Origin of the sequence: Rubinisphaera italica, assembly GCF_007859715.1 — a bacterium.
GTDB lineage: Bacteria > Planctomycetota > Planctomycetia > Planctomycetales > Planctomycetaceae > Rubinisphaera > Rubinisphaera italica.
In genome coordinates this window covers 1798756-1914098 of sequence record NZ_SJPG01000001.1, presented here as the reverse complement: position 1 = coordinate 1914098, position 115343 = coordinate 1798756, and the positions used below count along the sequence as shown (strand labels likewise).

The following is a 115343-nucleotide window of genomic DNA, read 5'->3' as shown; positions in this document are numbered from 1 at the left end:
AGAATCCGATCACCGATCGCGGTGCTTCTGATGATGCCGCCATCCCAGTCATCATTCCAGGCACCGTGATTGACTGGTGTGGAAAACAGAAGTTGCACAGGCTTTTGGCTGAGATCTGGGCCGCGATCGGTCCCTGTTCGAGGATCTCGAATCAGTTGAACAACATCATCTTCCGGGAAATAGTAAGCTGCTTGCCATTCATTTTCTGAAACTTTGACACGCGCAGGCCGTCCGGACCTTCCAGATTCCATCGTGAGCGCATTGGGAAGAACGACAGAGGAGGAATTTGAAGTCTTAAATACGGCCCTCCGATCAATGATTTGCCAATTGACAACGGTCTCACCGTTCGCAACCAGAACATCGTATTTATCAGAAAACCGCATGTCGGGCATTCGGGATCGTTCCTGAATCGTGGCTGCCTGCCATTTGTTTCCAACAACTTCCCCAAGTGTACCGATCTCTGGAGAATTCTGGATCCTCCGCCCAAGATAAGTGATAGTTCGGTTTGCGTTGTTACCTTTCTCTGAGTATTCGACAGTGCCATCCGGGTTGAGCCCACCATTGACGCTGAGCCACTCCAGACCTGCTGGCTGAGCAGAGGCGATATTGACGATGATTAGAGAACAGGCAAAGGATCCCAGGATTTGCTTAAAGGTCATGTTGAGTTCTTTCATTGTTTTGATTAAGGCTGCCCAGCGAACTGGGTATTAATTTACAGGCGAAAGCATCAATGCAGAGATAAGCACGGTCATTCGCTATTGCACCTACTCTCAAATGGAATTACTGAACTGAAGAGTAAAACCTACGTCCAGATTTGTCATAACCTCAAATTAATGAGCAGAAAATAATTCTCTCGAAAAGGCAACGGAATCTCAGATACCGACAGAAAATTGAGCGCATAATCAATTCATTACCGATTGATTACGAAATCCCACTTTCCTCCGCTATTGATGCGCGGGTCCCGTGTACTGATTGCCCAATCGAGTCGATTCTCGTGATAAATCAACGGTTCGCCGCCAAGACTGGTTAACCGCAGTAGACCTATCGTTCTCAAATCCCACTCGATCAATTCACCTTTGTTGAACAGTTTCGGTACGAGCTTTGGTTCTGTTTTCCAATCGGTGCCAAGCAGTTTTCCTGTTTTGACATTGACGAAATGATAGGTAGGATCAATCCCTTTTCTCAAACGCCAGAGAGATTCCTGTTTTGTGCTTTTAGGCTCCATCACCACAACACCATTTTTTGCAACAAGAACCAGATTCGTCGTTCTATTCACGATCCAGAATTCATCTGCACCTTTGATATTCGCGGCAGTCGTCGGCGTGGAATTCAGATTGGCGGGAACCGGATTGTTTGCGACAGGAACACCACCAACCATTCCCAGAGTGCCATAAATCAAGTCTCCGTTTATCTCAAATCCCATCCCGAAATGAGTTAATTCAGGGTTAATCAAGGCGAGTCTGTGACCACGACTTGCTGCAAAATCATCAACCAACCATGCCATCATAGCCAGCTTTCCATAGCCTTGTCGGGAACTCCCTGATTTCAGGTACAAGTTCACGGTGTTCTCAGAGTATCTGTTGCTGCCAATCACACCGAGGTACCTCACACGCATTCCACGCCCCTGACTATCGACATGTGGTACATATTGAGCCTGATTTTGTAGTGACCAATCTTTAGAAAATGCCTTGGCAATCCCCTTCAGTTCAGCGTTGGAAGTGACGGGCATATTTTTTGGAGCATTCTTAAGTTGGTTCGATGCCTCAATGATGATCTCCCGCAAATTGACGTCGGAATAACCATAAGTCAGGTTGGTGCCCGGCACAGGGTGTGTCCATTTGGAGCCGTTCATCCTGCCGTTGTTGATCATGGGGTCGAGATTCTGCTTCGCATAGGCAGCTGGATCTTTTCTCATGAGCTTCAACTCTACGATAAACTGGTCTTCCAGTTCCGTCAGAGAGGGTTGCTGAGCGGGGACAACATTGCAGAAGGAAAGCATAAGCAAAAGTATTACGCTCGTACTGAGAACGGAGCAAAAAGAAAATCTGTGTGAGTATCGCATAAGTAAAATTCCTTGAGAGTATTTTATATGTGTGATTGAAAGGCAAGTGATTCTGTAGAGTCTTACTGTGGTATCACTCAATACCTACGGCTCAATTCTCCCGAAAATCATATTTTCGGTGAATACCAGGAGTTGATACTCGAATCTTTCAATGGCTGCGATTCCAGAAAAATTTGAGGAATTTGTAATTTCCAGGCGTAGGTCATATTGATTGAACTCGTATGACTAAATGACAGGCGGTTTTTGACTTACATGATAAAGAGACTGAAATAGAGCACTTGCCTTAGAATTTATGATTCATAGGCAGTATTCGATGAAAACAGCCTGGTCGTCCACGAACCTGCGAAATTGCATGTTGGTATGTCTGTTGAGCAACGGAATTGTTCTCCATTTGATGCGTAACTCCAGTAAGACTATGAAGTCGTACAGAATTTGAAAAATTTGACCCTCCAAACACTGAAGGGATTCGGTTCGATATTTGCACTCTGAGATTGAGCTGGTCCACTAACTTTAGTTGTTGAAATTATCTTCCCCAAAAAAGAGAGAGAGCTTGCCATGAATCGTGTTTTACTTTGTAGTATGTGTGTTGCTGTCGCGGCTTTACTCAATATCACTCCTGCATTTGCCGACGAACCTGCCGCTCCTGCTCCGATTGTTGTTTCAATTGACCTCGAGCCGCTTTGGATTTATGACATCGAAGTCAGCAGCACACAAACCATGCCATCAATCACCCTCGCTTCACCAATTCTTGCGGATGGAAGTATTCTGGTTAGACCTGGTGCTCCTTATGCAGAGGGTCAACAAGGCAAGGGAATCACAAAAATGGGTTCCAAAATGAGGTTCATGCCAGAAGTCGGTCAAGGTGGTCCCTGGAAGTTGTCAATCACACCAGCAGATGAAAAAACAGCGATTACTCGCTACAAACTGACTGTCGATGCACAAGTGACTCGTTAAAAACGTATTGATAATTTGTTCGTTATACACAATTGACAAGTTGCGCGGTTTTTCCAAAGGAATAAACGTGCTGCTGGAGGAAAGCTCGCTTGAGGGATAATTATTCCTTAAAACCACTTTGAACTTACAGGAGAGACCTGGTGAAATATTGCATTAAGATGTCACTTGTTGCTGCCTCATTATTGTTTTCATTGACATCGCCAACTTTTGCACAGATCACCTACTGGCTTGGTGAGCAGAAACCTGACGGTTCAACCCATTATAATGTGCGCGTTCCCAATCCTGTTGCAGACATGATAAAAACACAACAGTTTGTGAATAACGGACAGACGATCAGAACTCAATATGCAGCAGTGCAACAAAAAGACTCCACTGGAGCAGTCCGTAATATGTATCAAAACCGACTACTCGGTTTGCAGAATTCCATCGACCAATATCAACAACTCACATACCGTGATCAGGATCGATATTGGGGCCGGAAATGGATCACTTTCAGTGATGTGGATGCAGGAGAGTGGCGAAATTTTACATCGGCATTTAAGCGACTCTCGACCAACAACAATCCCAATGAGTTTGAAGCGACAGTGACGATACTTGAGTCCAATGGCCCTGCCCCCCCTGGTCGATTCCAGGAATTGAGTGTCGATCAGCTCAGGCTCAATAACGGGTTGCTAACGATTAACAGCCCTGGTCAGCCGATGCAACTCCCAAGTCGCGGTTGGAGTGGCCCAAATATTAATTCCGCTGCACCAATCGCCCTGAAAAAGTTTGGAGGTGGGCATGTCATGTGGTTTTCTCCTGAAGGAAGGGCAAAAATCGCACCGATCAACCGTTCAGGTGAATTGGATAAAGGACAAATTCAGGATTTGGGACCAGCTTTGGGAGGGTCGCTTGCGGTTAATGACTCTAGAGTTGCCTGTCTGCTGAAAACGGAAAAAGACACGCTGCAATTTCGGGTTCTTGGAGGTCAAACAACTGTGGTCATGGCACCTAATGGTGCTGAACAACGCTGGACAATAAACGGGCAGGTTCCTTTCGGCTGTAACGACATGCGAGATCCATTAACAATGGGGCGTACCGTTGTGTTACGAGTGGGGCAGAACTGGCTGACTTCTTTTGATCATGGAAATTTATTTGTCAACCCTGATCAATCCACCGAAATGCATTATGGAATGATGACAGCGATGTTCAATGAGAATGGCTCGAATCCACGGTTGGCGTACAACTGGGGAACATCACACAGCCTGGATCAGCGGGCGATATTTGATGGAACTCACATCGCATGCATCGAATTGGGTGATTCCTACCCGAGCGACATTCGTATGCATGTGCTCGACGCCAATGGCAATATGCTTGCACAGAATAATTTGTTTGCTGATAAAAAATATCCTGACACACAAATTGGAGGCGACAATAGCAACCCGGTTTATGGAGTCGCCGCAGATGGTGGTGGTCAGTCCTCCGGCAAGCTTGGCGAATTATTCCATAATGCTGACGGACGTTATTTCTTGACATACGCAATTGAACCCCGGACATTCGGATCTCGCCGATCAAATCTGAATGAAATGGGTTTGCTGATTCTCGACCGCAATGCGAAGATTGTCGATCGCAAGCGTCTACGGCAAGGTGCGGATGTCGAATTTTTGAAGTCTTCTCTATACCGCAACAATATCCTTGTTGCCTGGAAAACCAAGCAGGCTGAAGACTATTGGATGATGCAGGTCGATCTGCAAGGGAATGTAGTTCAACCTCCGGAAAAACTTCCAGCGGACGTCAAGTTCACCGGCAGCGATGGATTCGTCAGTGCATTGGCGGGAGAAGTACTCTGGTCATCGGAATTCAGTGGCAAACTGAGAATTTATCACTTGTATCAGGATGTCATTGACGCACAGCCGCCATTTCCTCAAAAGGCATTTTCAAATGGCCAGTAAGGTGTTGATAACACTTTTAAACAGCGAGACTCGCATTCTCCCTGTGGTAGAAGAAATGTAATCTATGATCCAGAATACGATACAAAGAAAATAGCAAAGTTGATAAGAAATAACAGCTTACGGTTGAGGTCTTAGTCACCGGTTATTTGAAGCGAGGGGAGAGTATTTCAGTGGAACAAAGCTGTGCTGCTCTACCGAGGGGATCTCAGTGCAGCATCCACGGTTCCGTGCGAGTCAGACTTTTCGAGAGGGATCTCCGGGAGCAATTCTCTCCCGGGATCGCAAGCGGTGGACAGTTTTGGAGTATATTCAGTCGAGAGCTGCGATCTTGGACTCCAGATTCGACAAGTCATTAGCAAAACTCTTTTTACCTGTAAGCAACTGATATTCTGTTTCGACCGAAAAGCACTCCTGATAAATATTTCGTGCCAAAATGTTTTCACTTTGAGACAGGTGATAAGCAGCCAGCGTCTTTAAAGAGTGAACTAACTTGGCAGTCCTTCTGTAATTCTGACGATCTCGATCTTGCAGAATACGTCGAATTTCCACACAACGGACTGCCAGAGGAAAACCTTGTTCCAGTTCCTTTAAGTGAAGGAGCAGGTCGGCCAGATGCTGATAACTGAAGGAAACATGCCATAGCGTTTCCAGATTATCTGGCGCAGAGATTTCCAGTTTTTGTGCATAGTCAAGTGATAACTGGTAATGCTCGAGTGCTAAATCGATGTCTTTGCTTTTTAGTGCCAGGTCTCCTAACCTTTCATACGCGGTGGAGCAATCCAAAGCGACGTTTGAATTGAATGGATACAGGTGATCGAGTAAAACGGCTTTTTGTTGAAACATCTCGTAATATTGTTTTGCGTCATCAAAATGGTTTTTCTTTAAATGCCAGTCTCCAATAATCTGGCATGAGTAGAGAAACAATGATGCCGCTTCAAGACTCCCTGGGCTGGTTTCAGTGATCTCTTTCAAACGCCGATGTCCTCGATTCGAAAACTCTTCAAACTGATCTGGATATCCGGTATGCATAAATCCTTCTGCACACAGAATTTCTAATTCTCCTAATTCCATCAGAACCATGTCTTCACTCGACTTTGAACAGGCCTCGATCATAAGAGGTAGGGCTTCCATGAATTTTGCATGGGCTTCCTCCCAGTGAGCTGCATCGGCTAATACGTCCCCGTATTTCATGATTGCTCTGGCCAATGTTCTTTGTACATCCAGGTTATCCATATTGTTCTGGTATAATTTCTGTAATCGTTCAATCGCGTCGATATACCTGCGTTTTGAAGCTTCAAGCCCAATACTTCCGTCTGAAGCTCCAATACTATATTCGACTTCTGCCAAGCCCAGGATTGTTTTGGCATAACAGGAATTCAATTGATCGGGATCGACATGGTCTGCAGAGAGTCGATCTAGTTTATTGAGCACCTGATTGAGCATGACCTTGCGGGATTTTTGCTCTGCAGGAAGACGCAAATATGTTGTTTGGATCTCTCCAAGAATCGCTTCGATGACTTCGATGGATAGCTCAGCCTGACTCGCCACGAGTGAAGATTGATTTTGAGCTCCCAGAACTGCGGACTCAAGTTTGATGTTCTGGCTTTCAATTTTTTTTGCCTGCAGATCACTCAATCTCAAAGAATTGAAGCTGTTCACCACACTCACTCCCACGATTAAGGCTGTCATCAAAATCAAAATGGAAGTGAACGGATTTCGTCGAACCAGCCTTCCCAGTTTTTCAGGCAATGGAGTGGGGCGGGCCTGGATCAATTTTCCTCGCAGATATGAATCGAGTTCGTCGGCAACGCACTCTGCTGTCGGATAACGATGTGCGGGATGCTTCTGTAAACACTTTAATGTGATTGTCTCCAGATCTTGCGGAATGCTCTTGTCAATGACTCTGGGCGATTCAGGTATTTTCTCCAGAACATCATGAAGAACTGAAAGAGGCTCCTTTCCGACGAAGGGTGCACGACCGGTGAGCATTTCATAAAGTATTGCTCCCAAGCCATAGACATCTGTCGCAAACGTATGACTTTCCTTCCCACTCACTTGCTCTGGAGACATATAGCTTGGCGTACCAACGATATCGTAACTTCCAGTCGATAATGACGGATCGAGCGAGAGCAATTTCGCCAAACCAAAATCGGCGATTTTGGGATTCGATGAGGAATCGACCAGGATATTCGAGGGTTTTAAATCGCGATGAATAATTCCATTTTGATGTGCAAAATGGACGGCTTCGGCTATTTGCTGAACGATTTTTGCAGTGACTCGAATCGGTGGCTTGTCACGTCGGATGAACTCTGAGAGTGTTCCCTCTTCGACCAGCTGCATCGAATAGTACAGATAGTGCTTGTGCCGTCCGACTTCATATATGGGCACGATTCCTGAATGATTGAGACTGGCAACAGATTCCACTTCTGTATAGAAGCGACTGACGAGTTTTTTATTTTTTAATTCACTCTGTCGAACCATTTTTATTGCGACACGACGATTCAGACTCTCCTGATTTGCTAAATAAACAATTCCCATTCCTCCCGCGCCAAGGATTCTCAACAGGGTGTAGTTTCCCATCTGATAGGGAAGCTCAAAATCAACAACCAATTCCTCACCAGGAGAGTCTTTTAACGATGCCGCCAGTCGATGGGCCAGGCCAGTGCCCCAACTTGAGGTAACACTGTTGAGGGGTTCAACAAGTGTAGATTGCTCTCTGAGATCACTAAGCTGTTTTTCAAGTTCCCGTTTGCAACCAGGACAGTTATCGACGTGACGACCCAATTCGCCAGACTGGTCACCACTAACTAGCTCTAAAAGCTTGTTTGGAGTTGGGCATGATTGCATGAAAGCAGATTCTATCGTTCTAGTAAGCTGACTTCATTTCTTATCATTTCTTGGATTTGACTGCGTGCAGTAAACACCGTTTCGACTTTCATGCCGATCATTCTACTAACTTCATTGGCGGGCAAATTCTTCTCGGCCATCAGACTCCAAGCTTTCCAGCGAGCATTGCTAACGCGAATTCTCACACGAGCTTTCGCCTCTTCCAGCAGTTCCAGATCAAACAGATCGTCTAGCCGTGATAGTAAGTCTTGCGTCGCTTCGGCTTCCTCCAGACGACTCATCATGCAGGCAACTTTTCCATCGTCTGTAGCACGAACTCGATCACGCAGGAAATCATTCACAAGATTTTGAACGACAGTTCGCAGCCAACATCGAAAACTCATGGAGGAATCGTATTCGAATCTCAACATGACTTTTGTTAAACGAACAAGGACATTCTGGGTCACGTCCTCAGCATCAACTGCCTGTAACCCACGCCCACGACACCAACTGTAAATTCTCTTGCCATACAGATTGACGAATTCATCCCACGCTGTTTCGTCAGGAGTATTGGTTCGCAGTTTCGCCAGTAGGGTCTGGCTGGTAGGTGAACTCAAATCGATCATAAGAATTTAATTTCGAAATATTTCAATTTAAGTCGTAGGTTGAACTGGAAGTAAACGTATTGTCTTTCGTGAGCATGTAAACAATGCTTGTCTTGATTATACAAAGCCTGCCAAATGATATAGACATTGCAAATAAAGAAGATTTTAAATGTAGGCTCAACAGAGGCAGATTTAACCTGAAAATCACGAGTTTTCGTGCTGTTCGTCCATCAGTTAAAAGATTTAGCATACTTTTGATCGAAATGGATTGCAATGATTTCAAGCACAAAAGCGTCAGTTACTGCTTTGTAGACTGAACTCTGGCCTGCCCTACTCTTGGTACTGCAACCCGGGCCAAAAAACACTATCTCAACGTCTCAAGTATTGGAGCAAAAAATGAACAAGTTTCTGGTCACTGCAACCTGCGTGCTATCAGCAGTGTTTGCCTCCCTGTCGCCTAGCTGCGTTTACGCTCAAAGCGCACTTTCTCCATTTCAGAGAAAAGAGTTGACTGATTACCATAACAAGAAAAGAGCTGAAGTCGATGTCGGGCCTGTAACCTGGTCAGACGAAGTTGCTAATGTCGCCCAAAAGTGGGCAAACCATCTTGCTGCCACGGGCACATTCAAACATAACAATACCAAGTATGGAGAGAATATTGCTATCAACAGTACTGCATTGAAGGGGGCCGAAGCATGGTACAGTGAGATCAAGAATTTCCGCCCGGGTGTTGTGATGGGGCCTGCAGCGGAAGGTAAAAATGATTACACAATTGTTGGTCACTACACCCAAATGGTGTGGAGCAAGACTACAAAGATCGGTGCAGGCGTGGCTGTGATGCAAAGCGGACCATACAAAGGTCAGCTCGTTATTGTTTGTAATTATGATCCTCCCGGGAACTATAGCGGACAATTAGCGTATGCCCCAAACGCAAAAGTCCCAATGGTTGACAAGCCCTTGGCTGCACCTGCAAAAATGAACTGGAAAGACGAACATACACAGTTGAGTGGTGGTCCAATCATGGTGACCGGAGTGCCAAACTTGGCAACATTTGGAAAACCGGATCCTACTCGGGAGGGTCTTCAATCGCTCATATACAATGGTGTGCTGCGGGCTGATCGCAAATACACGATTGAGACCAAAAGTACGGACTTCAATACCCACCTGGAATTGAAAAATATCAACGGAAAAGAAGCCTATGGTAGAAATGGTCGCCCTAACGCCGTGCTTGAATTTCAGCCCAAAGCCAATGGTACTTACCAGCTCAAAGCCAGTTCTTCTCAAGCTGGTGCGACTGGTCAACTGGAAGTATGGATCACGAGCAACCCATCGAATTAATTGCACTGAGATCTCCCGGGATTCATCCCTATTGAGCATCTTGTGATCAGAGGATGAGTTTCGGCTCATCGGTGCGTAGCGATTGACATCGATGTAAGCGTCGATTTGAGTGGGAATTGTGATTTTCTGACAGATCCCGTTTTGAAGTGCACGGAGTAACTCTCATGCTGAGTACCGGTAATTCCTATCTGAGCCAGTTTTTGAGACAGAGATGTGTCATCGGTCATTTTGCCACCTGTTTTCCACCTGAATTTCATTGAATTCCCCGGAGTAAAGAGCCATGGCCGTTAAGGGGCAAACCTGTACGATATCTGCCTTATGGAGACTGATGATGATAACAAGATTATGTGGTCGTGAAGGGTTTGCCCTTAAACATTCCAGCCTGATTGGGATTCCTGTAATTACATGTCTGTTTTACCTGATGATGCAGACCGCACTTGACGCAGCTCCACCGAGTGCAATCTATCGTATCGAATCTGTCGCGACCGGACGATTGCTGCGAATTCGAACTGGCCGTGACAATGTTCTTTATGCAGTGGATAACAACCGCGAAGACTTCCCGAATGATAAAACCACTCAATTTACTATCGAAGCTTACCCCGATGGCTCCTATCGCATTCGTTCAGTTGCTACCGGAAAATTGATTTACACAGACGCTAAAGACAATCTGCTCTCCACTAGAACGAATGCAGGAGACCAGAGTGCGAAGGTGACTTTCGAACCAGCGGGAACGCGACGGTATCGAATCAAATTCGCGTCCAATGGACAATTCTGGCATGAGGATGGACTGGGAGATCGTCAAATCTCAACTCGCTGGGGAGCCAGGGACGAGTATACCGTGTTTCGATTAATGGCAGCCAACAGTACGCCGACGAATCCCATTCCAGCAAATTTACTGGATTCCTCAGGAGGCATGATCGGTGGAGCTGTCGCTCCTGTGACTGCACGACGCCCGGTTGATGCCAATTCCAATATTCGTTTTCCGACAATCATTCCTTACGTCAATTCAGACGACAGTCTCGATGTCGCCTGGACATCAGCCACAGGTGAGACCATTCTTTCGAGCTTTTCCGGGGGACAATGGAAGAATGGAAACCACATCAAAATCTCCAATGCGTTGCCCATACTCGCCGGATTCACTAAGGATTCACAAGGAAACCGTTACTTGATGACAGGGACTGGTGAGAAAGTCGTTGCCTCAATGAATCCTAATGCCAGGCGCAAAAACATTCTCAACATTCTGAAGCTTCCTCCAGGCAGCCAGTCGCCACAATTATTCGTCGATCTTAATCAGGAATCATACTATCGAAAATGGGGGATCTATAATCCGTTATTAGTTTCTCCATCGGATGGTCGATTCAGTGTTCGCTCTCAGCTGGTACATGGTAATGGAGTCCTCACAGCCTCGTTTGCTCATAATATTCCCGGAGCCGATGGCTATGTGCACGATACCATGTGCATTCTCGCCGTGAATACAGCTGGACAAAGCGTTTTTCGCGAAGGGGGGGGAATGCACTGCGGAGATTTACAGACCATTTATGATGGTCGGGATTTTGTGCAGGCACAAGCCCATGAAAGAGGGATCGTTCTTTCAAAACTCTCGCCTGGCAGCAATGGTCAAATGTCTTGGAGTGATCACAAGCTGGTCTTCAAAAATGATCATCACGAATTACTGCTGGGCGGATTAGTTCAGACCCCTTCTGGGTATCTGGTGGTCTTCTCGCATCCGAATTTTGGCGTGAATCCCGAGAACGGATTACCAGTCTGGTTTGTCAGCATACCTAAGAATTTTGAATCACTGCCCAACTGGCGATGGCCAAACAAGACGGAAGTTTACAGTGATGAAGTGCGCTCATTTAAGCTTGCGATGCCCCCGCAGAACCCTGGTCGCCGGGACAGTTACGAACGGCCTCGAGTCGCCCCTATAGGAAATCAGAGATATGCTGTGCTCTGGGAGTATCTTATCAATGGAGAGTACCAGAACACCTATTCCATTATCGTCGATCAATACGGTCAAGCCTTGAGTAATGTTCAGCTAATTTCTGACTCCAGAATTCACAACAGCAATAACGCATTTCAATTCCCTGCCAGTGGCAAAGTGGGATGGATTTCCGGAGATGCCACCTCTGCGAGTCTGATACTGCATACCCTTGATCAGAATTTAAACTCTGCAAAATATTCATTATCCGTTCAATAACCAGCCCGACTTTATCTGGACTCACGGTCTCTTGAATTCAGAACTGTATTTTTGGAGTCACACAATGAAAGCAGCCTTCATAACATTTACCATTTTGTTCTGGAGTATGAGCCCTTGTGAAGGACAGCCAACATCTGGACAGCCATCATCTGGTCCGACAATTGGTACACCTCCCAACCCTCCCCGTTTGAATCAACCGATTTCCAATCCTCAGAACGTGCCACCATATTCCAACCCTGCCAACAATCCACAGAATGTGCCACCTTATTCTAACCCTGTGTCCAATAACTCGGGCACAGTCGTTGACCAGACACTCTCGTTTAATCCTTCTGGAGGCTGGTCAATGGGAAAACCCAATGTCCAGGACTTTCCTGTCAGACGTGGTAGCCGCGTCAAAATCACTCAGACTGATCTGGGAGTGAAGATGACCGATACACGTCAATCGGCATCGCAGTTTACTAAAAACCCAGATAATAAAAATCAATACGTTTATGCTGGAACTACCGATTCCCAAGGCCAGCAGAAAGATCCTGCCAACTCGTCTGTAATTATGGTGCAAACAGGCAACGATACAATTGAAATTCAATATCCAGGCACGACTTACCATCTGAAACGGACAAGCCCACCGGAAACTCTCGTCAAAGCCAAAGCTGACCTGATGAAAATACTTGATAAGTCTCGCGAATCGGGAGGTCTGGCGAAGGCAAAATATCATAATGAATTTTCTGCACCTGCAGATGCCCACTGCCAGTTTTTAGAGAGTGTGAAGTTTGAAGAAACGGGAAATCCGCTCGATGCCCACTGGCTGGGAAGCATAAGATTCAACGAAATTGAAAGCAAATTAACAGGCATGGGATATCAGTTGGATGACCATTACCGACACAGTGAGTCCTGTTTCGTCATCCAAAAGAATGATCCCGTTGCATTGGAAAACATGATCACGCTCATGCGTTCTTCTGCTCAACACTGGGGCAATTTAATGACACCAGAAAATACCGTCTACGTTATTGGGGCTTCTGAATCGTCTGATAAGCTTTATATCACAATATGTGTAATACCAGTGCGTTAGTAAATTTCCTATCAGGTGCTATTGCAACCTAACGCATATTCACTTTTGCTAAATCGCACCACCCCCGCCAAGAAGGAGAAGTTTAAGATGATACATCACATTTTTTCTAAGAAAAATCAATTGTTATTTGTGTCCATGATAGCCAGCTTTGCGTGGTCAACTCTTTACGGGGATACCTGTCTTGCTCAGCAAAAGGTCATGAATGGCAGTACTGTGAAGCTGAAGAGTGAAGGAGCATCAAGATACCTTGGGATCAGTTATGGAGGCAAGTCGTATTACTATCCTCTGACAAGAGGTCAAGATTCGGCTGAGCCATTATTACTCAAAAAGCCACATGATAATAATGCCGTTCCATTGAAATATGGAGACACCGTCTTCCTCAAGGCAACCGAGATGAAGGCCTGGCCAAATAACTGGAAATCATACAACTTCCTGGGTGTCTTTGGCGATGGTGTTTACTACTGGACGGAAAAAGACAAACACTCTCACTGGGTTATTACCTCCGGTGAGACCCCCACTGCACAGTCACAGCAAACGGGTCGACCTGTGCTAAAAGGACAGACAATTCGTTTGAAGAATGTTTTCAACAATCAGTATTTGTATGCGCCTAACAAAGATGATTGGAAGCTGAATACAGAATTGGAATCGAATAATAATACTCAATGGGTTATTGAATAATTCCATCAGTAAAAAATGACCAAATGTATCCTGTCGTATCATTTCAACAGGATGCGTAAAGCTCAAATCATAAATAGGAGAATGCGATGTCGAGACCCTTATCCGCTATCTGTTTCTGTTCACTTTTTTCCGTGTTTCTGGTAATGCCCGTAACATTGCAGGCCCAGAATTTTACTCGGGAAGCCTTTATCCGCAGAGATGCGAATGTGGACGGACAACTTTCTTCCACCGAGTATCTGCTCAATCGACGAGATCTAGATCTTGAATTTGCAAGGGTTCACTTTCAGGAAATTGATGTTGATGAAAGCCAAAGCCTGAGTCTCCAGGAATATGTGGGGTTCGATCCCCAGTCTAATCTCTCCGAAATCGAGCGAGAAGTCTTCCGCATGACAAACGAGCAACGGGCACTGGAAGGCATCGCTCCCGTGAAGATCTCAAGAATACTCTCGTCATACGCTCGAGACTGGACCGCACAGATGGTCAAACAGCTTGATACCAATCATGGTGTGAAAGGTACTGAGTCGTATGCTTCAGCACGAAGAACAGCTGCGGCCAAAGACATGGATCTGTATTATTGGGGTGGGTCTGAGAACGTCAGCAGGAAAACCATCGAAAAAGATGCTCCGTCGCAACAAATTGCTCAAAGAGCGATTAATGGTTGGATGGAAAGTGAAGGACACCGTAAAAATCTTATGAATCCAGAACAGGAGTTTATTGGGATTGGTGCAATGTGGTCACAAGCCGATGGAAAATATTATTTTACCCAGATGTATATCAAGTACCCAAAATAAACGTACCCTCAGGTGCAACGAATGTGATCTCTGATCCAGAATAAGCTATATAGAAAATAGCAAAGTTGACAAAATATTCCAGCTTACGGTTGGAGGCATAACACTGAGGATTTCATATATTTGAAACAATATCAGTATATTTCAAATCCAAATTTGAACGAACTGCCTATCTCTCGATCAAGCCCTGCTGATTCTCACAACATTCTGGCAGATTGCAGTGTTCATCGATACCGAGAAATCAGCATTCTGGTTCTCCTATGAGAAAGAGTGAGTGTAATTATCCAGCTATAGGAAAATTACAATTCCCATTCCAAGCAACTCCTTCAGCGTTACCACAGAAAGGCAAACGCTTATAATAGTGGCCCCAACATTGCAATCGAGTTTCTCCACAGACGATCGATCAATGACCATTCCGCAACCATCTCTTCGGTAACCGGATCGGATTTCGACAAGTACATCAACTGTAAGTCTCTAACCTCCCCGGTAATCTTGCTGTCGTAGCAGAGAATATTGTTTTCATAATTCAGATCGAAACTGCGACGATCGTGGTTTGCCGAACCGATTAACGTCACGCACCCATCGACCGTAAACGATTTTGTGTGCAACAATCCAGCAGTAAACTCAAAAACCTTCACGCCTGCGTCGAGCAACTCGGGATAGTAGCTCTCACTGGCAGCAGCCACAATTCGAGAATCATTTTTGGCCGGAAAGATGATTGTAGTGTTGACTCCCCGATGTGCAGCCGCACGCACCGCGTGTTGCATAGACTCATCCGGGACATAGTAGGGCGTTGTAATTATAATTTCCTGCCGCGCAGCATACATCATCGAAACGAACATTTCTGACATCGCTGCATCCCGAACGGTGGGACCGGTCCCAAATGCCTGGGCAATGATCGATCCATGACTTTCACGTAGCGGTTGTGAGATGATGTCGCTCAAATCCTGAGTGCTGTGTGTCATCCAATCGCTGGCAAATAAATGCTGGTTCTGTTGGGCGACAGGACCTTCGAAGCGTATGACTGCATCAACCCACGGAGCATACTTAGCTTTGATCCGAAATTCTGGGTCAGCACAGTTTTGACTGCCGCAATAAGTAATCCAATCATCAATCACCACGATCTTGCGATGGTTGCGAAGATCAATTCGTCCTCTCAGAGGTTTCAAAAGAAAATTCCCAATCGGCATAGAAGTCGTAGCAAACACTCCCGCCGACTTCATCTTCATCCACTGCCGTGAACGAATAAGATCGCGTGATCCCATTTCGTCAACGATCACACGGCAGATAACCCCCCGTTTGCTTGCACGGATCAGGGCTTCGACCATACGACAACCATTGTTATCGGCCAGCCAGATATAGAAAACGATATGCACATGTTGCTTAGCGGCGTCAATATCCGCGATTATGCTGCTAATTGTTTCGTTGGAATCGGAGAACAATTTCCCAACGTTTCCTGCTACAACAGGAAAGCGAGAGATCGATCCTGCAGTCCGAAATAGCATTTGGTACTCTTCGGGAACTTTCTGAAGCCGCGCAGCGACTTCCACATCAGAAACGTCAAATAACCTGAGCTTTTCCTGAACCTGGAGGACTCGTTGCTTTTTGCGATATCCGATGTTCGTCTCGCCAAACAGCACGTATAGAAATATACCCAGAAAAGGGATGACTCCAATAACGACGACCCATGCGATGCGAGACGCCGGTGATCGATGCGGACGAATGATAGCTCGTACGATAAACACCAGTTCTAGAGTCAGAACGGTAGACCAGATCCAGCCAATATTTCCCAACACCAACTCCTGAGATCATCCAAATTAGTTTCAAAATTCCATACTTATTCTTGCAAATCAATCGCATTCGCTCAATCAGACATGATAATGCATGTAGAATCGAACTCTAGAAGTGTGGTATGAACGTACTAAGCCCTGTTGTTTGTCATGATATTCTGATCTTTTCTATCTGGATTCCCGACAATCCGAGAGTTTACCGTTTTGGTCGTGACTGGTCACTCAATCGTCTGCAGTCTTTAGGGAATCGGTTCCAACTTTCAGTCCCCTGCTCTTTCGAAATCCGTATCCATTCAACTGCCTGTATTAACATTCGATCACGACCAGATCCTCGCATCTCTGACAATTCAGAACTCGATTTGTTATCAGGCGTTGCTGCCGTGTCGTTTGTCGTGCAGCTTCCAGTTTCTCTAGTACACCAATGTCGGTTCCGAAGTACATCTCATCAAGGGGTTATCCGCAGAACGCCGAGTGTGGTAGATGCGAGTTGTGTTGGGAAACGTAAAACTCAACCAGTTTTCCGACCGTCTTCAACGAATCACTTTGATTCAGGTCGCCTGTTGTCCAGCACCGCCTCGTTCTCCTCTTCGTTCGGCGCACAGATTGTCTCGATATGTCAGTGTGACGGTTTGGCAAAATCTTCGATCATACAGAAGCGTTCGCAAACCAATTCCATATCTGATTGCCAGCCACCGTTGCGACCAAAAAATGCCCGATGCCCCGCCTGCCAACCTTCGAGCGTTTCGTCTTCCCCTTCAGCTAATGCAAAATCTGTATCTACATCACAAAATCGGCGGATGGATAATTCGGTTGTCTCAATCACAAGTGCTGGTGTGCCATCCCAATCGAGTGCTATGTCCCTTCTTCCAATTACAGGCATGGACTCCGTGCCGTTTTTAAAATCTCTGAGTGCTCCACACGTTGCTTTCTTCTTACCTAAGCGAACAAGTGATAGGAGCCGACCACAGAGTGCACGATTGTCGCCAAATTTGAAGGTCTTGGCCTCGGGATACCGACTTTTCGCTTCCTCTAACGTGACAGGCATAATGAACTGTTGGGTTGGCTAAAATCTTTTAAGAGAACGTTGGCGTTGACTGGGCCGCCGCAAATCAACATTAACTTCAGGAACGACGCGACCGGCGGCTCCGCGTCCAACGCCTTGTGCACGCCCGTCTTCGATACATCGAATTTGATCGATGATCCAGAATACGATAGAAAGAAAATAGCAAAGTTAACAAGTATTACCAACCGACAGTTGAAGGTATAAACGCAGAAAATTCGCTCATATGAATCGGAGTGAGAGTTTGAAGTGGGGAAAATGCGGCATTTTGAGATTGAGAAATTTATGGACTGACTGCTCAAGCCGCCGACGTATTTTCGAACCTCAATCTGTTCGATGGGAATGGTCGCCACTTCATCAGGTTCCACCCGGATCGGCGGCAGATGATCCCGCTCCGTGTAGCTTCTATTTATGTTGTAATAACTCGTAAACTCGTCCGTCAGATAATCAAGATGCTTCTTCCGGAACACAATAAACTTATTGGGGCACTCCAGTTTGATCGTCTCGATAAACCGCTCGCAGCGACCATTCAGGTTCAGTGAAGCTTTCGGTAACGGATTCGTTTTCATGACCGCTGATTCCACGGTTTCACGAACTAGTTTGTGTATTTCGTATCTCGATTGTGAATATGGATCGCAGGACTTTTTTCGCGATCACTGGTCTCCTCAGCAAACTTCTTCGTTTGCCGGCACACACACCGAATTCGGACGATGGGTTGCCAGAAAGAGATTGCTGCACAAATAAGAGAACAAAAAGAGCATTACGTACTTACTCTCCGTATTTGATTGCTAACCATTGGTTTGACGGAAACCAGTCTTCTCTCATCGACGACATGCAGGCTTGTTGGAGCCTGCCCAGGAGAGTTATTTCACGAACATGAAGCATCGTATGTTTGAAAGTTTCGCAGCGGGACACGGTCGTATCTCGACCACTTCTGTCAAGTGGTCGAGATACCGAAAGATCATCCTCAGCGTGAAAAGTGACGTGATTTAAAAACACTGGCGATCATAGTTTCTGCACGAACGATCAAGGGAAAGGAGAGTTGGGAGTCCCGATTTTTTGTGAGCTCTCATCCCGTGCGAGCAAAGTTTCTGACGAATGCAATCCGGCGTCATTGGAGTATTGAGAACAGTCAGCACTATGTTCTCGATGTGACATTTGGCGACGATCATCGCCATCAACAGGATTGCAGCGGAGCATCAAACCTGGCAGCAGTTCGACGAGTATGCTGCGTCAGGAAACAACTCTCAAGCGAGGAGCAAAGTGTAAGCGAATGAACTGTGCTCTCGATTCAAATCACCTACTGAAAGTCTTCGCAGTCCCGATAAAATTCGGTGTGTAAGCCCTGGGATGGAAGGTCGATTCGGTTACGATCGCCTCTCGCGAATAGAATGAAAAATGTAGTGAAAATTATGACATCCCCTGTGCAATAAACATGGTAGAAAACTCTTGCCCAGCTTTTATAGTGTCCAATAGGGAGAACTTGTTCGAGGACAACCAAATGAAGGGAGGATGTCATGAACAGTCCATTTCCAAAGAAAGTTTATATGCCAAAGCAACTGCAATGTTGCGAGGCTAAGCAAGCCTGTGAGGCACTAATCGCGTTCTGGAATGAAGTCAACATCATTGGTCAAGGCCCCAAGTGGGATCAGATGGCTGATCAATTCACTCGTTTTCGTCTGATCTTGGAAGAGTATTTCGCATCAGTTGAAATCGCCTTGCAGAACTCTGGAGTATTTCAGGATCCCGAAGGCACAATCCGGTACCAAGAACTGCGGCTTCAATCCATGCAAATCCTCGACCGCTTGATTGAAGATGTCAATCTCTTGAAGTCGCACGATGCGACTTTCCAGAAGTGGTCACAGATGGCTACAGAACTTCAGGGAATCTTTGATCGCATTGCTGACCATGAGGATCTGGTCAGACAGATGAGTGAACGGACGGTCTCATAGGAAGATTTTGAGCCGGGTGAACACAAGCCATTGAGTCACCTGGCTCATCCCTGTCACTTCATGTGAAAGCTCAGAGACAGCGCGATCGTAGAGAGGAATAGTGATGAAACGACGGTCCTTGTTACATTCGGCTATGTCAATTACAGGCGTTTTAGGCGCAGCTCAATATCTGGAACCTTTAGGTCAAGCTGCAAGGGGCAGATTGCAAACCACACTTCAGATGCAGATTGGATCTCAACGAGGTCCGATATCTCCCGAAATGCTTCAGTTTTTCCAGAGATACGGTGTCAAACATATCTGTGGGTGCCCTCCTTACTCCAAAGCACGAGGGTACTGGACGGTGTCCGAATTGGAGCAGACGCGTGACTTGTGTTTAGAATACGGAATTTCTCTGGACATGGTTGCTTTACCATTCCTGACATCCAGCCACATTGACCATGAAAAACGTGGAGCAATTATGCTGGGAGAAAGCGGGGATCGTGATCGTGATATAGAGTATATCCAGCGGATGATTGCCTGCTGTGCAAAGGTTGGAATTCCCGCGATCAAATACAATTTAAGTCTTCTAGGAGTTCTGAGGACAAAGCCTACTCAGGGTCGAGGCAGATCCACCTACCAGAGCTGGAAGTATTCTGAAGCCGTGCCACCGACTCCATACACCCGCGCAGGCCTTGTGGATGAGGAACTTGCTTGGGAGAGAATCGAGTATTTTTTGAAGCAGATCATTCCCGTCTGCAACGAGTTTCATATCCGTGCTGCCTGTCATCCGCACGATCCCGGAGTTCCTCCTGAAGGATATCAAGGCGTCTGTCGAGTGCTGGGCACGGTTTCAGGGCTAAAACGATTGCTGTCTATTCAATCCAGTCCATTGCACGGATTGAATTTTTGCGTGGGCACAGTCGCGGAGATGTTGCAAGATCCAGCCCGGGAAATACTGCCAATTGTGCAACATTTCGCGCAACAAAAGAAGATCTTCAACGTCCATTTGCGAAATATCCGAGGCCACCGCGATGATTTTCAGGAAGTTTATGTCGATGAGGGTGATCTGGATCTTTTCCAAATTCTGAGTGTCCTCAAGGACGCTGGATATCCGTATCTGGTAATGCCCGATCATGTCCCCCGTCATGCCTCGGACCCAGACAGTCTGCAGGCATTCGCACATAGTTTTGGTTATATCCAGGGCTTGCTGCATTCTCTCGACTGAATCCTGCCATATGTCTTTCTGCGATAGAAAGTTCTTTCGATGAAGAATTTATTCCTGACTTGTATATTACTGATCTCGCATTCTGCTCAAGCGTTCTCGCAAGAGTTTAAAATTGGAGATCGGGTTGTCGCCATCGAAGAGATTCAGATCATGGAAGACGGGCAACCGGTTGGAAATGTCTCTCGTGGTTTTCCATTGGATATCATCACAGTGGAGGGTGACCGCCTGCGTGTCAAATCACCTCGCCCTGGTTGGATTTCTGCTTCTCAGGTGATTTCTCAAACTGATGCACTTAAATACTTCTCGGAGTTGATCAATAATGATCCGACGAATCGAGATAATCTCTATGCCCGAGCAATGGTCTGGCTTTCAATAGATAAGTACGATGAAGCCATTGCTGATTTCACAAAACGAATTGCAATCAAGGCTGAGTATCGAGATTACAACGAACGAGGCTATTGCTGGATGATGAAAGGGGACATGGATAAGGCGATTGCAGACTTCAACACAGCAGTCGAACTAGCTCCCAAAGATGCCAGGATGCGTCTTAATCGTGGGCTCGCTTATAAGAAAACAGGAGACATCGAGCGAGCCATACAAGATTTTAATGACGCTCTGGAATTGGACAGCGAATTAATTGGAGCTTACGAAAACCGTGGACTGATACATCTGCGCAATAATGATCTCGTCAATGCCGTTCGTGACTTTGATGCCGTAATCAGTCTGAACCCACAGTCAGTCAGAATTCGTGAACTACGTGGTCGCTGTCTCATCGACCTGGGCAAAGCAGCCGATGCAATCATCGACTTTACAAAAATACTGGAAAGAGATCCACAAAGCGTTAACGCCCTCTTTTATCGAGGAAATGCCTACGACTCTATGGGCCAGTACGAGAATGCCCTGCTGGACTACAACCATGTTCTGGAAATCCTCCCGCGAAATGCGATTGTCTATTTTCGGCGAGGAAAAACGTATCATGCTACAGACAACCTTGAGACTGCATTGCAGGATCTCAACAAAGCCCTCTCCATAGATGCCGACAATGTCTACTTCCTGCGTGAGCGTGCAGATATCTATAAGGACAAAGAACAATACCAGAAAGCAGTTGCTGATCTGAATCGTCTACTAAAACAAATTCCCAATAGTGTTCCCGATTTAATCAGTCGGGCGAGCAGCTTAAAAATGCTCGATCAATCAGCGGAAGCAATACACGATTTATCTCTGGCGTTGAAAGTCGATCCTGGTCACGACCTGGCTCCACTGGCTCACTATATTCGCGGGGATCTCCGAAGAGTTGCAGGAGATTTTGAGTCAGCAATAGTGGATTACGATCATGCTTTGCTTGGAGCACGATCACCTGAAATTCTCTACCTGCGTTCTAAATGTTATCGAAACCTTGGCAAACCTGGACAAGCCATTGCTGGACTTCGTGAATCAATCGCAATCAACCCAGACTACATTCAAGCACACAATGGCCTAGCATGGATCTTCGCAACATGGCCTTCTGAGGAAATTCGCGACGGAGAACAAGCTGTCGTTCATGCCCGCCACGCTTGTGAATTAAGCGATTGGAAAGACCCGCTTTTATTGGATACGTTGGCAGCCGCTTATGCTGAATCTGGTGATTTTCAATCTGCTCGAAATTACCTTGATGCAGCGATTCAACTGATGGATGATGAAATCCAAGTTAAAGCGGAAGTGGTCCACAAACAAAAGCTGTATAAAGCGAACAAGCCCTACCGGGAATCGATTCCCGCCCTTGATTCTGAGAAACGCTGAACAAGGAGAATCACTTTGTGGCAGCGATAGTCCTGGAGCATGCGAATCAGCCAGTCGTTGAAACCGTAGACTTCCACTACCGCAATGAAAGATTCATTGAGCTCAGCACATCGCAGGTTGAGTTGGTCGAAGAATTGCAGAATCTTGGCAGGCCGAGTGGAGACCTGACGAGCGAGCAGGACTTCGCCCTGCTGGTCTCTTAAGGAGACGGTCAGTTGTCGTGCATGTTGATCGATACCGAGAAAGAGCATGGTGATCCTCCTTGTGAGAAAATCACAATTGCCACTCAAAGCAACTCTTTCATCGATATCAAAGGGATGTGCACACTCGACCATTCCCCGTAAATCCAACGATCAGTAGCTGTTTCCTTCGTTTTTCCTGATGAAAAATCATGCAGTGGTGAGAGCAGAGAAGGCAGCTCGCTGGTGACTGCAGGTCGATGGCGTCAAGGGAACGGTTAAAGAGAGTCGGTATTTAAGCAATTTAAGCCTATTGGTTTGGAAAAATCGCATCCTTACTGAGTGCCAATCGCATGGCACAAGATTTGCTAATTTGGCTAGAGAACTATTCAGTGTTCATCCAGTGTTTGATCACCATCATCTGCTGCACGTAGCCAGCGGCGGGTGCATAACTTATCCTCTTGCCCCATCAATTTAATCTGAGGTATTAGGCTTGTTACGAGGAGGTAGAGAACGCTTAGGCTTTCGAATTTGCTCGGTTTTCTTTTAGAACCGGAGTACCAGACCTGTGTTTACTCCAGTACTACCAAAAGTATCGCTTTCTCATTCAACGGAGGCTGTGTTGGGTGAACCGAAGTCGATGCGATCATTCAGTTATACCGCTGAATTTCTGGAAGCCGCGGTGCCTGACGATCAGGGCTACTATAAGGTCGGTTATCACCTGGACAATCGTTTTGTTCCCGATGTGATCGTTTGCCCCATCAAAAACGAAGTGACCGCGAATTGCATGGAAGCTTGCATGCGGCAGCGTGACCAAGAATGCATGGAAATAGCTTACGATCTCGCAACGTACAAAATGAATTATGACAAGCGATTCAGCGAAGACTTTGATTCGCTTCGGCATGAGACTTTCGTAAGACTTAGAATACAGGATCTTGGCTATTTTTTCTTTAATGTCGGACGGGGTGGAAAAGGATTTGTTGTCTTCACCATCATCCCCGCGAATGCTGGCTTCTTCGCTCTTGACTTTGCGATGGTGCAGGGGATTATTCCGATTCAAGAGATTGATGCCAAGGGTGAAGATTATCATCATTCGGTTATCATCTTCATTGCACTGACCTTTCACTACTCGCACTTTGAAGGAAAGCTGGTTGTCGTTTACAACCGCCGCGAAGAGTTCCGCGAACTTTACATATGTAACTTGTACTCTGGAAAACAGTGCATTCTCAAGCTGAATCGAGAATGTACAATTCGCATTGAGCCTCAGAAACCCTGGCCCGGTAAATTCCGGTAAGGGTATCGCAATTCAACATTCGATTGTTGTCCATGGAATCAGATAAAGATATTGTGATTCGCGAAGCGGTTGAATCGGACGTGGGCGAGATCCGGGACCTGTTCGAAGTGGCTTATGGTGCGGATTACGCCTTCCCTCAATTTTTCGACACGTTATTTCTTAAAAAGCAGGTCTTCAGCAGTGATTCGCTGATGCTGGTTGCAGAAGACCCAACCTGCGGCCGAATTCTTGGTACTGGGGCAGTCGTCTATGATGTGGGGGCTTTCACAGATCTGGTCGGCGAGTTTGGCCGTCTGGTCGTACATCCTGAGGGACGCGGTCGGGGCATTGGAAAACTCCTGATGGAAAAACGCCTCGAACTAGTCAGCGAGCACCTGCACATTGGCTTGGCCGATAACCGCGTCGAGCATCCGTTTTCGCAAAAAATCTCACTACGTTACGGTTTCGCTCCGGTTGGGTATATTCCGACACATAACGGCGAACCCGTGGCCTTATTTGCGAGGTATTTCAATGATGCTCTGAAGATGCGACGGAACCATCCGCATGTCGCTCCGCCTGTGTACTGGCTAGCCGAGACCGCGCTCACAAATGTGGGCCTTCCATGCGATGTCATCGTGGACGAAACCGCCAGATCTTATCCAGCGGCCGAAGATTTTGAGATCGAGGAAATGAATGCTGCGGGCTACACATCTCTGCTGCGTTTTGAACGCGGTCGCCTCCGCAAGCGAGACATCTTCGGTCCTGTAAAACTTCACTTCGGTTCCCGGGCACTTCAGCGACACAATACCAGCTATCTCATCGCCAAACGCGGAGGCCACTTGATGGGTGCCATTGGATATTCGTGCGATACTAACGTTGACAAGGCAGTGCGGATTTTCGAACTAATCTACCTTAACGAAGAGCCCGTGCGTTACCTGCTGTGCGAACTGGAACGTCGCTGCCGCGAAGAGTGGAAAGTCGACTACGTTGAGACCGATGTTAGTGCAGATGCTCCCAGGATGCAAAAAACGCTTTTAGAACTTGGGTTCCTGCCGATTGCTTATGTCCCGTCAGCTGTCTTTCACTATGTGGAGAGACTCGATACCGTACGAATGGCACGTTACTACATACCGGTTGACGCAACAGAGAATTCGATGGTGGACGCGATGAAGCCGATTGCAAATGCTGTGTTACGGGAGTTCAACCGTCAATGGATTGACCCTGTTCTTGCAGTCAGCTTACCGCGGACAATGGCCTTCAAAGGACTGAACGACGAACAGACCGCGCAGTTGGCCAACCTATTCACTAGGCAGCGTTTCAGAAAAGGCGACAGGATTGTACAGATCGCAAGTCAGAATGGAAAATCATACTTACTTCTTTCCGGCCAGGTGGAGATTCTTTTAGGAAGTGATAAGGTGGCAGATGTTCTGAACCCGGGAGAATTCTTTGGCGAAATGGCCCTGCTGAGTCACCACCCGCATAGTGCATGTGTGCGAGCCATCGAGGAAGTCGAAGTTGCGATGATTGCCCAGAACGAACTGGAGGAACTGCTCCGCGTTCGCACCGATGTTGGCTTGATTATGTATCGCAACCTGGCTGCCGGTCTTGGTGCCAAACTGAGACGTCTCGGCATGCCCGCAGCCCCCCCTGACCTTTGAGGCTGGATTTTTCGACGAAGAAATATTTAGATGAACACGGCGTGATGCATACCTGCACTCACCCGGCTCACGCAAACATAATGATAATGCCTGTGCAGCGATAATCCTCAGGATCATTGCCAGGTGCACATGTACGCATATGCGATCACGCTGGCGTCAGAACCAGTCTGAAATTTAGTAAATGCCAGCGGCGAATTACGTCTGGCTTGAATTGAGCCAGCTGCAGGCCAGAAACAGGACAATACTGATTTTGCGAAAGGAGATGTTGGCAGTACAGGAAATGTAGCAGACAAATATTTAAACGTTGCCGATCAGGCTGTAGACGATCGCAGCAATGTGCGGTACCGCCGGCGAGTACCAGCCGGACATGAAGGGAACTCATGGAACCTGAAACAGTATCATCCCTAAAATAAGGCCTACAGCAATACCGAAGAACAAAGGCGATAATCGCGTCTCCATCAATGATTAAGGTGAGTTTCCCAGGAATTAGGTAACTCGATCCAGCGAGTAAATGTCGCCGACAAAATCATTAATTTTTCCATAGTGAAATCGGCTTAATTTCTTTGCCGTCATCTCAACGCCTGACTGTATGATGCGTGATGATGCGTGTTGCGGTTGTCTAGAGCATATTCAATAATTACCTGCAGCGTTCAGCAGGAGCAAACACAGCATTTTTAGGACATTTTATGTCCATGCGACTGCAGATACCATTTGAAAATGGTCTAATAACATGATCCAATGAAAGCTCACTCAATGTTCGCTGCTTGGTGGCGACCATCCCTGCGGCAACGGTCACACAACCGAACAAGACGGGCCGTCGAAGAAGGATTTCCGAGGCAGTCGCTGCGCTTATAGGAACTTGATTCCATCGTCTACCATCGCCGCGAATGCCGTTGGGCTGGTCCTGTTGGAACTGCAGTGTCTACGGCTGGGACGAAGTATTGTGAATCTGCTCAGCCGCAATTCTTGCGATCTCAGCAAAGTAAGTCGCACCTACGGCCAGCGCCTTTTCATCGAAATCGAACCGACTGGAATGAGCCGGATACCCCTCCTTGCCGGGAACAACAGACCCGAATCGGACGTAGCAACCGGGGACTTTCTGCAAATAGAATCCGAAGTCTTCGCCACCCATATTGGCGGCTCGCATTTTAACGGTGTTGTTTTCCCCAACTACTGAAATCGCAGCCTGTCGGGCGAGCTGAATCATCTCGTCTGAGTTAATCACCGGTGGTGTTCCTTCACATAGTTCAACGTCTATTTCCGTGTTGTGAAGTCGAGCTACCGACTCTGCGATGCGACGAATCGATGCTTTCAAGTGTTTCCGAACCGCTGCATCCTGTGCCCGAATCGTGCCGCGAAGAACCGCACAACTGGCTAGAACATTTGGTGCTGTACCAGCGTGAAAATCACCTACCGTCACGACGGACGGATGAGCAGGGTCCACTTCCCGTGATACGATGGTCTGCAACGCCATCACCAGCAATGATCCCACGACTACCGGATCAACGGCTTCGTGTGGTCGAGCCGCATGCCCTCCACCACCAAAGATCGATATTTTGAATTGATCAGACGAGGCATTGACCGGACCGTCCGAAATGGCAATGCTGCCGGCGTGATAGTGTCGATCGACATGGCCGCCAAAAATCATCGACACGCCATCAAGTGCATTCTCTTCGATCATTTTTTTTGCACCTAGGCCAGTTTCTTCCGCCGGTTGAAAGATAAACCTTACTGACACCGGTAATTCTGCGGCCCGTAACAATGCCGCGGCCCCTAGTACCATGGTCGTATGGCCGTCGTGGCCGCACGCGTGCATCATTCCTTCGATTCTAGAAGCAAACTCTAGACCCGTTTCCTCATGCACAGGAAGGGCATCCATGTCGCCGCGGATGGCAATAAACCGCTCAGTATTCGCCCCCGGTATTTCGGCCAGAATCCCCGTACCCGCAATACCATCGCGATACGATATCCGATGCTCATCAAGGAACTGACAAACCTTTTCCGCCGTACGAAACTCCTGCCAACTGGGTTCAGGATTTCTATGCAGATCACGTCGCACCTCAATCAGTTTCTGAAAGAGTTCCGCGGGCAACAAATCACTCATGTTAGACTGGCTTTCGTAAATGGACGATTCTTGCTATCTCACTGAGCACAGCATGAGTCTTATAGCACAAATACTAACGTTTCTACCATGAAGAACACGCCAGACCGGTAATGAATCACAACCATTTGCCCACGCCAAGCATGTCCGGATCATTGCCAACAATTTCAGCTGAAACACCTCTTATTCAGTAGGGCTATACTGTTTTTGAACAACATTTCGCCCTGCTGTTTGCTAAAAACATTCTAATACTTTCTGTCCGAACTCCCGACACGCCGAGCGTTTAATATTTTGGTCTTGAATTTCTGTCCGATACTGTCAATTCTCGTGCATGTTGATCGATACCGAAAAAGAGTATGGTCGTCCTCATTTAAGAAAGAGTGAGTGGAATTGCCCAGCAATAGGGGAATCATAATTTCCACTCAAAGCGACTCTTTCATCGATAATATAGGGTTCTTATCGCTCCCTCTTGTTTTTACTGATGCATCGAATCTGATTTCGGTCGAACTTCAGCTTTCAATTTAATTCATAATTGACTTGCCCTGGACCATGGTTAAATATAAGCATTTGCTGTTATTCAAGGGCAACTGGAATTTACGGTGGCATTCAGCGGCTCCATGATGGCTAGAACCCTGTATTTCCAGGCAAATACTTGCGACAAATTCGAGAGATCGGTGCTTCTTTATGATTTTTTCGTCTAAATCCAACCTGGATTCCGAGCTATTGATTCTCACTCCCGATCAGTGCACCACTGATTTCCAGAGAGACTGGAAAAAACTCGAACAGGAAAGTTTAAGTGGAAATGCATTCTTATCACCAGAGTTTGTGCTTTCGCTGGCAACCATTCGACCGCGTGATCAACAGCCAATCATTTTGGCATGCAGAAACCGTCAGCGAAACCAACTGATCGGCTTGGGGGTATTCGATCAGGTCAACGCAACGAAAGCACTTCCGTTACCTCATTGGATTTCTGTCAATTGTCCACACTCATACCGAAGTGGATTACTGATCGCTGAAAATTCCAGGACCGAGTTTTATCAATTATTGACGGAGTTTCTTAAAGAAAAGCAGGATGAGATCCTGGGGATTGAATTTCGCAATTTGAGATTTAACTCCCAATGGGCTCAAGAATTACGAGAGTTCACGGCTGAGAACAGAGGATCGTTTCGTTTGCTGCCGGAATCAGAATCGGCCGCTGTCGACTTACGATTACTTCCAGAAAAAGGATTGCCTGAATTCTGGTCGACTTCGAGGAGGAAGTCCATCAGGAAGAACCAGAATCGTCTCTCCAAAAATGGACCGATCCAGTTTCGACTTATAGAAAATAAAAGCGAGTTTGATGTAGCCCTAAGTCATTTTCTGCGTCTCGAAGAATCCAGTTGGAAAGGAGAAATCGGAACAGCGCTGCAATCGACTCAAAAGGATCGGAAGTTCATCCAACATCTGACACATCAGTCCCAAAGTTCGGATTATCTGGTGATCAGCCAATTGTTAGCAGGTGAAGACATAGTCGCCACTGCTTTAAATTTCTGTTCGGGAAGAGAACTCTTTGCGTTCAAAATTGCCTGGGATGATCGATTCGTGAAATGCAGCCCGGGAATATTGCATGAAGTTGCTCTGGTGGACTATCTAATCTCCGAACAGTTGCCGTATGACCGAATCGATAGCTGCTCAAGTGCTGGATCGTATCTGGAAAATCTTTGGCCGAATCGAGTCGCGATTGGTTCGGGTTTGCTTTGCATGAATAAACTGGCCCGAGGCACTGGCAAAATGATTTCTCAAATGCAATTGCTCAAACGCTGGATGACAAACCTGACTTAAACAGCCCTGCTGTTTGTCACGACATTCTGCTATATTTTGACCCAGTTCCCGACACGCCGAGAGTTTAATATTTGGGCCGTGACTGGTTACTCAATCGTCTGCATTGTTCGGGGAATCGGTCTTGAATTTCAATCCTGTGTCCTTTCGTTTAACTTCGAATCAGAACACTCGATAACGGTCAGATCCTCGCACCTCTGGCGATTCAAAACTGGATTTGTTTTCAGACGTTGCTCGAAATGGTCAGTTGTCGTGCATTCTGCTCGATACCGATAATGAGCAAGGCGCCCTCCTGTGAGAAAGAGAGATCGTGATTCCCAAGTCATCGGAAAAACTCATTTCTCATTCATAGTAACTCTTTCATTGATATCAAAGGTGATCAATCAGAAATAGTATTCTTTGGTCCAACTATGAAAGATGACCAAAGAATACTCAATAATGCCAATCTGTTGACGATCGCACTAATTCATACATCCACTATAACCGCTTGCCATCAGAGGAATCTCACTGATTCTTGTCAAATTATCGTGGCCCCTGCCTGTCCCCTACATTCAGTCTAAAAATACAACTCGTTTCGAGCTTGATGTTTAAAGACACAGGGAGCATTAGACATGACATTTCCCGTTGAGTTTCGGTCAGAGACCGATTCTGAGACGCCCAACTCTGAAGACCTGTTTCAGAACTCAATCCGGCCACTGGTTTCCATCATTGTGCCGACGTTTATGGAGGCGGCAAATTTACCAGTGCTGATTCCTCAAGTCTTTGAGGCATTGAATGAATGCGGCATGACGGCAGAAATTCTTATTGTTGACGATAACAGCCCCGATGAAACATCAAAGGTTTGTGCAGAACTTGCAGAAAAATATCCGGTTCAGTTGCTCGTACGTAAAACGGAACGTGGACTCTCCAGTGCGGTATTGCATGGTCTTAACCACGCTCAGGGTTCGGTTTTGCTGGTGATGGATGCGGACTTGTCTCATCCCCCTCGGAAAGTTCCTGAACTGGTTGCAGCTGCGTTGGAACAGCAGGGAGATTTTGTTATAGGCAGTCGTTATGTCGTTGGAGGTAGTACCGATGACGACTGGAGTTTCTTCCGCTGGCTAAATTCACAGGTCGCGACCTGGATGTCCCGTGGATTGACAACGGCCAAAGATCCTATGGCCGGTTTCTTTGCGCTGACTCGTCATACTTATGAACAGGCAAGGGAACTTAATCCAATTGGTTACAAAATCGGACTGGAACTGATTGTAAAATGCGGCTGCCGGAAAGTAGCTGAGGTCCCCATTCATTTCAAGGACCGTCTACACGGGGAAAGCAAGCTTTCGTTGAAAGAGCAGTTGAATTACTTGCGTCATCTGGCACGACTTTATCGTTTCAAAATGGGTCAATGGTTTACCCCTTTGCTTTTTGGACTGGTCGGAGCTTCCGGGGCAATTGTCGATCTGGTTTTGTTGACGCTAATGTTAACGGTAGCCAGCTTTCCAGTCGCTCGAGCTGTCGCGATCTGTGGTGCGATGTCCTGGAATTTTCTGGGTAACCGATTTATCACCTTTTCCGACCGGAAACAAGAGTCGCTCGGTTTCCAGTATTTGAAATTTTGTGGTTCCTGCACCTTGGGAGCCATTATTTCCTGGGGGCTGTCTACTTTCATGTGGACTCAGTTTTCAGAAGTTTTGCACACTCCTCAAATTGCCGCAGCAATAGGAATTCTGGGAGGAGTGGTCATGAATTTCTTATTGAGCAATTATCTGGTCTTTCCTCAGCGGGAACCAGAATTCAAACTCATTACGGGTCATCTTCAAGCCGAGTCTGCACAGTCACATTCCGAACAGTTCACCGTGACGGAACAGACAGAAGAAATCCAGCAAGCGGCAATCTGTTTCACGGATCATCTGCCTCAAAAAAACGGTTCACATTGGATTGGCTGGCTGGGATTACTGTCAGCGTTATTGATCACATTCTGGGTAACTTTCCCGAACTGGTCCAAACAGACAATTGACGGGCTTGACCAGGCTCACAATGTCACAACCAGTCTATTCTTTTACGATCTTTATCGTGACATGCCTGTTAACAACCCTGTTGAATACACGTATGACTACCAACGGCAATATCCAGCATTAGGTTTGATCTTTTGGCCTCCATTATTTCACGCGATTTCCGGATTGGCGATGTTGGTCACAGGCCCTCAGCTTTCAACCGTTTATGGAGTTGTCACAGCTTTTGCATTCGTGTTGAGTCTATGCTTATATGCCGGGAGTCGGTCTTTACTATCGGTGCCGTTGGCTTTGATGGTGGTATTGCTAACGGTGACGGCTCCAGAAATGGTGGCTTTGCAGAATTCTGTCATGCTGGAAATTCCTTCGCTTGCTTGTTGTCTGTTTGTCCTTTGGCTTTACGGAAATGTCACTCGTCGCGCTGGTTGGAAACATAATGGGGAAGCGGTTCTGGCAGGCTTGGCTTGTGCTGCGATAACCTACACTAAGCAGCCAGCCGTATTTGTACTGCTGGGACTTTTCCTCGATGTTTTGATCAATCATCGCCATTTATTGAAGCACTGGAAAACATGGGTTTGTGTCGGAACGGCTGGAGTAACAGTTTCGCCTTTGGCATTGTTCACCTGGAAATTTGGCAAAGTCAACATTGCCCAATCGTTTGGGAATCAGGGAGATATTTATGTAGAGCATCATCAGGTAGCAAGCCGCTGGACCATGGATGCCTGGACTTATTATTTAAAATTACTGCCTGGTCAACTTTCCTGGATCGTGCTCGTTCTGTCTGTCGTTGGCCTTGCGTTACTTGCCATCCATCCTGAATTCCGAAAAAAGCAGGGTATCTGGTTATGGTCAGTCGTTGCCTGGTATCTCCTATTTTCTTATTTCGATAACAAGCAGGTCCGTTTCGTTGGCTATGTGATTCCGCTGTTATGCCTGGCCTGTGGAGTTGCCTTACAATGGATGTGGAGACAAAAACCCGCACTCTCTTTTCTGGGGGCGATCGCCTGTCTGACATTGGTTGTCCCAAATTTGAATGCGGTTCCGCAGTCTCGCCCTGTTGGATATGCCAACATGGAAGAATATCTGCAGCAAGTGATGGGATCGCAAGCTACGGGAAATGTGGCCTATTTTGGTGAAGATCATCACTTATTTACCGCCTTTCTCAGACTGCAAGATACAAAACGGGAACATTCTTTACTGAGAGGGGATGATCTGCTGGCGTTGCCGGAAGACTCGTTAGTGGAAACATTATCGAAATATCAGGTTCGCTGGGTGCTGATTGATCCAGAATTGCCAATCGGTCAACAGTTGTTGAATCATTTGGAATTCGCAAATGAGCATTTTGTTCCAGTCACGGATATCACACTTTTCGACAACAACGAGAAATCTTTCACTCTTCGAGCTTATCACTTTCAAGGTGAACTGGCCCAGACTGCCAGTTTGATTCCCTTGAAAAGCTCACTATTAGGTTTGAGCGAGTGATTCCAACGGTGGTAGTAACTTCCTTCATAGTTTTATTTATTTTCTGACCATCGTTTCAACTCGTTTCAGTTTGAGTGTTCTTGTCTAACTGTGACTTTACTGAGTTCCTCGCTGGAGACTTCATCAGAAATCTGACGAGGGACGTGAAGCAATTAATCAGGTCTGTCCGATGTTACTGGACGATTGAAAATGATGGTGACCATTTCAGATTCTCACAGGAGTTATTCGATATGATATTTCCACACAAGGTTGACAAAATCTGGGGATACGAAATCTGGTTTGCAAATGATGAAATTCAAAATTACTGTGGCAAAGAGTTAGGCTTTGAAATGGGGCATAGATGCAGTATGCATCGACATTTCATCAAAGATGAAGTGTTTTTTATATCCCAGGGACGTTTTCAAATAGAGTTTGGATACAAGGACGACAAGAGTGACCACCAGGTTCAGATTTTATCCAAAGGGGAACGATTTCACGTACCGGTTGGTCTTTGGCATCGAATGACAGCAATTTCTCCTCACCATCAGTACTCAACGATAATCGAAGTCTCGACCTTTCATCGTGATGATGATGTTGAACGATTAGAAATGGGTGGCCCCAGTCCCCATGCAACAGTGCTTCATTCATCTTTACATGACGTGTAGCTACGCTTTAACCAATGGGCCCCTTCTGGCCTTTGGTAGATTGGTTATGGTCGGGTCGTTCTGTGGGGCCGAGTTTCGACGTTTACAAGCTTCCGTCTCGCGTCCGAATTGCATATTCGGACTATTGGCTGGCAAGCCCTGGTTTGTGTACGATCAGTTGATGATCGAGATGACCGATTTCTCGAATGGCCCATACTATGTATCTGCTGAGTTGGACTGCTGCAAACATCGCTAATCCGACGACCTGAACCAATAAAGGACATCGAATATGTGGAATGCTCAGAATCAACTTTTACGAGTCTGGATTGCATTGTGTTTCTTTTCACTTCAGTCGCTCCAGGTGCGAGCCGACGACATATATTTGACGTACATCGAGACAGCACCCGAATTCAAATCCGTCCCGCAACGGCGAGAGATGCTGACCGATCAGTGGAAAACGTGGCTGTACATGCCGTGGCGATATCGCTGGACAATCGGCACGAACGCGGCCGGCGGTAAGTTTTCACGCAATTATGGTATTCATGGAGGATTTGTAGACAGCGGATCAGGCCCCTTTGAGTGGCTGAATCAGTGGGATCTGAAATTTTACCATGACCACGCGGCTGGTAAAGGGTTGCTGTATTTGAGGGGAGCGAACAGCAAATCCAATTTCGCTCAGTTTCAGCGCGACGGGCTGGCAATTCGTTCCGGGACCGATGGTCCACAGCCGTTGACTATCAAATGGCAGCGGGAGTTGGAAGATCGCATCAGACGAAACATTACAAATGTGAAACAAAATAGCAAACTGTGCGTTGCGCACGCACTGGATGATGAAATTTCGTGGGGGGCGTTTGTGACGCCGCTGGCGTGGCGAATCAATGAGGATGACGAAGCGTATCAACAGTGGTTGACTTTTTACTATGGAGGGGAAAATGTACCTCAAGCCCAATTTGTGACACCCGATTTCACGTATCCGCAGCTTTCAGGCCAACTCAACGAACTGAATTTCGCCCCACTACTGGATCGAATCACATACAACGATTCGGTCTGGAGTAACTCGATTGGCAATCTCGTAAAAACCTGTAATAAATACGACCCCGACACGCCGGCTGGATTTGTCGGCGGGCAGTCTCCGAGCATTTGGGGCGGATATGATTACGCCAAGCTCATGAAGAAAGTGCAGTTCATTGAATCGTACAATCTGGGGTCGTCAACGGAAATCATTCGGTCGTTCAATCCTGACAACATGATTCCAGTGGTGACGACGCATTTTCACAAGCCGGAGCTGACTTCGGCCAATGACATCTGGCAGGCGTGGTATTATCTGGCGCATGGCAACCGTGGCATGATTGGCTGGGTCGATGGCTGGTTTGACGGCGAAACACCCAAGTCCTGGCTCGACGATGTTAAACCGACGTTCAACGAGTTGACAACAATCCAGGGCAAGAAGGTTGTCGGTGCGAAATGGATTCACGATGGTGTAGCAATTTATTACTCGCACCCGTCGATTCAGGTTTCATGGTTATTGGACGCTGAGGCACATCGTAAAACGTGGGTCAATCGTGGCAGCGACCATCGTCTCGGTACATCACACAATGTACGGAAAGCGTGGGAGAATCTGCTCACGGATTCTGGTCTGCAGTACAATTTTGTGTCCTATGAGGAAGTCATTACCGAGGGTGTGCCTGACGAATACAAGGTCTTGATTCTGCCAGCCTGTTATGCACTGTCGGATATTGAAGCACAGCGAATCTCTGAGTTTGCTGTGCGGGGCGGTACTGTGATTGCCGATTTTGCCTGCGGACTGTTCGACCAGCACGGCAATGGTCGCAGCAGTGGTGTGCTTGATGAACTGTTCGGCGTGAAACATGATGGCACCGAACGGGCTGCGGATTTTTTCGGTGATCGGCTCTGGGTGGAAACCGATCAGGATGCCGGCTTCAGTTATAATACGTACCGTGAGTTTTTTGGGACGATCAAATCGCCAATAGAGGATGGCTATGCCAAAGCGGAGCGGAAATTGCCGACCCATACGGTGCGAACTGTCGGACAAGGCAAAGCTGTCTACGTGAATCTGTCACCGCAGCGTTATCTACAAGACAGGGAAGAGGAGACCGCGACCGACGCTACTCGTATGCCGTTTCTCCAGCATGTCTCGGGTGCTGGTGTTGAACCGTGGGTCACAGTACTTGACGAAAACCGAAAACGACCGGCGAACCTGGAGTTGACCTACTGGAACAAAAATGGTCGGACGTTACTTTTTGTGATTCAGAACGTATCGGTTGGTGGTGACAGTTTGGGGGGCGGAGGTGCTCAGGGGCTCAAAAAGGAAAAAACCACATTGAATATTGAATTCACAGAACCGGTACGAAACGCAATCAATGAGCGAACGGATGAAAAACTTGGCAATGGCAAGTCATTTTCCGTCCTGCTCAATTCCGCTGAAGCGGTGATGATAAGTTTTGACAGCGAATGACCAGACCAATCGCTGACATTGGCAGCGATTGGTTGAGAAATTCAGCGTTGCTGTTTTTCACAACATTCTGATATTTCTGTCCGAGTTCCCGACACACTTACAGTTTAACATTTGAGTCGTGACTGGTCACTTAATCGTCTGCAGTCTTCAGTGAATCGATCCCGATTTTCAGTCCCCTGCTCTTTCTAAATCTGTGCTTCTTTATTCAAGTTCAAATTTTCACTCTCGATGGCAATCCCAGACCTCTGGAAACTCAGAACTCGATTGGTTTCCATCGGTTCTGTCGTGCATGTTGATCGATACCGAGAAAGAGCATGGTAATCCTCCAGCGGTAGGAAAATCACAATTTCTACTCAAAGCATCTCTTTCATCGATATCAGAGGACTGTCTGCAGCTGCCGCAACTGAAACGCACAAGGATTGGAGCTGAACTGGATCGATGGGCTTGACTATATGATCATCGAAACCTGACTCAAGTGCTTTCTCGACATCGGAAGGCTGTCCATAACCTGTTAGTACAATCATCTTTAGATTTACATTAGGTTATCGCTTACGAACTTGGCGAGCCATGTTATAGCCACTCATCTCGGGCAATCCGATGTCCACACGCGCGAAATCTGGCGGATCAGTCGTCACAAGAAAGGATAGCCGTCGCACTGCTTACTGCGTTGAGCGGCTTTCGCAGTTCATGCGAAAGCATGGCGAGAAAATGTTGACCTCAATGGGAATCACCTGTTCGATGAGCCGAAAGGGAAACTGCTGGGAAGCAACCGAGCACCATCGAACAGTGCGGAGGTGGTATAGCGAGGGCGGTAGTCGAAGACAGATGGAATCATTTTTTGCAACGTTGAAGAAAGAACTCGTTCACCACGAGCGATATAAAAATCGTTTCGAGGCTGGTACGAGCCTGTTTGAATACATCGAAGTGTTTTATAATCGAGTACGGAAACGTTCTGCACTGGGCTACCTGAGCCCTGTTCAGTTTTTGCAAGTGGCTTAACCATTACCCGCACCCACTATTCCTGGGGAAGCCCAATATGTACCATTGTGTACAATCCCCACCAACTATCGTATCTTTAAGAGAGAACATGGTTTGAGAATGCGTTTATCATCGATCGCGTATAAGACCGTGATGGCCATTAGCGGATTATTTCTCTGTCTCTTTCTGACGGTTCATTTACTGGGCAATTTGGCTTTGTTCTTTCCGGAATCGGTAGCCCGCACCACATTCAATGCTTACGCAGATTTTCTGACGCATTTGCCACCCATCAAGATTGCAGCGTATTTGACATACTTTGCAGTGCTGTTGCATGTGGCGTTTGCGTTTACACTCACAAAGAGGAATCGAGCATCGGCAGGTCAGCGTTACGCCTACAGAGGGAGCGTCAACACGACGAGTTGGTACACACGGTGGATGGGCGTCATGGGAGGCATCCTGTTACTGTTTATCATCATCCACATGTGGAATTTCTGGTATCCATACAAATACGGGCATGATATTGCCTTGGATGCCAACGGTAAGAAGGATTTGTATGGAATTGTGGTTACATCGTTTGCGAGTCTGACCTGTGTTTTATTTTATGTATTAGCGATGGTTGCCCTGGGCTTGCATCTTTACCAGGGACTTCACAACGGCCTGCGATCGCTGGGACTGTATCACAATCGCTATTCCGTGTGGTCGCGGCGGCTGAGTAAAGTTTTCGCGATTATTGTTTCCGTTATCTTTGCGTTAATGCCGATCTACATCTATTTAAGAGGTTGAGGAAGCATGACGATGCTGGACGCAAAAATTCCCAACGGACCAATCGAAAAGAAATGGAGCGAGTATCAAGCGACCTGCGCGCTGGTGAACGCTGCCAATCGCAAAAAAATGACCGTAATTGTGATTGGTTCCGGATTGGCTGGTGGTGGTGCAGCCGCCGCACTTGGTGAGCTGGGGTACCACGTCAAGTTATTCTGCTTTCACGACAGCACTCGTCGTGCCCACTCGGTCGCCGCACAGGGTGGCGTTAATGCCGCAAAGAATTATCAAAATGATGGTGATAATGTCTATCGCATGTTTTACGACGCCATCAAAGGCGGCGATTATCGTTCCCGTGAAGCCAATGTTTACAGAATGGCCGAGCTGTCCGTCCGTTTGATCGATACCTGTGTAGCACAGGGTGTTCCCTTTGCACGAGAGTACGGAGGTTCGCTTGGCAACCGCTCATTTGGCGGCGTGCAGGTTGAGCGGACTTTCTATGCTCAGGGACAGACTGGCCAGCAATTGTTGATGGGCACGAACTCAGCGATTGCGAGGCAGGTTAAGGCAGGACGAATTGAACGATTCAGTCGCCACGAAATGCTAGATCTTGTTGTTAAGAATGGTCGGGCCATTGGCGTGATCGTCCGTGACGCGATTACAGGTGAAATCGAAAGGCACGCTGCACACGCCATTGTGCTGGGTACGGGCGGATATGCAAAGATTTATTATCTTTCGACAATGGCCATGGGCTGTAATGCGACGGCCGCCTGGAAGGCACACAAGCGAGGCGCCTTTCTTGCCAACCCAAGTTTCGTGCAGGTCCACCCGACCAGTCTTCCGGCCCTGGGAAAACATCAGTCAAAGCTGACGTTGATGTCGGAATCTTTACGAAATGATGGCCGCATCTGGGTACCTGCCAGGTCAGGTGACGATCGATCGCCGGAAAAGATTCCTGATAGTGAACGGGACTACTATTTGGAGCGAAAATATCCTGCGTTTGGGAATTTGACTCCACGGGATATTGCTGCACGCGCTGCCAAGGAGCAAATCGATGCTGGACACGGAGTGGGGCCGATGCGAAATGCCGTATTCCTGGATTTTCGCGATGCGATTGCCCAACATGGCCGAGAAACAATCCAGTCTCGATACGGAAATTTGTTTGGTATGTACCAGAAAATCACAGGTATCGATGCTTATGTCACGCCGATGCTGATCGCTCCCTCGCCACATTTCACTATGGGCGGGCTTTGGGTCGATTACGAATTGATGACAACACTTGAAGGCTTGTATGCCTGTGGTGAATGTAACTTTGCTGATCATGGATCGAATCGGCTGGGGGCCAATTCACTTCTGCAGGCCTGCGTCGATGGTTACTTTATCCTGCCAAGTACCATTGGGAATTTTCTTTCCAGCCGCATCAAGGAGCCTTTGTCCCCCACCGATGGCCCCGAATTTGATCAAGCCGAATCGAAAACCAGGGAAGATATTCAGAAACTACTCTCTATCAAAGGCAGTCAACCGGTTGATTATTTTCACCGCACCCTCGGTGCAACCCTGTGGGATTGTTGTGGAATCAGTCGCAGTCGCGAGAGTTTGAACCGCGGAATTGAACAGATCCGCGAATTGCGGGAGCAATTCTGGAATGACGTCAATATCACGGGCGGTGCGCATGAGCCGAATAGTGAGCTTGAAAAAGCGACGCGGGTCATGGACTTCCTGGAACTCGGAGAGCTGATGTGTATTGATGCACTTCACCGGGAAGAATCCTGTGGAGCACATTTTCGAGAAGAGTATCAAACAAAAGAAGGCGAGTCGTTGAGAAATGACGAAGGATTTGGTTACGTCTCGGCATGGCAACATCGTGCAGAGGGGGAACCGATTCTGCATAAAGAACCACTCTCTTTTGAAGCGGTCAACGTGATGACTCGGAATTACAAATAATTATGGAACTGAATTTGAGAATTTGGCGTCAGGACGGACCTGACACCCCGGGCCAGTTGGTCAATTATCATTTGAACAACGCGGATCCTGGCATGTCGTTTCTGGAAATGCTGGACGCGGTGAACGAGCAACTGATCAACAACGGACAACGTGTCATCGAATTCGATCATGATTGTCGGGAAGGAATTTGTGGATCCTGTGGAATGGTCATTAACGGACGACCACATGGACCCGCTCAGGGAAGCAGCACCTGCCAATTGCACATGCGATCATTCCAAAATGGTGATCAAATCACGATTGAGCCATTTCGCGCTTCAGCGTTCCCGATCATTCGCGACCTGAAGGTCGACCGGTCTGCCTTTGATCGTATCATCGATTCGGGCGGTTACATTTCGACAAACATCGCCGCGGCACCAGAGGCAAACTCAATTTTGATCAGCAAAGACGAAGCAAGTCATGCGTTTGATGCAGCAGCCTGCATTGGGTGTGGAGCTTGTGTGGCAAGTTGCAAGAACGCCTCGGCAGCCTTATTCACTTCCGCGAAGGTGACACATCTCGTGAATTTGCCTCAAGGGAAAGTCGAACGCTCCACACGGGTTGTGCAGATGGTCAATCAAATGGATACTGAAGGCTTTGGGGCCTGCTCATTCACCGAAGCTTGCGAAGCAGTCTGCCCACAGCAGATCAGTGTCAGTCACATCGCACAGATGAACTGGGAATACAACCGCGCAAAACTAGGAATGTAAACGTATCAACGATGGTGTTGTCACAACCTTCTGATATTTCCTGTCCAAGTTCCCGACACGCCGAGAGTTTAACATGGTCGTGACTGGTCACTCAATTGTCGTCATTGCTTAGGGAATCAGTCCAGAATTTCAGTCCCCTGCTCTTTCGAAATCTATGCTCCTTCATCCTAATTTGAATCCTAACTTTCAATCACGACCAGATCTTCGCCCCCCTGACGACTCAGAGATCGATTTGTTGTCAGACGTTGCTGCCGTGTAGTTGACGTGCATGTCGATCGTTACCGAAAAGAGCATGGTGGTTCTCCAGTGAGAAAGAGTGAGTGTGATTTCCCAGCCATCGGGAAATCATAATTCCCACTCAAAGCAACTCTTTCATCGATATCAAAGGAGCTGGCTCAATATGGCAGAACCTGAATTGAATGTTATGACACGCCAACGCCTCAGCGATCGTGTGGGAAACCAAGAGGAAGTCAAACGTCACATTAAGTCGTCTCTGGTTTCTCTTGAAACATGTAGGAGCCGAATATTGAGCCGATGGGCCACATCAGGAATGACGCGAGCATACCGGGCAGGAGCTTGAAGACATCTCCATCATAACCGATTGTGTTCCACGCAATCACAGTTCCAACACCAGCTGACATCATTAATGTAATCGTTAACGATGAGAGTTCGACGCCGAGCAGACGCAGCATTAACGCAGGGCCGAGACCGGCTCCGAGGGCGGACCAGGCGATCAGTACAAGAGAAAAGACTCCCTGCCCTGCAAATAATGCTATGATAAGGGCGAGGCCGGCAACCGCGAGAGTTGCCAGTTTGGATGCCAGATAAGAATTCTTCCAACGGGGATTAATGTCTTGTGTGATCGATCCCGAACAGACGAGAATTTGTGAATCTGCGGTAGACATGGTTGCTGAAAATAGCCCTGCCAACGTCAAGCCAATCAGAACATCCGGCAAAAGTCGGCGTGCCATTTCCGGCATGGCAAGTTCTGTCGCCTGCGATTCAGTCATACCTGCTGTTAATGGGATATTCAGCAAGTCTGGCATATAGGCCCGTGCGTAAAGTCCGACTGCTATGCTCGCAATGAAGAAAGGAATAAACCAGAGGAAATAAATCATGCGAGCACGTTGAATTTCATCCACAGAACGAATAGTCATAAACCGCACGAGAATATGTGGTTGACCAATCGCTCCGAAACCACCAAACGTCATACCGAGCAGATACATTGCAAATCCGAATTTCAGATTTCTTGGAAACCACCTCACCAGTTCAGGATCCTGCTGAGACAGATTATTCCAGACATCAACAGGCGTGCCGACTTGAAAACTTGCAGTGATCAGCAAAGTGACCATCGCCAGAATCATAACAAACGACTGAGCGGCATCAGTCCAGATGGAAGCTCGGATTCCACCCGAAAAACAGTAAAGGACAACAATAACGGCCCCGATAATCGCTCCGACTTCTGGCTTCCAGCCGAATAGCGCTTGCAGGGCAGTACTGCCTGCTTTGAGCTGAGCGGCTGCATAAACGCCGAGTAATACAAAGGTCATCAGTCCTGCAAGAATGATAACAACTCGCTTCTCTCTGCTGTTAGAAGTTCCCAGAAGTGCAGGAACTGTTGCCACATCAAGTCGCTCGGATTCACGTCGAACACGCGGATGTACCAGTAACCAGGCGATAAAGTCACCCACAATCCAGCCAATCATCATCCAAATCGACTCAATGCCAACCCGATAGGAGTAGGCGATCTGTCCAATGAACATGAACCCGCTGTTATTAGTAGCAACGGCTGACAACGCAGCCAACCAGGGAGGAACACTGCGATTTGCCAGCAGATAGTCATCAGTGGTACTTTTTCGTGCACGAGCAGAAGAGAGTCCGATGACAACAAAAACTCCCAGAAAGAACAAAAAACTGACAACAACAATTGTCACAGAAACGACCTTAACCTTTAACTTAAAACGCGGTTGACGTAGAGATGGCGAGGATTATACTTACAGAGGTAATGATTGCATAGCTAATCATTAACCAAAACAACTAGGCGATTTCCCTTGAATTCGCTGCATTATTTACGTGGGTGACCATATTATTTCAGTAGAGTCTGAGAAACCAGCAGCAATATTACGTACACCAACAACTAAAGACGCTCCTCAAATCTGGCGGCTTGTCGAAGAATCGGGGGTGTTGGACCCTAATTCTTCGTATCTCTATCTCTTATTGTGTCGAGACTTTGCAGACACCTGCCTGGTCGCCTGTCACGGTAAGAATGTTGTGGGATTTGTGACGGCTTATCGAATGCCACACGATCCGAGCACCTTATTTGTTTGGCAGATTGGAGTGGCTCCAGAAGCACAACGGCAAGGGATTGCAATGAAACTGCTCCAAGAATTGATTGAACGTTGCGGTTCCACTTCGATCAAGGCAATCGAGGCGACAGTTGCACCATCGAACATTGCTTCGCAGCGACTTTTTGAATCGCTTGCTCAGTCACATGGCGTCCAACTCATCGAAAAACCTGAGGATGGTTTTGACGCCAGCGATTTTCCTCCGGGCGATCATGAAGCAGAACCGCGGATACGCGTCGAGTTTTCGAATGCTGCAGAGGTATGATTCTTAACCTCCCGCTTTCTCGTAGCTACTCCCACTGAATAAACGGCGTGAGAAATCTCGATACACTCAATAATCAACTCATTTAAATAGAAAAACTAATCATGGAAATTTTTGAACGACTTGAAAGTAACGTACGCGGATACTGCCGTAGTTTTCCGACGGTATTTCACACAGCCAAAGGTGCCGCTCTGGTGAATGAAAATGGCGACAAATACATCGACTTCTTTGCCGGTGCCGGGGCGTTGAACTACGGACATAATCCTGAAGTACTCAAACAAAAACTCATTGAATATCTCACCAGCGATGGCGTGCTGCATGCTCTAGACATGTCGACGACGGCAAAACGTAGATTTCTGGAAAAGTTTGAGGAACTGATTTTGCAGCCTCGCAATATGGACTACAAAATCATGTTCCCCGGTCCGACCGGAACTAATGCCGTGGAAGCGGCATTGAAGCTGGCTCGAAAGGTGACAGGGCGACATAACATCATTTCATTTACAAATGGTTTCCATGGAATGACGCTAGGGTCGCTCGCGTTGACCGGCAATAGTGGCAAGCGAGCCGGTGCAGGTGTGCCGCTCAATAATGTCACCCACATGCCGTTTTGCGATTATCTGGGGACAGAAGCCGATACGATTGCCGCTCTGGAAAGATTTCTCGAAGACTCCAGCAGCGGCGTGGACCTGCCAGCGGCTTTCATCCTTGAAACTGTGCAGGCTGAAGGTGGCGTGAATATCGGGACAAGAAGCTGGCTGCAGGCTTTGTCCGATCTTGCTCGGCGTTACAATGTCCTGTTAATTATCGACGATATCCAAGTCGGGTGTGGTCGCACGGGGCCATTTTTCAGCTTTGAACCATTTGATCTCAAGCCCGATATTATTTGTCTGTCCAAGTCGCTCTCCGGCTACGGTTTACCAATGGCCCTAACGCTGGTGAAACCAGAGTTAGACATCTTTGAGCCTGGGGAACACAACGGAACATTCCGTGGACACAATGCCGCATTTGTCACTGCGGCAGCTGCACTGGAACAGTTCTGGCAAGATGATTCCCTCACACGCAAAGTCAATCGCAATGCTCGTCAGGTGAGAGATGCTTTGCTCGATATCGCTGCCAATCACGATGCAGAAGTGCGCGGTCGCGGCATGATTCAAGGGATCGAATTTGCAGACGCCAGCATCGCCTCGGCGATCTCTCAAGAGGCATTTAAGAGGGGGCTGATTATTGAAACCGCTGGTCCAAACGATGAAGTGATTAAGACATTGCCACCACTCACGATTTCAGATGAGCAACTCAGTCGTGGACTGCAAATCCTGGCAGAGAGTACGATTGCTGTTACGACAAAGGAACCGGAATTGGTCAGTTGAGTTTCGGTGCCTGTGACAACGAATGAGCATCGGCAATTCGTCTTACAAATAATTCAAAACTATTCATGAAATCTCAGTGAATGAGCATTTTTAAAATAAATACGACAGGATTCATCAACAAATGATTGTCAGAAGTCTGAGTGAAATTTCAGGAACAGAACGTGAAACCTCGGCAGAAACGTGGTCGAGTCGTCGGTTACTGCTCAAAGGGGATGGGATGGGCTTTTCCATGCACGACACCATTATCCATGCCGGTACCACAACGGAAATGCATTATCAGAATCATCTCGAAGCTGTGTACTGCATTGAAGGCAAGGGCTCGCTCAAGAATCTCGATAGCGACCAAACCTACGTAATTGAAGCAGGTACGATGTATGCCCTGAGTGGTAATGAACATCACATCCTGAAAGCTGAAGATCAAATGCGAATGGTCTGTGTGTTTAATCCCCCGGTTGTGGGGCCGGAAACTCACGATGAAAACGGTGTTTACCCATTGATGGAATAGCATTTCGTCAAGAATAGATCTGTAGGATTTTGTCTTTTAACTCAGCTCGCATGTTAAGAGCGTAACCTCAAAGAGAATTGATGATTACACAAACGAAAGATCCCTATTATTCCCGTACATCCGATACCTGGGAGACTGCTCCGCGTCTTGACCCCACTGCTTCCGATGCACCAGGGCCACTGACTACTGATGAGGTGTGGAACTATGCCCACAACGGATTCCTGTTCGCAAATAGTCTGTTTTCTGAAGATGAAGTTCAGAATCTGCTTACTGAAGCACACACTCTGATTGAAAGCTGGCCAGAATCTCAGCCAGGGATTGTGCGGGAACCAGACTCGAATGTTGTGCGATCAATCTTCCGTCTGCATCAGTACAGCGATATCTTCAAAAAACTGTTTGCCGATAAACGATTACTTGACCGGGCCAGACAATTGATCGGAACCGATGTCTATATTCATCAGTCACGCGTGAACTACAAGCCGGCCATGAACGGCAAAGAGTTCTTCTGGCATTCCGATTTTGAAACCTGGCATGTCGAAGATGGGATGCCTCGTATGCGTGCCTTAAGCGTCTCGATTTTTCTCACCGAGAGTCATGAATTTAATGGTCCTCTCATGCTGATTCCCGGTTCTCACGAGAAATTCATTCGCTGTGCTGGTGAAACACCGGAAAAGAATTATGAAAAATCTCTCCGTCGACAGGAGTATGGAGTTCCAACTCGAGAAGCTCTGGAGACATTGCTTGAAGATCGAGAGATTGTTGCACCAAAAGGCCCTGCTGGCTCGGTCGTCTTTTTTGATTGCAATACCATGCACGGCTCCAACGGAAACCTCAGCCCGACACCTCGGAATAATTTATTCGCCGTCTACAACAGTGTCGAAAATCAACTCGTCGAGCCTTTTTGTGACCGTCCGCCACGTCCCGATTATCTTGCAGAGCGAAATGTGGAGCGGATTGAATCTTAAACGCGTTTCCTTTGAAATCGAATAAATCGAGTTGTAATTTAGTCGGATAGCTGCAGTCAAAGTCATTGTAATGTAAACTGATATGGTTCTTATCTCAGTTTAATGCAGGGCTGATCCTTTGGACCACGACAATTCACTTGGGTTTCAGATTCTAAGAGCGATTCGACGGATTATTCGTCGAACCTCAGAGCACTCTCGCAACGTTGGGAAGCAGAGCGGGGTGAGTGTCCCGCAAATGCTATGTCTGAAGGCAATTTCCGAGTTTACCGAGGGGACTGAGGTTACAGTTGTGATGGTGGCAAAATCCGTCCAGCTATCAGCTCCGACGGTTTCGCGGATCCTCGACAAAATGGAAAAGAGTGGATTTATCGTTCGCGAACGAAAGAGCAAAGACCGCCGACGTCTCTGCGTATCGTTGACAAAATCTGGATGGCAGCGTATCGGAAATCTGCCGACACCTCTGCACGAGCAGTTTTTGAAACGTCTGGAAATACTCGACCCCATCGAATGCCTGGGTTTGTTAAAGGCGCTGGAGAGAATCGTCGAACTAATGGATGCCGAGGATTTGGATGCTTCCCCTCTGCTAACCCCTGAACTCGAAGTCAGCCCTGTCAGTAGACAATGACAATCTTTCAGGCACCGTCCTGCTATTTCTCACAACACTCTGGCAGACAGCAGGGCGATTTACCACCGATAACGCCCACATCAAACTCAAAACCCTCTACCCATCAATCCAGCTCAAATGATCCACTAGTAACGCAACTCAAAGCATAATCCGGTAAACTTGTTGAGGCACTCCGGTTTGATCGTTTCGATAAATCGCTCGCAACGGTCATTCAGGTTCGGGGGAGGCCTTCGGTATCGGATTGGTTTTCATGCCCACGGCTTCCATGGTTTCACGAAACTTTTTTGTGTACTTCGTATCTCGATTGTGGGTACTGGTCTTGGATTGCCCGTGCCATCTTCGACTTGCCCGAAAAGAAGTCGCTTGTTCAGAACGGTTGACTACACATATGATTAATTTTTACTAACAAAACTAAATGCCCAAAGAGCAGCAATACGATCTCTCAACAAACAAAGACAACGGATCGCTCGATGAAGAAACCTGAAGAAGACCAAAGGATAATCTTCGTAAATTTCAAAGGATACGCATGTTGCATAAACTGAGGTTGGTGTGGTGCTTTTTCTGTCTGGCTCTCTTATTATTTGTGCCCGTCAAGCCGTTGGCTGGAGCCGATCGACTTCAGAAAGGTGAGATGGCTGGATACCTTCTCGTTCCTAACGAGAAGGTTGAACAAACTTATAATGGTGGGTTTTCCATGTATGTGGCGGCCTGGCCGTTGTTGCAGGAATACCCGGGGCATCGTTTTCAAACAGGACTGTTTGGCACTTGGATGCATGCTCAATACGACAGTCCCAGGACGAAGGAAGAGAAGCTCTATTCCGATATAGAGGGTGGGCTTGGCTGGTGGCGAGACACACGATTTGCAACGGAAACACCTAAATTTATTATGGGTGGCGTGGCTCGGAGTTTTAGCGCATGGGCTAATGGACCTGGAGCTGGAAAAGGAAGAGACTGGAGCAACCCCCAGGGGAAATATGGCGTGGCACAACTCAGTCCTTGGGTACTGTGGCCTCCCGACGGTTTGAATCTGAAACAAGGCACGTGCGGTGAACTCTTCGGTTATGGGTATCTACCTCTTCCACTGACCGACCCCAAAACCATCACCGCTGGAAAAGATGTTCCAACGGGAAACAACTGCTGGACGCTGTTTCTAAATGCACAGAACTTTAAGGGTCCAGTTGCCTTCTTCACTCCGTATTTCTGGTCGCGTCCAAGTTTGGAAGACAGTAACGTCGCTGGCCTGTTTTTGGATACTCGTCCGTCAAATCCGAACAGAGCGTTGCAGATGGAAACCCAATATATTCCGGGCGTTCTGGCAGAGGATACAAGCGGCGAAACCTATGCGCGAATCGCACCAACCTCATTCCCTCTTGGAGAGGACGGTAACTCGATCGTCGTGCACGGCGTTACTTCCTACAACAAGCAGGCTCTGTGGGATGATGTGGAAGCATGGTTTGCGGGTGGTACACCGACCAACGGAGCGATCGATCCGACTGCAGCGAGAATCCATCAATTTCCCGGACGAGGTGGAGCAACCTGGAAAATCTATGGTCCCGGCACGGACAGGGATGACAGGATTCGACTTGCCTGGGATTCCTTCGCGACACCGATGGCACCGAACCCTCAAACTTTTGGATTTCGCTGGAATAATAATTTGGTAATAAAAACTAAAGATAGCCCGCTGGTTACTCTTCCAGAGTATTTCCATTTGGAGAAGGATCAAAACGGAAAACCACAATGGGTGGTCATTCAAGCCGAAGAGGTTCCAATGGAAACGGGGCTCACTTCGCACCGATTTACTCGCCCCGTGGAGGAAACATCGCAACCGTATGTGACTCCTAATGACCCAGCGAGTTGCTGGAAGACGCCAGGGCCAGCGGCGGGCCCCTTCTATGCTTATCCAGGCGATGGCAGTAAAGTGACTTACTACTGGTATCGATTCGCCGACCAGCCGGCACTTCTCAACGCGGATCTGACTGACACAGAACGAGTGACTCTGCAGACGCGAGTAGAAAAACTCCATTCCACCTGGAAGGCAGACCGCGACTATTTGCCACCACCGAAAATTGGAAAACTTGCGGCTATAGATTCGGCTCTAATTGTAACTCCGCCTCAAGGATTGGAGATCGGTTACGTTCCGATTGTCACAAGACAGGAATTAGCAAACTAGTGCCCTTTCAGGGCTTAGATTTGGGCATCAAATAACTGTAACGCACTCCGTTGTCGTGCTTTACAAGAACACCATCCCATTTTATTAGTGTGGAAGACGCACTAGTCCAAATGAGAGTTGCTTAATCCCATTCGTCAAATTGCCGTTTGGTAATACGCGACATTGACTGACGACATCAGCATTTACCGTCGTGATTTACCCTGCTGTTTGTCACGACATTCTGATATTTTCTGTCCGACCTCCCGACACGCCAGCAGTTAAACATTTGGGTCGTGACTGGTAATTCAATCGTTTGCAGTATTCAGGTATTCGGTCTTGAATTTCGGTCCGAGATGGGCAGTTGTCGTGCATATTGATCGATACCGAGAAAGAATATGGTCGTCCATCTGTGAGATAAAGTGACTGTGTTTACCCGATGATAGGGATATCAAAATTCCCATTGCAAGCAACTCATTTATCGATACTAAAGGCTATTCAGCCCCGAATATCACCAGTATCCTCCCAGTGCTGTTGATTCTTGCGTACCATTATCGTCAGAATGATTCTGTAATCGAAATGCAGAAACTCATTAATAGCTCTCCAGGTTTGGGTCTTAATTATGTTTGTTTTCGACATCATTTCACGATCACTCCCGTATTTGTCTAATCGGATTCGACTTCTCTGCTGGTTATGCCTGCTAATTTTCTGCACAAACACTGAAGCCGAAGATAATGATTGTGAGATACGGTATCGGAATGTAGTCGCTGAGTCAGCAATCGATTTTGTCCATAATTCTCCTATCACGCAAAAGAAGCACCTGCATTTATTCATGGGATCTGGTACTGCCTGGCTGGATTATGACTGTGATGGTTGGTCCGATCTGTTTATTTGCCAAGGACAGCCCTGGTCAAACTCAGAAAATAATTTCAAGTCTAAGAACTCCCCACTTGATGTCAGCGATCGACTGTATCGAAATCTTGGCAACGGAAAGTTTCGTGATGTCACGTCCGACTGTGGTTTGATCAATGACGGATATTCGATGGGAGTATGTGTCGGCGATTACAACAATGATGGGTTCCCGGATCTTTATGTTTCTCGATTTGAGGCCAACCAACTCTATTTGAATCTAGGTGATGGATCTTTCGTTGATGTAACCGAGCCGTCTGGAACATCAGACGATTCCTACGGAGCCGGCTGCACATGGGGTGATGTCGACAACGATGGTCTACTCGATTTATTCATCGTCAATTATTTACAGATTGAGCCGCAGGATTATCCACTCTGTAAAGCTGAGGGGGGTAATGGTGAGCTGTTTGCCGGGTGTCATCCTCGATTTTTGAAAGGAAAACAGGATATTTTATTTCGAAATCAGGGGAATGGCCGGTTCGAGCAGGTGACAAAACAAAGCGGCTTAGAAGTGGGTGATGCATTACAGGGGCTAGGTGTAGTGGCCGTCGACTTCGATAACGATAGTGACCTTGATTTCTACGTTGCAAACGATTCTGTTCCAAACCAGTTATGGACGAATACTGGCAAGGGTCATTTCGTGGAGGAAGGACTTCTCGCGGGATTGGGAGTCAACCGCAGTGGAATTCACGAAGCGGGCATGGGAATAGCTGCAGGTGATTATAATGGAGATGGTCGCTGTGATGTGTTTGTGACTAACTTTTTCGGTGAAACCAACACGCTTTACAGAAACGATGATTTTTATTTTACGGATGTCACTTCTGAAGAACGATTGTCAGCTGTAAGCCTCAGGCGATTAGGGTTTGGTACAAATTTCCTTGATGCCGACAATGATGGTTGGCTCGACTTGTTTGTTGCCAATGGACATATCCATAATCACTATGCAGAAATTGACCGTGATGAACCGTATAAACAGGTTCCGCAATTGTTTCGAAATCTGGCAGGAAAAGGATTCACTGAAATTTCCTCGCGAGCCGGGCTGTATTTTGCTGAACCAACGCTTGGTCGTGGTTCAGCTCTTGCCGATTATGATCGCGACGGTCGAGTTGATCTTGCGATTTGCCAGTTGAATAGTCCAGTGGCTTTACTCCACAACGAGACTGAAGGAGCGGGGCATTATATTGCGTTGAGACTGATAGGAGTAAAAAGCAACCGTAATGGGATCGGGGCTCGTGTATCTGTTGAAACGAATGAACGAACCAATGCCTTTTGGAAATTCAACAGTAGCAGTTATCTTTCCTGTGATGAAGCGATTTTGCATGTCGGATTAAGAGAGCATGAAGAGATTCAAAACGTAATTGTATCTTGGCCTGGTGGTCACCAGGAGATTTGGTCAGATCTGGTGATCGATAACCGATACAATTTGGTCGAAGGTCGCGGAAAGACGATTCCATGAAACGGCCGTCCCAATATATTGTTCGCTCAACGCTGTTGTTTAGCATCGCTATCGCGATTGGACTGTGGTATTGGTTGCCGTATACCGAGAAAGATGATGGTGAACCCAATCGGATTGAGCGAGATCAAGCCGCTAGTGATGTGTCTGACACATCCGATCAACCAGACATGATTCGCATATTGGCATTGAGAAAGCACCTGTTGTCAATGCCCGAAGATTCTGTGGCCAGATTCGAATTAGCGATGAAGCTTCTCTCGCTCGACAAGCAGATGGCTTTGCAGGAATTCCAGCTAATTCCAAAAGAATCTCCACTGTATCTGGAAACTCAAAAGCGAATGGCAGCAATCTTCATCATGAGTCAGCAATCGTCTGAGGCAGAATCTATCTTAAAAAGACTGCATGTCGATTATCCGGATGACTTTGCAGTGGAGCTTTCACTGGCAGAATTGTACTCAGATCAAAGATTCTTTCAGGAAGCTCTACCTCATATCGTAAAATCCATAGAACTGAAGCCAGATCGGATCGAATCCTATTTGCTTCATGCCTGGGCTTTGGAAGAACTGGGACGGTTTGACGAGATGAGAGAACCACTAGAAATGGCGATTCGTATTGAGCCAATGCATTATGTTGCTCATTCTTTGCTCGGTTTTGCCTATTTGCAGAGTGGCCAGATTGAGTTGGCTTATGAACATGTGAGCTGGTGTTTGCGTACTGACGGAAAGAATGGTTTTGTGCAAGAGACCGCAGCAGCAGTAGAGAGAGAGAGAGGCCATCTCGATAAGGCATTTGAACATGCGAAGTCAGCAATGAAGCTAAGCCCTGAACGTCTTGATCCACCACTGATTGCTGCTGATATCCTTATGTATCGCAAGAAGCCTGAAGAAGCATATGAGCTACTTAAGGATCGATACGAGGCGGGCGAAAATGCTATCCGTTTTTTAGGAGCTTTTGCGCGGGCTGCATCTGGATGTGGTCATCGCAGCGAAGCAAAGACTGCATTTGAAAAAATCGAACTTATTTACCTGCAAAAAATGGAAAAAAGGCGAGAAAACGAATGAGTAATTCGAATCAGGACGATTATGGGTATCTTCACATTTTTAAATAGAATTTCAGCATGCCTTGTTGACAGGGTTAGATCAATCTAATAATCTGAATGCTTAACATCTAAGAATAATGATATGTCTTATCGTTATGAGGTTTTTCACCATCCCTCGAATTAATAGTTTCTATTTTCTTAAAGAGGACGCCCCATGTTTGTTTCAAACGCAAATCAACAGAGGTCGAAAGCTTTTACGCTAATTGAATTACTCGTAGTGATAGCAATTATCGCCATTCTTGTGGCTCTGTTGCTTCCGGCCGTCCAGCAAGCCCGGGAAGCTGCCCGACGAAGCTCGTGTAAAAACAATCTTAAGCAAATTGGTCTGGCGTTACACAACTACCACGATACCCACCGAATCATGCCTCCGATTCGTATTGTTGATATGAATAATTTCGCGGGAACGTGTACTGCAACTTGGCAACGTCCTGGTGGCTGGGGGTGGAAATCACTTATTTTACCATTTGTTGAGCAGGCCGCCATCTACGACTCAATCGATTTTACAGAGCATATATTGACTTCTGGGTGTGCGGGAGGACAAATTACCCCAATCAATGAGATGAGGACAGTCATCAATGCTTACCTCTGTCCCTCAGATGCAACTTTTGAGAAAGTCGATGGTAATTTTGCCGGTACTAACTATGCGGCGATGGCATCAACCACACCAAATCATACGACGACCAATACCGCTCAACTCGGTCTGATGTCGACTCAACGTCCGCCTCGATTTCGTGATATTGTTGACGGAACGAGTAATACGATCGCAGTCATTGAAGTTTGGCGTGGCAAGCCTTTTGACCGACTCGGGGGTGGACCAGTCAAACTTAACCGATGCGGACGCTGGTTCACGTCCGGGAGATGTGAAGCTGACTCGAATCGTCCACCAAACGATCCGGCTAAAGATGAAGTCTCATGGAACAATGAATACCTGAATGGCTCAGGTCACAATGGAGGCGGCAATGGGCGTGCTGCTTCAAGTCTGCACAAAGGGGGTGTCCAGGCATTATTTGGGGATGGAGCCGTTCATTTCATTTCTGAAAATATCGATTTAGGCGTCTACCGCAACACCACAACACGACAGGGTGGCGAAGCTAGTACTATTCAGTTTTGAACACTCTCGGAGAATCAATTTTGCACGGAAAATATCTCTTTCCGTGCATTTTTTTTGTCTGTCTATTTTATCATAATGCTATTGATTTGAAGGTCTCTCTCTGTGAATAAATTCTGTTCAATGCTGGTTTTGTTGAGTCTTTTTAGTTTTTCACTTGGATGTTCGGATCCTGCCAAGGAAATGCGAATTAACGAGGAATATCCAGATTGGCCTGAACTCAAAGCATTGCAAAGCGATGAGATATTGATGCCGATTGGTACGGCTGTCGGCTTCGGCGATATTAAAACCGCCAAAGCCGAACTAAAGAATCCCGAATTCAAATTGGCTCTTGATGCGTTCGAATCATCTCAACTCCCATCGGGATACGATTCGGAAGAACGATCAGCAGCTAAGGAGAAAGCCGTAAAACAGTTTCGAGAAGCAATTCAATTAGCAGAAAACAATGGCTCGAATGACGCTGTCAAAGAAGCATTTGAAGAAGGATCGGCCGCCTTGCGTGTAGTAGCCGCTCCTAAATAAGAATGTTAATTCATCAGTTTCATTCAACTGCCGATAGGCAGGCAAATGCTAAATGTTCTGAATCGTCTCTGTTTTGGCCTCGTTTTGCTGGTTTGTTCGCTGCAAACAGTCCGGAATGAGCCTCTTGCGTGGGATATTTCTCGTGGTGCTTGGGTCGTTGCTGGCTCGTGGACGCCTTCAAAAGATCTATTACTGGACGAGTACGCTTCAGAGGCCGACTGGTTGGGCGGTTTAGCGAGTTATGGACTTTCGTTGATCCCCAACGAACTTGGTTTAATAGTTGCCCGGCTCGCTATCCCGAGTTTGTTCCTTCTATTACTGATCGGGAGGAAAATTTTTCTGCTGCAGCCTCAGTTTTTCGTTTTCATGAGTTTCTGGCTGCTTGCTGTCGAACCATTTCTGGAACCGACCTCGCTGGTTCTGGAAATGATACTGACAGTATTGGCTTATCGCCTCGCGGCACTCGATAACACATTCAGTCTCAATCGAAGGCTTATCTGCTGGTTCTTCTTATCGCTAGTTTGGGCTAATGTGGGAGGTCATTGCCTGCTCATTCTCTTCGCTATGGTTTTTAGAACGGGTCTATCGAGTTCTGCAGTCAACTGGAAGCTTGCACTTGTTCGGCTTGCGATGATCATCTTGGGGCTTGTGTGCTGCCCACGTGGCCTCTTCGTTTTTCATGATTCCTTCAGGCTATTGCTTCCTTGGTTAACAGAAGATCGATGGGTACTGGAGGAATTGAATTACGGAGAACTTTTGCGACTGGAATGGAGCCCACTAACGATCGGTTATTTAGGTCTTGGGGCTAGCGTGTTGGCAGAGAACCTGAGGAGGCGTCCCGTCGAATTTGGAACGAGTGCGATCCTGTTGATGATCGGTGTACTGAACTGTCAACTAATCCCTCTGATTGCGACGATATTGGTAACGAAGCAAATCCTGTTTGAAAAGGCTGATGCAAATCATCACAAGTCACACGAGCCCAAAGCGGTCGTTATTGTGGCAGCAAGTCTGCTCATGCTGATAATGTCTTCACTCTCCATCTTAAATGTATGGCCAGCGGGATCGATGCGTATGGGAATCGGAATCGATTCCTCATTTGGTGGCAAGGAGACCAGCCAGTTCTCCATGCTCCCGCGTCTGGAGGACAGCATCTATGCCGCAGGTACAGAAGAGGCGGCTTTTGTCACAGCATGTATTTCACAAAGCAATAAAATGAGATTGCATGATTACCCGCCTCGTGCATTGATTCAGGGTAGAGCGCGAGACTGGGCTTTAATGAATCATTCGCTTGATTTGAGGATCCGTGAAACTCAGCTGACCAATCTCGGTGAGAGACTAGGATGGTTTCTTCCGCTGAAGAAACGTGAGACGAGACTACTCGCGATTTCAACAGATCGAATCAACATTATTCGGTCGCTGGAAGAAGAACGCTGGAAGCCACTTTCTTTAACGCCTCCTGTGCTCATCTTTGCTCGGGCTGGAGATCCGCTTCTAAGCCAACAAATTGTAGAGACCTTAAAACTGAGGACATTTCTTGAGGCAGGACCATGGAAATTTGATCTTTCTGCTCCGTCAATAGCTGACGAGCCAATTGATCTCTCTGGAATATTATCTGGAAAACCATCCCTTGAACCTTTGCAGGAACAAATTGCAGTATTCCAAGCGATGAATATGAATTTTGCTGCGTCGCGCATCATATTCAGCTGTCGTCGATTTTTTGGAAGCGAATATTTGAAAGAAGAATGGCTCCAAACCATAAAACAGCAAGCAGTACAAGAACGAATCCACTCGGGACGAGCGAGTTTGTTTCGGATGCAGTTAATCCTTGAGGAATCTGTATTGGAAAACGAAGAAGACATACTGAAACGGAATGGATGGATAGAGCTCCCTAATTTTAATAACGAAGCGGCTTGGATCAGTGGGATTGAGAACTACAAGCAAGGAGAGCTAATGTCTGCTTTGCAAGATATGCAACCAATTGCCACTTCTGAGGCACGTTATGCTTGTGGACTCATTGCAACGGAACTGGGAGAAACTGCTGCAGCAGTGAACTACTTTGAGCAGGCAATTAGGTTGGACTCGTCAACTCACGCAAGTGATTTGGCTCGTTATATGATAAATAAACTTTCCATAAATTAAACCAGATTATGAAACATATTCCTTTTCTAATTGCAATAACCGGTACACTGCTGTTCTGTCTGTACAACCTATTTTCAGGGGCCTATCAGAATAAAGCAGTATCCCCCAGTTGGCGAGCGGATTCGGTCCCTCCATCGGCACAATCTTGCAAAACATGCCACGAAAAATATGTCGATCGATTTCAGGGGGCTCCTCATTCTCGCACATTGCTATCAGGTACGGATCCGCTCGTGCTTTCTCGATTTGGAGACAAATCGTACGCAAATGAGCATGAGAAAGCTGAGTTTCGAGTACATGGAGGACGCCTGCATTATCATCATTCAAATTATCCAGAACCGGTTCAGGTAGACTGGGTGTTTGGCTCTGGATCGCATGCAATGACCCCAGTAAGTCTTATTTCGAATGCTCAAGGTAAAGACCAACTGGTGCAGCTACGAACATCCTGGTATCCCAATAATGAACTTGGACCTACATTAGGGCAGAATACAAATGCCGACTCTTTGTCGGGAGTCGAACGAATTGGCAAACTGAGTGACCATGCTGAAACGATGAATTGCTTTGGTTGCCATATCACGAACATCGTTCCAACAGAGTCTCGTTTGACAGAAGATACCGTTCAGCCAAGTGTGAGCTGTGATCGATGCCATCCCGGCTCCGTAAAACACCTCCAGTCACAGGAGTCCGGTAACGAAAGCCACGGGCAATGGGGGCTTGACTGGTCAAAAATGACAGCCATGGAATCCGTGAATCGATGCGGGGGATGCCATCGTCGTGCAGATGAAATGAACCCGGAAGATCTGACGACTCAGGAGACAGATTTACCTCGGCTAGCCAGTGTTGGTTTGACTCTCAGTCCCTGTTTTCACCCGGAGGCTCGACCAGGCTCTGCTGAATATCTGACTTGTACTACATGCCATGATCCTCATGCGCCAGCTAGCAAGATCGCTTTAGACTACGTTCAGACTTGCCGGAAGTGCCACAGCGAGAACTCTCCTGTTTCTGTGACGTGCTCGAATAAACCAGATTCTAACGATTGTCTCGACTGTCACATGCCCAAGGTCGAAGTCGCACCCCATTTGAAATTTACAGATCATTGGATTCGAGTTCGTAATGACTGAACTGAGGCGTATTCTCAAGTATAACGATTATTTTTTAGGCCAGAATACGATATGAGGACAATAGCAAATCCAATCTGATTTAGTAGTTCAAAATTGGGACTGCGGTACCCGGGGCTCGCTCTCGTATTCACCAGATCAGACGTTGTAATGCAGGTAGAATCGAACTCTGGAAGTATTTTTAAACTGCATTAGGCCACCTTCCGCTGAAACGACTTGATCAAGCCGCCGACGTATTTCCGTGCTGTTTGTCATGACATTCTGCTGTATTCTGTCCGAGTTCCAGATAGGCCGAGAGTTTAACATTATGGTCGTGGCTGGTCACTCAATCGCCTACAGTGTTTAGAAAATCGGTCCCGAATTTCAGTCCCCTGCTCTCTCGAAATCTGTGCTCCATTATTCAACTTCGAATTCTAAACCTCGATCGCGACCAAATCCTCGCACCCCTGACAACTCAGAGCTCGATTTGTTTTCCGGTGTTGCTCAACATGGTCAGTTGTAATGCATGATGATTGATACCGAGAAAAAGCATTGTGATCCTCTATGTGAAAAAGAGTGAGTGTAATTGCCCAGCCATAGGAAAATCACAATTCTCATTCCAGGCAACCCTTTCATCGATATCAAAGAGGCTCAGAGAAATATCGCACAACGGCTAGTCTGAAATTGAAATTCTGATCGCTGTTCCAAACGCGGCTCAATGAGTTGTAGACGCATTGGTTGGATTATCGTATCTTGTTAAATTGTGGACGAGCGAGTCCTCACTTGCGGAACAACTACCAACCTTTGAACAAACTGATTGACATCCATGTATTGCCAGAAGAAGTCATTCCTGTTGCTGATTGGTTTCGTATTATCGTTGATGAACAGCCCGATCTCAAATGTTGTCTGGGGTGATGAGCAGCCGACATCGTTGCAGATCCAGTTCTTCGAAAAGCACGTGCGGCCTCTGTTGATTGAACAGTGTTACAAGTGTCATTCCGAAAAGATGACCAAAGGAGGATTGCGTGTCGATTCCCGCAGTGCACTTCAACTGGGAGGGGAATCGGGGCCTGCAATCGAACCAGGTAAGCCTGATGCCAGTTTACTGATAGAGGCTGTCCGCTACGAATCTTACGAGATGCCGCCTTCCCAGAAGCTGAGCGAAGAGCAGATTGCCGTACTCAATAAATGGATCGAGATGGGAGCACCCTGGCCGGGCGATCATGGAGATGCCGAACTGAGGCCGGTAGGGCCAACCTTCACTCAGGAGGAACTCAACTGGTGGGCTTTTCAGCCTGTGACTGATCCTGCTCCGCCAACTCAACTAGCAAATGAGGAGTGGTGCCACAACGAGATCGACCAGTTCATTGGTGCGAAGTTAGATGAGCAGCAACTCGTTCCAGCTCCAGAAGCGGATCGTGCTGTCTTGTTGCGTCGGTTGTATTTCGATCTCATCGGTTTACCACCTACTCCCGAGGAAGTGCGGGCATACGAACAGGATACCAACCCACAGGCGTACGAAAACGTAGTCGATCAGTTGCTCTCACGTCCAGAATATGGAGAACGCTGGGCGCGTCATTGGCTTGATCTGGTGCGGTACGCGGAGTCCGATGGATATCGAGCCGATAACTTTCGGCCCCAAGCTTGGAGGTATCGCGATTATGTGATTGAGTCTTTCAATACAGACAAACCCTACGATCGCTTTGTACAGGAACAACTGGCTGGAGATGAACTTTTCCCCGACGATCCTGCGGCGCTAATTGCCACCGGATTTCTACGGCACGGAATCTTCGAATACAATGTCCCCGACATTCGGGGGCAGTGGGATCAAATCCTCAACGAAGTTACTGATGTCACGGGAGATGTCTTCTTCGGGCTCGGATTTCAGTGTGCCCGCTGTCACGATCATAAATTTGATCCAATACTTCAGAAAGACTACTTTCGCTTGAGGGCATTTTTTGAAGCGACATTGCCCCGTGATGATGTCATTGCAGCGACTCCCGAAGACAAAGCAAAGTATGCCGCACAGCTTGCCGTGTACCAGGAGAACACACGCGAGGTCCAGAAGCAAATTGATACCCTGCTGGAAAAACCGCTGCTGGAAGTCTTCGAGGCGACCATTAAACGCTATCCCGACGACTTGAAGGAGGTCATTCGCAAATCTCCAGAAGAGCGTACTGCACACGAGCAGCAGTTGTTCCAGTTTGCCAATCGTCTGATTCTTCACGAACAGGCTCGAGTTGACGGTCGGGTTAAAGGTGAGAAGAAAGACGAACTTCTGGCCCTGCGACGAGAGCTTGCCAAGTTCGATAAACTGCGTCCCAAAGACTTGCCTCTCCCCATGATCATCAGTGACGTTGGCGATGCAGCCCCTCCAACAATCATTCCCAAGAAAAAAGTTCAAGTTGCTCCCGGTTTTCCAACAATTATGGAGCCTGATGAGCCTGCGATCTCTCCCCCGGAAAACATCCCCAATACCACCGGGCGGCGTGCGGAACTGGCCAGTTGGTTGACCGAAACTGATAATCCGCTGACAACTCGCAATATCGTTAATCGTGTCTGGCAATATCACTTTGGAAGAGGTTTGGCTGCGAACAGCAGTGACTTCGGTCAACTTGGCGGCACTCCGACACACCCGCAATTGCTCGATTGGCTGACCAGCCGATTTCTGGATGGTGGATGGCAGATGAAGAGTCTGCATCGGTTAATCGTGACTTCCGCCACCTACCGTCAGTCAGCCTCTCATCCGCAATTGATGGAGTTTCAACAAAAGGATCCAACGAACCGCTGGTACTGGCGAGGAGATGTGCGGCGGCTGGATGCTGAACAAATCCGTGATTCAATTTTCGCGGTCACGGGACATCTCCAATCGGCTGGCGGCGGCCCGAGTGTTCCAGCGGATCGCCCCCGTCGATCGATTTACACGCGTGTCATGAGAAACAGTCACGACCCGTTGATGCAGGTATTTGACTTACCGCAGTTCATCACAAGTAGTTCGAATCGTGATTCTACCACTACGCCAGTTCAGTCCCTGATGTTGATTAACAGCCAGGTGATGCTGGCCCACGCAACTACACTTGCGGAGCGTGTTCATGCTCAGTCCTCGAACGACGACGATGCTCAGCTAAGTTTGGAAAAATTATGGTGGATAGTCTTTGGTCGTGAACCAAGTGCGGATGAACTCGATCAGGCAAAATTATTTCTTGACACCCAGGAACAACTCAGAAGCAATGATCGGCGGGACGATGGAGTGCCAGCCAACGTCCATACCGGACAGGTTCCTCACCGCCATGGTCAGGCTATACTCTTTGAGGATAATCCCAAACAGGAGCAATTTCAGATTCCCGATCATGAGCGATTGAATGTTGGCGACTTTACGTTTGAGGCGATATTTCAACTGCGGTCGATCTATGATTCGGGAGCAGTGAGAACATTGGGCGCGAAGATGGCTCGACTCGATTCCCGATCAGGCTGGCTGTTGGGGATCTCAGGAAAGGGCTCACGTCGTAAGCCGCAATCTCTTGTATTGCAAATTTTCGGTATAAACGGAGATGGACAGCAGCAGGAAGTCGTTCAGTTTTCAGATCACCAATTGGAATTCAACAAACCGTATTACGCTGCGGTTAGCGTGAAAATGGCAACGTCGGATACTCCAGGGAAGACTACCTTCCATCTGAAGGATCTCTCCAACGACGAAGCCCCTCTATCTACAATTGAATTCCCCAATCCGTTAGTCTCGATGGTATCGAATCACGATCCGTTGACCATTGGCTCGGGCCGTGGCGGAGACCGATTCGATGGTCTGATCGATGATATTCGTCTGTCGAATGTCGCTCTTCCTAACGAAGAACTTCTATACGACTCGGAAGAATTCACCTCTTCGACTATTGGCTATTGGCAATTTGAACCCAATCCAGGACTGCTCAAGGAGAGTCGGCCTGATGGATTGAGCATTGTACTGGGTGGACGCGGCCCAAAGTTCACTTCAAGCTATGCTGCATTTATCGATCTCTGCCATGTGTTGTTGAACTCGAACGAGTTTTTATATGTACGATGATTCCCATCTGCGATGATTAACCTCACCCCAAAATGACTGCCTGATGAATAATCACATTATTACTCCACGAACGCGACGCGAGTTTCTGACCCAGAGCGGTTCCGGATTTGGTGCGCTCGCATTGGCTGGGTTGCTTGCCGAATCTTCGTCACGATTAGAAGCCGGAACTGCATTCGCAAATCCAGTTCCGCACTTCGCTCCCACCGCGAAGAGTGTCATCTTTCTGTTCATGGAGGGAGGCCCAAGCCACCTCGATACGTTTGATCCCAAGCCCGAGTTGAATCGTCTAGCTGGACAGCATCTTCCTGAAAGCTTTGGCACCGTGATCACCGCCATGGGTGAGTTTCATGCACCGTTGCTGGAGTCCAAACGGAAATGGAAACGGTATGGCAAGAGTGGCACTTGGGTCTCTGACTGGCTGCCTCACACCGCACAATGTGTCGATGACATTGCCGTAATTCGCTCCTGCTGGACCGATGGAAATAGTCATTCGGCTGGTGTCTGTCAAATGAATACCTGCTCAATGCTGGGGGGACGTCCTTCTCTTGGCAGTTGGGTTTCTTATGGATTGGGGACCGAAAATCAGAATCTGCCTGCGTTCGTTGTGATGCAGGATGGCGGCGGCACTGTCGTTAATGGCCCGCGCAACTGGAGCGCAGGGTTCATGCCTGCTAACTATCAAGGCACGCTGCTCTCGGAAGGGTCGCAGCCGATTCCCAATCTTAATACTCCCGAAGGCATCAGTTCCGGTATTCAGCAAGGAAAGCTTTCGCTGCTGGGGTCACTGAACCAATCGTTTGCCGACGTCTATCCGCAGCAAACAGAACTGGATGCTCGAATCCGCAGTTACGAACTTGCCTTTCGTATGCAAGCCGCTGCGCCAGAAGCAGTGGAGCTAAGCGGAGAGACTCAATCAACCCGAGAATTGTATGGCATGGATCAGAAGGAGACCGAGTCGTACGGTCGCCAATGCTTGTTGGCACGACGACTTGTTGAACGTGGTGTGCGCTTCGTGCAACTTTATCATGGAGCAGGAAGCCGCTGGGATGCACACAATAGTATCGAATCCAATCATACCAAGTTGTGTAAAGCGATGGACAAGCCGGTTGCGGGATTGCTCAAAGATCTGAAGCAACGCGGTTTGCTCGATGAGACGCTTGTGATTTGGGGAGGCGAGTTTGGTCGCACACCAATGTCCGAGCAGGGCAACGGCCGCGATCATAACCCAACCGGGTTCACGATGTGGATGGCCGGTGGTGGTGTGAAAGGAGGGCAGGTCATCGGATCCACGGATGAACTCGGCCTGCGAGCAGTAGAAGATCGGCTTCACGTACACGACATACATGCCAGCATTCTGCACATGATGGGTCTCAGCAATATGGACCTAACCTATTACTACAAAGGGCGTCCGGAACGCCCTACGGTTAACGAGGGAGCCTTCTTTAAGAAACTGGTTTCTGGCTGAGATTTTCTGCACTGCTATTTCTCACGAAATTGTGGAGTTTTTTGACGAGTTTTCGTCATGCGGAATACGAAAGAGCACTGCTGTTTGTCAAAGCATATCGTTCTTAGTCAACAATCCCCTTGTTGCCCGGTCCGACTTCTTGACCCTGCCTGCCTAATAACTGGCGAGCCATCACGTTCCAGGTTGAGGGTATGTCTCCCCCCATGTAGGCTGAGAATTTAATCGCTTTCATGCCCTGCTCCTGATGCCCACGCGTGCTCAGAAATTATCCGCTGACCAGCCCGATTCTTTGTTGATCATTGACGCTGGCATCAGCTTTTTTGAACATGCGATCCAATTTATTCAAGTCGAGCTTAGATATATCTTTGGTGGAGATGAATTGTATTAGATCGTCCGCGAAGTTGGTGATCAATTCGTGATTGATACTTTGCGACTTACTGTCTTTCAGTTCGCTAAAGTATTTCAGAATCGCATCACGATCTTTGGTCTCGCCTTGCTTGTCGGTCACAATAATTGCCAGCAGCAAATATTGAGGACTGATATCCGAGTAGCGTTTGATCGCTTGAAAAACCTCAATTGCTTTCTCGGATTGCTTGTTCATTACGCAAAAGTCGAAAATTTCTGCCAGTGACGATGACAGCACCGGAGCTCCGAGTGAATCATAATATTCATAAGTTTTCTGTTCAGGAGTTTTCACGTCTTCACGTCCGTTGGCTTGAGCCCAACGGTACCAGACTTTGGAATAGAAAGGATAACGTTCTGATGCTTTGGCAAACGTGACCTCTGCATCGTCATAGTGTTTGAAATGCGACTGCACGACCGCAAGTGCTTCCAGTGAATTTTTAGAATAAGATCTGGCGGAATGCTCTGCATGCCCGACGCCTCCTTTTCCTCGTTCCTGTTCATGTGATAGTAGGCCAGTTGAGTTTCCCAGTGTGTGGTCAACAATCCCTGGCGGAGTAGTTGGAGCATCACTCGAGCCAGTTTCACCCACTTTTCAATTATTCCTTGTTGCCAGTAAATATTGGCCAGATCACTGAAATGGGATTTCGATTCGGAGAGCGTTATCAGTTTTTCGAGCACGCGGATCTGATCATCTTGTTGTTCGGCTTTACGATAGCGTTCGGCCAATGCAGGAAGAGTGATGAGTGAGTGTGATTCCCCTGTGATTAGAAAATCACAATTGCCACTCAAAGCATTTCTTTCATCGATATCAAAGGGCTCTCAGTACTCGCACAACATTACCTCTTTGTTCCGATTTTCCGCGTTTGCGCCGATTCTTAAGCTTACGAAAAGGGAGCAGTATGAACGCAATGCATGCCGCCGAGCGTAACATTGAAGAACGCTTGCATTTGCTGCAAAGCACATTCAATCAGGTTCGCCAAAAAGAAATCACCGAAGAATTTCTTGACATCTTAACAGGCTTTGAAGCCCTGTCCGAGAATTGTTAAAATGGTTGTGACACTTGAATTCGAGTTATGAGTTCCTTTCTGACGCCATGACAGATATTTCCAGGAATTTCACAGGCGGACTGATGCCGATGATTGTTACGTTGACGATGAATTCGACGATCGATAAGACTTGTGAGGTTGCTCAAGTGGTCGCCGAGTTCAAACTGCGTTGTGGAATTCCCAAGTATTACGCAGGGGGAGGAGGGATCAATGTCGCTCGTGCCATTCGTCGTCTTAATGGAGATGCTCACGCCATTTGGACCCAAGGAGGACCGACCGGACAACGGCTTCAAGAACTGCTTGATCGAGAGGGTGTGAAACATACTCCAATTCCCGTGCATGGTCAGACTCGTGAAAATCTGATTGTGTTTGAATCGACGACGGCGCGTCATTTTCGCTTTTGTATGCCTGGTCATGAACTACATCGCGAAGAGCTTCAAGCATGTACCGCTTGTCTGAGTTCGATCGGCTCGGCCCCAGCCTATCTCGTGATCAGCGGGAGTATGCCCCCTGGATTGAGTGACGACGATCTTCAAGATTTATTCAACTCAATCCCATCTTCCACTCGAACCATTGTTGATACGAGTGGATCTGCCATGCATCAAATCTTGAAGCGGTCGGTATACATGATTAAACCAAATCTCCGTGAGTTGGAGCAACTTGCTGGCCAATCAATCGAAAACAATGAACAGATTCGTTCTGCGGCCCGAACGATCATTCAAAAAAGACAAACTGAAATCGTGCTCACTTCAGTAGGAGCTCAAGGAGCGATCCTTTCGACCGAACAAGGACATTGGCAATTCCACTCTCCTACAGTGAAAACTTGCTGCCGCGTTGGTGCCGGGGACAGCATGGTCGCTGGAACCGTCGTGGCCCTCTCTCAAGGTCAACCAATTGTTGAAGCTGTTCGCTATGGTGTTGCGGCCGGGACTGCGGCCGTGCTGACAGAGGGAACGGAATTATGTGGGCTCGAAGATACGGAAGCCCTCTTCCAAGATATGTCCTCTGAAGATCTTTCTCATTGGCCGCTATAGCGTAGTCTGAAATCTCATTTCCAGAGCTGTACCAGAATGAATGTCCCTTGTTATTGCGGAAGTAAACAGCTCTGTTGTTTGTCACGACATTCTGATTTTTTCTGTCCAAGTTCCCGGCACGCCAAGTGTTTATCATTTGGAGCGTGAATAGTCAGTCAATCGTCTTCACTGCTCAGGGAATTGGTCCCGAATTTCAGTCCCCTGCTCTTTCGAGATCTGTGCTCGATTATTCAACTTCGTATTTTAAACCTCGATCACTGCCAGATCCTCCAAGAGATAGTTCATCTCCAGACGGTCGAGTTCCGGCAGTTCCAGTTGCAGAGGCAATGGATGGACCGGGTGGTGGGGAAGGTTTTGGTGGGTAACTCCCACTGCAGATTATGTCGTCTGAGGATATGTCTGATCCTGTTGATCAGTTGAGTATTGTCGTGATCGGCTTCTTTTCGGAGTGTGGTCAGTCTGCGATACTATTGATCGGTGCTGTTGGCAATCGCGGCATGGCTTGTTTGGCAACAGGCAGGATTCAAGGCTGCTAAGTTGCCTCTGACTTCATTTGGCGTTCGAATGATTCTGAATGTTGCCTGGTCGTGGATCTTCTTTGGAATGCATCAACCGGGATGGGCGTTTACTGAGATTATCGTCTTGTGGCTGGCGATTACGACGACGATGATTCTCTTCTTCAAAAAGTCCACGTTTGCCGGGAGCATGATGGTGCCATATCTGACTTGGGGCAATTTTGCGAGCGTGCTAAAATTTATGATATGGTAGTTGAACACCTAAGTGGATATGAAGAAGTACTCATGGGCGAAACGTATCCCCTCAACTCTCACAGCCTGATTCAAAAATCATCTGCTAGATCATATTCCACTCAGGGACTGGTAGGTCTACATGTTTTCGGTATGTTCTCTCTAATATGGGCTACTGCGACATGGACAGAATGATTTTTGATTCCATTGATCTATCCGACCAATGAGGGTCCAGTACCTCACTTGGCGTTCGCCCCGCAAGTAGCCCTCCTGTTATTGGGCTGTCTGGCGATAACATTGATTATTCCAGCATGGGCCATCATGACTCGTTACTGGTTGAAGTTCATTTACGCAGCGCCAGCCGCAGCTTAATTGTTGTTTCAGGTCTCGTGCATGATCTGAACAAACACGCTTAGTCCCCAGTGTTTCCACGTTCTATGGTATATCGTAACTTAACAGCCAAGGATCGCCCTTCGTTTGTTCTCGACAGAACACGAAATTTTGATTCACAGCATCGCTTTTGCTTTGCACATGACGTAAACTCTTGAACAACAACCTCTCTAATAATTCACTGTTCTTCAGGAGTGTCCGATGCCGTTTCTAAAGCATATACCAGTTGTGATTCTCTGTGTGATGTCGACCGCCGCTTTCGCCAGTGAGCCAGTCAATGTGCTTAACTATGTCCGAGCTGAAACCGACATGCAGTTCAAAGGTTACGCTGCCAAGGCTGGCGGAGTGGGGAAGTTGTTGAACTTTCGCGAAGTGTATTCGGTCGAGAACCAGACGACGATTCGTGGAAATCGTGACACGCTGTACTCGTTCGGCGTCTATGACTTGGCAGCCGGGCCAGTGACGGTCATCAAGCCGGAATCGCCAGACCGATTTCAATCGCTTCTTGTGATTGATCAGGACGAGTACAACCCTGTGCTCAAGAACGGTGCCGGTGAAGTGACACTGAATATTGGTAATGTTGGCACACGGTACGTGATGGTACTCATCCGCACGTTTTGCGATCCAAACAGCTCGGAGGACATGAAGAAGGCCCATGCACTTCAGGATGCGATTCAAGTTCAGCAGGATTCTCCTGGAAAACTCGAACTGCCGGAATGGGACGAAGCCTCACTTGTTGAGACCCGCAAGATACTCAATGCACTGGCCTCGAAACTCGACGGCGTGCCAGAGGCCTTTGGTCCCAGGGGTGAAGTCGACCCCACCCAGCACCTGATTGGAGCTGCTTACGGCTGGGGAGGCAACCCACAGCGTGGGGCTATGTATTTCAACGTCACACCAGAGAAGAATGACGGTAAAACAGCATATACACTGACGATGCCCAAGGATGTTCCAGTACAGGCGTTCTGGTCAGTTACGGTCTATAACAATGATGGCTTCTTCACACCAAACGATCTTAATGCCTACTCATTCAACGGTATCACATCTAAGCCCAACGAGGACGGCACAGTAACAATCCACTTCGGAGGAGATCCGAAGGCAACGAACTACTTGCCAATCACTGAAGGCTGGAACTACATTGTTCGCTGCTACCTGCCTGGCTGGCAGGTCATTGAGGGCAATTGGACCCCGCCAACTCCACAGGTAGCCCAATGAAACCGGAGAGTTGGATTGTTGTTTGAGACGGTTGGTAACAGGCTTGGCATGAACTGAGTGATCTCCTACTGCTTTCAGTACAAACGGTTTTGGCAATCCACCGAAGTCGGACTCCGTCTCAAACTCATCCAGTGAATTTCAGATTATCGACTTCTCTAGATTCGGCTTATCAAAGTGTTTTAGGAAACCGTCGGAAATCAAGGCTGTAAAAGTGCCGCTGTCTTTATTTGCCGTTCAACTACTTCTGAACATCGTGTGGTCATGGATCTTCTTTGGAATGCACCAGCCGGGCTGGTGCATTTGTGGAGATTATCATGTTGTGGCTGTCGATTTTGGCAACGACGATTCTCTTCTTCAAAAAGCCCATAGCTGCCGGAGGTTTATTGGTGCCGTATCTGACGTGGGTCAGAATTGCGAGCGTGCTGAACGTCACGATCCGGCGATTGAATCCACCTCTTTGATGGAATAGGCTAGCTCAGTTTGATGCTCAGTTGTCATCAAACCCCTGCTACAATGTCTTTCATTCGGCGTTGTTTCTTCCCAACACACCCCCTCTTAAACAGATCATTCCGAAAGATGTCATCATGACGAGAATTCGCAGCTCTTTCGTTTTTTCGCTTTCGTTTGTTTTGACGGTGTCGTTACTGACATTGCCAACTCCAGCCGCGGACAAGCCACTCAAGATCTTTATTCTCGTCGGACAGTCCAACATGGAGGGACACGCCAGGGTCGAGACATTCGACTACATCGGCGACGACCCGACAACCGCTCCCCTACTGAAGAAGATGCGAGATACAGACGGCAAGCCGCGAGTCTGTGACGGCGCATGGATCTCTTATTACACCGGACGGGGTGAGCAGAACGGTGAAGGGTTTGGTAAGTTGACTGCCGGTTATGGATCGAGGCCGAACCCTGCTGAGGACGGCGGCAAGATCGGTCCCGAGTTCACATTTGGTATCACTATGAACGAGACTTTTGAGGAGCCCGTGCTCATCATCAAGACGGCCTGGGGTGGCAAGTCCCTCTTCTACGACTTCCGCCCACCGAGTGCCGGAGTGTACTCGCGAACTCAGGATGACATTAAAAAAGGGCGTCGCCCAGAGAGCGGCTCGGGGCACTACTACCGACTGATGTTGAACCACATTAAACTCGTGCTCGGCGATATCGGTCGCGTGGTACCAGACTATGATCCCGAGCAAGGATATGAGATCGCCGGTTTCGTGTGGTTTCAGGGTTTCAACGACATGGTCAGCCGCGACGTCTACCCGATACTGCCGAAAGACTCTTCGGTCAATCGGTTCGCCAAGTATAGCGAATGGATGGCCGACTTCATTCGGGACGTACGCAACGACCTTGACGCACCGAAAATGCCGTTCGTCATCGGCGTCATGGGCGTTGGAGGTGAAGAAGCGAATGAAGGGAATCTGGAGTTTCGCGAAGCGATGGCCGCACCGGCCACACTGTCTGAATTCAGCGGGAATGTCGTCGCGATTCCGACATCGCCGTTTTGGGACAAGCCGTTAGCTGCTATCCAGGAGAAGTACGAAAAGGTGAATCAGATGGCATATCTGTTGAGGACACAGAACAAGAACGCCGCCAACGCCGATGGTTCGATGTCCAAGGAGGACCAGCAATCCTACCTGAAGGAATACGAGGCGAAACTGGTGAGCCCGGAAGAAGTTGCGTTACGGACTCGTGGCGCATCAAACGCCGGCTATCATTACCTTGGGTGTGCCAAGACGTTCGCGCTAATGGGAGAGGCGTTTGCCAGGGCAATCCTTGAGATGAGGAACCATGATGCTAAGCCGTAGACGGACTTGCCTATTAAACGACAGGTCCAATCTTAAGCCATCCGAAACAGACTTCAGTATTTCGGATGTCACTCATCGTATGGAGTCTAGCCGAGGCGCATTGGCATTTCACCTCATTGGTCTATTTGCACTATTATGGAGCATTGCAAGCTGGCTTGGCCAGATTCAGTCCCCACTCGAAACTCTTGTCAGCGGCGCACCGCCTGATCAAACCGCAAGCAAGATTTCTACGGAGCTCGATATTGAAAAATCAAACCAGCTCATAGTTAAGCAGCTGACTGATGATGAATTCGAACTCACAACATTGGGGGAAGATCCGTTCATCGTGTTACAGCGATTCGACCCTACAGAGGTTACAGAGTCTCAAACCGTATTGGCCTTCGAGTATTTTTCATTGAAAGACGTTGATGGACTATCCGTATATTACGGTCCTCCAATTAATGCTACGAAACAGTTTTCAGCGGGGAGACTGGAAAAGTCCCAGTCGTGGCAACCATATGCCATTGATCTCCAATTGCTTTCAGGTGGGAAATGGTCGGCTACAAGCAATCAACTGAGAATTGACTTTGGGCGGTTGCCTGGGGTCACATTTCGGCTTCGCAATCTCCATTTGCGGGAGCCCAATATCGAGGAAATGAAGTCACAGGTCGAGCGTGAAAAAGAAGAGAAGAGTAAGTTATCAAGTGAGTCGCGGATCAATACATTTTATAAAACGGAGTATCTGAACATTATCGACTCTGTTGAGATCGACAAGCAGAGCGTGGTCATTCGAGGGAGCGTTGAAAAGAAAAGTAAGATTCGGCTGGTTGAAATCCTTCCAGAAGTCTCTATGGCTGCCCATGCGACAATACAAAATGGAGAGTTGCTTCTCGAACAGCAGAATGGAATCATCGACCTGGGAGAAGTGGAGTCCAAGGACACGTTTGAAATACAGCTTCCGCGCTTTCAAGACGGGAGAGACCGCACGATTTCACGTTGGGCGATCGCGGAACCAGATCCAGTCGATAAATGGAAGCTGTTGTCTCACTGGAAATATGCGACCGACTTGTCCGCCGCGGCTGCAACGCCCCTGCCGCGTCAGGTTCCCAAAGGCATTAAGGGGATGGGGGGTGTCAGTTCCCATTTTCCGTTAAATGAGTTGTTAGAACTTGGCGTTCACAATATCACTGTGAATATCTCCGTTTCTCATTTTATGGACTCAGTTCCGCATCAGGGTTGGATTCCATTTGACCATGGTGGTCGCAAGTGGTTTGTGAACCTCAAACGTCTAGCTGAGTACGATACATTGATACGATTTGCCTCAGAGAACGAGATCGTAGTCAGTGGTATCCTGCTGGTTCCTTTCTCAAACAGTGAGTTCGGCAAGATGATCGTGCATCCCGAAGCGGATCGTGCCGGACATTATGCGATGCCAAACTTTACAACGGCTGACGGTGTTGCGGCCTATGAAGCAGTGATCGAGTTTTTGGCACATCGTTACTCCGCTCCTAGCTTACCTCAAGGGCGTATTGCTAACTGGATTGTTCACAATGAAGTTGGCTTTGGTTGGGAGTGGACCAATATGGGCTGGCAACCACCAATGGTCTATATGGATCACTACCTCCGTTCGATGCGGTTAGTGCATAATGTGACACGCCGACACGATCCTCACTCACGCGTATTCATCTCACTGACCCACCATTGGAATACTCCCGCCAATCCGTCCTGGAAGTCTTACTCCAATATCGATTTGCTTGAACGTCTGGTTGAATCCAGCTCGATCGAGGGGGATTTTGCATGGGGCATTGCCTTCCATCCTTATCCACAGAATCTCCGCAAACCAGACGCATGGAACGATACACGCGTCACTAACGATTTTCAGACACCGCTAATCACTCCCAAAAATATCGCTGTATTGGATCGATGGATGCATCAACCGAAAATGCGAAACTCAACCGGTGACATCCGAGGAGTGCTCCTCTCGGAACAGGGATTCAACACAACCGACTACTCCGTTCAAAGTCAACGACTCCAAGCTGCCGGTTTTGTTTATATGTGGAGGCAAATGCGCGGTTTGAATAGCATTGAAGCATTCCACAACCATCGTTGGGTGGATCATCCTAACGAAGGGGGACTCTTGCTCGGACTCCGTAAGCTACCTGAAAACGGGAAACCATATGGAGAAAAGAAATTCTCCTGGGGCATTTACAAAGCCATTGAAACGCCGAACGAATCAGCAATGACCAGCTTTGCAGACGAGATCATCCAAAGTAGACAATTGCCTTAAGAAATAGCCCAAGGAACTAAGGAGACTATGAGACCAATGTGACTTGGAGCGACCTTTGTAAGGAATTGATATCACGACTGTAACGGTTTCTTTGGCACAGCAAAAAACAGATCGAATTGAGCAAGCTCATGTCTCATGGTTTCGTTTTAGGTTTCTACCATCTATGAGTTCCAGGTTCCCCCTTGATCGGACCGACAATCTTGCTGGTTATCCAGCCGCCATAGAATCTGCCAGCTTGTGATTGCACCTGTTCATCGCCAACGAAGCAGGCATCCATCAGATGTTGATCAATGGCGAAGTGGTCTAAGAATTGTAGAATTTTATCTGGCCGTGTGGAGACCTGTCGAACGAGCAGGAAGTTGCCCTGCGGGTCTCTCAGGGAGATGGTCAGTTGTCGTGCATGTTGATCAATACGAAAAAAGAGCATGGTAGCCCGCAGATAAATTAAGGATTGGAAACCAACTCTGCTTTTCACTCGTCATCGAACGCTTTTTTATAAATCCTGTCGTACTGTTGACGGGCGTGTTCGTAGGCGGCTTCGGCAGCCTGATGGTCTTCTTTTCGAATGCCATTCTTTTTTGCCTCCCAGCAAACATCGACCGCTTTGCGACACCACTTCGCGCTGCGCTTGCTGGCCCGAATTGGCGAGTTGTCGACTTCCACAAACACAGGGTTTGTGTGGCAGGAAGGCAAAATCCTCAAGGCAACCCAACTGGAATGTTCAATGCGAGCTTCAAATTCAATCTGGGTGAGACTGCCATCGGCAACAATGTTTTTCCTGGCGACCACTTCTCCATTGATAACCAATTCGACCGGCACTTCCTGAGTCGTCCCGAGACGGCATCTCTCGATATGCCAGTACGGTTTTTGATCGAGGCGGAGATCGCGAATGTCATTACGGGGCTTCTGTTCCAACAGGGCCGCGACATCGCAAGTGATTTTCACCTGCTGGGATTCCGGCAAATTGAGTTGGCTCAGTTGACCATCTGATCCGGGTTCTCCCACTGCGACATCGTTCACACGAAAATCCATCAGATGGCTCTGCCCATCTCCGCAGTAACTTCTCCCAGCTTTGAGTCCCTGCACCCAGGAATCAAAGCTGAGTTCCTGACCATCGTCCAGCTTCACATAGATTCTTCCGAGTCCCACCCGCTCGCCATAGATGCAGGGAAAATCGGTCTCACCGGAGATTCGCGTGCGATAGCCGCAGTTGAGGGTGTGATACCAGATATTCAGTTCCCAGATCGCAGGCGTGTCGACAGCTGAGATAAAATCACATGCATCGTGGGTAACCGTCATAATATATTCGTTGGCACCAATCCCATCGAATGCTGGCATGGCATAGTCCGGCAGTTTGTCGGCTGCCTGATGCGGCCAGCCTTCTGGAGCACCACCCCACATTCGTTTGATGGGAATCCGATTTCCCTGTTTGTCATAATCCGGCAACGTCAATCCCCATCCGCTGTGACTGTATCCGGCTACTCCTCCCTGCCGCTTTGTCCACTGCAAAACGGGCAACGTCCAACTGGGCCACTGCTCGAGTGATTTCGTTCCGGGATAATCATCTTCGATCAGTCTGAGCAGACAAAGATGGCCGGCATGAGAGGAGGGAAATCCACTCACTTCGACATCGTATCGCATGAGGTTTCGATCGGTGGAAAGATCGGAAGGTTGACCTTCGAAAAACTGTTTTTGAGTGTACCAGCACGGTCCCCAACTCAGTACACAACCGACATTCAGGTCTTCTCCCAGAATGTGCCGCATCATGTCTGCCGGGCCGACGCCTTCAGTGGGGGAATCGTAATGGGCACATCCAGCCGCATGAACATGATGATCTCCTGAAAACCAGTTTCGGGAAGCCGGATGAATCCAGCGCTCTAGCTGGATGTCAAATTGCTGCTTTGGTTCATCCTCGGCTACGACCAGTTGCCTGGTGAGCTTCCGATATTCCGGCCCCCGACTGACTTCCACAGTGTAATTTCCAGCAGGCAGAAGCAGGACTTCTCCGGTCTCCCGATAAACCTGATCGTGAAAGAAAAAATCTGGAGCAAGCCGACGGGCAGGATTCGGATAGACGCGATTGTTTTCATCTTTGATCGTGAAAGCAGCCATGGTCGCAGTGCCGTCATGGTCTGTGACATTCAGGACGATTTCTTTAGATGGCTTGCAATCAAATAGAATTGGAACATCGCCACGGAACCCCAGATCCTGAGTTCCCTGCCCGACATTAAAACTGAGCGTGGCTTCACGCTGTCCCTGATCACGACTGTAAAGCTGAATGATCCGATATTCCAGATTCAGTCCCGATAACCTGGCTCGCAATGGTTGGCTGTCGAACATTTTGAGATCGAGAAATCGCAAGCGGGATTCCTGAGAAGTTACAAGATCCTGTTCAATCATTGGTCGTTGACGAGCTCCCTGCCCTTTCATATAGACGGGTTGAGCCTGAGGACTCTGTGCGACCAACGTTGGATTGATGCCCGCCTCATTATGCACCTTGACCAAAAATGTTCGCCAACCCTGTTGAACGAGTTGCTTCTCCGCGGGCCCTTCTTCTGACTTCACGCGACTTTCCGGATTGATGTGCACATAAGCGATGCAATAGGAATCGAGAATTTCCTGAATTTGCTCGACGGCATCAAGTTCATCATCCTGCTTGAGAACCGTTTTCAGCTTTTCGAGATCAGCATCCGAGATAGGAGCGCCAACGAACTTCGTCGCTTCGATCAATCGTTCTGTCGCTGAAATCAATGGTTGGTGGGGCACGTTATAAACGGGATTCCAGCGACCTGCTTCCGCCGCGAATACTGGACTCCAGATGGAAACCAACAGCAGTGACAACACCAACAAGAATTGACGTAAAGGCGAAAGTGAATTCATGCTTGACCTCAGAAAGAGAACTTTCGGTACAGGTGTTATGGCTAAGTCCTGTTCATTGTTTTTCGCGAGACAATAGTGATAACAGATTACCCTAAGTAGAACACTAATCGCAACAGACCGATACGTTCAGCACTTCTCTGTTAAATCACGCTTCAGACGACGAGTTTTAAGCCCAGCCGTTCAGGCTGGGGTCAATAAAATTGGCAAGATATCGTCATCCTGTAGACCGTACAGTGCTCAAACCAGACTTAGCAAATTGAATCCGAATCTCGCCTGCATCTCTTGTTCCTCGACCTAACCGACTCGGTCGGGCCAGCCTGAGATTTTCAACGGATTGATGGGGTTTGACTATTATTACAATCTGTATAATTCTTAATAGATGCGGTCAAACACAACAGGATCCCACCGATCTGAAGCATTGCAAAATCCTGGCTGGCCGTGTGGAGACCTGATGAGCGAGCAGGACATTGCCCTGCCGGTCTCTGACGGAGATGGTCAGTTATCGTGAATGTTGATCGATACCGAGAAAGAGCATGGTCGTCCTCTTGTGAGAAAGAGTGAGTATGATTCCCCAGCCATAGGGAAATCACAATTGCTACTCAAAGCAGTTCTTTCATCGCTATTGAAGGAATGTGAGCATTTGCATCCCAGAAGTAATCTCACAACCCAAAACGATGCCACTCAGTCACGAATTCTAGTAGAATGATGTTTGTATTTGTATCATACACCATCGTGATCGAAACCATCTCGTAAAGGAATTCAGTATGCCGATTCACTACACCCGTCTTCATCGACGCGAATTCCTGCAAACGTCGCTCGTTGCTGGAGCGAGCATGCTGACGTTTGGACAAGTGTTGGGCGACGATAAGCAACAAAATGTCCCTGAGCATGTGGCGTTGTTGTCGGACACGCACATCGATGCGGACGCGACGAAGGTCGTTCGCGGTTCGGTCATGTCAGCTAACCTGCAGAAGGTGATCGCTGATGTTATTGCTCAACCGCAGCAACCAGCACAGGCTTTCATTGATGGCGACTGTGCCTTTAACGTTGGTCTGCCTGAAGATTATCGAACACTGGCATCACTGTTGGTGGCGTTTCCAGCAGCGAACATTCCACTCCATATGGCACTCGGTAATCATGATGATCGCACGGCGTTTCTGAAACAGTTTGCAAGCCTCAATGAGGAAACCCAAGCTGTTGAAGGCAAGCACGTTTCTCGGATCGAAACGAAACACGCCAATTGGTTTCTGACGGATACGTTGCAAAAGGTCAATAACGTCACAGGCGAAATCGGCGCCCAGCAACTCGACTGGCTTAGTTCAGCATTGAAGGCGAATCGCGAAAAACCCGCAATCGTACTTGGGCATCACAACCCGCAGTTCGACGCTCGCGAAGATGCCCGTGTGACAGGTCTACAGGATTCACTGGCTCTGTTCGAGTTGCTTGAATCGCTGCCACATGTCAAAGCTTACGTCTTCGGTCATACACATAGCTGGAGTGTGAAACAGCGAGATAGCGGCCTGCACCTGATCAACCTCCCACCGATTGGCTACGCCTTCAACGAGACCAGTCCCATCGGCTGGGTGGACGCTGCCCTGACCGCGACTGGAATGCAGTTAACACTTCGCTGCACCGATCCCAACCACGCTCAGCACTTAACGCAACAGGAACTCGCCTGGTAATGGGACACTTCTACTTGGTACATATTATATGCGAGCATCTTATGTGCGGTGTTATCGTCGTCGACTGCAACAGATGATACAACTCATGCTCAAAGGTGACATTGCAGAGCTTAGAAAAGGAAGCATCTATGAATCCTGATTCTCTTAAACGACGTGAACTTTTGGCTTATGCAGCTTTTGGTGGTGCTGCCTTTGTCGCCTCAGGCAATGGGAATGAATCATTAGCCCAAGACTCTCTCGCCGTGAAGCGTCCCAAGTATTCGATGAAAAAATCGATCAACCTTTGGGCGTTTCCATATCCCGACAAGATGACTCTGAAGCAATGCCTCCAGCTTGCCAAGGACGCAGGCTTTGACGGAATTGAGCTGAATTATGATCTCGAAAGTGACCTGTCTCCCAAATCGGACACGAAAGAGTTTACAGCCATCCGTCGGATGGCGGATGAAATTGGCATCGAGATCAGTGGTCTTTGCTCGTTCCTCTTTTGGCCCTACCCTCTGACGAGCAACGATCCTGCGGAACGTGCGCGCGGAATGGAACTGGCTGCTAAAATGACGCAAGCAGCACACGATCTGGGTACTGATAACCTGCTTGTTGTTCCCGGAGCGGTACACATGCCGTGGCGGGCAGATCACGATCCAACGCCAAATGATGTCTGCGACAAACGCGCTCGCGAGGCAATTCGTCGGCTACTCCCGAAGGCTGAGAAGTTAAAGGTTCATCTGAATATCGAGAACATCTTCTTCAATGGCTTCTTACTTTCGCCGATGGAAATGGTCGAGTTTATCGACAGCTTCTCAAGCCAGTATGTCCAAGCTCACTTTGACACTGGGAACATCATGGAATACCAATTCCCCGAACATTGGATTCCAATTCTCGGCAAACGAATCAAGAACGTTCACTTGAAAGAATACACCAAGAATGGAACGGATCATTCATTGGAATCGTTCCGCCCACTGCTGGATGGAACAACGAATTGGCCTGCGGTCTTGGAAGCGTTCGCAGAGGTTAATTACGATGGTTATTTGACGTTCGAGTACTTTCATGCCTATCAGCATTTCCCCGAAGCCCTCATCTATCAGACCGCAGATTCCCTCGATCGGATGCTGGGACTAAAACAAGCCAACGTGTAAGCAGTTTGTGTATGGCAAAGCTCCCGACTACCCCGTCCCAAGCTTGGTACCATTGAAACCGTCGGGTGTAAAAATTTATTACGGTGTCTGAATCCCCAGAATTAGATGAATCTCCAAACTTTTGTCTAATACCCTTTGCATATCCTGGCTGAGCATTCGCCGTGGTGGGGCGAATATATGGCCAATCAATATTTTTAATACTTGATATGGTGGGGTGCTATTTCTCAAGACATTCTGTAGTTTTTTAACGAATTCTTGTCATAAGAGTCAAAACAAAACATTCCGCATCGAAAAACTCGTATGCTGATTCAGGCGGATTCAGACCTACGGTAACTAATTCATTGAGTTCAGCACATCGCAGAGTGAGCTGGTCGAATAATTGCAAAATCTTGCAAAGCTGAGTGGAGACCTGACGAGCGAGCCGTACGCGCAAACACAACAGAGGGCAAACTGTGGTCAAATGGCAGGAGCCTATTGGGGACAGAAGAAGATTCCAGACTCATTGAAAAGTGGTCTGGCAAAGATAGAAATGATCGAAGCCGCATTGAGTGGCCTGATACAGAGTGAGTAATCCAGGTATCTGCTCTATTTTCTGTTATTCCATGATCATTAACAGTCAGTATGGGTTTATTGCTTATCAGAGTGGGATCAGGATCACCTTTTGGCAGCGATAAACTCGCAGCATACGAATCAGCCAGTCGTTGAACCCTCAGTCTTCGAGGACAGCAATGAACGATTCCTATAACTCAACATTGCGTTGCGTGAGTCGGTGAAAGAAATGTAAAATATTACTTTGTCCTCTGTGGAGACCAGTCGAGCAAGCAGGACATCACCATCTAAAGTTTCTTAGCGATATGATCAGTTGTTGTGCGTACTGATCGATACCGAGAAAGAAAATAGCGGTCTTTCCGTAAAAACAGGAAGTAATACCTTCTCCACAGGAAAACCACCTCACTTGGGATATTGCTTTTTCATCGATGTCAATAGACTTTTGCATAAACAACGGAAGTTGGCATATTGGTTCGCTGAAGTGTCCTAACTCGATTAAACTATTAAACAACATCATTATTTAAGAGCAAGCTATGACAAATCTAATTTCCTCAAACATTAACAGCCCTTCTCTCACACGCCGACAGCTTCTGAAAAACGCCGCTGTTGCTACTGTCGGAGTCATCGGTTGTCCTGCAATAGTTCGCAGTTCTTCACTTAAGTCGAGTTTGCAAGTTGCATGTATTGGTGTGGGTGGCATGGGCGGACGGACGATGGAAAGCGTAGCGTCACATCCCAAAGTTCATATTACAGCATTGTGTGATGTGGACTCGAATAATCTCTCTGTGGCCTCACGAAAATATCCCGATGCCTCTCTACATCGAGATTGGCGAAATTTACTGGCTGAATATGCTGACAAATTCGATGCCGTTACCATCGGCACGCCGGATCACATGCACGCCGCACCAGCCGTCACCGCGATCCGTGAAAAAAAACATATTTACTTGCAAAAACCTATGGCCAGTACGTTGCACGAATGCCGCGTGATTACACAAGAGGCTGCCAAGGCGGGCGTTGTCACGCAGTTAGGAAATCAAGGTCGTTCAAGCATCGAGAGTCGACACACTGTTGAACTCATTCGCAGTGGAGTTATCGGTAAGATCAAGGAAGTGATCCTGTGGGAGAATAAGAAACTCAGTTGGTGGCCGAAAAACACCGACATCAGTGGCCGTGGCCAGGTCGTTCCCGCTAACTTGGATTGGGATCTTTGGCTAGGCGTGCAAACGCCTCGACCTTATTTTGCCAACACCTACCATCCAGGGACGTGGCGTGCATGGTATGGGTTTGGTGTCGGTGAAATGGGGGACATGGGTTGTCACCATTTCGACACCAGCTTTGACGCATTGAAGTTGACCGCACCACTTCGAGTACGCCAGTTGACTCCAATCACAACTGGGCCACTTTGGGGAAAGCAGCGGCAGGTAGAACTCGTCTTCCCAGGGAGCGATATCACGGCTGACGACACAGTCAAACTGACGTGGCATGACGGTGATCAACGACCGGACGCGACCCGGATTCCATTACCGACTGGAGTGGAATCGCTACCGGAATCCGGCACATGCTGGATTGGTGAGTCGGGGACAATATTTAAAAACTATCGTGGGGGAATGCCGGTTGTATTACCCGAAGCAAAGTCGACCGTAGGTAAGAATCAAAGTCATTTGGCAAAACAAGATCACTACCACGATTGGGTCGATGCCGTTATCGAGGGCCGCAAATCATGTGACGATTTTAGTCATGGAGGGCCACTCACCGAGGCTGTGTTGGTTGGTGCGATGGCCGATCGAGTTAGCAACGACTGGCTTCACTGGGACCACGTCAACCAAACATTTACCAATAGTCCGGAAGCAACTTCTCTGGTTACGCAAACATATCGGGACGGATGGAGCATCCCGGGCCTCGGATAAAAAGCGGTGTGGTATTGCTTGAGACCAACATGCTATCTGAAGAGACAGCGTTAGTCCTGGAGCATGCGAATCAGCCAGTCATTGCCCCCCGTAGACTGCAGGGCCGAAAGTGGTGCAAGGATGAGGAGCAGTGACATTGCGAATTGTGAGAGTTTCATGAGATTCACTTACTAAAAAAGTGTATATGTGACTAGATGCCAGAGTATTACTTCCAGGTTCGAACAGGCCCGATGAGTGGTGTGCGCACAGGTTTTGCCACTCCATAGATTAGTATCATAGTGTGGGCGGGGAACATGGTGGACTGGGCTTCTGGCGGAGCTTTACTGAATCCCGCTTTGGTATCGTGAAAGCTGTTGCCATCCCAGACATTTCCGGCGGCATCAAGAGCTATAGGCGCGATGATTTGTAGCCCGCCGATGTAGCCCTCGAATGGGGTGACCGGGTCGCCAGTCTTAAAGCCCGGGGATTAGGTTTCGGGGTGAACGCCGCGAAGTTGGGCCACAGAATGGCTGGTAGAACTTGCAATCCAGACATTGTCATTGCCGTCGATAGCGATCCCCCACGGGCCAGTGATAGCGCCGCCCGCGTTAAAGGGGCCATGCGCCGTGCCATCAGGAGTAATCATTGAAACATTACCACCGGGATAATCATTGATGATGTTCCAGAGGTTAATCCACATCTTGGCTGCTAATTGATCAGCCGACATCGCCCCTTCCAAGGCTTCCCAAGGCTTCGGCCTTGCGTTCAAGCTTCTGTTTGACCAGAGCCACTTTCTCCAACGTGTCTGGAAGCCCAATGAGGTTGCCGACCCAGGCATTGCCCTGGCTTTCGATTGCAATGGCATGTGGGCTGAAGCCGACCTTGATTTCTACGGCTTTGCCGGGGTCGCTCGCCGGGAAGCGGGTCACGGTGGTAAGTTTGTTGATTGTTACTTGCTTTGGCGAATAGATCCCTAATGTGGCCATCAAGGTGATCGCGGGATAGGCCCCCTGACGATGATTTATAGCACGCCATCTTCATTCCAGTCGTCGGGAATCTTCAGTTCGAAGCTTCCATCGTCCGTAGTCTGCGTCTCGCCGAGTTTTTTGGGAGCACCCAGCCCAGCTGCCCAAAGGGTAACGTCGGCTGCAGCGATGTCCCCGCCACCTCCCTCGACCCGACCTGTGACACGTTCATCGGCTGCGGCCGGAACCGCGATAATGATCGCTCGCAAAAATGAGGGCAACGCCAAAAAGAATCTTACGATTCAAATATTTCATAGTATCTGGTTTCCATAGTTGTAAGTATCGATCACTATGCAGTAAAAGACGGTCATCGAACATACTGGAGCTTCATGCTAGAAACGGAACGTCCGTCTTCGGTACAACGAATGTGATCTGTGACTCAAAATACGATCACCGGATAATACCAAAGCCAGTGAGATATACCACTACAAGGTTGGAAGCTCAGACGCTGAGAATTTCGCCTACATGAAGCGGTGTGAGAGAATTGGCACATCAGAAGCTGTTGAACGTTATGGACTGACTGATCAAGCCACCTTCCACTCAAACGACTTGATCAAGCCGCCGACGTTTTTTCTCTCCTCAATCTGATCGATGGGAATTGTCGCCACTTCTTCAGATTCCTCTTGGATCGGTGGCAGGTGGACCCGTGCCATATGCGATCTCTTCGTATTGTAATAACTCGCGAATTCGTCCATCAGATCATCGAGATGCTTCTTGCCAAACTCAATACACTTATTGAGGTATTCCAGCTTGACCGTCTCGATAAACCGCTTACCCCGGTCCATTCTCCGCTTCAGTCGAAGTCAGAGTTATTCATAAGGTAAAGGAGTTGGTCTCCCCAGCATCAAGATGAAATGTTGCAGATAGCCATGATTGAACTGTCACACTCAATCATCGAAGAAATACATCGCTCAAAGACTTTATGTGACAGTGGCATCTATAAATACTTCCAGAAAAGCATGGGTTTCTCGAAATAAAAACCACACGAAGCGCATTATATTTTGATTGATGACAAAATGGCGCGAACCATTTTGTGCATTTCGCGTCTAACCACGCAGACAACCAACATCACCTGAACAGGACAAGACAGAGTTCTCCAATGTTTACGATTACATACAGTTATCTTGGCGGCACCAAAAGTGACGGGCGATCTGACCAACAATCGGCCAATATGTGCCCGTCCCCTCTGCGCTTGTGACCCAGGCTATTGCCTGAAGCCTTTCAATAAGGTCCGGTGTCACGTGCGACACTGGGCCTTTTTTCGTGCCTATACATAACCTATGGGCTGGTAGCTGAGATGGCCTAGCAGCGGTCTGAAGAACCGCAGACGAGGATTCGAGCGCCTCCCAGCCCACTACTCGCTCAACGTACGTTCACAACTCAACACGGTCCATACGACGATCGGCAATGGATAAGCACAGGTAGTCCAGCGGCAAGACACCGCACTCGTAATGTGGCAACGAGGGTTCGATTCCCTTCCGGTGCTCTTTTGATCTTTGACAACTCGGTAACCAATCAAGCGTCCATGATGTAGCGGCAGCCTACTGCCTTGCCATGGCGGATGTGTGGGTTCGACTCCCACTGGACGCTCTCTCCGGTGCGTAGTCGCGGCGTGAGCCATTGAAGTTCGCAGATCGTGTGCGATTCCCGAACGGAGTATTTCAAAGCGAACCTTGATCAGTGAAGAGCGTCAGGGTTAGCAGATTACTGCAGGAGGAAGTCAGATTATTTATGAATAAGGAGGTCGTTGGTTCGATTCCAACTCTCACAGATTGAAGTACGGAAGTCATCCGGCCGGATGAGGAGCCTGTCTCGAAAACAGGTAGTTGCGAAAGCGACTTGTGAGTTCAAGTCTCACGGCTTCCGCTGATACGACACACGCCTCTGGTGTAATGGCAGCATATCTGATTCCAAACCAGTTGGTCAGGGTTCAAGTCCTTGGGGGCGTGCTTACGAGCGATCCGTCGTTCACACAAATGGGCGCATCGTTCATCAGGATGATGTCGGTGTCTTAAGAAGTAACTTTTCAACACAGTCCCGTGGTCCAACGGCAACGACGCTTGGTTCACATCCAGGAAACGATGGTTCAACTCCATTCGGGACTACTTTGATAGAAACAAGATACCCAGTTAAGACATCCGATTTAGTCGTCCCTGAATAACCCAGATTTTACGTTTCGATATCTGATTTGTTCATGTGTGTCGTAATGAGCTTGTCAAAAACTGCCTATTGTTGGGGATTTGTCTCGGAAGAATGAGTTGACATAACTGATTTATCAGCTTGTCGATGGCCAGGATGGGTAAAAATTGAGCGCAGGCCAACCCGGCCATGAGCTTGCGCAGGTTGTAGCCAATTGCACTCACCAGAGCATTGATGCGATCTCCTTCGCGACCCTTCAAATAGTTTCGCTCCATCCGGTGATCGCTCTTGAGATGGCCAATTGTTGGCTCAATCGCGCTGCGACGTTTGAGCATTTTCCGATACGCCCGCGTCGCTGTTTTTGGGATCCGTCCAGCTACGTGCACCTTCCCCGATCCCTCATAATCATGGCCACGATAGCCACGATCAACCATGATGTGTGCGGGCTCAACCTCGGTGATCTTCACCACCTGATCAATCGCCTGCTGTAGCGTGTGGCCATCGAAGGGATTCCCATGCAGGGCGAGTACCCCGACGATGAAGCTGTTGGCGTTCGTGGTCGCCAAACTCACTTTGCAGCCGAATTCATACTTCTTATGCGCCTTCCCTTTGGCGATGCACTCGACGTGCGGCTCGTGGACGCTGTAGACTTTCGGACTGTCGGTTCGCTGTTGTTTGAAGATTTGCCAGGCGATTGTCAGCAGTTGTTCAAGGGCTTCCCGGTGCGTCGAATTCGTGATGCTGGTCAACTTCCGCGACATATCTCGCAGAAGGCAGCCGAGGTGCGTACGGAGTTTGCGTTCGCATTTGCGGGCGCGCCGGTAGTGCTTCGCACGGGAGTAACGTCCCTGCATCACCAGTAGAGTTTTGTTGGTGAATTTGTACGATCGCCGCAATACCACTCCCGCATTTTGAGCCAATCGAACCAGCGATCGGGCGGCTTTAAAATACAAACGCGCGTCGGTGGGAAAGGCGATTGCTTTGGGCTGGACGGTCGTGTCGATATTGATTTTTTCGAGCTGGGGTTTGCGAAGTTGTCCTGTGCGACGGGCGACGTGAATCGTTTGCTGCAGAAGAATTTCGAGACGCTCGGCTCCGAGCCGCGAACGCCAGCGGGAGAGCGTGGTGGGATCGATTGGCGGCTTGTGCTGCATGACAGTGAAGCCGCAGAACCACTGCCAATAAGGGTTCTCAACCCAGCGTTCGATGAGTTGCTCATCACTCTGGTCGAAAGCGGACTTCAGATAAAACAATCCCATCACAACCCGCACATCCGTGGCCGGTCGACCATTGTCGTCACAGAAAACGGGTTCAATTTCCCGACGAATCGCATCCCAGTCGATTAAAGCGGCCAGTTTGACGAGCGGATGCTCCAGATCAATCACTTTTTTAAGCGAAACAGTGAACAAATCCGGTTCAGAACGGGAACTTTTCGGCAACATTTTTGACCAGCTTTTGAGAGGGAACGAAAGAAAGCTGGTCAAAAATACCAAACCGAATTGACTCTGCAACCCTAAAATAAAAGACTTTACAGGGTTATGCAGGGACGACGATTTAGCGACTTGGCCTCAACTCGAATGCTGGCAGGTGCAACTCCTGCTCTGGGGACTGAAAAGACAATACGCCCTCGTGGAGCAGCGGAGTGCTCGCCTGCCTGTCACGCAGGAGATCGTCGGTTCAAATCCGATCGGGGGTGCAGACATTAGTTGGCATGAGGCGATTTCTTCCCGTGCTCCTTGAAAAACAATATGCGTCGGCTGGGCATTGGCGAGCCCAAGTGGCTGTAACCCACCCGCTTCCGAGCTGTGGCGGTTCAACTCCGTCCCGACGCACTGACAATATGGCCCGTTCGTCTAGTGGCAAGGATGCGAGATCCTCATTCTCGCGACATGGGTTCGATTCCCATACGGGTCACTGAGAAACAACAACTCAGCCAAGTGGCGGAACTGGTATACGCGCGACGCTCAGAACGTCGTGTCCGCAAGGATATGCGAGTTCAACTCTCGCCTTGGCTACTTGAACATTGCAGGTGCGACAGGTGTCCAATCGGCTTTCATAAGGCCGGTGCGCTCGGCTCGATACCGAGACCTGCAACTTGACGCGGGTGGGCCAGTGCTCATCCAGGCCTCATAAGCCAGGACTGCCGGGTGCGACCCCCGGACCCGCTATTTTTATACGTCCGGTACACAAACAAGAAAAGCGGTCATCGACTAACGCAAGCGTCGGTACCTGAGCGTGGCGATTTTGCTGGTTCGATTCCAACCGGCATCACTTGTGACAACTGGTCTGTAAGTGTTGTGGTGGCACACGTCTGTGGTATGGACGGAGACCGGGTTCGATTCCCGGATAGACCTCTAAGGAACAATGGGACGCTGGTCTAATGGGAAGACACTTGGCTTGCAACCAGGTGATCGGGGTTCGATTCCACGGCGCTCCACTGAAATACGGAAGTTAGCCGGCGATGTTTGGTCGTCGGCTACCTAATATAAGCCTTGCGAGTGTGGTGGACGCACGGTGGTCTTCGGAACCACAAGACGGGGTTCGACTCCCTGGTGAGGTACTGAGAAAAAACTTGTCCTGGGAGTGTGCCGGATTCGCACACGAGCCCGCGAAGCTCGAAGATCAGGTTCGATTCCTGGCTGGGACACTTATGCGTATTCTGTGCCAAAACGATCTACTAAATTGCAATGACAGGAGATCAAAAAATGCGATTGACCAGAAAACTTGACCTGAGAAAGTAAAATAGCAGCACGAAGTACCTTTCTATTCCGACGTATCACTCTTTATGAGATCGAGGAAGTTTACTGGAAGAGATTGCCTTCCTATGAAGAAGTACGTGAGCAAACTCTCACGGAAATCGATAGAATCAATTGCACTGCTACTTTCTTGATTCAATACACATCAAGGGACTCTGTGTGACAGGTTGTACTCGCTGGATTCGTCTGTTTATCTTCATTATTGTCTGCCTCGGCGCAGGTTACGGAAGGTAGGTGTGCAACATCCCAGCCTGTCAGGGTGGAACTGGCACGATGAATTACATCAAGATCTTCAGCTGCCCTTACTCGTGCTCGCTTTCACATATTGCTTCAATAGAGCATGCATCTGCCTGATCTGCTCTGGATTCTGTTTCGAAATATCGGTGGTTTCTTCGATATCCTGATCCAGATTATACAAGGTAAACGAAACGGGGACGCTGTCATTCAAGACCTCGTCGATCGTATTGGGTCCGTGGATCATCAGCTTATAAGGCCCCCGGCGGACTGCGAATGTACCATTGTGGTGATTGTGGATGATCGCCTTGTGGAAAGAAACGGGCCTCGATTCGCCTTTGAGTGCCTGATAAAAACTAACGCCATCTTCGGCGGTTGTATTATCGAGCGAGATGTCAAGTATTTCTGCCAGTGTGGGAAGAACATCGTTGAAGACAATGGTTGTCGAACACTGTTCGCCCGGCTTGATAACTGCGGGCCAGCGTACGAGAAACGGAACGCGGTGCCCCCCTTCTTCCAGTCCTCCCTTCCAGCCAGAGCAAGGACCGTTGCTGTCGTGACCGTAGATCATGGTATCGCCACGAACCCAACGCTGGGAATAACCTTTCGTCCGATTCACGGGACCGTTGTCGCTGGTGAAGATGACAAGCGTATTGTCCACGATGCCGAGATCGACCAGCTTCTGGAGCAGCTCCCCGACGTGGTAATCAAGTTCGACGACGAAGTCGCCGTAGGTGCCAGCACTGCTTTTTCCCACAAATTCCTTATGAGGAACGATCGGATTATGGGGCGTGGTCATCGCGTAGTACAGGAAAAACGGTTGATCGGGTTTCGTGCGAACCGCAGTCTCGACAAACTCGCAGGCTTTGTTCGAAAGCGTTGGCACTAACCTATCTATGGTATAGCCTTCCGCCACAATATTATCATCCCGGCCGTACCATTCACCGTGCTTAGCTTTGGCCTGTGCGGAAGTCATCGTAGGAATGACTGTGATGCGGTTGTTCTCAATGAAGGCCGCCGGGTTCATCTCCGCGGAACCGGCGGTGCCGAAGGAGTAATTGAAACCGTAGTCTTTGGGCCCTTTCATTGCGGGAGAGGCGAAATCGATATTGTTGAAGTTCTGGTAATTGGGATCGACGCGAATCTGTTCCCGCTCGCTTTCATCGTGCAGCTTCCAGTCGAGCCCTTGGTGCCACTTTCCGACCAGACCAGTGAAATAGCCTGCGTTCTGCAGCAGATTTGCGATGGTCTTGCGGCCAGGCTCGATCAGCGTACCTGCGAAATTCGCGAGGTTGCCCCCAGATCCCAGACGGGTTCGCCACATGTATCGCCCTGTGAGAAGACCGTAACGAGAAGGGACGCAATAGGAGCCCGCGGCATGGGCATCGGTAAAGACCAGACTCTGCCGGGCGAGCTTGTCGAGATTGGGAGTTGGGATTTGGCTATATTTATTGAGGGCGGTGACATCTCCCAAGCCCATGTCGTCAGCGAGAATTATCACCACATGCGGTTGACGCGGCTGAGCGGCTGCCGATACTGCAGACGCTAGAAAGAGCAACAGCAGTGTGAGGCAGCAGATCAGAGTGATTGAGAGCGTTCGCATGATGTTTCCTCAGTGGACCATCCCTCAAGAAGATGATCAGTTGTCGTGCATGTTGATCGATACCGAGAAAGAGCATGGTGGTCCTCTTTTGACAAAGAGTGAGTATGATTTCCCAGTGATCGGAAAATCAAAATCCCCATTCCAAGCAACTCTTTTATTGATGTTAAAGGCCCTGTTCATTTCTCCGGTAATGCTTCGATAATTCTGGCAATGACTTCATTCAGATAGGAGTAAACATCACCAGAACTGGGGCCCATACGAACGATAACCAGATCGTGGGAGGGGATCACCATCGTAACCTGACCCATGAAGCCTGCAGCCCAATATGCATCTTTGGGAACGCGATCCATTCTGGGAGGGAGATTGAGCCAGAACATTCCACCGTAGTTCTTTTTGTCGTCGGCTGGTGCAGGTGTCGCGACGAAATTTGTCCAGCCTTCGGGCAGGATCCGCTCCCCCTGCCACACACCATCGTTCAGGTAGAGTAATCCAAACCGGGTCCAGTCTCGAGCGGAGACGTAGTCGTATCCACACATGATGAAATTTCCCCAAGCGTCTGTTTCCAGTACCACGCTGCGAGCACCAATCTGGTCGAACAGAGCCCGCTGAGGAAATGTGAGATAGTCCTCGCCTTGTGACTCGACTGTGTCGCGAATGATACGGCCGAGGCTCAAGGGGTCACTGTTTAAGTATGAGTACCGCGTTCCAGGGGGCACTTTTAATGGTTGATTGACGGCATGTTCCAGCACGTTGAGGGAGTCGAAGTAAACCCGCATATGTTCGTTTTTGGAGATTAACGTTTCGGGCCCTTTGAAGCTGAGATTTGTGAAGTCCAAGCCACTACTCATATTCAATAGGTCCCGGATGCGGATTTCACGACGTGGGTCGTCTATGCCCTGCCACTCCTTGATGGGAGCTGGTTGATCGAGAGTGAGTAGTCCGCGATGGATCAGAATTCCAATCAGTGTCGCAGTAATGCTCTTGCCCTCCGACCAACTGATCTGTGGAGTGTCCTTTGTCCAGCCGGGTGCGTAACGTTCGCCAATAATCTTGCCTCGGTACGCGACCACGAAGGCTCTTGTGTTTTGCTCATTCTGCTCCATGGCCCAGTCGAGTGCCTCCGCAACGGCTTCCGTATCTACACCGGAAACAGACTCGGTCGCTCCCAAATCGCCCATAGGCCAAGCCTGACTGGCAGCATCGGGCAAATTACGTGGTACACTTATGGGTTTGTAGGAAACATCCGTTTTATCACGAGGAAGAATGGTACTGCCTTGATCACCGGTGTATCGCGCACTGCGCGGTGTGGCACCGGGAGCTGTCACAGTAACCAGTCGTTGTTTCTCATCCACTTCGTATTTGAAATCAGACGACCATCCAAAATACCGAAAAGGAGCAATGTCCTGCGCGATCACTTCCTCCGGAGTTCGCTGATAATCGCGTCCTACAACCCATAGACCGGAGCTGAGGTGGTGAGCACAGATCGCTGCTCGGAATTCCAGATTTTCGAGGCGACTTTCTTCCTCGGCGCTGGACTGCTTATTGGGTTCTGCGGCCGGCAAGGCATTACTGTGAATGGCCCAGGCAAGAAAAACAAAATAACACCAGAGAGCAAGAGGTCTGAGGCTGTCGGTATGCATGGCGGCTTGTCTTTCAAAGAGATAAGTTTCAAAGATCCTTCGTTGAAACGAATATGATCTGTGATTCTTAATTCGATATCAAGACAATACCTAAGTTATTGAGAAATACCAGATTTGGGCTGGACGCTTCGTGCCGTGCTGTTTGTCACAACATTCTGGAGTTTTTCTCGCGATTTCTCGTCACTTTGACCATTATGACCATTAGTCGATTAGTACCGGATTCGGTCGTGAATTTCATTTTGCTTCCGACTCTGTGATTCTTTAATCAAACCGATCTGCTTCATTCCAATCATTAATCTCCTTCTCCCACGACGTCACTTAAGCCACATTCTTCTCGCAAGTCTGACAACTCAATGCTCGGTTTGCTTTGAGTCGAGCTATTCGAGCAGCAACTCTTGCCTCCTCCAACTGCTTCAGTATTTCCGCTCCGATACGGTCGAATCCAACGAAAATGCAGAGCATCAATACGAAGCTCCGTTTCGCATCCGACGCAATCATGCACAACTCGTCGATAAGTCCTCAAGAATCGTTCACGGCTGGGATGCTCACAGGGCCACTACGCGGGACTGGGTCCTTGTTCCGGAAGGCCCTGATCAAAACTGGTGTGTTGATCGCGTCGAAGTCGAACGAAATGAAGCTGGCATTCTCGTTCTCCGCTGCATCCGACCGGATGGTCGCAGTGATCTGATTTACAGCTGCGATCCGAACATTGCTTTGCCAAAGATGGATGGAATCTAACTGAAAGGAGATGTGGGAGTGTTTCGGTCTACGATGAATGATTGGAAAATGCCACCAATGGATCTACAAATACAAAACCACTTTTGAGAACGCTGGATTCAAACCGGTCAAACTCTTCCAGACGCCACTTATCTTGGTACATTATCAATGCTTGTCACGCTACAACTTGTAGCCGCACTCATCCATCGTCAGCTTATCCACGTCATCAGGTTCTTCACGAACAGGAGGCAAATGATCGCGGACCATGCTTGATCGATGTCTGTAGTAATAATCCACAAACTCACCAACCAGATGATCCAGATGCTGCTTTCCACATACGATGAACTTGTTCAAGCACTCGTATTTGATCGTCTGAATAAAACGTTCACTGCGACTATTCAGATTGGGACTCTTGGGTTTGGGTTCGGATTCATCGCGAACCCAACGCAGGAATTTGGCAGGAGAGACAATCGAAATCAGTTCCTCGATCGCCCGACCAATCACTTTTCCATATTTGAGTAACCGCTCCCGCTCCTCTTGCTTCGTGTGGATCTGGCCGGGAATGCGTGCCCTGAGAATCTTGTTTTCGACCTTGAGATATTCAACATATTTTGCCAGTTCGTTGTTTGTCGAGGAAGCGATCATTGCCAGCAGTGGGTGGAAAATCTTGGCCGTCATGGTATGGTTGTATTCTGTAATATGGAATAGTCTGATACATTCGTTGTACAGCGATTGGTTGTCGAGAAAACAGGCAATATTGGTCTCGACAGTGGTTACTTTGAGAATCGTTTTAGAGGTTCCATAACAACCATCTAAGTCTGCCTGATCGGCCTTGAAATCCAGACCAACGACCAAGAATCGACATCCCAATGTTTTTTAATCTTTATCAACATTTCTATTCTCTTATCACAGCTTGTGGAATCTGCTTTTTGGTGCAGACTGCAGTACTGGCTGAGGAAGCGTCACAGATTCGTGTGGCCTGCCTGGGTGACAGCATTACGGCCGGAGCGAGAGTGGACGCGAAGACTGAGTCTTACCCTGCTCGCTTGCAGGAACTTCTGGGTGAAAACTTTGAAGTGCGTAACTTCGGTATCGGCGGGGCGACCTTGATTAAAACCGGCCGCCCCACTATCTGGAGTAACCTGGATGCCGTTAAGAAGTTTCAGCCACACATCGCGGTCATTTCATTGGGAACGAATGATACAGTCGGCGGCGGTCGACAGAACTGGGAGCAAATCGCACGGTTTGAGGATGATTACTCTGAGTTGATTACTGAGTTGGCCAACCTGCCTACCAAGCCACAGATTATCGTCTGTACTCCAACAGCGATGGTGCTGACGACTCCAGATCTGTCTGAGAAACGACTCGCCGATCTGACTGAGCGAAAAACTCGCCTGCAGGAACTGTGTGAGCGGATTCGCAAAGTCTCAAAAAAGCACGAGGACAAAAACGTCTTCTTGCTTGAACTTAATGAGGTTCTACAAGATCGACCTGAACTGCTCAGCAACGGCGATGGTGTGCATCCTAACTCCCAAGGATATCTGGCTATCGCTCAAACCGTCGCCAAGCGGATTCGGCCACATCAGAAGCAACCCAATATTATCTTGTTTCTGGTGGACGACATGGGCTGGCAAGACACCTCGGTACCATTCCATACGGAGGCCACGGACTTTAACCGACGCTACCACACGCTGCACATGGAGCAACTCGCTAAGAAAGGTATGAAGTTCACTCAGGCGTATGCGTGCAGTGTCTGCTCACCGACACGAGTCAGCCTAATGACCGGCCTCAACGCCGCGCGGCATCGAGTGACCAACTGGACTCTCAGGAAGAACGCCAGCAATGATCGAAAGCATCCGCAACTTGACTTTCCGCTGTGGAATGTCAATGGCCTGAGCCCAGAGCCGGAGATTGAGCGGACAGTCCACGCCAGAGCTTTACCTGCATACTTGCGGGAGGCGGGTTATCGCACCATCCACGTAGGCAAAGCCCACTTCGGAGCGATCGGAACGCCTGGAAGTGATCCACGGAACGTCGGCTTCGATGTCAACATCGCTGGCCATGCTGCAGGTGGTCCCGGCAGCTTTCTTGGCCAACAAAACTTCAGCGCCGTGTGGCGGAAGGGTGATCGCGTTTGGGACGTCCCCGGACTGGAGGATTACCATGGCAAAGAGATCTTCCTGACGGAAGCTCTCACAATCGAAGCCAACAAGGCGATGGACGAGGCTGTCACAGCCGAGAAACCATTCTTCCTCTACATGTCTCACTACGCGGTGCATGTTCCCTTTGCCGTTGATTCGCGGTTCTATCAGAAGTACCGCGATGCTGGCCTTGATCATACGGAATCGATGTATGCCGCGATGGTCGAAGGAATGGATAAGTCACTGGGCGATATTCTCGCCAACGTTGAACGCCATGGATTGTCCAATGATACGATTGTGATGTTCATATCCGACAACGGGGGGCTGAGTGCACATGGTCGCGGTGGTAAGCCTCACACGCACAATAAGCCATTGTCCAGTGGAAAGGGCTCAGCCCATGAGGGGGGCGTCCGTGTTCCCATGATCGTCTCTTGCCCAGGCGTGACGGAAGCTGGTTCGGTATGCCAACAGCCAGTGATTATCGAAGACTTCTTTCCTACGATTCTGGAGATAGCTGGCGTCTCTTCAGTTGAGCAGATTGGTGGTGTGATTGATGGACGCAGTTTCGTGGATCTACTCCGAGACGATCAGGATCAGTCTCGCGAAGATCGACCACTGGTGTGGCACTTTCCGAACAACTGGGGTCCAAATGGCCCCGGCATCGGTCCTTCCAGTGCGATCCGCTGGGGAGATTGGAAGCTGATCTACTACCACCAGTCGCAACAGTACGAACTGTTTAATCTGGCCGAGGACTTGGGTGAACAGAACAACCAGATTGAGCAGCACCCCGACGTGCGTGATCGCCTGGCTGACAAACTTACCGAGTATCTGAGATCAGTTGATGCTCAAATGCCGATCATCAAGGCAACCGGAAAAGCCGTCCCCTACCCTGGCTTTCAATAGCATCAATGGATTCATCCAATCGCTCGGTCAGTTCGCAGATCGAGAAGATTTCAGGAAGTCTGCTCTATTCGCTTACAGGGCAGACATGAGCGAAAACCTCGAACCGTTTGACCCTGTCTTTTCAGTTCCCCCACAAATGAATGAAGTCAAAGAGAAATGAAAGCATTGTTGAAGTGATGTGAAACCATAGACGCTACAAAACAGGCGTTAGTGAAGCGTTGTTATAGCCAGGTTAAGGTGAGGTTAGCCCTGCTGAAGATCCCGCAGTCCTGGTACAATCATCGATATGAAAAAAAGTAGTCGCTGTCCCATAGCGACCTGAGAATACGGGCGGTTTTAGACAATCAATTCGGTGGTTTGACTGAGTTCGATTAGTAACTATCACTTCGACAATTTCAGACAGACGATATGGCCGTTTCGGTCTTTGCAATACAACCGACCATTGCTAAATGCGACATGTGGCCACGCATCGGATTTGCCAATGCGTTTCAGCGAAGCTAGCTCTGTGTATTTCTCGGAAGAGCGATCGGCTAGTTCGACAAGCGATAGATCACCATCGCCTGCCCAGACAATCAGCTTTTCATCAGCAGTAACAATGCATGACCCAGCTTCGCCACACTTGCCGCCGCGCCATACGATTCTTCCGGTTTCAAAGTCCAGGCAGAACAAATTCTGCCACGCCCAATAAACATGACCATAATGGATCACCGGCGTGCAAACCTTGGAAGCTGCTTTCTGCTCCCACAGGAGTTCGGCTCCTTTCAAGGTGATCCGCAGCTTGGCAATCTTGTGTTGATTATAGGCTGAAGTTAACAGGACACAATTATCGTGAACGGCGACGGACGCAATATTGTTTGCGAATGATGTAATCCATGGATAAGTCGCAACGGTTTGTCCCTCTTTCCCCTTATCTAATCGTGCCACAAGCAATCCGTCATGATTATGAATCGCCACGCACGACAGACCTTCGATCGTCATCAGTACAGGACCACCATTATGACCAGCAGAAGCATTCGATTGTGAAGCCCATGCCTGTTTTCCGGTATTTTTATCGAACGCGATCAAACTCCCCTGCTTGGCTCCAACTTCGACAATCAGCCAGTCACCATGAATCAGCGGTGAAGACGTGTAGCCGTAATCTCGTAATCCGCTTCTTCCGACCTTTGGTCGTTGTGGTACGTCAAATGTGTCATATAGATTTAAGCTCCAGACACTTTGCCCCGCAGATCGTGTATTCCAGCAGTTTAAGTCTCCATCCGTACTCAAAGTGTACAGAAGGCCGGTTTCAGTATCGAATTCGGGCGTCGATGAAGGCCCGGAATACAAGCCCTCATCTCCAGTTGCCAGACGACCATATTTGGGACACGGATAGCTTTGTCGCCATAATTCCTTGCCCGACATCGTATCGAGACAAACAATGTGTTCCTGATCCTGTTGCCATCCCATTGTGAAGAGCTGCCCATTCACAACGAGTGGCGACGACGCGCCCTCGGGAACCTGCACACGCCAGATTTCGTGAAGAGGCCATTTCCCATTCTTCCAACCCGACGATTCTGCAACGATGTCATTGCGACCAGTACCACGCCAGTGCGCCCAATCCTCTCCAGAAACCGGCGGCCCCGCGGTTTGGCAAATCAATAGGAAAGAAACCACACATCGTATGAATTGAATCATTGACTTGTCTTTGACTGCGACTAGAGGATTAATGTTGAAATTCATCGAGTGTTGTTCACAATCGACAGCCTTGTTGTTTATCACGACATTCTGATATTTTCTGTCCGAGTTCCCGACACGCCGAGAGTTTAACATTTTGATCGTGAATGTAACTCAATCATCTGAAGTGTTCAGGGATTCGGTCTCAAATTTCGATCCCCTGCAGTTTCATTCTATTTCGACTCCTAACTCTCGATCACGACCAGATCCTCGTACCTCTGGCAACTTTGTGATCAATTTGTCCAGTTGTCATGCATGTTGATCGATAATGAGAAAGAGTGATTCCCTTGCTATAGGAATTTCATAATTCGATCTCAAGGCAACTCTTTCATCGATATCAAAGGGTCTGGAACTATCGCTCGGTTTTGCGGGGCAAGCCAAAATAACGGCTTATGGTCGGGTTCTATTCCTTACGGGTTAATCCAGAGTGTAGCCATAAAGAAAGTCTTAATATTCGTACCGTAGTTTAGAAATACCCTCTACCCTTAGGTAAGCTGCTAAGCATGGTAATCTAATCATTATCTGGAGCCAAGTACCTGAAGAGCCAGTTTTTTTAGCTCCACATTCTCTGTTTCGCTAAGACGCTTACGGATGGCTGGATCAATTAAATCCACAGAGGTGTTCCCCTCCACACACGATTCGAGCAAGCTGCGTACTCGTTGATCGGAGCGAAGGAGACCTTCTAACGCAAGCTCACGATTCTTATCGGTCAACTGTGGTAGACTGCTGATGAGGGCGGTAACCGCTGGGGGTTCAGGTATGTCAGCCAATCCGCTCACAGCTCCCATTTGCAGTTGCTGGTCATTCGACGAGAGATAGCCGGTGAGTTGCACCCCTGCTCCACTCCAGCCCCTCATTGAGACCATTCGCAGCGCGTCGTAACGTGTCCCCGGCTTAACGTCCAACTGATCACTCATCAGGACGGCCTGCTGCAGTGCGTGTTTCCAGCGGGCACGGAGATCGCGGTCGTTTCCGAAAATTTCCTCCATGCGTTCATGCGGCCAGCCTCCCGCTTGTGTAATCCCATTGATTACCCCACCACCAATTACAACGGCCTGCCAATCCTGCAATGGCTCACCGATGTCAGGCAATGACATATCCAGAACAGAACGCAAATCCTCGGCCTGATTGGCTTTTCCGACTGCGATCGAAACCCGCCAAATCCACGGAATACGACGATACTGCTCGACCATATCTTCGACAGGTAATCCAACGAGCAGTTCGCGAATCAGCCCTGACGAGTCTGTGAGATTTTCGGCCAAAATCTTTTCACGATCCATACGGTCGCGTGAATCATCAAGAAGTTGAGCGGCAATCTCTGGAAGGTTGCTGATTTGTCTCGGAATAGCATTGTTCCGCTCCGTGATGAGTGAGAACAGGTCAGCCAGGTCTTGTGCAGATAGTTCTTTTTCCAGTCCTTCGGGCATGACCGAGCGATCCGTACGTTTGAGAACTTCAATTTCGTCACGAGGGATGACGGTCTGCTTGGCTTGTTGTTGGGCAATGGTGATGGTTTCCTGTGATTCGGCGGCCAGCATGCCCTGTATAACACGCCCGTCAACTATTGCGACAACATAAGCGGCATACCGCTGATCGACCGTCTGACTGGGATCGAGAACCGAATTCAGCAACTGCGACCAGGATTTATTACGAGATTCACTGAAGTCCGGGCCGACCCCATAACCCTGATCACCATATTTGTGACAGTTGGCACACTGTTTTTGATAGACAGCGACTGCTCGCTGGGGATTACCAGTCAATTGCAGCGCTGAACGATATTGATCAATAACATTTTCGCGAGAAGACCCTCCGCCATTGCGGAGCAACGTCTCGGCTTTTATGCGAATCTGATTATCAGGGTGTTGCAATAAGGCATCACGACGAGCTGCGTTGAGGACGTTAGCTGAAACTTCGTCTTGCTCAATCGCAGACATTAATCGAACCGTACTGTCGGGACGACTAAGGAGCAGATCCAGTATCTGATTGACAAGTGTGGGGCTAAGCGTGTCTAACCTGGCGATCAACTCGGCGGAAGTCTCAGATAATTGCATTCGTGCCAACACTGAAATCACGCGTTGCTGAATAGCCGAGGAGGTCTGCGGATCAAGGAGTGTCAACAGTCGTTGATGATCTTCGTTCTTGGCGGCTGGTTCAAGGCCGAGCAGATTGAGCGCGACCAGTCGTTGAGGTTGACTTGCCTGTGGCTCAATGGCGATCTTCCGCGATTGGGCAATGATGCTGGCTAGCTTAGACTTAACGTCCGGAGTGAACCACGCTGCTGACGCTTGCGGGTTTTCGTAAGCAGTTTCTGCAATCTGTTCCGTTAAGCTGAGCATTCCGAGGGATGGTTTGTCAACCAGGATCACCATCAGCAATGGCTTCAAAGCAGATTCGTTCTGCATCGTCAGGCTGATCGAAACGAGGGGTGCGAGTTGGGCAATTGTCCGATTGGGCTGGTTAACCACCATCTCCACAAATTCAGACCAATCCGATTCTGGCACCGCACGCAAAATCAAAAACTGCAAGTGTCGGTCGGTACTGTGTTGTAAATAGAGACTAACCAAACGCAGTGCTGCTTTCGAGTCAGCAATCCTTCGAATCGCTTCAATTAATTCAGCGACAACAAACAGGTTTTTTTCCTGATCCAGTAAGTCCAGCAATCCTGCTGGATCGGATAGTTGATCATGATGCTCAGCGGTCACTCGAACTGCTTGCCTACGAAGTAAAGGTGATGGATTTTCTATCGCTGTCGTCAGGACCTCGTCGGTCAGTGCACCATATTCTGCTAAAATCCACAATCCAGCAGCTTTCCCAGCCGGATTGAAATCCGATTTGATCATATTTACAAGCGGCTCAACTGCAGCCTTGTCAACATTCCAAAACAACAATTGCTGAGCCAGATCCCGTTGAGTTCCGTTTTCGGATGAGAGAATAGAGACCAGTTCTGTCGCATTCATCTGCGATAAAACTGGCACTTGGCGAGCCCCATGCTTTTTCGACAGTAGTCGGATGATTCGCCCCTGCTGATCGCCAGACCGGACATCCAACTGAGCAAGAGTTTCAGCTGGAATCCAACGGGGATGTTCCACTACAGCCCGGGACATATCGGAAATCCATAGCCCCCCGTCCGGCCCGGTTTTCATCTGGACAGGACGAAACCAGTTATCTGTCGAAGTAACTAACTCCGAAGCTTCCTCTCCGGGAGCCCGATCACCTTTAAATGTTAAACCATCTGCTTTCAGAACCCGACGATGTAACAGCAGGTTAACCGGTTCGCAGACAATCGAATTCCCAGTCAGATCTTCGCCCAGCCAATTATCGCGGTAAATGCCGATCCCACATCCGGCCGTCACACGACCGGCAGGCCCAGAAAGTTTGAATCGCTGAAATTCAGCCGTCTCCGGAAACAGTTGCCGGGCATCTCCGGTCGGTACAGATGTAATCAGCGGCGGCAATTTCAGAGCTGGTCTCGTATCATCTTTCAGTATCGGATAGTGCCAGCACGGTTGTCCGTTGCTGCAGCCGAACCAGTCCCCGGCATCATTGCGTACCCGTCCCTGCTGGGAACGTCCGGTGAGTGGCTCTAACGTGCCGGTGTCAGGATTGATCCGAAAATCCCGATTCCCGAGCGGCACCACCTCCCCAGTCAGCTGACAGAGAATCTCACCGCCGAACAGTCCGCAGGAGCCATACACCCAACCATCCAGACCATACGTCAAACTGTTCACCCGCGCCTGATAATTTTCTGTGCCAAACCCTGTGTATAATACTGTCCGTTCATCGGCGATATCATCACCATCGTTGTCTCTGGCGAAAATGATATCGGGAGCCGCACAAATCAACACGCCATCGCGCCAGACAGTTACACCTGTTGGGAATGGAAGCCCGTCGAGAAAGACGGTCGAAGAATCGTAGATACCATCACGATTGACATCCCGCAGCAATCGTACTTTGCCGCCCGCTTCGAAATTGCCAGCGACACCCGAGGGATAATCGTGCATCTCGCAGACCCACAACTCCCCCGAGGGTCCAAAATCAATCGCTACCGGATCAGTCGTCATCGGTTCAGCAGCCACAACCTGTGCTGTCCAACCTTCCGGAATCTTCAACCGATTGAGTGATTGCGTCGGTGACAGTGGCGGTAGGCCAGCATTGTTCTTCACTGATTTTGTCAGATGAAACGAGGCTGGTACAATCTGCTGAGTCGCATCAAGAATCTTCTGCTCCAACCCTGCTGCGAATTTCGCAGGTTTGTTGTAGTAAGTCATCGATGTCTCACCTTCATATCCCCCCTTCGCCAGCACACGCTCGGAGGGAATGTAACAGGGGCAGTCGTTGGCATACGCCGTGATCCATAGCCGAGTCGGTTCGATCCTCTTGCGTAACTCGATGGCATAATCAACGACAACTTCACCCGGTAGAAACACCATCGCCAAGCTATCGCCAAATGTCCAACTCTGAATTTTATAGTCGACCGAAGTCGGCAGCTTACCTCCAGCGTCGAGGATATCGAGTTGAGTCTGTGCGTGATAACCGAAGTATTTCCCCAGCTTGACGCGTTCTTCCCAGTACGATCGAGTTGGCAATGGTTCGAGCGGCAAGCTCATATCGGTAGTCGCTGCATGGATTGAACCTGATACCGGTCGCAACGCATTATTGAGCACCCGATCCACCTCTTGAGCAATTTCCAGACCTTGAGAACGAGCTATGTCAAAATTATCTCCCGTCACACCGGGAATCGGATTCTGGTCTGCACCACACCCAATTGACATCAACGCAATCGCATCCGGATGCCGTTTTTCAAGCCATTCAGATGCAAAACCTGGCCAGTCTCCGCCAATCAGGTTGTGCGACAGAGTGACCGCATGACAGGCATAATTGGCAATTACGGCTTTCAGTTCTCCCGACTCAGATCTGACACACAGGACTGGCAACCCTTGATCAATCGGCCCTTTTTCCGAGTCGCGTCGATTCTTTGAAAACCCAACGTGACCGGTCCCCCACCATAATCGTGACGGTTGCTGAGCCTCAATTGAGATTCGTGCAACCTGCACCAACTTGTCTATCAACTCTTCAGTGTATCGCTTGATGTGCTTCTGATGTTCCGGCGGGATTGGCATACCGAATAGCGTCGGCAGAACTCCTTCAATCATTGGAGCGGTATGGGAATGCGTCGCTGCAATCACAAGTTGATCCCTTGATACTCCCAACGGCTCAAGCTCATCAGCCACGTTCTGTACAAGTTCTTCGCTTAAACCAGTTGAATCAACCGCGATAAAGACCAGCGGCTTTCCGTCCAACTCACTGATAGCGATTGCCCGAGCATAAATCGGAATTAACACACCATCCGATTCCTCGCGCCGAAATCCAAACCCACTGAGACGCACTGGATAGTCGGGTGTCACATCAACCTTAGCGACTCCCACGGAATACATATCAGCTGATATCAACTCGGCTGAAAAAACAGTCTCTTGAAAAACAAAACCCCACAGGACCAGTAGAAATAAAGAACTCACAGGACAGGAAGAATGACGAGTCATTACTTCAACTTTCGTTCAATTCGTGTTGAGCAAAATCACGAAATACTTGGAAATACTTAAGATGTTTAATACTCGATCGCAGCAAATACAGCAAGCAGGCTCCACACTTGTGAGTCATTTCATTAGCTTACCCGACTTCAGATAGCGACGATACAAAACCATTTTTATTATTTAAACCCACCCGATCGCTCTTCCGATACCCTTGCCCAGCTTGATGAGCTTCTGGCGTCCGATTTCCAGCCTGTGATGATCCCGACATAGTCGACTCCTCTCGGAGAGCTTACACTCTCCTTTGGGCTCCCACTATTCTTGGGGAAGTCCAAACAGCTTCTGACCGTTGTTTACATACTGATAAAGTGAATGCGTTTGGGTTACGCGTGCTTATCTCCCATAATATCGATCATGGTCAATCCGCATCGCTCAAGGAAATCGCTTCGACAATACTTTTGGAACCGAGCGGTTTGTGGTTGAACGGGCCGTCGGCACTTCCTTTGGGCCATGTTGAAGGATCCGCGTACTGACCATCATCCTTGAACTGCTTTTGAAGATGGATAAGCTCTGCTTTCAACTCTTCAAATTTCACCATATTTTCAGGCTTGCTGGCGACTGCATCTTCATATAACAGATTGTTCTGTTCGGCTGGATCATTAACGAGATCAAACATCTCGTATGCATCTTTTTTCCAATAGTAAATCAGCTTATGCGTCTTGGTTCGGACTCCATAATGAGCTCGTGTGTTATGGTGGCCGGGATCATGGTAGTACCGATAGTAGACCGTTTCACGCCAATCGTTTGGCGATTCACCACGTAATAGTGGAGCGAGCGAACGGCCTTGCATTGACTCTGGAATCGATAAACCAGCTAAATCCAAAAATGTTGGTGCAAGGTCGATATTGGCGACAAATTGTGAGGGAGTGCTGTTCGCTTTGATGCCGGGGCCTTTCGCTAAAAGCGGCACGCGCAAACCCGGCTCGTACATGAAGCGCTTATCATACATTCCGAGATCGCCGAGATACCATCCATTATCGGCTGAATAGATTACGATCGTCTCTTTAGCTAAATCCGCCTCATCCAGATAATCGAGGACTCGTCCAACACCATCATCGACACCTTGTACGCATGCCAGATAGTCCTGCATATAGCGTTGATATTTCCATCGAACCAGTTCATCCCCAGTAAGTGTCTTGCCGTCGATCGTTAATTCCATCGGTTTGACGCCAAGCCACTGATTGCGATCACGTCCTTGCAAGTCAGCAGGTGGATCAAGTTTTAAATCGCGACGGGTCAAATCACGGGCAACTGTTTGCTGGTTCTCCGGTAGAGCAGCTGGTCGTGTTTTATAATCGTCCCATAAAGTTTCTGGTTCAGGAATTACCTTATTTTTAAACAGGGCTTTATTTCTCTCATCAGGATCCCAGTTCCGGTGAGGAGCTTTCTGATGTAACATCAGGAAAAACGGCTTATCTTGAGGACGTGTTTTCAAAAACTCGATCCCCAAATCTGTCGTTACGTCGGTACAATGTCCTTCGATCATCAATTTGCCTTCAGGAACCAGAAAAGTCGGATTCCAATAGCTCCCCTGCCCTGGCAGGACACACCAGCGATCAAACCCAACGGGATCAGATCCAAGATGCCATTTCCCAATGATGCCCGTATGGTAACCGCCTGCCTGTAAATGCTTGGCGACGGTATCTCGTGATGGATCGAATCGATTGAATACTGGTACACCATTCAAATGCGAATACTGTCCAGTCAACAAAGTTGCCCGACTGGGCGTACAAATGGAGTTAGTCACGAAAGAGTTCAAAAACCGTGTACCTCCCTGCGCAAGCCGATCAAGATGAGGTGTCTGATTCACCTTCGACCCATAAGCAGAGATTGCATGCTCCGCATGATCATCCGAAAAGATAAACACGATGTTGGGTTGTGCTGCCATCGCTCCCGAGACGGCACAAACACCAAATAATAATGAAGTGATAATTGTCTGAATAACGTGATTCATTTTTCGAGCTTTCTTCATCCCTTGTGACACAACAGTCAAAGTTGAACTGTCCCAAGAATAGTGGGCGCGGGCCTCTGACACAACGAATGTGATCTGTGATCCACAATTGAATAGAAGGGAAATACCAGAGTTAGTGAAATTTAGCCTCGCCAGCGAACAGGAATCTTTTCCGATTGACGCTTCGGAAGCTGGGAATACAAGAATGCGATCAGAGTATGCAGCAGAAAAAACATGGCTCCACCCGCAGCACCGTGTTCCGGGTTCGTCCACGGTCGTCTCCAGGCCAAGGTGTTCACGCATCTCTTCAAATGTACCAGCGTCCCACAAACGCTTCGATAACATCGGAAAGTCTGCTGACCGGTAAGGTTGAGAAAATTACTCAACCCGATGGTGTCCAGAGGCATCATGCACGAATACCCAACGCACGATGACAAGCCCCTGACCTTGCGATTACAAAGGCTGCAGCAACCGCAGATTCGTTGTAACGAATGGCTAGGTGTTTCTCAGGAGCAATGCGAGTCTCAGTGTCTCAGGCAAATCAGAGAATTCCAGTCAAGCGGGCTTTCCAGTAGGCGCCCATATGATAGATGATCCCACAACTGGAGTTGTGTGAATAATCGGTGCTCAGGATCAAATCCTTCAGTCGCTTCGTTTGGTCTGCTGAAATAGCAGCACGATCCACCATCAGCGGCACCATGGCTGCCTCACCGGCTTCGCGTGTCAAATGCCACACTTCCCGGTAGGGTCCCCATTGTGGGTTGGGGTACCCCTTTTGGTTAATCCAGACATCAACCGTGCGCCAGTCTGGCCCCAGCATTTTCATCTCCTCCGCAGTTTTATGTGCGATCCGTGCTGAGACCTGCTCAGATCGTTTCTCTGCCATCACAGCCAGGTGATGCATTACCTGGTTTATTTGGGTCTTTAAGTCCTCATCTGTCTCCATTTGGTAGAGTAATTCCAGCGAGCATTGCATTTGCAGAATTGCATATGCAGGGATGTTCTTGTCCGGATTGTCAGATTGATGCACCGCCTTCGCCACATACATCCGCCATTGTCGATAGTATTTCTCATCTGCCGTGACATCCCAGGCGGCGGCGTAAATCATGGGGAGCCGGGCGGCTTCGTGAGCTTGTACATTCCACATCCGACAGATTCCCAGCGGACATCGTTGTCCATCAGCACGACAAAAATCGTAGTCGTTCTCCGGAGTGACAAACTGAATCATACGGTCTGCCACTGCCGCCAGAATATTTCGAATCTCTCCCTTTGTCACATCATCTGACAGCGGGCTCCGATAGAACTTCCAGAGACCGTGCACCCCATGGGTGTATTGGTCTCGAGAGGAATTGATGTAGACGCTTTTACAATCATCCCGACAAACATTCCTGGCGAGAAATCCAGGGACTCCATGAACTGTTGCGCAGAGACGCACCCCACTGTAAACATGCCTGGCGTTTTCGCGGAGGCTATCATCTTTCGTTACTGCATACATGTCAGTAATGATGCTGAGCATTGCACCACCAAGGATCATTCCATCCTCCATCCCTGTACCGTAACCACAAGGGTTTGGGTACTGCCGCCGCACTTCCTCCGCTGAAGGCAAATGTGAGAGTTCCTTCCCCGGTTCATAACTGCTCAAGTAGTCGGCAAATGTGTGAACCTCTTTTTGAAAGTACCTGTTCCACGTAACTTTCCAAGCCTCTTCGATCTTGGTTTTCAGCATTGCTGAGGACGTGGACTCCTCGGCTGCGATAATGACAACGCCAGCGAAGAGGAGCCAGGATGAAACAGCGATTGTAAAAACGAATTTAACTAGAAGTCGCTTCATATGTGATACTCGATAAATAACGGGTGGAGAGAATATGTTTTTTAGCTCATGGAACGCCGGGTGCCACTGCTGGTTTGCCCAGCAGTGGCATTGGCGAGTTTTCTTTATGGTCGCAGGCTCCATTCATAAGGTATGCGATCAACCTGAAGAACTTCTGAATCCAGCGTTATATCCGGGCTAAGAATTTGTCGTGCACTCGACCACTTCCAGTCAATCGCAGGGTGGCGCGGCCGACTTTGTCGGTTGTGTGCTGAATGCACAAGAAGTCTCACCATTCGCGTCCCATCTCTATTGAACAGAAAATTCTTCCTCAGCTTCCAAACCAGCTGGCCAGCGAATAGGAACTCCGACCGTCTTCTGCTGAACAAACCATCGTGCAGAACTCCACGGCCATTCTTCAAGTACAAATTCAAAATTTTCCTGCAGCGTATGGCAGGAGTAAACGCTGCGTTTTCAGGTCATTTAATGTCTAAGCGACTGCAGAAACCATTTATAATGGTCGATTCGCTCCACAAAACCTGTCCGCACTGGATTACTATGCATGGTATCCAGTATTTCCTCAACCGGGGCTAACCGCTTATTACGACTCCCTGCTCGCTACGTTTGATCTGATGTTCTTAACTTTACTATTGTTAAATTTAGATTAATAGTATCCCGAGTCTGTAACGTTTGGGAGATGAGAGCGACATACCATTAGGGGAGTGTTACAGGAACACTCCGAGTAAGTGAACAAAATGTTTGGGCATGAGGGGACCTGCGATTGCCTCCGGGTGGATTCAGGGAAAATTCCTGATGTACATCAATCTGCCCTTATTTTTCTTTGTGGAGTTTCGATTCGATGCTGAGTTACAGAAAATCTGGATTTACTTTAATTGAGCTGCTGGTGGTGATTGCGATTATTGCTATCCTGGTTGCATTGCTGTTGCCTGCTGTTCAGCAGGCCCGTGAAGCAGCCCGCAGGTCTCAATGTAAAAACAATTTGAAGCAGTTCGGAATCGCCTTACATAGTTATCACGAAATATATGGTCTGCTGCCCATGGCCGCAAATCTTACAGACGCTGGGACTTACTCACGACGCTACAGTGCAAATGTTTCGTTACTTCCTTTCATTGAACAAGCTCCCTTATTTGACTTAATCGCAGGTGGTGGGACGGCAACGGCCGTCAATGGGACGACCAACTACGCTGCGTTTGGTGGTAACCCCTGGGACACCAATTATCTGCCATTCCGGCAACAGGTCCCCATGTTTTTGTGCCCCTCCGATCCGGAATCCAGTCAGACAGCCGAACTGGCGGACTCAAATTATACATTCAGCAGGGGCGATTCCATACAGGATAATAATCGCTGGGCCGGCAACGGAGGTCGGGGTCTGAGAGGAATGTTTGCCTCCATCGGCGATAGCGGGAACGATGGCTCTTTTGGCCGTTGCGTCAGGTTTCGGGATGTCCTGGATGGAATGAGCAATACCATCGCTATGTCAGAACGGATCAAGGCTCAGCCGGGTGCAACAAATATTCGCAACGGAGCGATGCCAATGAATTTTGGAGACGCGTTTCGCAGTAATCCCTCTCTCATTTATGGTCAGGTTGATTCCAGCGGGAATGTTATCGGCAGCGTGCTTAATGCTTCAGGAACACGCTGGGCGGATGGAGCTCCATCTTATACCGGCAGCACTACCACTCTGGGGCCCAATACTCCTAATGCCCTGAACAGCAGCAGTGACCAGGCAGACGGGGTCTTTGATCCGTCCAGCCGACACACCGGAGGTGTCCAATGCCTGATGGGTGACGGAGCCGTTCGTTTTATCAGCGAGAACATTGATACCGGCGATACGACGTCTGGCTCTGTGACTTCGGGGAAAAGTCCTTATGGGGTCTGGGGCGCATTAGGTTCCATTTCCGGTGGTGAAGTCGTATCAGAATTCTAGCCCGGGGGTTCCAGGTTAACGATAGTGTCCGTCTCCAGAACCATTGGGATTTAGCATCATCAGAACGAAAACGTGGTGGTTCATGGAAGTCACGGTCTAGAGACTGATAAAGACGTCGAACCAGTCTATTCAGGGGCCGTTGGACAAACGAATGACCGTTTCTCTACACCGCCCCTTGCCTGTTTAATACTTGCAGGCGCTGACGTCACCTCCAATCTGTCCATAAAGAAATGGGAGTTTGTTCCGTTTCAGATAGATTGCATTAAAATACTTACAAAAGCGCAGGATCTCATATCGATGTTTCAAGTCCGAACCCGCTGGATGGCCTTTTCCCTGATCTTACTGGTGATGGGGTGTTCTTCTTCAGAACAAATGAAAGGGAGAGTTCCAGTTTTACCGGTTTCCGGCACGATTTCCTTTAAAGGAAATCCGGTCGTAGGGGCGATTGTCAATTTTGTTTCAGAGGATGGCAATCCGGTAGCAACCGGTAAAACAGACTCGACTGGAAATTATTCGTTGACTACCTATGACCCGGACGATGGAGCAGGACTGGGGAAATATGTGGTGTTAGTAACCAAGATAAAAGTACCGAAAAAGACGCCGGAGGCGGCAGAAGAGACCAGATACCCTGGTGCGCAAAATACCAGTCAGCATCTTCTGCCGGAACAGTACAGCAATCGATTGAAGTCCCCGCTGCGAGCCACTGTGACTGAAGAAAGCTCAAGCAAGAACTTTGACTTTGAACTGACTCCTTAAAGGATTGGCGCTGGCTCATTGGGAGACGGGGGCAACCGCTTTAAAGGTGGTACCAAATCGGATTTCATCGAAGTCGGATGAATGGTTGGCATGTATTGCCAGGCCATCGAATCGAAAGTTGGGAACTTTCAAGTGCATAGTTGCCGATTCCTGTGAAGGTTCGGTTTCGAGGGACGGATTGAGCCAGACGAAACAATCTTCCGGACCTTTTTCGAAATTAATACGGGTCACCAGAAATACCGACTGACCAGAGGGGATATTGCTGGTTTGTAGATTCACTTCGGCTCCTGTTAACAGGCCGACTGCAGTCCAGTTCCCTGTGGGAGCGGCTCCCAGTTTACCAATCCGAAGTCCAGCGACTTCTTTCGAACCAATGACCAGGTACGAATAATAATTGTGCAGCGCGGAGCTCTTGGAAGATTGAGCCAAAAAACTGAACCAGATCACACTGCCATCACGTCCTAAACCTCCCTTGTCTTTGACTGAAGCAGGAAAATTCCGGAAATCAAAGCGTCTGGCAGTGATCGAGCGGGGACTGGTTGCAGTTCGCATCAGATTCCCCTGGATCTTCAGTGAATGTCCTGTTTCGTCGGTGAACGACAACGGACCAAACTTTCGCATATCGTTGGAATTCCAGGGGAATTCTATTTCATCGTAGCTGGCGATGAGGGCCACTTTTGAATTGGTTTCCCGCCACGGTTCAGACCAACCTTGTCCGCCATTCAAGCCATGCAGCCCCCCGCTTGTAGGCCAGACAATGTCACCTTCGCGAGAGACCGTAAACGGTGTCGCCGGATAGTCAAAAGGCTCATATGCCAGCAGGTCAGTTACCGCTGCTTCAAGCACGGGAGGCTGATTGTAGGCGAACTGAACTCCGGCAATAATGACGTTCAATAACAGGCAGGTTACCACAACCCCAAAAATGATTTTATTACGTAATCCAGATTTGGACTTATGCGACGGAGGTGACAAAGCAGGCGCCTCGTCAGCATAATCAATGTAGGCGTTGTTCAATGTATTCTGATCGAAACCCAGGGCAGGAGCCCCTGCCTGATATCGCATTCGCAGGTAGGAGTGCAGGAAAATCCGATAAAAAGCCTCATCAGTATTTTTGGGGGTTGCCTTGATCCAGACCGAGAGTTCGTCTGACTGTTCCTCTGTCAGCTCCAGATGATCAAGGTGAGCATCGATCAATTGGTATGCATTCGTGTCATCCATGGGATCGAGATTCTTCCGCCAGGGTGGATTTAACACAGGAAATCAATGCAGAACGTACACGCGACAAAGCCGTTCGTACCGCCCCCGCCGGCATGTCAAGTCGATGACTGATTTCCTGAGGTTTGAGGCCTTCATGGTAACGCAATCGAAGTAACTGATGAGATCGAACGGTCAATTTTTTCAGACATGATTCAAGTGCCCATTTCTCATCAGTCAGATTTTCCTGAATTCGATCGCAGGCGTAGGCAAGGGCATCAATTGACTCACCAATGAATTTCACAGGACGCCTTTCCCGCGTGCGATAAAAGTCTGCAATTTTTATTTTGACGATCCACAGCGCCCAAGGCAGAAACGGACGGGCGGTATCATAGTCATCAAAACGGCGGGAGATTTCGATGGCGACTTCCTGAAGGAGGTCTTCCGCATCTGAGAACTGGGGTGTTGAGGCGAGCAGAAACGCCATCAATGAAGGCTGCGCTTTGGACCATTTTACGGTCAGGAGTTCCCTTGAGGCCTCTCGCGACAGATGACGCGCCAGTGTTGAAGGCGAAGATTCTGTATCATCTTCCTCTGACGGATGGGAAGGGGTTCCTTGAAATTGCTCTGAATCTTCAGGAATATTCATGCGGGCTATGACATTCGATCAATAAGTGTGATTATACTTTTTATCTCTATCGCAGGACAAGTTATTTTAACAGAATGCAAAACGGTTGTCAGTGACACAATCATGAAAAATAGATGATTTTACCTTGTGTTGGCTGGCTTTATTGCCCTTGCGATGGGTCTAAAACCTTCGCCTTCAGACGAAACCGTCAGGTTGTTTACAACGTGTGTTCAAATTAGTCCAAGGACAATATAATCCTGGCATGTGACCGACCGGGCAAATTGTTTCACGGCCATTGTCAGACTGCTGATACGGTACCAAAGGCTGTCTGCTCGAAAGACAGCAATCTCAAACATCCGATGTTGTTTTCCCATTCTTGACTGTCGTCAACATGCACACGCTGATCGTGTCGGATCTCTGATTCGTGAACGAATTCCGTGAGCCAGCATGTAGTCGCCGCCTTACTCAACGATCAGACTGGCAATCGCCTTTTGGCATCCCAGCGCGTCAAGTGTGATGATGGCTACTTTGCAATTGACGAGCTTCAATGCTTCGGGAATCGCCGTAATCTCATTCGATTTCTCCGTGCATACGGTTTGAGCCAACGTCAGCCCATAGTCAATTCGAGAGCCGCTTCCGGAGAATTGGCGTATGCTTGTTGAAAACTGATCGTTTCTTCGGGAGAAGGAGGTAAGCCCGTCAATACAAATGAGAGACGTCGGAGAAGTGTATTCGGATCTGCGCGAGAAGCCGGTGAGAGACCTTCCCTTTTAAGTCGATTGAAGATGAAACAATCGATATCGGAAGACCAGTGAGGATCGATGACCTTAGGGACACTGACCTCTTTCAATGGTTGCAAAGACCACCAGCGACTTCGTTCAGCGAGTTTCGCTTTCCAGGCCGCTTCTGCAGCATCCGTGGGCGATGGCTGTTGGTCTCTAGGATTAAACGCCCCGTCTTGAATCCAGCGGGTGAAATCTGCGATCACCGTTTCGGGGAGTCTTTCATCAGGGAGCATCTCAAATGACTCATGTTTGAGGGCTTCCATCAGCAAACTGGCTTTGGGCTTGCCTGGTACGATCGCTGTCCCAGAATCTCCCCCTTCCCGCCAGCCAGCACGATGATCGAGCGATAACCCCCCTTTGACATTTTCCGCCCCGGACGAATGCGAGTTTCAAAATACTCAGCCTGTTCGCTGGCAGATCCGGGACGCACACCGACACGATAAGTATTTCGGAAATCATAAGTAAGAGTGGTCTCATAATTTCCAATTGCAAATGTAAAAACTGAGAATGATTGGATGGGAGTGGTAATTAATAGTAATATCCTATCATGAAGCCACATTCGACTCAGTCCACGTTTTTTGCCCAATTGCAAATCTTACCGAAATGCTCGACGCAGTCGACCGCATCCCGGGCTCTATGTTTATGATTAAAGACCTCGACTCCCGCTACATTTACATGAGCTGCGCGCTTCGGGAAGCAATCCAGCTTCAACCACGAGAAGAGGTTGTCGGCAAAACTGAATTTTGATCTCTTCCCCAGAATGATTGCCGAAACATTTCGGCAAAACGATTTGCTGGTCTTTCAGGAAGGACGGACACTGCTCAATGAAGTCCACGCCACTGCGTTTTTCAGTGGTCCGACAAAGTGGTTCTTCTCCAGCAAGTTTCCGTTGCGTGATCGTGAGAGCCGCATTATTGGCTTAATCGCAATCAATGAACCCTACGAGCAAGTCATGGGGCAAGATGCCGAACTCAATCAGTTGCTTCCCGCGATTCAGCTAATCACAAAGAAGTATTCCGAAAAAATTATGATTGCAGACTTGGCGGAACTTTGTTCGCTTTCGGAAAGCCACTTCATGCGTATTTTCAAACAGCGGATGAAGATGACCGCACAAGCCATTATCGAACAGGTTCGGATGTATCACGCCATTAAGGCCATCAAATCCGGCACTCAATCGATTGCATTAATCGCTCATGATTGTGGATTTTATGACCATAGTGCATTCGTGAAGCGATTCAAAAAGTTGACGGGTACGGCTCCGATGAAATATCGGAAAGATTGTCAGGCTAACTACGAAACCAATCGAGCCATTGCCATTCCCGAACCGTTGCCTGGTCTAACCGCCCGTTGATTTTCTTTTTCACCAGGAATATCTTCTGGACCACAGTCTCCAGCGATTAGTCTCTGGGGGAGTCGCTCGCCCACAGTTTTTCCCCATGACGGTTGAAAAACTCTATCCACGAATCGGAAGGCTGTGTACTCTCGATACAGCATTTAAATATTAAGAATTAGAATCATTACGACGTGAAGTGAGTGAAGTGACCTGTTGCCCGGCTCTGCGGTATTCGGTGGGGCTGATATTCAGTTCTCTCTGGAAAACCCTGGACATCGTTGAGGCGGTACTGAATCCGGATGCATATGCGACCGATTTGATAGGGACTTGAGTTTCAATGAGCATCCGAGTTGCCCGATCTAATCGGCATTTCGTCAGTTCATTGTGAATCGTATGACCGACCTCTTTTTCAAAAAGTCGTTCCAAAGTTCTGCGATTGACTCCGACACGATCAGCCACCATTGAGACGGAGAGTTGCCAGTGACTGTGATTCCAGATTTCCGTCATAGCCGCGATGACATGGGCGCTATGTCTTTTCCCTCCAAGCGAACGCATGTTAGGGTAAACAGGTTGCATTTGGTCTAAGACTTCAGTGATTATCCTCAGGACACGCGCCGAAATCGAGGTTGGCTGATGGCGAGGATTTTCTGTAATCAATCTAATGATTTCATTGTACTGTTTGATAAGAACGGCTGCGTTTTGCAGATGATGAACCGGGTCTAAAGGCGAGAGAATTCCACGTTGTTGCCAATCGAAGATTAGATCTCCATTGACGGAAATCCAGTATTCAGTCCAGCCTGATGCTTTTGAGGGACGATAACGATGCCAGACATCGGGAAAAAGAATCATCATCGTGCCTGGCTTAATCTCGATTTTTCCAGTCTGCTTTGATTCAAACTCTCCCGTGCCTTCCGCGATGAATACAAATTGATATTCCGGCAGAACGCGCCCCGAGTTCCACGTAAAATTATACAGTTCAGGGTGTGGTTGATGGGGATAAACATCATCAGGCCCAACAACATCTGTTCCTGAGCCCGTCAAATACAAACCGAGTTTAATTTGAGTTTCTGTCACCGGTACGTAAACAAATGATTCTTTTCGAGTTGTATGGTCAGTCATTGAAGTTCGACTCGTTATTGCAAAGCAGATTAAATGATCATGAAGATGATTCAAAAAGTCTTTTATGGCACTTTCCAGCACCCCATCAATGTCGCATAATGCGACTCCCATGAGCAGTTTGCAATCCTTGCAGTACTGTACAATCAACTACATTTCTATATTACGAGACACTTTCTTAGATATGAATTATCTTATGCGTGTCGTATATTTACATCAATAAATCAACCAGTTCTCACGTAAAATGGATACAATAAAATATAGAGGTTGGTATTCACCACCTTCCAATGGACGTTCGTTCTGTCTCTTTCGAGTCAGCATTCTATTTATTTTTCAGGGAGATCTTCACATGAAACGCCGTCAATTAAAAGGATTTACGTTAATTGAGCTGCTGGTTGTCATCGCAATCATTGCCATTCTGGTTGCCTTGCTGCTACCCGCTGTTCAGCAAGCCCGAGAAGCGGCCCGTCGAAGCTCCTGTAAAAACAACTTGAAGCAGTTGGGCCTGGCGCTTCATAACTACCACGATACATTTCGAGTTTTCCCTTATGCATCGACATTTACCGATAATGGCGTGCCAAATTCCACTGAGTCCAATCGGCTTAGAGGCAATGCTCATGGCTGGTTTCAATTCATTCTGCCGAATATCGAACAGTCAGCCGTTTACGACCAAATCAACTTCAACGTAAGCACAGGCAATGCAGCAAATCGACCATTATTTGAAAACAAGTTCTTTTCTGCTGCAGCTTGCCCAAGTAATCCATTTGCCAATACGTTCAAAAGGGTTGATGGCAATAATTTCAACGACATCGGCTACGCGACGATGGGAGCAATGTATCGGCCTGTGGGCGGAACAATGAATACAGGGCAAGCCAAAGACTGTACCGCTGGTCTCCCTTCCTTTTGCCGTAATAATTCCGGGGGCATCAACGGGGGTTGGAATGGCGGACCTCAAACCAATAATGCTGCCGTTGCGGGAATGTTTGCTCGGGGTGTGACAAAATTCAGCATGGCCAGTCTTACCGATGGAACCAGCAACACGCTGATGCTTGGGGAGTCAAAGCCACATTTCAGTGAATTTGGTTCTTTATTTGCCCAAAACGTACCAACCTCTCACTTTTTTCTGAAGATTAACAGTACTTTTCTTAAAGCTCGCGAAGATGCTAAAACAGTTGGGTGGACTGATGCCGTTGGTCATGCCAGTTATCACGATGGAGGAGCACAGTTTGTTCTCGCTGATGGCTCGGTTCGTTTTTTGAGTGAAAATATTGATTACGCAACGTACTGCTATCTGGGAGATCGTGCAGACGGTCAGGTGATAGGTGAATTTTAATTGATCTCAAATCAAAATCAGGCAGGGTGTGCCCTTGGGGTCCCCTGCTTTTCTTTTTACCTCTTAAGGTTAAACGACGTGAAGAAACTATCAATAAATTCTTTCGGAATCCTGTTGCTGTCAATGTTAGTCTGCTCTGGCTGTGGTGGTGGAAGTGATGGTCGGCTCTCTGCTTCAGGGACGGTCACACTGGAAGGTGCTCCTCTGGAGTCTGGGTCAGTTGTTTTTTCAAATGAAAGTGGTGTTTCAGCAGGCGTCGGCATTATTAATGGCGGTTCATTCACAATTCAAGAAGCGGCCAGTTCCTCCGGGATCCAGCCAGGAACCTATAATGTCGCGGTGAATTCCTGGGAAAAAGAGCCGGGGAGTGTAGATGATCAGGGAAACATCGTGGATGAAGGAGTTTCAAGAATCCCCGAAAAATATAATGATCCGAAAACTTCAGGTCTGACGGCTACTGTTTCTCCTGATTCTCAGACATTCAGTTTTGATCTAAAATCTAAGTAAATCTGATTTCGGCAATCACGTCATGGACGTTCTCTGAACATCTTAGTCAAGAGAGTTAGCCGCAATGTCAGAAAATATCAGTCGGGCCTACGAACTTGCGAAAGAACGGTATGCAGAGATCGATGTGGATGTCGATAAGGCATTGCAGATCCTGAAGACCATTCCCATTTCCGTGCATTGCTGGCAAGGTGATGATGTTGCCGGCTTTGAACGTGATGATGGCGCACTTGGAAACGGACTTGCGGTCACTGGCAATTATCCCGGTCGAGCACGAACAGCAGAAGAATTGCGGAACGATCTGGAATTGGCTTATTCACTGATTCCCGGAAAACACCGCTTAAACCTGCATGCTTTTTATGGCGAGTTTCATGGGTCGATTGATCGGGATGAAATCGGGATTGAACATTTTCAGAGTTGGATGGACTGGTCTGCCAGTCATAGAATCTCACTCGACTTCAACCCCAGCTACTTCTCTCACACCAAAGCAGTCGACGGATTCACTCTCGCTCATCAAGATGCGGGCATCCGTCAATTCTGGATCGATCACGGAATCGCCTGCCGGAAAATTGCTGCCGCAATGGGAGAGGCTCAAGGGAATCCCTGCATTAATAATTTTTGGGTGCCTGATGGCTTTAAAGATACTCCTGCAAGCCGCAAGGCTCCACGCGAACGACTGGCTGATTCCCTCGATAAGATTTTTGCAGAAGAAATTTCCCGTGAACTAACTCTGGATGCCATCGAATGCAAATTATTTGGCATCGGCTCAGAGAGCTATGTCGTCGGTTCTCACGAATTCTATCTCGGTTATGCGATCTCCCGGAATAAAATGCTGTGTATGGATGCAGGTCATTTCCACCCGACAGAAGTCATTTCCGATAAAATCTCGTCAGTTTTAATGTATGTTCCCGAATTGTTGCTGCATGTGAGTCGTGGTGTTCGTTGGGACAGCGATCACGTTGTGACATTCAACGACGAATTGCAGGCGATCATGCACGAGATTGTGCGAGGTGATTATCTGAGTCGTGTGCATATCGGGCTTGATTTCTTCGATGCAAGTATCAATCGGGTAGCAGCCTGGGCAATCGGAACCCGTAATACAGTCAAAGCATTGCTGGTGGCTTTATTGGAGCCAACACAAAAACTGCAGGCACTGGAAAAAGAGGGTAATTACACCGCACGTCTGGCATTAATGGAAGAGCATAAGTCAATGCCCTGGAGTGCGATATGGGACTATTACTGTCAGGCCTGTGATGTCCCCGTAGGAGCCAAATGGTTGGAAACCGTTGGTCAGTATGAACGAAATGTCCTCTCGCTACGTAGCCAGGAATCGGTCACTCATTAATTTGCTCAACAAGACATATAGGCACGACTGATTGCCCATTTTGAAGTAGAAGCAATTATTGGAAATTTTGATGAACGAAGAGCCCTCAACTTCTGTTGGTGAATTCGAACGGGAGCCTGTGCCGGATTCTGAGTTACTTGGATCTGGAAAGTTCTGGGGGATGTATGCTGGTGAGCATGCCGCCGGGACTGAGTTTATGATTGGGCCGCTCTTTCTGGCAGCCGGGGCCAGTTTACAAGATCTCCTGTCAGGGTTGCTGCTGGGCAATCTTCTGGCGGTGCTGACGTGGCGGTTTCTGGTCACCCCGATTGCAATCGCGAAGCGAACAACACTGTATTACCAGTTAGAACGTATTGCCGGCGGTTCACTGGTTAAGTTTTACAATGTGGTGAACGGTTTACTCTTCTGCTTCTTAGCCGGAGCGATGGTGACTGTTTCTGCCAGCGCAGTGGGCGTTCCGTTCGGGATTTTCTATGAAGTTCCCGAGTCGACCTTTGCATTCGGTGCTCCCTCATTCACTGCTCTGGTGCTTATTGTCGGAATTATGATGGCGATCACCGCAGCTGCCGGTTATGGGATGGTGGCTCATGTCGCCAACATTGCTGCTCCCTGGATGATTTCGATTTTTGCTGCATGTGGAATTGTCTCCCTGGTTCAATTGAATGCAACATCGGTCGCCGCTTTGACGGATGGAAAATTCTGGACGGATGCCATCGCTTTTGTTCAGGACAAGAATGGTCCGCAATCATTTGGCTTCTGGCAGATTGTGACGTTCGCCTGGCTTTGCAATGGAGCAATGCACTTTGGGAT

General features: G+C 48.3%; 85 protein-coding genes, 11 tRNA genes and 3 pseudogenes (2 of these 99 only partly in view). 67 read left to right on the top strand and 32 right to left on the bottom strand.

What is annotated here, in order from left to right; genetic code table 11:
* Both Pan54_RS07110 and Pan54_RS07105 read right to left on the bottom strand, forming a co-directional pair.
* Window positions 1–659: the 5' portion of a hypothetical protein gene (locus tag Pan54_RS07110; RefSeq protein WP_146502829.1), read on the bottom strand. It extends 211 nt beyond the left edge of the window; only the first 659 of its 870 coding nucleotides appear in the window; the start codon lies at window positions 657–659; its stop codon lies beyond the left edge, outside the window.
* Between the two features lie 251 nt (window positions 660–910).
* Window positions 911–1999: a CAP domain-containing protein gene (locus Pan54_RS07105; RefSeq protein ID WP_146502828.1), complete on the bottom strand. Its 1089-nt coding sequence runs from the start codon at window positions 1997–1999 to the stop codon at window positions 911–913.
* 618 nt (window positions 2000–2617) lie between these two features.
* Between Pan54_RS07105 and Pan54_RS07100 the strand changes: the two genes are divergently transcribed.
* Both Pan54_RS07100 and Pan54_RS07095 read left to right on the top strand, forming a co-directional pair.
* Window positions 2618–3016: a hypothetical protein gene (locus Pan54_RS07100; protein ID WP_146502827.1), complete on the top strand. Its 399-nt coding sequence runs from the start codon at window positions 2618–2620 to the stop codon at window positions 3014–3016.
* Window positions 3017–3156: 140 nt separating this feature from the next.
* Entirely contained in the window at window positions 3157–4947 is a 1791-nt protein-coding gene (locus Pan54_RS07095) for a hypothetical protein (protein ID WP_146502826.1), read from the top strand.
* A 309-nt stretch (window positions 4948–5256) separates the two neighbouring features.
* Here the strand turns inward: Pan54_RS07095 and Pan54_RS07090 are convergent, their stop codons facing one another.
* Together Pan54_RS07090 and Pan54_RS07085 are read right to left on the bottom strand one after the other, a co-directional pair.
* On the bottom strand, window positions 5257–7794 hold the full coding sequence (locus Pan54_RS07090; RefSeq protein ID WP_146502825.1) for a serine/threonine protein kinase: 2538 nt from the start codon (window positions 7792–7794) through the stop codon (window positions 5257–5259).
* A gap of 11 nt (window positions 7795–7805) precedes the next feature.
* Window positions 7806–8399, bottom strand: a complete 594-nt coding sequence (locus Pan54_RS07085; RefSeq protein ID WP_146502824.1) for an RNA polymerase sigma factor — start codon at window positions 8397–8399, stop codon at window positions 7806–7808.
* Between the two features lie 375 nt (window positions 8400–8774).
* On the opposite strand from Pan54_RS07085, the gene Pan54_RS07080 reads away from it, so the two are divergent.
* The 5 genes from Pan54_RS07080 (at window position 8775) to Pan54_RS07060 (ending at window position 14451) form a co-directional block, all read left to right on the top strand.
* Window positions 8775–9716, top strand: coding sequence for a CAP family protein (locus Pan54_RS07080; RefSeq protein WP_146502823.1), 942 nt, complete (start codon window positions 8775–8777; stop codon window positions 9714–9716).
* A 331-nt stretch (window positions 9717–10047) separates the two neighbouring features.
* Window positions 10048–11913: an RICIN domain-containing protein gene (locus Pan54_RS07075; protein ID WP_146502822.1), complete on the top strand. Its 1866-nt coding sequence runs from the start codon at window positions 10048–10050 to the stop codon at window positions 11911–11913.
* 64 nt (window positions 11914–11977) lie between these two features.
* Entirely contained in the window at window positions 11978–12982 is a 1005-nt protein-coding gene (locus Pan54_RS07070) for a hypothetical protein (protein WP_146502821.1), read from the top strand.
* Window positions 12983–13069: 87 nt separating this feature from the next.
* The gene (locus tag Pan54_RS07065; protein ID WP_146502820.1) at window positions 13070–13660 is read left to right on the top strand and encodes a hypothetical protein; all 591 of its coding nucleotides are present in this window, start codon (window positions 13070–13072) and stop codon (window positions 13658–13660) included.
* Window positions 13661–13746: 86 nt separating this feature from the next.
* Window positions 13747–14451: a CAP domain-containing protein gene (locus tag Pan54_RS07060; RefSeq protein WP_146502819.1), complete on the top strand. Its 705-nt coding sequence runs from the start codon at window positions 13747–13749 to the stop codon at window positions 14449–14451.
* A gap of 350 nt (window positions 14452–14801) precedes the next feature.
* Here Pan54_RS07060 and cls read toward each other — a convergent pair whose 3' ends face one another.
* The 3 genes from cls to Pan54_RS07045 all read right to left on the bottom strand — a co-directional run bounded on the left by cls (window position 14802) and on the right by Pan54_RS07045 (window position 17867).
* Window positions 14802–16244: a cardiolipin synthase gene (cls, locus tag Pan54_RS07055; RefSeq protein WP_390621924.1), complete on the bottom strand. Its 1443-nt coding sequence runs from the start codon at window positions 16242–16244 to the stop codon at window positions 14802–14804.
* Between the two features lie 610 nt (window positions 16245–16854).
* Window positions 16855–17283 (bottom strand): ASCH domain-containing protein, encoded by a 429-nt coding sequence (locus Pan54_RS07050; protein ID WP_146502818.1) that lies wholly within the window; start codon window positions 17281–17283, stop codon window positions 16855–16857.
* Window positions 17268–17867, bottom strand: a complete 600-nt coding sequence (locus tag Pan54_RS07045; RefSeq protein WP_146502817.1) for a transposase — start codon at window positions 17865–17867, stop codon at window positions 17268–17270. The genes Pan54_RS07050 and Pan54_RS07045 overlap by 16 nt, the downstream gene beginning before the upstream one ends.
* Between Pan54_RS07045 and Pan54_RS25755 the strand changes: the two genes are divergently transcribed.
* From Pan54_RS25755 to Pan54_RS07025, 5 genes are all read left to right on the top strand, one after another.
* Complete coding sequence (locus Pan54_RS25755; protein WP_165441631.1) at window positions 17866–18042, top strand: hypothetical protein; 177 nt, start codon at window positions 17866–17868, stop codon at window positions 18040–18042. The genes Pan54_RS07045 and Pan54_RS25755 overlap by 2 nt on opposite strands.
* A gap of 254 nt (window positions 18043–18296) precedes the next feature.
* Window positions 18297–18575 (top strand): ISAs1 family transposase, encoded by a 279-nt coding sequence (locus Pan54_RS26750; protein ID WP_146506346.1) that lies wholly within the window; start codon window positions 18297–18299, stop codon window positions 18573–18575.
* Between the two features lie 240 nt (window positions 18576–18815).
* Window positions 18816–19250, top strand: a complete 435-nt coding sequence (locus Pan54_RS07035; protein ID WP_146502816.1) for a hypothetical protein — start codon at window positions 18816–18818, stop codon at window positions 19248–19250.
* A gap of 103 nt (window positions 19251–19353) precedes the next feature.
* Window positions 19354–20454 carry a mannonate dehydratase gene (locus Pan54_RS07030; protein WP_146502815.1) on the top strand — a complete coding sequence of 367 codons (1101 nt, stop codon included), beginning with the start codon at window positions 19354–19356 and terminating at the stop codon, window positions 20452–20454.
* A gap of 39 nt (window positions 20455–20493) precedes the next feature.
* Entirely contained in the window at window positions 20494–22233 is a 1740-nt protein-coding gene (locus Pan54_RS07025; RefSeq protein ID WP_146502814.1) for a tetratricopeptide repeat protein, read from the top strand.
* Here Pan54_RS07025 and Pan54_RS07020 read toward each other — a convergent pair.
* Window positions 22191–22484, bottom strand: coding sequence for a hypothetical protein (locus Pan54_RS07020; protein WP_146502813.1), 294 nt, complete (start codon window positions 22482–22484; stop codon window positions 22191–22193). The genes Pan54_RS07025 and Pan54_RS07020 overlap by 43 nt on opposite strands.
* A gap of 496 nt (window positions 22485–22980) precedes the next feature.
* On the opposite strand from Pan54_RS07020, the gene Pan54_RS07015 reads away from it, so the two are divergent.
* Window positions 22981–23706, top strand: a complete 726-nt coding sequence (locus Pan54_RS07015; RefSeq protein WP_261343169.1) for a DUF4914 family protein — start codon at window positions 22981–22983, stop codon at window positions 23704–23706.
* A gap of 32 nt (window positions 23707–23738) precedes the next feature.
* Window positions 23739–25343, top strand: a complete 1605-nt coding sequence (locus Pan54_RS07010) for a GNAT family N-acetyltransferase (RefSeq protein WP_146502811.1) — start codon at window positions 23739–23741, stop codon at window positions 25341–25343.
* A 922-nt stretch (window positions 25344–26265) separates the two neighbouring features.
* Here Pan54_RS07010 and Pan54_RS07000 read toward each other — a convergent pair.
* Window positions 26266–27447 carry a M20 metallopeptidase family protein gene (locus tag Pan54_RS07000; RefSeq protein ID WP_146502810.1) on the bottom strand — a complete coding sequence of 394 codons (1182 nt, stop codon included), beginning with the start codon at window positions 27445–27447 and terminating at the stop codon, window positions 26266–26268.
* Window positions 27448–28128: 681 nt separating this feature from the next.
* On the opposite strand from Pan54_RS07000, the gene Pan54_RS06995 reads away from it, so the two are divergent.
* From Pan54_RS06995 to Pan54_RS06955, 8 genes and pseudogenes are all read left to right on the top strand, one after another.
* Window positions 28129–29265, top strand: coding sequence for a GNAT family N-acetyltransferase (locus Pan54_RS06995; RefSeq protein WP_146502809.1), 1137 nt, complete (start codon window positions 28129–28131; stop codon window positions 29263–29265).
* Between the two features lie 608 nt (window positions 29266–29873).
* Window positions 29874–32738 carry a glycosyltransferase gene (locus tag Pan54_RS06990; protein ID WP_146502808.1) on the top strand — a complete coding sequence of 955 codons (2865 nt, stop codon included), beginning with the start codon at window positions 29874–29876 and terminating at the stop codon, window positions 32736–32738.
* Window positions 32739–32968: 230 nt separating this feature from the next.
* Window positions 32969–33382 (top strand): cupin domain-containing protein, encoded by a 414-nt coding sequence (locus Pan54_RS06985; RefSeq protein WP_146502807.1) that lies wholly within the window; start codon window positions 32969–32971, stop codon window positions 33380–33382.
* 268 nt (window positions 33383–33650) lie between these two features.
* On the top strand, window positions 33651–35837 hold the full coding sequence (locus Pan54_RS06980; RefSeq protein ID WP_146502806.1) for a beta-galactosidase trimerization domain-containing protein: 2187 nt from the start codon (window positions 33651–33653) through the stop codon (window positions 35835–35837).
* A gap of 669 nt (window positions 35838–36506) precedes the next feature.
* Window positions 36507–36836, top strand: a pseudogene (locus tag Pan54_RS06970) (IS3 family transposase); the annotation flags it as partial.
* A 99-nt stretch (window positions 36837–36935) separates the two neighbouring features.
* Complete coding sequence (locus tag Pan54_RS06965) at window positions 36936–37598, top strand: succinate dehydrogenase cytochrome b subunit (RefSeq protein ID WP_146502803.1); 663 nt, start codon at window positions 36936–36938, stop codon at window positions 37596–37598.
* 12 nt (window positions 37599–37610) lie between these two features.
* Window positions 37611–39521: a fumarate reductase/succinate dehydrogenase flavoprotein subunit gene (locus tag Pan54_RS06960; RefSeq protein WP_146502802.1), complete on the top strand. Its 1911-nt coding sequence runs from the start codon at window positions 37611–37613 to the stop codon at window positions 39519–39521.
* Between the two features lie 2 nt (window positions 39522–39523).
* Entirely contained in the window at window positions 39524–40267 is a 744-nt protein-coding gene (locus Pan54_RS06955) for a succinate dehydrogenase/fumarate reductase iron-sulfur subunit (protein ID WP_146502801.1), read from the top strand.
* Between the two features lie 482 nt (window positions 40268–40749).
* Here Pan54_RS06955 and Pan54_RS06950 read toward each other — a convergent pair whose 3' ends face one another.
* A complete protein-coding gene (locus Pan54_RS06950; RefSeq protein WP_207310069.1) occupies window positions 40750–42201 on the bottom strand; it encodes a sodium/proline symporter in 1452 nt (483 codons plus the stop codon).
* Between the two features lie 139 nt (window positions 42202–42340).
* Here Pan54_RS06950 and ectA point away from each other — a divergent pair, with 139 nt between their 5' ends.
* The 14 genes from ectA (at window position 42341) to Pan54_RS06880 (ending at window position 62328) form a co-directional block, all read left to right on the top strand.
* Window positions 42341–42877, top strand: a complete 537-nt coding sequence (gene ectA, locus Pan54_RS06945) for a diaminobutyrate acetyltransferase (RefSeq protein WP_207310068.1) — start codon at window positions 42341–42343, stop codon at window positions 42875–42877.
* A 101-nt stretch (window positions 42878–42978) separates the two neighbouring features.
* On the top strand, window positions 42979–44241 hold the full coding sequence (gene ectB, locus Pan54_RS06940) for a diaminobutyrate--2-oxoglutarate transaminase (protein ID WP_146502800.1): 1263 nt from the start codon (window positions 42979–42981) through the stop codon (window positions 44239–44241).
* Between the two features lie 121 nt (window positions 44242–44362).
* The gene (locus tag Pan54_RS06935) at window positions 44363–44746 is read left to right on the top strand and encodes an ectoine synthase (RefSeq protein ID WP_146502799.1); all 384 of its coding nucleotides are present in this window, start codon (window positions 44363–44365) and stop codon (window positions 44744–44746) included.
* An 80-nt stretch (window positions 44747–44826) separates the two neighbouring features.
* Window positions 44827–45711, top strand: a complete 885-nt coding sequence (gene thpD, locus Pan54_RS06930; RefSeq protein ID WP_146502798.1) for an ectoine hydroxylase — start codon at window positions 44827–44829, stop codon at window positions 45709–45711.
* A 118-nt stretch (window positions 45712–45829) separates the two neighbouring features.
* On the top strand, window positions 45830–46336 hold the full coding sequence (locus Pan54_RS06925) for a MarR family winged helix-turn-helix transcriptional regulator (RefSeq protein WP_390621923.1): 507 nt from the start codon (window positions 45830–45832) through the stop codon (window positions 46334–46336).
* A 526-nt stretch (window positions 46337–46862) separates the two neighbouring features.
* Window positions 46863–48506, top strand: coding sequence for a hypothetical protein (locus Pan54_RS06920; protein WP_207310067.1), 1644 nt, complete (start codon window positions 46863–46865; stop codon window positions 48504–48506).
* 808 nt (window positions 48507–49314) lie between these two features.
* Window positions 49315–50847 carry a CRTAC1 family protein gene (locus Pan54_RS06915; protein ID WP_165441630.1) on the top strand — a complete coding sequence of 511 codons (1533 nt, stop codon included), beginning with the start codon at window positions 49315–49317 and terminating at the stop codon, window positions 50845–50847.
* A gap of 269 nt (window positions 50848–51116) precedes the next feature.
* A complete protein-coding gene (locus tag Pan54_RS06910) occupies window positions 51117–51905 on the top strand; it encodes a tetratricopeptide repeat protein (protein ID WP_146502795.1) in 789 nt (262 codons plus the stop codon).
* Between the two features lie 192 nt (window positions 51906–52097).
* Window positions 52098–53054 carry a DUF1559 domain-containing protein gene (locus tag Pan54_RS06905; protein WP_146502794.1) on the top strand — a complete coding sequence of 319 codons (957 nt, stop codon included), beginning with the start codon at window positions 52098–52100 and terminating at the stop codon, window positions 53052–53054.
* A 180-nt stretch (window positions 53055–53234) separates the two neighbouring features.
* Window positions 53235–53573 (top strand): hypothetical protein, encoded by a 339-nt coding sequence (locus tag Pan54_RS06900; RefSeq protein WP_146502793.1) that lies wholly within the window; start codon window positions 53235–53237, stop codon window positions 53571–53573.
* Window positions 53574–53618: 45 nt separating this feature from the next.
* On the top strand, window positions 53619–55712 hold the full coding sequence (locus Pan54_RS06895; RefSeq protein ID WP_146502792.1) for a hypothetical protein: 2094 nt from the start codon (window positions 53619–53621) through the stop codon (window positions 55710–55712).
* Between the two features lie 230 nt (window positions 55713–55942).
* Window positions 55943–56830, top strand: a complete 888-nt coding sequence (locus Pan54_RS06890) for a cytochrome c3 family protein (RefSeq protein WP_165441629.1) — start codon at window positions 55943–55945, stop codon at window positions 56828–56830.
* An 802-nt stretch (window positions 56831–57632) separates the two neighbouring features.
* On the top strand, window positions 57633–60863 hold the full coding sequence (locus Pan54_RS06885) for a DUF1549 domain-containing protein (protein ID WP_207310066.1): 3231 nt from the start codon (window positions 57633–57635) through the stop codon (window positions 60861–60863).
* 43 nt (window positions 60864–60906) lie between these two features.
* Window positions 60907–62328 (top strand): DUF1501 domain-containing protein, encoded by a 1422-nt coding sequence (locus tag Pan54_RS06880; protein WP_146502790.1) that lies wholly within the window; start codon window positions 60907–60909, stop codon window positions 62326–62328.
* 103 nt (window positions 62329–62431) lie between these two features.
* On the opposite strand, the gene Pan54_RS26530 is transcribed toward Pan54_RS06880, so the two are convergent.
* Both Pan54_RS26530 and Pan54_RS06875 read right to left on the bottom strand, forming a co-directional pair.
* On the bottom strand, window positions 62432–62560 hold the full coding sequence (locus tag Pan54_RS26530; protein WP_261343167.1) for a hypothetical protein: 129 nt from the start codon (window positions 62558–62560) through the stop codon (window positions 62432–62434).
* A gap of 33 nt (window positions 62561–62593) precedes the next feature.
* Window positions 62594–63322 carry a hypothetical protein gene (locus tag Pan54_RS06875; RefSeq protein WP_146502789.1) on the bottom strand — a complete coding sequence of 243 codons (729 nt, stop codon included), beginning with the start codon at window positions 63320–63322 and terminating at the stop codon, window positions 62594–62596.
* A 310-nt stretch (window positions 63323–63632) separates the two neighbouring features.
* Here Pan54_RS06875 and Pan54_RS06870 point away from each other — a divergent pair, with 310 nt between their 5' ends.
* The 8 genes from Pan54_RS06870 (at window position 63633) to Pan54_RS06840 (ending at window position 71241) form a co-directional block, all read left to right on the top strand.
* Entirely contained in the window at window positions 63633–63779 is a 147-nt protein-coding gene (locus tag Pan54_RS06870) for a F0F1 ATP synthase subunit gamma (RefSeq protein ID WP_146502788.1), read from the top strand.
* Window positions 63780–63862: 83 nt separating this feature from the next.
* Window positions 63863–64813: a 1-phosphofructokinase family hexose kinase gene (locus tag Pan54_RS06865; RefSeq protein WP_165441628.1), complete on the top strand. Its 951-nt coding sequence runs from the start codon at window positions 63863–63865 to the stop codon at window positions 64811–64813.
* 125 nt (window positions 64814–64938) lie between these two features.
* Window positions 64939–65178: a hypothetical protein gene (locus tag Pan54_RS25750; protein WP_165441627.1), complete on the top strand. Its 240-nt coding sequence runs from the start codon at window positions 64939–64941 to the stop codon at window positions 65176–65178.
* 112 nt (window positions 65179–65290) lie between these two features.
* The gene (locus Pan54_RS06860) at window positions 65291–65581 is read left to right on the top strand and encodes a TspO/MBR family protein (protein ID WP_146502786.1); all 291 of its coding nucleotides are present in this window, start codon (window positions 65291–65293) and stop codon (window positions 65579–65581) included.
* Window positions 65582–66150: 569 nt separating this feature from the next.
* The gene (locus Pan54_RS06855) at window positions 66151–67164 is read left to right on the top strand and encodes a DUF1214 domain-containing protein (RefSeq protein ID WP_242631242.1); all 1014 of its coding nucleotides are present in this window, start codon (window positions 66151–66153) and stop codon (window positions 67162–67164) included.
* 211 nt (window positions 67165–67375) lie between these two features.
* Window positions 67376–67633: a TspO/MBR family protein gene (locus tag Pan54_RS26920; RefSeq protein WP_242631241.1), complete on the top strand. Its 258-nt coding sequence runs from the start codon at window positions 67376–67378 to the stop codon at window positions 67631–67633.
* Between the two features lie 115 nt (window positions 67634–67748).
* Window positions 67749–68975: a sialate O-acetylesterase gene (locus tag Pan54_RS06845; protein ID WP_146502785.1), complete on the top strand. Its 1227-nt coding sequence runs from the start codon at window positions 67749–67751 to the stop codon at window positions 68973–68975.
* Window positions 68976–69054: 79 nt separating this feature from the next.
* Entirely contained in the window at window positions 69055–71241 is a 2187-nt protein-coding gene (locus Pan54_RS06840; RefSeq protein WP_146502784.1) for a DUF5722 domain-containing protein, read from the top strand.
* A gap of 154 nt (window positions 71242–71395) precedes the next feature.
* On the opposite strand, the pseudogene Pan54_RS26915 reads toward Pan54_RS06840, so the two are convergent.
* Together Pan54_RS26915 and Pan54_RS06830 are read right to left on the bottom strand one after the other, a co-directional pair.
* A pseudogene (locus tag Pan54_RS26915) lies at window positions 71396–71530 on the bottom strand (DUF427 domain-containing protein); the annotation flags it as partial.
* A gap of 182 nt (window positions 71531–71712) precedes the next feature.
* Window positions 71713–74121, bottom strand: a complete 2409-nt coding sequence (locus Pan54_RS06830; RefSeq protein ID WP_165441626.1) for a CehA/McbA family metallohydrolase — start codon at window positions 74119–74121, stop codon at window positions 71713–71715.
* Between the two features lie 764 nt (window positions 74122–74885).
* On the opposite strand from Pan54_RS06830, the gene Pan54_RS06825 reads away from it, so the two are divergent.
* The 4 genes from Pan54_RS06825 (at window position 74886) to Pan54_RS06810 (ending at window position 79392) form a co-directional block, all read left to right on the top strand.
* Complete coding sequence (locus Pan54_RS06825) at window positions 74886–75803, top strand: metallophosphoesterase family protein (protein ID WP_146502782.1); 918 nt, start codon at window positions 74886–74888, stop codon at window positions 75801–75803.
* Between the two features lie 128 nt (window positions 75804–75931).
* Entirely contained in the window at window positions 75932–76936 is a 1005-nt protein-coding gene (locus Pan54_RS06820; protein WP_207310065.1) for a sugar phosphate isomerase/epimerase family protein, read from the top strand.
* 379 nt (window positions 76937–77315) lie between these two features.
* Window positions 77316–77507 carry a hypothetical protein gene (locus Pan54_RS06815; protein ID WP_146502781.1) on the top strand — a complete coding sequence of 64 codons (192 nt, stop codon included), beginning with the start codon at window positions 77316–77318 and terminating at the stop codon, window positions 77505–77507.
* Between the two features lie 511 nt (window positions 77508–78018).
* On the top strand, window positions 78019–79392 hold the full coding sequence (locus tag Pan54_RS06810) for a Gfo/Idh/MocA family oxidoreductase (protein ID WP_146502780.1): 1374 nt from the start codon (window positions 78019–78021) through the stop codon (window positions 79390–79392).
* Window positions 79393–79858: 466 nt separating this feature from the next.
* On the opposite strand, the gene Pan54_RS06805 is transcribed toward Pan54_RS06810, so the two are convergent.
* The 4 genes from Pan54_RS06805 to Pan54_RS06790 form a co-directional block, all read right to left on the bottom strand.
* Window positions 79859–80098 (bottom strand): hypothetical protein, encoded by a 240-nt coding sequence (locus Pan54_RS06805; protein ID WP_146502779.1) that lies wholly within the window; start codon window positions 80096–80098, stop codon window positions 79859–79861.
* Window positions 80088–80357: a hypothetical protein gene (locus tag Pan54_RS06800; RefSeq protein WP_146502778.1), complete on the bottom strand. Its 270-nt coding sequence runs from the start codon at window positions 80355–80357 to the stop codon at window positions 80088–80090. Before Pan54_RS06800 ends, Pan54_RS06805 begins: the two co-directional genes overlap by 11 nt.
* A 35-nt stretch (window positions 80358–80392) precedes the next feature.
* Window positions 80393–80623 carry a hypothetical protein gene (locus tag Pan54_RS06795; RefSeq protein ID WP_146502777.1) on the bottom strand — a complete coding sequence of 77 codons (231 nt, stop codon included), beginning with the start codon at window positions 80621–80623 and terminating at the stop codon, window positions 80393–80395.
* Between the two features lie 297 nt (window positions 80624–80920).
* Window positions 80921–81181, bottom strand: a complete 261-nt coding sequence (locus Pan54_RS06790; RefSeq protein WP_146502776.1) for a transposase — start codon at window positions 81179–81181, stop codon at window positions 80921–80923.
* Between the two features lie 497 nt (window positions 81182–81678).
* Between Pan54_RS06790 and Pan54_RS06785 the strand changes: the two genes are divergently transcribed.
* From Pan54_RS06785 to Pan54_RS06765, 6 genes are all read left to right on the top strand, one after another.
* Window positions 81679–81750, top strand: a tRNA-Phe gene (locus Pan54_RS06785).
* 61 nt (window positions 81751–81811) lie between these two features.
* Window positions 81812–81882 (top strand) — tRNA-Thr (locus Pan54_RS06780).
* A gap of 33 nt (window positions 81883–81915) precedes the next feature.
* A tRNA-Gly gene (locus tag Pan54_RS06775) sits at window positions 81916–81986 on the top strand.
* Window positions 81987–82177: 191 nt separating this feature from the next.
* Window positions 82178–82262, top strand: a tRNA-Ser gene (locus tag Pan54_RS25745).
* 12 nt (window positions 82263–82274) lie between these two features.
* Window positions 82275–82345: transfer RNA gene (locus tag Pan54_RS06770), tRNA-Trp, on the top strand.
* A gap of 84 nt (window positions 82346–82429) precedes the next feature.
* Window positions 82430–82501, top strand: a tRNA-Val gene (locus tag Pan54_RS06765).
* Between the two features lie 174 nt (window positions 82502–82675).
* Here the strand turns inward: Pan54_RS06765 and Pan54_RS06760 are convergent.
* Window positions 82676–83977, bottom strand: a pseudogene (locus Pan54_RS06760) (IS5 family transposase); the annotation flags it as partial.
* Window positions 83978–84158: 181 nt separating this feature from the next.
* On the opposite strand from Pan54_RS06760, the gene Pan54_RS06755 reads away from it, so the two are divergent.
* The 5 genes from Pan54_RS06755 (at window position 84159) to Pan54_RS06740 (ending at window position 84972) form a co-directional block, all read left to right on the top strand.
* A tRNA-Asp gene (locus tag Pan54_RS06755) sits at window positions 84159–84231 on the top strand.
* 54 nt (window positions 84232–84285) lie between these two features.
* A tRNA-Tyr gene (locus tag Pan54_RS25740) sits at window positions 84286–84367 on the top strand.
* Window positions 84368–84377: 10 nt separating this feature from the next.
* Window positions 84378–84449 (top strand) — tRNA-Glu (locus Pan54_RS06750).
* A 17-nt stretch (window positions 84450–84466) separates the two neighbouring features.
* Window positions 84467–84550 (top strand) — tRNA-Leu (locus tag Pan54_RS06745).
* Window positions 84551–84901: 351 nt separating this feature from the next.
* Window positions 84902–84972: transfer RNA gene (locus tag Pan54_RS06740), tRNA-Ala, on the top strand.
* Between the two features lie 611 nt (window positions 84973–85583).
* Here the strand turns inward: Pan54_RS06740 and Pan54_RS06735 are convergent.
* From Pan54_RS06735 to Pan54_RS06725, 3 genes are all read right to left on the bottom strand, one after another.
* Window positions 85584–87128, bottom strand: a complete 1545-nt coding sequence (locus tag Pan54_RS06735; protein WP_146502774.1) for a sulfatase family protein — start codon at window positions 87126–87128, stop codon at window positions 85584–85586.
* 176 nt (window positions 87129–87304) lie between these two features.
* Entirely contained in the window at window positions 87305–88768 is a 1464-nt protein-coding gene (locus Pan54_RS06730; protein WP_146502773.1) for a serine hydrolase domain-containing protein, read from the bottom strand.
* An 897-nt stretch (window positions 88769–89665) separates the two neighbouring features.
* Entirely contained in the window at window positions 89666–90355 is a 690-nt protein-coding gene (locus Pan54_RS06725; RefSeq protein ID WP_146502772.1) for a transposase, read from the bottom strand.
* A gap of 62 nt (window positions 90356–90417) precedes the next feature.
* On the opposite strand from Pan54_RS06725, the gene Pan54_RS06720 reads away from it, so the two are divergent.
* Window positions 90418–92529 carry a sulfatase-like hydrolase/transferase gene (locus Pan54_RS06720; protein WP_165441625.1) on the top strand — a complete coding sequence of 704 codons (2112 nt, stop codon included), beginning with the start codon at window positions 90418–90420 and terminating at the stop codon, window positions 92527–92529.
* Between the two features lie 381 nt (window positions 92530–92910).
* On the opposite strand, the gene Pan54_RS06715 is transcribed toward Pan54_RS06720, so the two are convergent.
* The 5 genes from Pan54_RS06715 to Pan54_RS06700 all read right to left on the bottom strand — a co-directional run bounded on the left by Pan54_RS06715 (window position 92911) and on the right by Pan54_RS06700 (window position 103612).
* Window positions 92911–94203, bottom strand: coding sequence for an outer membrane protein assembly factor BamB family protein (locus Pan54_RS06715; RefSeq protein WP_165441624.1), 1293 nt, complete (start codon window positions 94201–94203; stop codon window positions 92911–92913).
* Between the two features lie 557 nt (window positions 94204–94760).
* Entirely contained in the window at window positions 94761–99782 is a 5022-nt protein-coding gene (locus Pan54_RS06710; protein ID WP_146502769.1) for a neutral/alkaline non-lysosomal ceramidase N-terminal domain-containing protein, read from the bottom strand.
* 406 nt (window positions 99783–100188) lie between these two features.
* On the bottom strand, window positions 100189–101784 hold the full coding sequence (locus Pan54_RS06705) for a sulfatase family protein (RefSeq protein WP_207310064.1): 1596 nt from the start codon (window positions 101782–101784) through the stop codon (window positions 100189–100191).
* Between the two features lie 140 nt (window positions 101785–101924).
* Entirely contained in the window at window positions 101925–102080 is a 156-nt protein-coding gene (locus Pan54_RS25735; protein ID WP_165441623.1) for a hypothetical protein, read from the bottom strand.
* Window positions 102081–102322: 242 nt separating this feature from the next.
* Window positions 102323–103612 carry a hypothetical protein gene (locus Pan54_RS06700; protein ID WP_207310063.1) on the bottom strand — a complete coding sequence of 430 codons (1290 nt, stop codon included), beginning with the start codon at window positions 103610–103612 and terminating at the stop codon, window positions 102323–102325.
* Window positions 103613–104450: 838 nt separating this feature from the next.
* Here Pan54_RS06700 and Pan54_RS06695 point away from each other — a divergent pair.
* Together Pan54_RS06695 and Pan54_RS06690 are read left to right on the top strand one after the other, a co-directional pair.
* The gene (locus tag Pan54_RS06695; protein WP_146502768.1) at window positions 104451–105539 is read left to right on the top strand and encodes a DUF1559 domain-containing protein; all 1089 of its coding nucleotides are present in this window, start codon (window positions 104451–104453) and stop codon (window positions 105537–105539) included.
* Window positions 105540–105614: 75 nt separating this feature from the next.
* The gene (locus tag Pan54_RS06690) at window positions 105615–106295 is read left to right on the top strand and encodes a hypothetical protein (RefSeq protein WP_146502767.1); all 681 of its coding nucleotides are present in this window, start codon (window positions 105615–105617) and stop codon (window positions 106293–106295) included.
* A 15-nt stretch (window positions 106296–106310) separates the two neighbouring features.
* Here the strand turns inward: Pan54_RS06690 and Pan54_RS06685 are convergent, their stop codons facing one another.
* The 4 genes from Pan54_RS06685 to Pan54_RS06670 form a co-directional block, all read right to left on the bottom strand.
* Window positions 106311–107513, bottom strand: coding sequence for a hypothetical protein (locus tag Pan54_RS06685; protein WP_146502766.1), 1203 nt, complete (start codon window positions 107511–107513; stop codon window positions 106311–106313).
* Entirely contained in the window at window positions 107506–108138 is a 633-nt protein-coding gene (locus Pan54_RS06680; RefSeq protein ID WP_146502765.1) for a sigma-70 family RNA polymerase sigma factor, read from the bottom strand. The genes Pan54_RS06685 and Pan54_RS06680 overlap by 8 nt, the downstream gene beginning before the upstream one ends.
* A 440-nt stretch (window positions 108139–108578) precedes the next feature.
* A complete protein-coding gene (locus Pan54_RS06675; RefSeq protein ID WP_146502764.1) occupies window positions 108579–108722 on the bottom strand; it encodes a transposase in 144 nt (47 codons plus the stop codon).
* Window positions 108723–108724: 2 nt separating this feature from the next.
* A complete protein-coding gene (locus tag Pan54_RS06670; protein WP_165441622.1) occupies window positions 108725–109135 on the bottom strand; it encodes a DUF1549 domain-containing protein in 411 nt (136 codons plus the stop codon).
* Between the two features lie 491 nt (window positions 109136–109626).
* Between Pan54_RS06670 and Pan54_RS06660 the strand changes: the two genes are divergently transcribed.
* Window positions 109627–110253: a helix-turn-helix domain-containing protein gene (locus tag Pan54_RS06660; RefSeq protein ID WP_146502762.1), complete on the top strand. Its 627-nt coding sequence runs from the start codon at window positions 109627–109629 to the stop codon at window positions 110251–110253.
* Window positions 110254–110403: 150 nt separating this feature from the next.
* Here the strand turns inward: Pan54_RS06660 and Pan54_RS06655 are convergent, their stop codons facing one another.
* Window positions 110404–111354, bottom strand: coding sequence for an AraC family transcriptional regulator (locus tag Pan54_RS06655; protein WP_165441621.1), 951 nt, complete (start codon window positions 111352–111354; stop codon window positions 110404–110406).
* A gap of 346 nt (window positions 111355–111700) precedes the next feature.
* Here Pan54_RS06655 and Pan54_RS06650 point away from each other — a divergent pair, with 346 nt between their 5' ends.
* From Pan54_RS06650 to Pan54_RS06635, 4 genes are all read left to right on the top strand, one after another.
* The gene (locus Pan54_RS06650; protein ID WP_165441620.1) at window positions 111701–112684 is read left to right on the top strand and encodes a DUF1559 domain-containing protein; all 984 of its coding nucleotides are present in this window, start codon (window positions 111701–111703) and stop codon (window positions 112682–112684) included.
* A 123-nt stretch (window positions 112685–112807) separates the two neighbouring features.
* Window positions 112808–113191 (top strand): hypothetical protein, encoded by a 384-nt coding sequence (locus Pan54_RS06645; RefSeq protein ID WP_146502759.1) that lies wholly within the window; start codon window positions 112808–112810, stop codon window positions 113189–113191.
* A gap of 64 nt (window positions 113192–113255) precedes the next feature.
* Window positions 113256–114533, top strand: coding sequence for an L-rhamnose isomerase (locus Pan54_RS06640; protein ID WP_146502758.1), 1278 nt, complete (start codon window positions 113256–113258; stop codon window positions 114531–114533).
* 70 nt (window positions 114534–114603) lie between these two features.
* Window positions 114604–115343 carry the 5' portion of a hypothetical protein gene (locus Pan54_RS06635; RefSeq protein ID WP_146502757.1) on the top strand. It continues 610 nt past the right edge of the window, so the window shows 740 of its 1350 coding nt (coding positions 1–740); it begins with the start codon at window positions 114604–114606; the stop codon falls past the right edge of the window.

Excerpts from the sequence above, each read along its gene's own strand:
- ectB (WP_146502800.1), top strand. The coding sequence starts at position 42,979 with ATGGAAATTTTTGAACGACTTGAAAGTAACGTACGCGGATACTGCCGT.
- Pan54_RS06935 (WP_146502799.1), top strand. The coding sequence starts at position 44,363 with ATGATTGTCAGAAGTCTGAGTGAAATTTCAGGAACAGAACGTGAAACC.
- Pan54_RS06910 (WP_146502795.1), top strand. The coding sequence starts at position 51,117 with ATGGCTTTGCAGGAATTCCAGCTAATTCCAAAAGAATCTCCACTGTAT.
- Pan54_RS06685 (WP_146502766.1), bottom strand. The coding sequence starts at position 107,513 with ATGGATGACACGAATGCATACCAATTGATCGATGCTCACCTTGATCAT.
- Pan54_RS07045 (WP_146502817.1), bottom strand. The coding sequence starts at position 17,867 with ATGAAAACGAATCCGTTACCGAAAGCTTCACTGAACCTGAATGGTCGC.
- Pan54_RS06905 (WP_146502794.1), top strand. The coding sequence starts at position 52,098 with ATGTTTGTTTCAAACGCAAATCAACAGAGGTCGAAAGCTTTTACGCTA.
- thpD (WP_146502798.1), top strand. The coding sequence starts at position 44,827 with ATGATTACACAAACGAAAGATCCCTATTATTCCCGTACATCCGATACC.
- Pan54_RS06995 (WP_146502809.1), top strand. The coding sequence starts at position 28,129 with ATGATTTTTTCGTCTAAATCCAACCTGGATTCCGAGCTATTGATTCTC.
- Pan54_RS06680 (WP_146502765.1), bottom strand. The coding sequence starts at position 108,138 with ATGAATATTCCTGAAGATTCAGAGCAATTTCAAGGAACCCCTTCCCAT.
- Pan54_RS07085 (WP_146502824.1), bottom strand. The coding sequence starts at position 8,399 with ATGATCGATTTGAGTTCACCTACCAGCCAGACCCTACTGGCGAAACTG.
- Pan54_RS07090 (WP_146502825.1), bottom strand. The coding sequence starts at position 7,794 with ATGCAATCATGCCCAACTCCAAACAAGCTTTTAGAGCTAGTTAGTGGT.
- Pan54_RS06870 (WP_146502788.1), top strand. The coding sequence starts at position 63,633 with ATGAACGCAATGCATGCCGCCGAGCGTAACATTGAAGAACGCTTGCAT.
- Pan54_RS06810 (WP_146502780.1), top strand. The coding sequence starts at position 78,019 with ATGACAAATCTAATTTCCTCAAACATTAACAGCCCTTCTCTCACACGC.
- Pan54_RS06880 (WP_146502790.1), top strand. The coding sequence starts at position 60,907 with ATGAATAATCACATTATTACTCCACGAACGCGACGCGAGTTTCTGACC.
- Pan54_RS06885 (WP_207310066.1), top strand. The coding sequence starts at position 57,633 with ATGTATTGCCAGAAGAAGTCATTCCTGTTGCTGATTGGTTTCGTATTA.
- Pan54_RS06715 (WP_165441624.1), bottom strand. The coding sequence starts at position 94,203 with ATGATTCAATTCATACGATGTGTGGTTTCTTTCCTATTGATTTGCCAA.
- Pan54_RS06655 (WP_165441621.1), bottom strand. The coding sequence starts at position 111,354 with ATGACTGACCATACAACTCGAAAAGAATCATTTGTTTACGTACCGGTG.
- Pan54_RS07030 (WP_146502815.1), top strand. The coding sequence starts at position 19,354 with ATGAAACGACGGTCCTTGTTACATTCGGCTATGTCAATTACAGGCGTT.
- Pan54_RS06985 (WP_146502807.1), top strand. The coding sequence starts at position 32,969 with ATGATATTTCCACACAAGGTTGACAAAATCTGGGGATACGAAATCTGG.
- Pan54_RS07075 (WP_146502822.1), top strand. The coding sequence starts at position 10,048 with ATGATAACAAGATTATGTGGTCGTGAAGGGTTTGCCCTTAAACATTCC.
- Pan54_RS26530 (WP_261343167.1), bottom strand. The coding sequence starts at position 62,560 with ATGAAAGCGATTAAATTCTCAGCCTACATGGGGGGAGACATACCCTCA.
- Pan54_RS07060 (WP_146502819.1), top strand. The coding sequence starts at position 13,747 with ATGTCGAGACCCTTATCCGCTATCTGTTTCTGTTCACTTTTTTCCGTG.
- Pan54_RS06820 (WP_207310065.1), top strand. The coding sequence starts at position 75,932 with ATGAATCCTGATTCTCTTAAACGACGTGAACTTTTGGCTTATGCAGCT.
- Pan54_RS06705 (WP_207310064.1), bottom strand. The coding sequence starts at position 101,784 with ATGAATCACGTTATTCAGACAATTATCACTTCATTATTATTTGGTGTT.
- Pan54_RS06845 (WP_146502785.1), top strand. The coding sequence starts at position 67,749 with ATGACGAGAATTCGCAGCTCTTTCGTTTTTTCGCTTTCGTTTGTTTTG.
- Pan54_RS07100 (WP_146502827.1), top strand. The coding sequence starts at position 2,618 with ATGAATCGTGTTTTACTTTGTAGTATGTGTGTTGCTGTCGCGGCTTTA.
- Pan54_RS06840 (WP_146502784.1), top strand. The coding sequence starts at position 69,055 with ATGGAGTCTAGCCGAGGCGCATTGGCATTTCACCTCATTGGTCTATTT.
- Pan54_RS06805 (WP_146502779.1), bottom strand. The coding sequence starts at position 80,098 with ATGTCGGCTGATCAATTAGCAGCCAAGATGTGGATTAACCTCTGGAAC.
- Pan54_RS07080 (WP_146502823.1), top strand. The coding sequence starts at position 8,775 with ATGAACAAGTTTCTGGTCACTGCAACCTGCGTGCTATCAGCAGTGTTT.
- Pan54_RS06645 (WP_146502759.1), top strand. The coding sequence starts at position 112,808 with ATGTTAGTCTGCTCTGGCTGTGGTGGTGGAAGTGATGGTCGGCTCTCT.
- Pan54_RS06865 (WP_165441628.1), top strand. The coding sequence starts at position 63,863 with ATGCCGATGATTGTTACGTTGACGATGAATTCGACGATCGATAAGACT.
- Pan54_RS06710 (WP_146502769.1), bottom strand. The coding sequence starts at position 99,782 with ATGACTCGTCATTCTTCCTGTCCTGTGAGTTCTTTATTTCTACTGGTC.
- Pan54_RS06830 (WP_165441626.1), bottom strand. The coding sequence starts at position 74,121 with ATGAATTCACTTTCGCCTTTACGTCAATTCTTGTTGGTGTTGTCACTG.
- Pan54_RS07070 (WP_146502821.1), top strand. The coding sequence starts at position 11,978 with ATGAAAGCAGCCTTCATAACATTTACCATTTTGTTCTGGAGTATGAGC.
- Pan54_RS06790 (WP_146502776.1), bottom strand. The coding sequence starts at position 81,181 with ATGGACCGGGGTAAGCGGTTTATCGAGACGGTCAAGCTGGAATACCTC.
- Pan54_RS07105 (WP_146502828.1), bottom strand. The coding sequence starts at position 1,999 with ATGCTTTCCTTCTGCAATGTTGTCCCCGCTCAGCAACCCTCTCTGACG.
- Pan54_RS06825 (WP_146502782.1), top strand. The coding sequence starts at position 74,886 with ATGCCGATTCACTACACCCGTCTTCATCGACGCGAATTCCTGCAAACG.
- Pan54_RS07010 (WP_146502811.1), top strand. The coding sequence starts at position 23,739 with ATGGAATCAGATAAAGATATTGTGATTCGCGAAGCGGTTGAATCGGAC.
- Pan54_RS06965 (WP_146502803.1), top strand. The coding sequence starts at position 36,936 with ATGCGTTTATCATCGATCGCGTATAAGACCGTGATGGCCATTAGCGGA.
- Pan54_RS06650 (WP_165441620.1), top strand. The coding sequence starts at position 111,701 with ATGAAACGCCGTCAATTAAAAGGATTTACGTTAATTGAGCTGCTGGTT.
- Pan54_RS06700 (WP_207310063.1), bottom strand. The coding sequence starts at position 103,612 with ATGAAGCGACTTCTAGTTAAATTCGTTTTTACAATCGCTGTTTCATCC.
- Pan54_RS06915 (WP_165441630.1), top strand. The coding sequence starts at position 49,315 with ATGGGATCTGGTACTGCCTGGCTGGATTATGACTGTGATGGTTGGTCC.
- Pan54_RS07065 (WP_146502820.1), top strand. The coding sequence starts at position 13,070 with ATGATACATCACATTTTTTCTAAGAAAAATCAATTGTTATTTGTGTCC.
- Pan54_RS06920 (WP_207310067.1), top strand. The coding sequence starts at position 46,863 with ATGTTGCATAAACTGAGGTTGGTGTGGTGCTTTTTCTGTCTGGCTCTC.
- Pan54_RS06895 (WP_146502792.1), top strand. The coding sequence starts at position 53,619 with ATGCTAAATGTTCTGAATCGTCTCTGTTTTGGCCTCGTTTTGCTGGTT.
- Pan54_RS06900 (WP_146502793.1), top strand. The coding sequence starts at position 53,235 with ATGCGAATTAACGAGGAATATCCAGATTGGCCTGAACTCAAAGCATTG.
- Pan54_RS07050 (WP_146502818.1), bottom strand. The coding sequence starts at position 17,283 with ATGCCTGTCACGTTAGAGGAAGCGAAAAGTCGGTATCCCGAGGCCAAG.
- Pan54_RS06855 (WP_242631242.1), top strand. The coding sequence starts at position 66,151 with ATGCCGTTTCTAAAGCATATACCAGTTGTGATTCTCTGTGTGATGTCG.
- Pan54_RS06730 (WP_146502773.1), bottom strand. The coding sequence starts at position 88,768 with ATGCATACCGACAGCCTCAGACCTCTTGCTCTCTGGTGTTATTTTGTT.
- Pan54_RS06735 (WP_146502774.1), bottom strand. The coding sequence starts at position 87,128 with ATGCGAACGCTCTCAATCACTCTGATCTGCTGCCTCACACTGCTGTTG.
- Pan54_RS06955 (WP_146502801.1), top strand. The coding sequence starts at position 39,524 with ATGGAACTGAATTTGAGAATTTGGCGTCAGGACGGACCTGACACCCCG.
- Pan54_RS06960 (WP_146502802.1), top strand. The coding sequence starts at position 37,611 with ATGCTGGACGCAAAAATTCCCAACGGACCAATCGAAAAGAAATGGAGC.
- Pan54_RS25755 (WP_165441631.1), top strand. The coding sequence starts at position 17,866 with ATGACCGCTGATTCCACGGTTTCACGAACTAGTTTGTGTATTTCGTAT.
- Pan54_RS07020 (WP_146502813.1), bottom strand. The coding sequence starts at position 22,484 with ATGCTCTTTCTCGGTATCGATCAACATGCACGACAACTGACCGTCTCC.
- Pan54_RS06980 (WP_146502806.1), top strand. The coding sequence starts at position 33,651 with ATGTGGAATGCTCAGAATCAACTTTTACGAGTCTGGATTGCATTGTGT.
- Pan54_RS07000 (WP_146502810.1), bottom strand. The coding sequence starts at position 27,447 with ATGAGTGATTTGTTGCCCGCGGAACTCTTTCAGAAACTGATTGAGGTG.
- Pan54_RS06670 (WP_165441622.1), bottom strand. The coding sequence starts at position 109,135 with ATGCTCCCTGATGAAAGACTCCCCGAAACGGTGATCGCAGATTTCACC.
- Pan54_RS06800 (WP_146502778.1), bottom strand. The coding sequence starts at position 80,357 with ATGGCCACATTAGGGATCTATTCGCCAAAGCAAGTAACAATCAACAAA.
- Pan54_RS06990 (WP_146502808.1), top strand. The coding sequence starts at position 29,874 with ATGACATTTCCCGTTGAGTTTCGGTCAGAGACCGATTCTGAGACGCCC.
- Pan54_RS06695 (WP_146502768.1), top strand. The coding sequence starts at position 104,451 with ATGCTGAGTTACAGAAAATCTGGATTTACTTTAATTGAGCTGCTGGTG.
- Pan54_RS07025 (WP_146502814.1), top strand. The coding sequence starts at position 20,494 with ATGAAGAATTTATTCCTGACTTGTATATTACTGATCTCGCATTCTGCT.
- Pan54_RS06640 (WP_146502758.1), top strand. The coding sequence starts at position 113,256 with ATGTCAGAAAATATCAGTCGGGCCTACGAACTTGCGAAAGAACGGTAT.
- Pan54_RS07035 (WP_146502816.1), top strand. The coding sequence starts at position 18,816 with ATGAACAGTCCATTTCCAAAGAAAGTTTATATGCCAAAGCAACTGCAA.